The 115,343-nt window shown below is 32.3% G+C and carries 96 protein-coding genes and 1 pseudogene (2 of these 97 only partly in view); 60 read left to right on the top strand and 37 right to left on the bottom strand.

Features of this window, described 5'->3' with window-relative positions; all coding sequences use genetic code 11:
- Window positions 1–270 carry the start of a UDP-N-acetylmuramoyl-tripeptide--D-alanyl-D-alanine ligase gene (locus tag Q4Q47_RS04305; RefSeq protein WP_303305414.1) on the bottom strand. The gene continues 1,014 nt to the left of window position 1, outside the view, so 270 of the gene's 1,284 nt are visible here — the first part of the coding sequence; its start codon is at window positions 268–270; its stop codon lies beyond the left edge, outside the window.
- Between the two features lie 251 nt (window positions 271–521).
- Window positions 522–2,219 carry a gliding motility lipoprotein GldJ gene (gldJ, locus tag Q4Q47_RS04300; protein WP_303305413.1) on the bottom strand — a complete coding sequence of 566 codons (1,698 nt, stop codon included), beginning with the start codon at window positions 2,217–2,219 and terminating at the stop codon, window positions 522–524.
- Window positions 2,220–2,481: 262 nt separating this feature from the next.
- On the opposite strand from gldJ, the gene porU reads away from it, so the two are divergent.
- The 7 genes from porU (at window position 2,482) to Q4Q47_RS04265 (ending at window position 12,776) form a co-directional block, all read left to right on the top strand.
- Window positions 2,482–6,372, top strand: a complete 3,891-nt coding sequence (gene porU / locus Q4Q47_RS04295) for a type IX secretion system sortase PorU (protein WP_303305412.1) — start codon at window positions 2,482–2,484, stop codon at window positions 6,370–6,372.
- 79 nt (window positions 6,373–6,451) lie between these two features.
- Window positions 6,452–7,660 carry a type IX secretion system outer membrane channel protein PorV gene (gene porV, locus Q4Q47_RS04290; RefSeq protein ID WP_303305411.1) on the top strand — a complete coding sequence of 403 codons (1,209 nt, stop codon included), beginning with the start codon at window positions 6,452–6,454 and terminating at the stop codon, window positions 7,658–7,660.
- 96 nt (window positions 7,661–7,756) lie between these two features.
- Window positions 7,757–8,239, top strand: coding sequence for a cytidine deaminase (cdd, locus tag Q4Q47_RS04285; RefSeq protein ID WP_303305410.1), 483 nt, complete (start codon window positions 7,757–7,759; stop codon window positions 8,237–8,239).
- Between the two features lie 192 nt (window positions 8,240–8,431).
- Window positions 8,432–9,430, top strand: coding sequence for a pyruvate dehydrogenase (acetyl-transferring) E1 component subunit alpha (gene pdhA, locus Q4Q47_RS04280; protein ID WP_303305409.1), 999 nt, complete (start codon window positions 8,432–8,434; stop codon window positions 9,428–9,430).
- Window positions 9,431–9,433: 3 nt separating this feature from the next.
- Window positions 9,434–11,029, top strand: coding sequence for a pyruvate dehydrogenase complex dihydrolipoamide acetyltransferase (locus Q4Q47_RS04275; protein ID WP_303305408.1), 1,596 nt, complete (start codon window positions 9,434–9,436; stop codon window positions 11,027–11,029).
- A gap of 96 nt (window positions 11,030–11,125) precedes the next feature.
- Window positions 11,126–12,100, top strand: a complete 975-nt coding sequence (locus Q4Q47_RS04270) for a M28 family metallopeptidase (RefSeq protein WP_303305407.1) — start codon at window positions 11,126–11,128, stop codon at window positions 12,098–12,100.
- A complete protein-coding gene (locus Q4Q47_RS04265) occupies window positions 12,093–12,776 on the top strand; it encodes an SDR family NAD(P)-dependent oxidoreductase (RefSeq protein WP_303305406.1) in 684 nt (227 codons plus the stop codon). Before Q4Q47_RS04270 ends, Q4Q47_RS04265 begins: the two co-directional genes overlap by 8 nt.
- 108 nt (window positions 12,777–12,884) lie before the next feature.
- Here Q4Q47_RS04265 and Q4Q47_RS04260 read toward each other — a convergent pair whose 3' ends face one another.
- Window positions 12,885–13,475 carry an RNA polymerase sigma factor gene (locus tag Q4Q47_RS04260; protein ID WP_303305405.1) on the bottom strand — a complete coding sequence of 197 codons (591 nt, stop codon included), beginning with the start codon at window positions 13,473–13,475 and terminating at the stop codon, window positions 12,885–12,887.
- Between the two features lie 508 nt (window positions 13,476–13,983).
- On the opposite strand from Q4Q47_RS04260, the gene Q4Q47_RS04255 reads away from it, so the two are divergent.
- From Q4Q47_RS04255 to Q4Q47_RS04130, 26 genes are all read left to right on the top strand, one after another.
- Window positions 13,984–15,117 (top strand): FecR family protein, encoded by a 1,134-nt coding sequence (locus tag Q4Q47_RS04255; RefSeq protein WP_303305404.1) that lies wholly within the window; start codon window positions 13,984–13,986, stop codon window positions 15,115–15,117.
- A 211-nt stretch (window positions 15,118–15,328) separates the two neighbouring features.
- Window positions 15,329–18,760, top strand: coding sequence for a SusC/RagA family TonB-linked outer membrane protein (locus Q4Q47_RS04250; RefSeq protein WP_303305403.1), 3,432 nt, complete (start codon window positions 15,329–15,331; stop codon window positions 18,758–18,760).
- A gap of 18 nt (window positions 18,761–18,778) precedes the next feature.
- A complete protein-coding gene (locus tag Q4Q47_RS04245) occupies window positions 18,779–20,341 on the top strand; it encodes a SusD/RagB family nutrient-binding outer membrane lipoprotein (protein WP_303305402.1) in 1,563 nt (520 codons plus the stop codon).
- Window positions 20,342–20,747: 406 nt separating this feature from the next.
- A complete protein-coding gene (locus tag Q4Q47_RS04240; RefSeq protein ID WP_303305401.1) occupies window positions 20,748–22,778 on the top strand; it encodes a beta-N-acetylhexosaminidase in 2,031 nt (676 codons plus the stop codon).
- Window positions 22,779–22,854: 76 nt separating this feature from the next.
- Window positions 22,855–23,679 carry an SMP-30/gluconolactonase/LRE family protein gene (locus Q4Q47_RS04235; RefSeq protein WP_303305400.1) on the top strand — a complete coding sequence of 275 codons (825 nt, stop codon included), beginning with the start codon at window positions 22,855–22,857 and terminating at the stop codon, window positions 23,677–23,679.
- An 11-nt stretch (window positions 23,680–23,690) separates the two neighbouring features.
- Window positions 23,691–24,512 (top strand): carboxylesterase family protein, encoded by an 822-nt coding sequence (locus Q4Q47_RS04230; protein ID WP_303305399.1) that lies wholly within the window; start codon window positions 23,691–23,693, stop codon window positions 24,510–24,512.
- Window positions 24,513–24,665: 153 nt separating this feature from the next.
- Window positions 24,666–26,972 (top strand): family 20 glycosylhydrolase, encoded by a 2,307-nt coding sequence (locus Q4Q47_RS04225; RefSeq protein WP_303305398.1) that lies wholly within the window; start codon window positions 24,666–24,668, stop codon window positions 26,970–26,972.
- Between the two features lie 10 nt (window positions 26,973–26,982).
- Window positions 26,983–30,393: an FG-GAP-like repeat-containing protein gene (locus Q4Q47_RS04220; protein ID WP_303305397.1), complete on the top strand. Its 3,411-nt coding sequence runs from the start codon at window positions 26,983–26,985 to the stop codon at window positions 30,391–30,393.
- A 10-nt stretch (window positions 30,394–30,403) separates the two neighbouring features.
- Window positions 30,404–31,720, top strand: coding sequence for a gluconate:H+ symporter (locus Q4Q47_RS04215; RefSeq protein WP_303305396.1), 1,317 nt, complete (start codon window positions 30,404–30,406; stop codon window positions 31,718–31,720).
- Between the two features lie 3 nt (window positions 31,721–31,723).
- Window positions 31,724–32,188 carry a RidA family protein gene (locus Q4Q47_RS04210; RefSeq protein ID WP_303305395.1) on the top strand — a complete coding sequence of 155 codons (465 nt, stop codon included), beginning with the start codon at window positions 31,724–31,726 and terminating at the stop codon, window positions 32,186–32,188.
- A gap of 3 nt (window positions 32,189–32,191) precedes the next feature.
- Window positions 32,192–33,304 (top strand): D-TA family PLP-dependent enzyme, encoded by a 1,113-nt coding sequence (locus Q4Q47_RS04205; RefSeq protein ID WP_303305394.1) that lies wholly within the window; start codon window positions 32,192–32,194, stop codon window positions 33,302–33,304.
- A gap of 17 nt (window positions 33,305–33,321) precedes the next feature.
- The gene (locus tag Q4Q47_RS04200; protein WP_303305393.1) at window positions 33,322–33,768 is read left to right on the top strand and encodes a lipocalin family protein; all 447 of its coding nucleotides are present in this window, start codon (window positions 33,322–33,324) and stop codon (window positions 33,766–33,768) included.
- A 6-nt stretch (window positions 33,769–33,774) separates the two neighbouring features.
- On the top strand, window positions 33,775–34,842 hold the full coding sequence (locus Q4Q47_RS04195; protein ID WP_303305392.1) for a dipeptidase: 1,068 nt from the start codon (window positions 33,775–33,777) through the stop codon (window positions 34,840–34,842).
- Entirely contained in the window at window positions 34,833–34,988 is a 156-nt protein-coding gene (locus Q4Q47_RS04190) for a hypothetical protein (RefSeq protein ID WP_303305391.1), read from the top strand. The genes Q4Q47_RS04195 and Q4Q47_RS04190 overlap by 10 nt, the downstream gene beginning before the upstream one ends.
- 31 nt (window positions 34,989–35,019) lie before the next feature.
- Window positions 35,020–36,165, top strand: coding sequence for a glycoside hydrolase family 18 protein (locus Q4Q47_RS04185; RefSeq protein ID WP_303305390.1), 1,146 nt, complete (start codon window positions 35,020–35,022; stop codon window positions 36,163–36,165).
- A gap of 36 nt (window positions 36,166–36,201) precedes the next feature.
- Window positions 36,202–37,467: an erythromycin esterase family protein gene (locus tag Q4Q47_RS04180; protein ID WP_303305389.1), complete on the top strand. Its 1,266-nt coding sequence runs from the start codon at window positions 36,202–36,204 to the stop codon at window positions 37,465–37,467.
- Between the two features lie 19 nt (window positions 37,468–37,486).
- Window positions 37,487–38,458 carry an aldo/keto reductase gene (locus tag Q4Q47_RS04175; RefSeq protein ID WP_303305388.1) on the top strand — a complete coding sequence of 324 codons (972 nt, stop codon included), beginning with the start codon at window positions 37,487–37,489 and terminating at the stop codon, window positions 38,456–38,458.
- A 28-nt stretch (window positions 38,459–38,486) separates the two neighbouring features.
- Window positions 38,487–39,365 carry a sugar phosphate isomerase/epimerase family protein gene (locus tag Q4Q47_RS04170; RefSeq protein ID WP_303305387.1) on the top strand — a complete coding sequence of 293 codons (879 nt, stop codon included), beginning with the start codon at window positions 38,487–38,489 and terminating at the stop codon, window positions 39,363–39,365.
- Window positions 39,366–39,375: 10 nt separating this feature from the next.
- Entirely contained in the window at window positions 39,376–40,134 is a 759-nt protein-coding gene (locus tag Q4Q47_RS04165; RefSeq protein ID WP_303305386.1) for an SDR family NAD(P)-dependent oxidoreductase, read from the top strand.
- A gap of 7 nt (window positions 40,135–40,141) precedes the next feature.
- Window positions 40,142–41,341, top strand: coding sequence for a nucleoside permease (locus Q4Q47_RS04160; protein WP_303305385.1), 1,200 nt, complete (start codon window positions 40,142–40,144; stop codon window positions 41,339–41,341).
- A complete protein-coding gene (locus Q4Q47_RS04155) occupies window positions 41,334–42,395 on the top strand; it encodes a Gfo/Idh/MocA family oxidoreductase (RefSeq protein ID WP_303305384.1) in 1,062 nt (353 codons plus the stop codon). The genes Q4Q47_RS04160 and Q4Q47_RS04155 overlap by 8 nt, the downstream gene beginning before the upstream one ends.
- A 78-nt stretch (window positions 42,396–42,473) precedes the next feature.
- Entirely contained in the window at window positions 42,474–43,391 is a 918-nt protein-coding gene (locus Q4Q47_RS04150; protein WP_303305383.1) for a Gfo/Idh/MocA family protein, read from the top strand.
- Window positions 43,392–43,582: 191 nt separating this feature from the next.
- Entirely contained in the window at window positions 43,583–46,387 is a 2,805-nt protein-coding gene (locus tag Q4Q47_RS04145; protein WP_303305382.1) for a gliding motility-associated C-terminal domain-containing protein, read from the top strand.
- Between the two features lie 15 nt (window positions 46,388–46,402).
- A complete protein-coding gene (locus Q4Q47_RS04140) occupies window positions 46,403–47,314 on the top strand; it encodes a PorP/SprF family type IX secretion system membrane protein (protein ID WP_303305381.1) in 912 nt (303 codons plus the stop codon).
- Between the two features lie 2 nt (window positions 47,315–47,316).
- On the top strand, window positions 47,317–49,344 hold the full coding sequence (locus tag Q4Q47_RS04135) for an OmpA family protein (RefSeq protein WP_303305380.1): 2,028 nt from the start codon (window positions 47,317–47,319) through the stop codon (window positions 49,342–49,344).
- 11 nt (window positions 49,345–49,355) lie between these two features.
- Window positions 49,356–49,991, top strand: coding sequence for an HAD family hydrolase (locus Q4Q47_RS04130; RefSeq protein ID WP_303305379.1), 636 nt, complete (start codon window positions 49,356–49,358; stop codon window positions 49,989–49,991).
- Window positions 49,992–50,011: 20 nt separating this feature from the next.
- Here Q4Q47_RS04130 and Q4Q47_RS04125 read toward each other — a convergent pair whose 3' ends face one another.
- From Q4Q47_RS04125 to Q4Q47_RS04115, 3 genes are all read right to left on the bottom strand, one after another.
- Window positions 50,012–50,545: a hypothetical protein gene (locus Q4Q47_RS04125; RefSeq protein WP_303305378.1), complete on the bottom strand. Its 534-nt coding sequence runs from the start codon at window positions 50,543–50,545 to the stop codon at window positions 50,012–50,014.
- Window positions 50,546–50,696: 151 nt separating this feature from the next.
- The gene (locus Q4Q47_RS04120) at window positions 50,697–51,185 is read right to left on the bottom strand and encodes a hypothetical protein (protein ID WP_303305377.1); all 489 of its coding nucleotides are present in this window, start codon (window positions 51,183–51,185) and stop codon (window positions 50,697–50,699) included.
- Window positions 51,182–52,075, bottom strand: a complete 894-nt coding sequence (locus Q4Q47_RS04115; protein WP_303305376.1) for a hypothetical protein — start codon at window positions 52,073–52,075, stop codon at window positions 51,182–51,184. The genes Q4Q47_RS04120 and Q4Q47_RS04115 overlap by 4 nt, the downstream gene beginning before the upstream one ends.
- 134 nt (window positions 52,076–52,209) lie before the next feature.
- On the opposite strand from Q4Q47_RS04115, the gene Q4Q47_RS04110 reads away from it, so the two are divergent.
- From Q4Q47_RS04110 to Q4Q47_RS04090, 5 genes are all read left to right on the top strand, one after another.
- On the top strand, window positions 52,210–53,076 hold the full coding sequence (locus tag Q4Q47_RS04110; RefSeq protein WP_303305375.1) for a DUF4349 domain-containing protein: 867 nt from the start codon (window positions 52,210–52,212) through the stop codon (window positions 53,074–53,076).
- Window positions 53,077–53,259: 183 nt separating this feature from the next.
- Entirely contained in the window at window positions 53,260–53,859 is a 600-nt protein-coding gene (locus tag Q4Q47_RS04105) for a SprT-like domain-containing protein (protein WP_303308440.1), read from the top strand.
- A gap of 134 nt (window positions 53,860–53,993) precedes the next feature.
- Window positions 53,994–55,073 (top strand): mannose-1-phosphate guanylyltransferase, encoded by a 1,080-nt coding sequence (locus Q4Q47_RS04100; protein ID WP_303305374.1) that lies wholly within the window; start codon window positions 53,994–53,996, stop codon window positions 55,071–55,073.
- A gap of 9 nt (window positions 55,074–55,082) precedes the next feature.
- Window positions 55,083–56,558, top strand: coding sequence for a DUF389 domain-containing protein (locus Q4Q47_RS04095; RefSeq protein WP_303305373.1), 1,476 nt, complete (start codon window positions 55,083–55,085; stop codon window positions 56,556–56,558).
- A gap of 28 nt (window positions 56,559–56,586) precedes the next feature.
- The gene (locus tag Q4Q47_RS04090) at window positions 56,587–57,471 is read left to right on the top strand and encodes a hypothetical protein (protein ID WP_303305372.1); all 885 of its coding nucleotides are present in this window, start codon (window positions 56,587–56,589) and stop codon (window positions 57,469–57,471) included.
- A 39-nt stretch (window positions 57,472–57,510) separates the two neighbouring features.
- On the opposite strand, the gene Q4Q47_RS04085 is transcribed toward Q4Q47_RS04090, so the two are convergent.
- Window positions 57,511–58,278 carry an ABC transporter ATP-binding protein gene (locus tag Q4Q47_RS04085; protein WP_303305371.1) on the bottom strand — a complete coding sequence of 256 codons (768 nt, stop codon included), beginning with the start codon at window positions 58,276–58,278 and terminating at the stop codon, window positions 57,511–57,513.
- Window positions 58,275–59,015 carry an MlaE family ABC transporter permease gene (locus tag Q4Q47_RS04080; RefSeq protein WP_303305370.1) on the bottom strand — a complete coding sequence of 247 codons (741 nt, stop codon included), beginning with the start codon at window positions 59,013–59,015 and terminating at the stop codon, window positions 58,275–58,277. The genes Q4Q47_RS04085 and Q4Q47_RS04080 overlap by 4 nt, the downstream gene beginning before the upstream one ends.
- A gap of 108 nt (window positions 59,016–59,123) precedes the next feature.
- On the opposite strand from Q4Q47_RS04080, the gene pafA reads away from it, so the two are divergent.
- Together pafA and Q4Q47_RS04070 are read left to right on the top strand one after the other, a co-directional pair.
- Complete coding sequence (gene pafA / locus Q4Q47_RS04075) at window positions 59,124–60,785, top strand: alkaline phosphatase PafA (protein ID WP_303305369.1); 1,662 nt, start codon at window positions 59,124–59,126, stop codon at window positions 60,783–60,785.
- Window positions 60,786–60,788: 3 nt separating this feature from the next.
- The gene (locus tag Q4Q47_RS04070) at window positions 60,789–61,595 is read left to right on the top strand and encodes a DNA/RNA non-specific endonuclease (protein WP_303305368.1); all 807 of its coding nucleotides are present in this window, start codon (window positions 60,789–60,791) and stop codon (window positions 61,593–61,595) included.
- A 54-nt stretch (window positions 61,596–61,649) separates the two neighbouring features.
- Here the strand turns inward: Q4Q47_RS04070 and Q4Q47_RS04065 are convergent, their stop codons facing one another.
- Entirely contained in the window at window positions 61,650–62,498 is an 849-nt protein-coding gene (locus Q4Q47_RS04065; RefSeq protein ID WP_303305367.1) for a glycosyltransferase family 2 protein, read from the bottom strand.
- Between the two features lie 424 nt (window positions 62,499–62,922).
- On the opposite strand from Q4Q47_RS04065, the pseudogene Q4Q47_RS23785 reads away from it, so the two are divergent.
- The 4 genes and pseudogenes from Q4Q47_RS23785 to Q4Q47_RS04050 form a co-directional block, all read left to right on the top strand.
- Window positions 62,923–63,381 (top strand): annotated as a pseudogene (locus Q4Q47_RS23785) (polysaccharide deacetylase family protein); the annotation flags it as partial.
- A gap of 3 nt (window positions 63,382–63,384) precedes the next feature.
- On the top strand, window positions 63,385–64,017 hold the full coding sequence (locus Q4Q47_RS04060) for a polysaccharide deacetylase family protein (RefSeq protein ID WP_331497675.1): 633 nt from the start codon (window positions 63,385–63,387) through the stop codon (window positions 64,015–64,017).
- Between the two features lie 189 nt (window positions 64,018–64,206).
- Window positions 64,207–66,000 carry an HAD-IIIC family phosphatase gene (locus Q4Q47_RS04055; protein WP_303305366.1) on the top strand — a complete coding sequence of 598 codons (1,794 nt, stop codon included), beginning with the start codon at window positions 64,207–64,209 and terminating at the stop codon, window positions 65,998–66,000.
- Window positions 66,001–66,106: 106 nt separating this feature from the next.
- Window positions 66,107–66,706 (top strand): TylF/MycF/NovP-related O-methyltransferase, encoded by a 600-nt coding sequence (locus tag Q4Q47_RS04050; protein ID WP_303305365.1) that lies wholly within the window; start codon window positions 66,107–66,109, stop codon window positions 66,704–66,706.
- A gap of 247 nt (window positions 66,707–66,953) precedes the next feature.
- On the opposite strand, the gene Q4Q47_RS04045 is transcribed toward Q4Q47_RS04050, so the two are convergent.
- The 3 genes from Q4Q47_RS04045 to gcvP all read right to left on the bottom strand — a co-directional run bounded on the left by Q4Q47_RS04045 (window position 66,954) and on the right by gcvP (window position 71,493).
- Entirely contained in the window at window positions 66,954–67,475 is a 522-nt protein-coding gene (locus Q4Q47_RS04045; protein WP_303305364.1) for a class I SAM-dependent methyltransferase, read from the bottom strand.
- A gap of 1 nt (window position 67,476) precedes the next feature.
- Window positions 67,477–68,535, bottom strand: coding sequence for a 3-oxoacyl-ACP synthase III family protein (locus Q4Q47_RS04040; RefSeq protein WP_303305363.1), 1,059 nt, complete (start codon window positions 68,533–68,535; stop codon window positions 67,477–67,479).
- A 108-nt stretch (window positions 68,536–68,643) separates the two neighbouring features.
- Window positions 68,644–71,493: an aminomethyl-transferring glycine dehydrogenase gene (gene gcvP, locus Q4Q47_RS04035; protein ID WP_303305362.1), complete on the bottom strand. Its 2,850-nt coding sequence runs from the start codon at window positions 71,491–71,493 to the stop codon at window positions 68,644–68,646.
- Window positions 71,494–71,613: 120 nt separating this feature from the next.
- On the opposite strand from gcvP, the gene Q4Q47_RS04030 reads away from it, so the two are divergent.
- Entirely contained in the window at window positions 71,614–72,447 is an 834-nt protein-coding gene (locus tag Q4Q47_RS04030; protein ID WP_303305361.1) for a UbiA prenyltransferase family protein, read from the top strand.
- On the opposite strand, the gene Q4Q47_RS04025 is transcribed toward Q4Q47_RS04030, so the two are convergent.
- From Q4Q47_RS04025 to Q4Q47_RS03985, 9 genes are all read right to left on the bottom strand, one after another.
- Window positions 72,444–72,704 (bottom strand): hypothetical protein, encoded by a 261-nt coding sequence (locus Q4Q47_RS04025; protein WP_303305360.1) that lies wholly within the window; start codon window positions 72,702–72,704, stop codon window positions 72,444–72,446. The two genes, Q4Q47_RS04030 and Q4Q47_RS04025, sit on opposite strands and share 4 nt — an antisense overlap.
- A 2-nt stretch (window positions 72,705–72,706) precedes the next feature.
- Complete coding sequence (locus tag Q4Q47_RS04020; protein WP_303305359.1) at window positions 72,707–73,261, bottom strand: sigma-70 family RNA polymerase sigma factor; 555 nt, start codon at window positions 73,259–73,261, stop codon at window positions 72,707–72,709.
- Between the two features lie 108 nt (window positions 73,262–73,369).
- Complete coding sequence (locus tag Q4Q47_RS04015; RefSeq protein ID WP_303305358.1) at window positions 73,370–74,245, bottom strand: SAM-dependent methyltransferase; 876 nt, start codon at window positions 74,243–74,245, stop codon at window positions 73,370–73,372.
- Window positions 74,246–74,254: 9 nt separating this feature from the next.
- On the bottom strand, window positions 74,255–74,695 hold the full coding sequence (locus tag Q4Q47_RS04010; protein ID WP_303305357.1) for a hypothetical protein: 441 nt from the start codon (window positions 74,693–74,695) through the stop codon (window positions 74,255–74,257).
- A gap of 53 nt (window positions 74,696–74,748) precedes the next feature.
- Window positions 74,749–75,252 (bottom strand): GbsR/MarR family transcriptional regulator, encoded by a 504-nt coding sequence (locus Q4Q47_RS04005; protein WP_303280506.1) that lies wholly within the window; start codon window positions 75,250–75,252, stop codon window positions 74,749–74,751.
- 212 nt (window positions 75,253–75,464) lie between these two features.
- On the bottom strand, window positions 75,465–76,430 hold the full coding sequence (locus Q4Q47_RS04000; protein WP_303305356.1) for a matrixin family metalloprotease: 966 nt from the start codon (window positions 76,428–76,430) through the stop codon (window positions 75,465–75,467).
- On the bottom strand, window positions 76,382–76,564 hold the full coding sequence (locus Q4Q47_RS03995) for a hypothetical protein (RefSeq protein WP_303305355.1): 183 nt from the start codon (window positions 76,562–76,564) through the stop codon (window positions 76,382–76,384). The genes Q4Q47_RS04000 and Q4Q47_RS03995 overlap by 49 nt, the downstream gene beginning before the upstream one ends.
- A gap of 234 nt (window positions 76,565–76,798) precedes the next feature.
- Entirely contained in the window at window positions 76,799–77,581 is a 783-nt protein-coding gene (locus Q4Q47_RS03990; RefSeq protein ID WP_303305354.1) for a hypothetical protein, read from the bottom strand.
- Between the two features lie 47 nt (window positions 77,582–77,628).
- Window positions 77,629–78,624, bottom strand: coding sequence for a GlxA family transcriptional regulator (locus tag Q4Q47_RS03985; protein ID WP_303305353.1), 996 nt, complete (start codon window positions 78,622–78,624; stop codon window positions 77,629–77,631).
- A 438-nt stretch (window positions 78,625–79,062) separates the two neighbouring features.
- Here Q4Q47_RS03985 and Q4Q47_RS03980 point away from each other — a divergent pair, with 438 nt between their 5' ends.
- The 3 genes from Q4Q47_RS03980 to Q4Q47_RS03970 are packed head-to-tail and all read left to right on the top strand — an operon-like array spanning window position 79,063 to window position 80,456.
- On the top strand, window positions 79,063–79,383 hold the full coding sequence (locus tag Q4Q47_RS03980; RefSeq protein WP_303305352.1) for a hypothetical protein: 321 nt from the start codon (window positions 79,063–79,065) through the stop codon (window positions 79,381–79,383).
- Entirely contained in the window at window positions 79,380–80,036 is a 657-nt protein-coding gene (locus tag Q4Q47_RS03975; protein WP_303305351.1) for a DUF2461 domain-containing protein, read from the top strand. The genes Q4Q47_RS03980 and Q4Q47_RS03975 overlap by 4 nt, the downstream gene beginning before the upstream one ends.
- A 48-nt stretch (window positions 80,037–80,084) precedes the next feature.
- Window positions 80,085–80,456, top strand: coding sequence for a nuclear transport factor 2 family protein (locus tag Q4Q47_RS03970; protein WP_303305350.1), 372 nt, complete (start codon window positions 80,085–80,087; stop codon window positions 80,454–80,456).
- A 102-nt stretch (window positions 80,457–80,558) separates the two neighbouring features.
- On the opposite strand, the gene Q4Q47_RS03965 is transcribed toward Q4Q47_RS03970, so the two are convergent.
- The 3 genes from Q4Q47_RS03965 to Q4Q47_RS03955 form a co-directional block, all read right to left on the bottom strand.
- Window positions 80,559–82,598 (bottom strand): M3 family metallopeptidase, encoded by a 2,040-nt coding sequence (locus tag Q4Q47_RS03965; RefSeq protein ID WP_303305349.1) that lies wholly within the window; start codon window positions 82,596–82,598, stop codon window positions 80,559–80,561.
- A gap of 149 nt (window positions 82,599–82,747) precedes the next feature.
- The gene (gene purE / locus Q4Q47_RS03960; protein WP_303305348.1) at window positions 82,748–83,230 is read right to left on the bottom strand and encodes a 5-(carboxyamino)imidazole ribonucleotide mutase; all 483 of its coding nucleotides are present in this window, start codon (window positions 83,228–83,230) and stop codon (window positions 82,748–82,750) included.
- Window positions 83,231–83,481: 251 nt separating this feature from the next.
- The gene (locus tag Q4Q47_RS03955) at window positions 83,482–84,642 is read right to left on the bottom strand and encodes a 5-(carboxyamino)imidazole ribonucleotide synthase (protein WP_303305347.1); all 1,161 of its coding nucleotides are present in this window, start codon (window positions 84,640–84,642) and stop codon (window positions 83,482–83,484) included.
- 135 nt (window positions 84,643–84,777) lie between these two features.
- Here Q4Q47_RS03955 and Q4Q47_RS03950 point away from each other — a divergent pair, with 135 nt between their 5' ends.
- On the top strand, window positions 84,778–85,887 hold the full coding sequence (locus tag Q4Q47_RS03950; RefSeq protein ID WP_303305346.1) for an adenylate kinase: 1,110 nt from the start codon (window positions 84,778–84,780) through the stop codon (window positions 85,885–85,887).
- A 77-nt stretch (window positions 85,888–85,964) separates the two neighbouring features.
- Window positions 85,965–86,963, top strand: coding sequence for a GTPase ObgE (gene obgE / locus Q4Q47_RS03945; protein ID WP_303305345.1), 999 nt, complete (start codon window positions 85,965–85,967; stop codon window positions 86,961–86,963).
- Between the two features lie 24 nt (window positions 86,964–86,987).
- Here the strand turns inward: obgE and Q4Q47_RS03940 are convergent, their stop codons facing one another.
- Complete coding sequence (locus Q4Q47_RS03940; protein WP_303305344.1) at window positions 86,988–88,091, bottom strand: alpha/beta hydrolase family protein; 1,104 nt, start codon at window positions 88,089–88,091, stop codon at window positions 86,988–86,990.
- A gap of 117 nt (window positions 88,092–88,208) precedes the next feature.
- Here Q4Q47_RS03940 and Q4Q47_RS03935 point away from each other — a divergent pair, with 117 nt between their 5' ends.
- Window positions 88,209–88,730 carry a DUF4136 domain-containing protein gene (locus tag Q4Q47_RS03935; protein WP_303305343.1) on the top strand — a complete coding sequence of 174 codons (522 nt, stop codon included), beginning with the start codon at window positions 88,209–88,211 and terminating at the stop codon, window positions 88,728–88,730.
- A 1-nt stretch (window position 88,731) separates the two neighbouring features.
- On the opposite strand, the gene Q4Q47_RS03930 is transcribed toward Q4Q47_RS03935, so the two are convergent.
- The 4 genes from Q4Q47_RS03930 to Q4Q47_RS03915 all read right to left on the bottom strand — a co-directional run bounded on the left by Q4Q47_RS03930 (window position 88,732) and on the right by Q4Q47_RS03915 (window position 97,427).
- Entirely contained in the window at window positions 88,732–90,081 is a 1,350-nt protein-coding gene (locus Q4Q47_RS03930) for a T9SS type A sorting domain-containing protein (RefSeq protein WP_303305342.1), read from the bottom strand.
- A 71-nt stretch (window positions 90,082–90,152) separates the two neighbouring features.
- Window positions 90,153–90,659 carry a hypothetical protein gene (locus tag Q4Q47_RS03925; protein ID WP_303305341.1) on the bottom strand — a complete coding sequence of 169 codons (507 nt, stop codon included), beginning with the start codon at window positions 90,657–90,659 and terminating at the stop codon, window positions 90,153–90,155.
- A 183-nt stretch (window positions 90,660–90,842) separates the two neighbouring features.
- On the bottom strand, window positions 90,843–91,214 hold the full coding sequence (locus tag Q4Q47_RS03920) for a DoxX family membrane protein (RefSeq protein ID WP_303305340.1): 372 nt from the start codon (window positions 91,212–91,214) through the stop codon (window positions 90,843–90,845).
- A gap of 78 nt (window positions 91,215–91,292) precedes the next feature.
- Window positions 91,293–97,427 (bottom strand): alpha-2-macroglobulin family protein, encoded by a 6,135-nt coding sequence (locus tag Q4Q47_RS03915; RefSeq protein WP_303305339.1) that lies wholly within the window; start codon window positions 97,425–97,427, stop codon window positions 91,293–91,295.
- 142 nt (window positions 97,428–97,569) lie between these two features.
- Between Q4Q47_RS03915 and Q4Q47_RS03910 the strand changes: the two genes are divergently transcribed.
- Complete coding sequence (locus Q4Q47_RS03910) at window positions 97,570–98,523, top strand: tetratricopeptide repeat protein (RefSeq protein WP_303305338.1); 954 nt, start codon at window positions 97,570–97,572, stop codon at window positions 98,521–98,523.
- A gap of 124 nt (window positions 98,524–98,647) precedes the next feature.
- Complete coding sequence (locus Q4Q47_RS03905) at window positions 98,648–100,003, top strand: UDP-N-acetylmuramate--L-alanine ligase (RefSeq protein ID WP_303305337.1); 1,356 nt, start codon at window positions 98,648–98,650, stop codon at window positions 100,001–100,003.
- 211 nt (window positions 100,004–100,214) lie between these two features.
- Here Q4Q47_RS03905 and Q4Q47_RS03900 read toward each other — a convergent pair whose 3' ends face one another.
- The 4 genes from Q4Q47_RS03900 to Q4Q47_RS03885 all read right to left on the bottom strand — a co-directional run bounded on the left by Q4Q47_RS03900 (window position 100,215) and on the right by Q4Q47_RS03885 (window position 103,746).
- Entirely contained in the window at window positions 100,215–101,102 is an 888-nt protein-coding gene (locus Q4Q47_RS03900) for a M48 family metallopeptidase (protein ID WP_303305336.1), read from the bottom strand.
- Window positions 101,103–101,439: 337 nt separating this feature from the next.
- On the bottom strand, window positions 101,440–101,889 hold the full coding sequence (locus Q4Q47_RS03895; protein WP_303305335.1) for a hypothetical protein: 450 nt from the start codon (window positions 101,887–101,889) through the stop codon (window positions 101,440–101,442).
- A 39-nt stretch (window positions 101,890–101,928) separates the two neighbouring features.
- Entirely contained in the window at window positions 101,929–103,014 is a 1,086-nt protein-coding gene (locus tag Q4Q47_RS03890) for an N-acetylmuramoyl-L-alanine amidase family protein (protein WP_303305334.1), read from the bottom strand.
- A gap of 126 nt (window positions 103,015–103,140) precedes the next feature.
- A complete protein-coding gene (locus Q4Q47_RS03885; RefSeq protein ID WP_303305333.1) occupies window positions 103,141–103,746 on the bottom strand; it encodes an FMN-binding negative transcriptional regulator in 606 nt (201 codons plus the stop codon).
- Window positions 103,747–103,901: 155 nt separating this feature from the next.
- Between Q4Q47_RS03885 and radC the strand changes: the two genes are divergently transcribed.
- From radC to Q4Q47_RS03855, 6 genes are read left to right on the top strand one after another with little or no spacing between them, the layout of a single operon-like run.
- Window positions 103,902–104,600, top strand: a complete 699-nt coding sequence (gene radC, locus Q4Q47_RS03880; protein ID WP_303305332.1) for a RadC family protein — start codon at window positions 103,902–103,904, stop codon at window positions 104,598–104,600.
- Entirely contained in the window at window positions 104,600–105,901 is a 1,302-nt protein-coding gene (locus Q4Q47_RS03875; RefSeq protein WP_303305331.1) for a polysaccharide deacetylase family protein, read from the top strand. The genes radC and Q4Q47_RS03875 overlap by 1 nt, the downstream gene beginning before the upstream one ends.
- On the top strand, window positions 105,891–106,580 hold the full coding sequence (locus Q4Q47_RS03870; RefSeq protein WP_303305330.1) for a YjjG family noncanonical pyrimidine nucleotidase: 690 nt from the start codon (window positions 105,891–105,893) through the stop codon (window positions 106,578–106,580). Before Q4Q47_RS03875 ends, Q4Q47_RS03870 begins: the two co-directional genes overlap by 11 nt.
- Before the next feature lie 45 nt (window positions 106,581–106,625).
- Window positions 106,626–107,189 (top strand): hypothetical protein, encoded by a 564-nt coding sequence (locus Q4Q47_RS03865; RefSeq protein ID WP_303305329.1) that lies wholly within the window; start codon window positions 106,626–106,628, stop codon window positions 107,187–107,189.
- A complete protein-coding gene (locus Q4Q47_RS03860; protein WP_303305328.1) occupies window positions 107,186–108,601 on the top strand; it encodes a DUF5723 family protein in 1,416 nt (471 codons plus the stop codon). Before Q4Q47_RS03865 ends, Q4Q47_RS03860 begins: the two co-directional genes overlap by 4 nt.
- Window positions 108,591–109,469: a hypothetical protein gene (locus Q4Q47_RS03855; RefSeq protein WP_303305327.1), complete on the top strand. Its 879-nt coding sequence runs from the start codon at window positions 108,591–108,593 to the stop codon at window positions 109,467–109,469. Before Q4Q47_RS03860 ends, Q4Q47_RS03855 begins: the two co-directional genes overlap by 11 nt.
- Window positions 109,470–109,542: 73 nt before the next feature.
- On the opposite strand, the gene Q4Q47_RS03850 is transcribed toward Q4Q47_RS03855, so the two are convergent.
- Entirely contained in the window at window positions 109,543–110,820 is a 1,278-nt protein-coding gene (locus Q4Q47_RS03850) for a replication-associated recombination protein A (RefSeq protein WP_303305326.1), read from the bottom strand.
- A gap of 142 nt (window positions 110,821–110,962) precedes the next feature.
- Here Q4Q47_RS03850 and Q4Q47_RS03845 point away from each other — a divergent pair, with 142 nt between their 5' ends.
- Window positions 110,963–111,691, top strand: coding sequence for a rhomboid family intramembrane serine protease (locus Q4Q47_RS03845; RefSeq protein ID WP_303305325.1), 729 nt, complete (start codon window positions 110,963–110,965; stop codon window positions 111,689–111,691).
- A gap of 89 nt (window positions 111,692–111,780) precedes the next feature.
- Here the strand turns inward: Q4Q47_RS03845 and rlmB are convergent, their stop codons facing one another.
- The 3 genes from rlmB to Q4Q47_RS03830 all read right to left on the bottom strand — a co-directional run.
- Entirely contained in the window at window positions 111,781–112,521 is a 741-nt protein-coding gene (rlmB, locus tag Q4Q47_RS03840; protein ID WP_303305324.1) for a 23S rRNA (guanosine(2251)-2'-O)-methyltransferase RlmB, read from the bottom strand.
- 72 nt (window positions 112,522–112,593) lie between these two features.
- Window positions 112,594–114,081 (bottom strand): RagB/SusD family nutrient uptake outer membrane protein, encoded by a 1,488-nt coding sequence (locus Q4Q47_RS03835; protein WP_303305323.1) that lies wholly within the window; start codon window positions 114,079–114,081, stop codon window positions 112,594–112,596.
- Window positions 114,082–114,091: 10 nt separating this feature from the next.
- A protein-coding gene (locus tag Q4Q47_RS03830; RefSeq protein WP_303305322.1) for a SusC/RagA family TonB-linked outer membrane protein crosses the window boundary here: on the bottom strand, window positions 114,092–115,343 show its 3' portion. 2,045 nt of this gene lie beyond the right edge of the window; only the last 1,252 of its 3,297 coding nucleotides appear in the window; the start codon falls outside the window, past its right edge; it ends in the stop codon at window positions 114,092–114,094.

The following is a 115,343-nucleotide window of genomic DNA, read 5'->3' as shown; positions in this document are numbered from 1 at the left end:
AATGTTTAAATACGTTCTATGATGGGAAGCTAACTTTTGTAATGTTTCTAAAACATTTTTTACTAAAATAGTTTTATTAGATGTATTAAATAGTGCTTCATCAACAACGGCGTATTTAGCACCATTTTTTAAAGCCTGTTCCGCATATGTGTTTCCATTAAAATTTTCGCCTTTAAGAGCAAAAAAAAGGTCATTTTTTTTAATCTTTCTTGTATCGGTAGATACCGAATTACATTGTAAAAAAAGCTCGTGTAATTGTTCTATTTTCAACAGATAGAATTCTTTTTAAGTTTGTGAAATTATACCAGTTCTGTTATAAAATGTGATATAGATAATTTGGATTAGTTTTTTGCTAGTTCAAAGCATAAAAATTAATCATAGCCAAAACTACGATTTATTTTTATAATGCAGAAATAGTGAAAATAAACGAATTATATGCTGCGTTTTATGATAGAAATTAATTGTATAAAAAAAGTCCCAACAAACGTTAGGACTTTTAATAATTTTATAAGTAATAGGAATTAATTCTTTGTTTTGCTTTTGGATTTAGATTTTGAACCTACACGTGACATTGCACATCTAAATCCAATATAATCTGTTGCCATATCTTGTGGGAAGTAACGTCTTTGAGCTGGATCTAACCAATACTCTCTGTCTTTCCAAGATCCTCCTTTGTAAACTCTAACTTGATCATTAATTAAAGATGTTCTGTTATTACCCTTATCGTATTCTCTTATAATGTTTCCTAAAGAATCCCTAGAGATACTATGTTTAGGGGAATTATACATTTTTCTAGTATCAGAATCTTTCTTTTCAGCATCTTCACCTTCATAATCATTAAAACTTTCATAATAACGAGAAGAACGTTTGTCACCGTCTCTAAAGTTTATTTCATCACTTCTATCAAAGTTAGTACGTAAGTATGTCTCGTTTTCGTCAATAGGAACTTGTTGTATTTCACCAGGTAAATTTCTAGCAATTACTTTTCCATTTGGTAAAGTATCATATATAATGTCATCAGCTGTAACAACTTTGACAGTACCATCATCATTTAAAGCATTTTTGGTATAAACATTACCACGATAATAGTTAAAGTCATTAAAATCATCATCTATAATAGGTCTGTAAACATCAGCAACCCATTCGGCAACATTACCAGCCATGTCATATAATCCAAAATCGTTAGGGTCATAAGATTTAACAGCATTTGTAATATCTGCTCCATCATCGGACCAACCTGCAATACCACCATAATCACCTTTTCCTTGCTTAAAATTAGCCAATTGGTCACCACGAATTTTACGTTTGTCAGAACGTGTATATTGTCCATCCCAAGGGTATTTTTTACGCCCACGATATAGGTTGAAATCTCTAATTTCGCTTAATCCCAAAGCGGCATATTCCCACTCAGTTTCAGTAGGAAGTCTATATTTTGGTGAAATTATTCCAGTTTCACGAGTCGCATAAATATTAGATTCATTACCGTCTGCATCTACTCTAACATTTCTTTTATTACGACCTTCACCGTTAATAATTTCTTCATTACCACCATACGTTAAGGTAGGAGCATTAATATAAGTGTCTGTGCTAAATGTTGACTCTGCATTAACATCGGTAATCTTTGCATCACGTTTTAAGTAACCGGCTTTTTCCAAGTTGTACTCATTAACACGATCTGATCTCCAATTAGCAAATTCAACTGCTTGAATCCAGCTTACACCAACAACAGGATATTCTCCGTAACCTGGGTGACGTAAGTAGTTTTCTGTCATTACCTCGTTAAAACCTAAACGGTTTCTCCAAACTAATGTGTCAGGTAAAGCCCCATTGTAGATGGCTCTAAAATTTTCTTCAGATGGTGGGTAAACTCTTTTAATCCAATCTAAATACTCCATATACATGGCATTGGTAACCTCTGTTTCGTCCATATAAAAAGATTGTACATGTTGCTGAGTTGGGCTATTATTCCAATCGTGCATCACATCATCCTGAACACGTCCTTTAGTGAAAGTTCCCCCTTCAACAAATACGAGACCTGGAGATGTTTCCTGTTCTCTGAAATCTGTGTTGTACTGAAAACCACCTTCTCTGGAGTTAATCTGCCATCCTGTAGCTCTTGAACTATTCTTTGAACTCGAAGATTTTTTACAACCAGTTGAAGCTATAGTTAGTGCAAAAACTAATAAAACCTTGAATGCTACTACTTTTTTCATATCCATACTTTTAAGTAAGCTAAATAATTTTGGTGCTGCAATATAAGAATTAAACCTAATAACACAAGCTATTTTTTACATTTTAGCCAAAAAAAAGTGTATTTCACCCTATTTTTTTGACATTACAACGATGATTTTGTCGTTTTTCACCATTGTTTTGTGTTGTATTAACGCGTATTTTACTAATTTATTATTGTATTTTTGATGCAGTTTTTAAAATTGTTGATTTTTTTAATAATAACAAGACTTTAACTACGTTGTTTTAACGATGAAAAAGGAAATTTTATTTTTATTGTTCATTTCTTGTACAATAGCTGTGTCTGGTCAGCAAAAAAAGTATACTATTACTTGGGAAGATTCTAAAACAATTTCTGGAGGAAGTTATACCATTGAGATACCTTCTTTTAATACCGAAAATTTTAGTTATGGTTTTGAAGAAGGAATATTGTTTGTAGACCAGTGGGAGGTAAATCAATTAGTAAACGAATCTTCTGCAGTTATTAGTAATGTTGTTTATACCTCTATTTCTAAAGCCAATTTAAAAGATCTAGACCTAAATAAGATTCCGAATACATTAAAATTTAACTTAAAAAATTCCAAGTCAAGAGAAAAACAATATGCAGTTTTTGAACTTTCACCTATTGTTAAGGACTCGAGGGATGGCTATAAAAAGGTTATTTCATTTCAGCTAGATTATAAAAATGGCTTGACTACTAATAGAGTATCCTCATTAAGTAAAGGTTTTAAAACGTCTAAGGTTATTAGTAATTCGGTATTAAGCTCGGGAGAATGGTATCGCTTTTATGTGGATGCTACTGGGGCTTTTAAATTATCAAAAAGCTTTTTACAACGTTTAGGAGTAAATGTAAACAGTGTAGACCCCAGAAATATAAAGCTATACGGACATGGAGGACGTATGATCCCTTATTCTAATGCCCTAGCTTACCCTTTTGATATGCCGGAGAATGCTATAAGGTTTGTGGGAGAAGAAGATGGTGTTTTTGACAATGAAGATTATATCTTGTTTTATGCTCAAGGCCCAAAAGCGTTTAATGCAGAGAGTAATACGAATATAAATTGTTACACAGATAAAACATATTATTATATAAATGTAAGTGGAGGACTGGGTAAGCGTATTCAACAATTTATACAACCTGGTGGATCGGTAGATTTAGTTATTGATACGTTTGAAGATTATAAGTTTCATGAAATTGATGAACATAATATTGCGTTTTTAGGAAGGCGTTGGTTTGGCGATAAATTTGACGTAGATAATAATAAAGTTTTTGAATTTGATTTCCCAGGTTTAGTAACGTCAGAATTAATAAACCTAAGAGTGTTTACAGCAGCTGCGTCAACAACATCAAGTACCATAGAAGTTACTGTAAATGGAACGCCAATTTCAACATTAAATATGAGTGGGTCAACATCACCCAATTTAGCAAGTCAGGCTTCATTTAGTGGTAGCATTAGTGTGAATAGTTCGAAAGTAGAAGTAGGGCTTAATTTTAATAATCAAGGGAACCCGAGCACACAGGCTTATTTAGATTATATATCAATAGAAGCAACTCGTTCACTAAATTTTTCAGACGAGCAATTTCAATTTAAAAATAGTGCGGTTACTTCAGCATCAGGAATAGGACAATATAATATGACTAATACATCCCAAGTTTCAGAAATATGGGATGTAACCGATATATATAATGTTTCTAATTATTTAAATACAGATGGTGCTTCAAATATTAGTTTTACATCTAATTTAGGGAACTTAAAAACTTTTGTAGTGGTCACACCCTTGGATTATTTTGAACCAAAAATAGATTCAAAAACAACGATTAATAATCAAGATATAAAAGGAAGCATTTTTCAAAATGGTCAAGGTGGGTTTCAGGATGTAGATTACATTATAGTTGCTCCAAATAATATGATTAATGAAGCGGAACGTTTAGCGCAGATAAATAGAACGCAATACGATTTGAATGTTAAGGTGTTAGGTTTAGATGAAATTTACAATGAATTTAGTTCAGGTAACCAAGATATTGGAGCCATTAGAAACCTAGTTAAGTATGTTTATGATAATGCAAGCGCACCAGCAAACAGAATAAAGTATGTGTGTTTATTTGGAGATAGTTCTTTTGATTATAAAGATAGAATTCCTAATAATACTAATGTAGTACCTTCATGGCACTCCTATAACAGTTTTAATCTTACCAGTTCATTTATTTCTGATGATTTTTATGGCATGATGGATGCTAATGAGGGGACCATGTCAACAAATGACAGGTTAGATATTGCAGTGGGTAGAATTCTAGCAGATACACCACAAAGGGCCAAAGAAATGGTCGATAAAATAGAATCATATTACGTAAAGGAAGCGTTTGGTGCTTGGCGTAATAATTTTGTGGTTATTTCGGATGATGTTGACAAAGATTGGGAAGGGCTTTTACAGCAAACAACCGATAATGTAGGTAATTTAGTTTCTCAAGAAAAACCTTTTATGAATGTTGTAAAAATACATTCTGATGCATTTCAGCAAGAAACATCGGCAGGTGGAGACAGGTATCCCGAAGTAACAAACGAGATTGTAAATGCTGTTGATAATGGTGCTTTGGTTGTAAATTATTTTGGTCATGGAGGCGAGGACGGCTTGGCTCAAGAGCGTATTCTTTTAAAACCAGATGTTAACGGATTTCGTAATTTTTGTAAATTAAATTGTTTTGTAACCGTAACATGTGAATATACTAAGTTTGACAACCCATTTAGAGAAACAGCGGGCGAATTTACATATTGGAATAAGCAAGCAGGATCTATTGGTTTAATTACAACTACCAGGCAAGTATTTGTTAATTTCGGTATTACTTTTAATAATACTTTAGGACAATATCTATTCTCTTATAGTGATAATGATACTTATGAAGATTACGAATATCCTTCTATGGCTGAAGCTCTCAGGTTGGCAAAAAATGATCCTGTTATATCTGGGAATTCTCAAAGGCGTTTAGTGTTCTTTATCGGAGACCCAGCCATGAAATTGGCTTTCCCTAAGCCAAATATAAGATTAACAGAAATTAATGATGTACCTATTACTCAAGCAACAGATACATTAAAAGCATTAAGTTACGTGAAATTAGCAGGTCAAGTAGTTGATGTTTCTGGAAATTTAATCACTAATTATAACGGTACACTTTCAACAACTATTTATGATAAGTCGATAAATAGACAGACGCTTGCTAATGATGGTACACGACTAAATGGGGAAATAGTAAGGTTAGACTTTGAAACACTTGGAGAAATTATATTTAGAGGTCAGGCATCTGTAAAAGACGGTCAATTTGAGTTTGATTTTGTAGTACCAAAAGATATTGGTATTCCTGTTGGGTTTGGAAAAGTAAGTTTTTATTCAAAAAATGAAGCACTATCCCAAGATCAAGCTGGGGCGAGTATTAATACAGTTAGAATAGGAGGCGTGAACGAAAATGCAGCAGAAGATAATATAGGGCCTGTTATTACACTTTATATGAATGATGAGAATTTTGTCTCGGGAGGAATAACGAATGAGTCTCCTACATTATTGGCTAAAATGGAAGATGCGAATGGGATTAATACAGCAAGTGGTATTGGGCATGATATCGTTGCTATAATAGATGGAGATGAAACAAATCCGGTAGTTCTTAATGATTATTATCAAACAGAAGTAGACGATTATCAAAAAGGTGTAGTAAGTTTTCCGTTTAGAGATTTAGAGCCAGGGCTTCATACTTTAACCTTAAAAGCCTGGGATGTCTATAATAATTCTTCAACTTCTGAAATTCAGTTTGTTGTATTCGATAAAGATCAAGAATTGGTTATAAATAACGTGCTAAATTATCCAAACCCTTTTGTGAATTATACAGAATTTTGGTTTAATCACAATAGTTCGGAACCTTTAGACGTTTCTATACAGATATTCACTGTTTCCGGGAAACTGGTAAGAACGATTAATGGACAAACAACAGGAGGTATTAAAACGACTAGTTCACTATCTAGAGATATTGTTTGGGATGGGAGAGACGATTTTGGGGATAAAATAGGAAAGGGTGTCTATATTTATAAGCTTACAGTTCACTCAAATTTATTAAATAAAAAAGTAGAAAAAATAGAAAAACTCGTTATATTGTAATCAAGATTTGGAATAAGTAACAGATCAAAGATAGATGAGTTTTTAAAATAAAATTATATTTGTTAACTAAACTTAATACATGAATAATAGAATATTAATAGCATTAGCCTTTCTTTTTGTGTTAAAACTAAATGCTCAAGAAACAATTATTTTTCCAAACCAAGACAGGAGAACTATTACTACAGGAGTGCCGTTTTTACAAATTGCATCAGATGCCCGTGCAGCTGGTATGGCCGATATGGGTGTTGCAACCTCTGTTGACGCATTTTCACAGCAATGGAATTCATCTAAATATGTGTTTTCGGAAACTAAATCAGGTATTGGAGTAAGTTATACGCCTTACTTAAGTAAATTGGTAAATGATATTTTTTTAGGAAATGTTACGTATTTTAATCGTTTAGATGAACGTAGTGCATTTGCAGTAAGTTTAAGGTATTTTTCTTTAGGAGATATTGAGTTTGTAAATGGTCCAGATGATACACCTAGGGTGCAAAAACCTAATGAGTTGTCTCTTGATGCATCCTACGCTTTAAGGCTATCAGATCAATTTGCTATGTCTGTAGCAATGCGTTATTTACGTTCGGATTTACGTATACAAGGAGTAGGCGGAGATATCAAACCAGCAAGTACGTTTGGTGTGGATATTTCTGGTTTTTATCAAAGTGAAGAAGAAGCTTATGCCGATTTTAATGGACGATGGCGAGGTGGGTTTGCTATTCAGAATATAGGACCAAAGTTTAAATATGATGAAGGTGGTGAAGAGAATTTTCAACCTACAACCTTGCGTTTAGGAGGTGGATTCGACTTTATATTTGATGATTATAATAAAATTGCTGTAACTGCAGAAATAGGAAAACTATTGGTGCCAACACCACCTGTTTATGGGTATGTTGATGCAGACGGTAATGAGTCACAAGCAACAGATGGTAGTGAGCCAACAATCATCGTTGAAGGTAAAGATCCCGATGTTAGTTTTTTAACAGGAATGTTTCAGTCATTTGGTGATGCGCCAGACGGCTTTAGTGAGGAGTTAAAGGAGTTTACATGGTCATTAGGGGCAGAATACGTATATCAAGATTCTTTTGCTTTCAGAGCTGGTTACTTTAATGAAAGTGAAGATAAAGGTGCTAGAAAGTTTTTGGCATTAGGAGCTGGTTTTAAAGCTAATGTTGTAAATATTGATTTGTCATACTTGTTTTCAGCGTCTAAAGTGCAAAGTCCTTTAGAGAATACATTACGTTTCTCATTAACCTTTAATATTGGTGCAGATGCATATAATGAGTATTAATTAAAGCTATAATAAAAGGATATTAAAAACTATTGTTCATTGAGCAATAGTTTTTTTGTTTATAATATTTGTAAATTTATTTAATACATTTTGAATATGAAGGAAATAAAAATAGAGACAACACTATATATTTACCAAGGTTTAGACGAGCTTCCAAAGGAAATCATTTTGCTAATGCAAAAAGCTTTTGGAGCTCGTGAAAATGCTTACGCTCCCTATTCAAGCTTTAATGTGGGAGCGGCACTATTGTTGGATAATGGTGAAATAATTACTGGTAGTAATCAGGAAAATGCATCGTACCCATCAGGGCTATGCGCAGAACGCACTGCAATTTATTATGCAGGCTCACAATACCCAAAGGCAAAAATAATCCGCATGGCTATTTCGGCAGGATCAAAAAATAATCAAACGACTAAGCCTATCCCTCCTTGTGGTGCCTGTAGGCAAGCTATTGCCGAATATGAAGTGAAACAGGATACCCCTATAGAAATTTATTTTATGGGAGAAACGGGAAAAGTTGCTAAATCCAATTCTCTCGCAAACTTGTTGCCTCTAGTTTTTGATAAATCAGTGCTTTAACACTGAAGTGTTTTAAATTCATAATTTTTTTTAAATAATATAACATTCAATATAAAAAATTATTAAATAAGCAATCTTGCCTGTAAAGTGTTTTTTTTTTGATATTTTTTTTACTTTAATGAATTTACGTTTTTGCAATAACGAGCAATGTATTACTTTTGTATTTGCTTAATTAAAACCTAATATTAGTCGATGCAAAAAATCACTAAAGAGACATACCTAAAATGGTATGAGGATATGCTGTTTTGGAGAAAGTTTGAAGATAAACTGGCAGCTGTTTATATACAACAAAAAGTAAGAGGATTTCTTCATTTATATAATGGTCAAGAAGCAGTTTTAGCAGGTGCTTTACATGCTATGGATTTGACAAAAGATAAAATGATTACAGCTTATAGAAATCATGTACAGCCAATAGGTATGGGTGTCGATCCCAGACGTGTTATGGCAGAGTTATATGGTAAAGCTACAGGGACTTCACAAGGACTAGGAGGCTCCATGCACATATTTTCTAAAGAACATCGTTTTTATGGAGGTCATGGTATCGTAGGAGGACAAATTCCTTTAGGAGCAGGTATTGCTTTTGGTGATAAATATCATGGTAGCGATGCTGTAACGTTATGTTGTTTTGGAGATGGCGCAGCTAGACAAGGATCACTTCATGAGACTTTTAATTTAGCAATGCTTTGGAAACTTCCAGTAGTGTTTGTTTGCGAAAACAATGGTTATGCTATGGGAACGTCGGTAGAACGTACTGCAAATCATGGTGAAATATGGAAATTAGGTAAAGGTTATGAAATGCCATGTGGACCAGTTGATGGTATGAATCCTATAAAAGTAGCTGAAGCATTTGATGAAGCTATACAACGTGCACGACGTGGTGAAGGACCTACGTTTTTAGAGTTGAAAACATATCGATATAGAGGACACTCTATGAGTGATGCACAGCATTATAGAACTAAAGATGAAGTGGAAGAATACAAGAAAATTGATCCTATTACTCAAGTGAAAGACATTATTCTTGAAAAGAAATATGCTAGTGAAGATGCTATTAAAGTGATTGATAAGCGCGTAAAAGATTTGGTTTCTGAATGTGAGAAATTTGCTGAAGAATCACCATTTCCAGATAAGAATGTGATGTACGATGTCGTTTACGAACAAGAAGATTATCCATTTATACAACATAAATTATAAGCTATGGCTATAGTAATTAATATGCCGCGTTTAAGCGACACCATGGAAGAAGGAACGGTTGCAGCTTGGTTAAAGCAAGTAGGCGATAAAGTTGAAGAAGGTGATATTCTTGCAGAAATAGAAACGGATAAAGCAACTATGGAGTTTGAATCTTTTAACGAAGGTACTTTACTTCATATTGGTGTTCAAGAAGGAGAAACAACCAAAGTAGATGAGTTATTAGCTATCATTGGAGATGAAGGTGAAGATATAACAAGTTTATTAAGTGGAGGTAACACATCTACCGAAGTAAAAGAAGAAGCTGCTCCAGCTGAAACAAATGATGCGCCTGCAAAGGTTGAGTCATCTGCAAATGTTGCATTGCCAGAAGGCGTTATTGTTGTAACCATGCCACGTTTAAGCGATACTATGGAGGAAGGAACCGTTGCAACATGGCTTAAAAAAGTAGGTGATACTGTTGAAGAAGGTGATATACTAGCCGAAATTGAAACGGATAAAGCGACCATGGAGTTTGAATCGTTTCAAGCGGGAACATTACTTCATGTAGGATTGCAAGAAGGAGAATCGGCAAAAGTAGATGACCTATTAGCTATTATCGGTCCTGCTGGAACCGATGTTGCAAATGTTGCAAGCAACTTTAAAGTAGATTCAGGTTCAACAAAAACTGAAGAAGCTCCTAAAAAAGAGGCTCCTAAAGCAGAGGTTGTAAAACCAAGTGCACCAGTTGCTGTAACATCAACAAGTGGTGGCCGATTATTCGCGTCCCCATTAGCTAAAAAGATAGCAGAAGAAAAAGGTATTAATTTATCTCAAGTCCAGGGTTCTGGAGAAAATGGACGCATCATCAAGCAAGACGTTGAGAATTTTGTTCCAGCTTCTTCAGGAACATCCGTTGGTAAATTTGTCCCAACAGGGCAAGAAGATTTTGATGAGGTTACTAACTCACAGATGCGTAAAGCCATTGCTAAGGCATTAACGAATTCGAAATTTACTGCACCACATTATTATTTAAATGTAGAGTTTGATATGGAAAATGCGATAGCGTTCCGTAAACAATTTAACTCTATTCCAGATACAAAAATATCATACAATGATATCGTTGTTAAAGCTTGTGCATTAGCATTAAAACAGCACCCACAAGTAAATTCACAATGGTTCGCGGATAAAATGCGTTTAAATAACCATGTTCATGTTGGAGTAGCAGTTGCCGTTCCAGATGGACTTGTAGTTCCTGTGGTTAAGTTTGCTAACGAACAATCATTGCCACAAATAGGAGCGGCAGTTAAAGATCTTGCAGGAAAAGCCAGAAACAAAAAATTAACTCCAGCCGAAATGGAAGGTAGTACATTTACAGTTTCTAATTTAGGTATGTTTGGTATAGAAAGTTTTACGTCTATTATCAATCAACCAAATTCGGCCATTCTTTCTGTAGGAAATATTATTGAGAAACCAGTAGTTAAAGAAGGTAAAATAGTTGTTGGAAATACTATGAAATTGTCTTTAGCCTGTGACCATAGAACGGTTGATGGTGCTACGGGAGCACAATTTCTTCAAACATTAAAAGACTATATTGAAAACCCGGTAACTATGTTGGTATAATAAATTCCTGCGAAGGCAGGAATCTTTTCATAAAAAAAACCTGTTTTATTCGTTTGAAACAGGTTTTTTTTATCTTTAAACTCTAATAAATTTACGATGAAAAAACTATTGAGTATTATAATAACCATAACATTTTTAAGTTGTGGAGGGCAAAAAGAAATCTCGGGAGTAAAAAAAACGAGTGAAGAGAGTCATAATATACTAGCTTTAAAAGAAAATGTAAAGTCGAGTTTAGAGTATTTAGCTTCTGATGCTTTAGAAGGAAGAAATACAGGGACTGCAGGCATTGAAAAAGCAGCTGTTTTTATCGAAAACTTTTTTAAAGAAAATAAGGTTCAGCCGTATTATGAAACTTACAGAGATAGCTTTAATTTAGATAACATTGTAGGTTATAATATTGTGGGATATATTGAAGGGCATGATTCAGAACTGAAAAACGAATTTGTAATACTTGGGGCTCACTACGATCATATAGGTACAGCAGAATCTGTAAATGGGGATAGTATTGCCAATGGAGCCAATGACGATGCCTCTGGTACGGTGGCAGTTATGGAATGGGCTAAATACTTTTCTAAATCAAAAAGCAATAAACGGAGCATTTTATTTACATTATATGCGGCCGAGGAAATGGGGCTAAAAGGTTCTGGTCATTTGGCAAAACGATTGAAAGATGAAGCGCTTAATTTATATACCATGATTAATTTTGAAATGATAGGAGTTCCAAGAGCAGAAAATGAAACCATGGCTTATATTACAGGTTATAAAAAATCCAATATGGCAGAGAAACTAAATGATTATGCAAAAGGGGACATCGTTGGCTTTTTAGCACAAGCCAAAGCGTATAATCTGTTTATGCGCTCTGATAATTATCCTTTCTTTAACGCGTTTAAAATACCAGCTCAAGCGATATCTACTTTTGATTTTACAAACTTTGATTATTACCACCATGTAGACGATGAGACCGATAAAATGGATTTTGAACACATGACATCTTTTATAAATAAAATGATTCCAGCTTTAGAGGGTATGATTAATGCCGAAACAAAAGAAATTAAAATGAACAATGAATAAAAACATAATTATAACAGGAACAAGTAGAGGTATTGGTTTCGAGTTGGTTCAATTATTTGCTAAAGCTGGGCATAATATATTAGCATTATCTAGAAACAGTAAGCCCATAGAAAATCTTCAGTTAGAAAATGTGACGTCCTTTTCATTTGATTTAAGTAAAAATGATGATTATAAGAAAGTAGAAACCTTTATTAGTTCTCATTGGAACCAAGTAGATATTTTAATTAATAATGCAGGAGCTTTGCTTAATAAGCCTTTTTCTGAAACTTCAATGACCGATTTTGAAAAAGTATATAAGACCAATGTTTTTGGAGTATCAGAAATGACTCGAATTATATTACCATCTATGAAGCGTCATAGCCATGTTGTAACCATTAGTTCGATGGGTGGCGTTCAAGGAAGCATGAAATTCCCAGGATTAAGTGCTTATAGTTCTAGTAAAGCAGCTGTAATAACTCTAACAGAATTGTTAGCCGAAGAGTATAAAGAAACAGGACCAAGCTTTAATGTATTAGCTTTGGGAGCTGTGCAAACTGAAATGCTAGAAGAAGCTTTCCCAGGGTATGAAGCACCGACTACAGCATTAGAAATGGCACAATATATTTTTGATTTTTCGCTTAACGGAAATAAATATTATAACGGAAAACTACTTCAGGTTTCTAGTTCTACGCCTTAAACTAAGTTCTACTAATTTTAAAGTAGATTACAGTTGAACATGGCTACTAAAAAGATGGCTGTAATACCTATTGGGTTTCAAAATGAGACATATCATTCGTTTAGGTTGCTATCTTTTATTTTGGAATTTTTTTAAGAATTTACCCACATAAAAAGAAACGAAAAAATAACCTTCATTTTTATATCCATCTCTAATTTTTTGAAAAGCAATTCGGATTTGAGATTCTACGGTTTTTTGTGAGATATCTAATTTTTGAGCAATTTCTTTATATTTCAAACCATCTCTTTTGCTTAAAAGGAGGATTTCTTTACAGCGAGGAGGCAGGTCTTGTACAAGTTTTAATAGTTTTTTTAATCTCTTTTGCCCTTCTTTTTCATCATCATGAACCCTCGTTTTTAAAGCAGATGTTTTTAATTCATCTAGAACTTTATTTCTAAATTTATCTTTTCTATATTGATCTATATATAGCCTATATGCTAATGTGAAAAGATAGTTTTTTAATGATGAATTTTCTAATAAGTCTTTTCTTTTATTCCATAAAATAATAAAAGCTTCTTGAACAATATCTTTAGCTTTATCTTCATCGTAAGTAAATGTCTTGGTGTAAGTTAATAAAGGTTTATAGAATTTTTGAAAAATTAATTTAAATGCTATATCATCATTTTTCTTAATTTTTGAAATTAATTTTAATTCTGTCATGACAGTATAAAAGAAATGTTAAATTATTGAATATCTGTTTCTATTCATAACCTGTAATATTATCAATAATAAGTCTATTTTAAAGAGCAAATGTAACCTACGCGACTCTTTTATCAAAATTTGCTACGAAACTGAATGAATCCATTGCTGTAATTTTAACCAAAACTAAATTAATATTTTATATTATAATATTACGGATATTCAATTAAATTTTATATCGGAAAGTATTTTGAAATACAGCTTCTGCTAATATCATTGAATTTTTAAAAAATGAATGATAAGAAAGTTAAAGCAATAAAATGATTTTTAATATAAAAAATAAACTCTACTAACTTCAACATATTGTAGATAGTAACATGTTTTTGAATGACAGTTTTTGATGTAATATGAAAATAATTTTTTTTTTTTTAAGGGTATTTAATAAGCTATACGTTTAATAAATAAAGTCGTACGTTTAATCGTATATTTTTATTTAGAATTAATATGAATTTTATAAAAAACAAGCATCTTGGATAATATTATTAGAAAATATTTTCTTGACAGTATTAGCACATCAGAGTTGAATTTGCTATTAGAATGGTTGAAGAATGAGGAAAATGAAAAGGTGTTTAAAAGATATGCAAGAGAATGCTATGATTTAGACCTTGCCCTACAAGAAGTTGATGTTGATTATGAATATCAAATATTAATAAATAAAATAAGATATAAGAAAAGCTTTTATCAAAAATGGGGTAAATGGGCTGCTGTTTTTGTAGGAGTTATTGGGCTTAGCTGGTTCTTTATGCTAAATGATTCTACACCAAAGACTAGTATAGATAATAATGCAATTACTTTAAAATTAGATAATGGTGATATTAAAATTGTTACTGAAGATGGAAATGAGAAAATTTTAAATAAAAAAGGAGAAATTGTTAGTGTTAAAGAAGGTGATGAGCTTAATTATAATAAATTAAGTGACGAGCAAAATAGTGAGAAACTGGTCTTTAACGAATTAAATATTCCTTATGGGAAAAAAATGAAGATTGTTTTATCTGATGGAAGTTTAGTTCATTTAAATGCGGGTAGTACATTGAAGTATCCTGTTAAATTTTTGAACGGGATGGAACGAAAAGTTTTTTTAAGTGGCGAAGCGTATTTTGATATAGCTAAGGATAAACTGCACCCTTTTATTGTAAATACCCAAAATATAAATGTTCAAGCTTTAGGAACTAAATTTAATGTTAATTCTTATAAAGAAGATAATGAAATAAGCACTGCTTTGGTAGAAGGTTCTGTTGGTGTTTATAACGTAGACGAAAAGTTTGATGCGAAAGCTTCTACTGTATTAATGCCAGGTTATAAAGCTTCTTGGAATAAATCAGAAAATAGAATGAACATAAATGAAGTTGATATTGAAGAATATATAGCTTGGACTAAAGGTCAATTACTATTTAAATCAAAATCATTTTCTGATATTATTAAAGTTTTAGAAAGAACTTATGATGTAACCATAATAAACAATTACCAATTTTTAAATGAAGAGCGTTTCATTGCAAAGTTTGACACAGAAACCATAGAACAAATACTTATTTCATTTCAAAACAGCGAGAAATTTTCATATAAAATAAATGAAAATAAAATAACAATAGATAAACCTAACTAAAAAAAACGCCAATGATAAAAAACTAACAATTAGATAATTTAGAACAAGATCTTATTGTAAAAAAAAATCGAGAAGTATTGGAGTACTCCCCGATTAGACAATAAGATTTAATCAATGTGAAACAATTTATTAACTAAATCAATACAAAAGTATGGAAAAATCCTTTACTAAGAGGTTATATTTAAATATCCTCCCTAAATTGAGTTTAAAAATGAAATTAACAATATTATTAATATTCTTTTCTCTTTTTAAAATTCAAGCTGAGTCATATTCTCAAAATACTAAAATCACACTTAATTTACAATCGGTAAAGATTATTACAGTATTAGAGACTATAGAATCCTTATCAGAATTTAAGTTTTTAACAAATGAAAAATTAATTGATCAAACTCGTTTAGTTTCAATCAATGTTAAAAATAAACGGATTTATAAAATATTAGATGAGTTATTTGCAAATCAAGATATAACATATAATGTTGTTGATAGGCAAATTATTTTAGCAAAAAATGATTTAAAGAATCAGGCTGTTAAAAGGTTAATTCCTCAAAAGAATGAGCAGCAAAATCAAGAAAAAGAAATAAAAGGAACCGTTAAAGATGAGGGAGGAAACCCTTTGCCTGGTGTTACTGTTCTTATTTTAGGTACAACAAATGGCGTCGCAACAGATTTTAACGGAGAATATTCAATTAAGGTTTCGGTTGGTGAGGCTTTGCAGTTTTCCTTTTTAGGATTAAAAACTAAAATAGTTACTGTTGGAGAATCTGATACTATTGATGTGGTTTTAGAGGAAGATACAGATACATTAAATGAAATAGTTGTTACAGCATTAGGTATTAGAAAAGAAGCCAAAAAACTTGGATATTCGTTACAAACTGTAAAAGGAGAAGATCTTTCTAAAGTTAGAAGTGCTAATATTGCCAATACGCTTTCTGGTAGAGTTACTGGTGTACAAATTAATCAAAACGGTTCTGGTATTGGAGGTTCGGCTTCTGTAACCGTTAGAGGGATTACCTCATTAGTACCTGGTCAAAACTCTGCCTTAATTGTTGTAGATGGTGTTATTTTAGATGGTGGTGGCTTAGGTCAAGGTAGTTTTTCTGGAGGTTTGGATTATGGTAATGCTTTGTCTGACATTAACCCTGATGATGTACAGAGTGTTAATGTTTTAAAAGGTGGTAATGCTACAGCACTTTATGGTTATAGAGGAGCAGCGGGTGTTATTGTCATCACTACAAAAAAAGGTAAAGTTGGAAAAATGAAAGTGGATTTATCTTCTTCTGTAACATTTGATAATGTTCTAGTTTCCCCTAAGCTACAAAATAGTTATGGGCAAGGTCGTTTTGATGTGCCTTCTAGTCAATTGGTTTACGATATAACTCGACCAGGAAGCTGGGGACCAGCATTAGATGGTAGTTCACGTGAACGTTTTGACGGAGTAGGTACTGCACCATATAGTGCTAATCCAGGAGACTTTAAAGATTTCTATGGAACTGGCTCAACAATAATAAACTCAATAGCATTATCTGGAGGAGCAGATAATATAAATTATAGGCTATCTTATACCAATTTATTTAATCAACCTATTTTAAACGGAAGCGATTATAGACGTCATTCATTATCATTAAATACGACTGCCGATGTGACTGATAAATTAACAGTGCAAGCTAAAATAGCCTATGTGAAAAATAGTGCAGAAAACAGATCGGATATTACAGATGGTCAAGCAAATACAGTTAGGAGTTTAATATTGAAATCTAGAAATATTTCTAACGCAGATTTAGCTGCTAATTTTGTTAAAGATGATGGTACGCCAAATAATTTTGGTGGAGGAAGCTTTACAATGAACCCTTATTATGCTGTTAATAATAAATTAAATGAAGATACTAAAAACAGGTATACAGGTTTATTAAGTGCGACATATAAATTTACTAATGACTTATCTGGAACTGTAAGATATTCTCAAGATCAAAGTAATTATGAAGCATCCATTTTTAAAGGAATAGGGGTATTTGATAATGCACCTTCTGGAGAATTAGTAGAAATTACACAACAAACTACGACCTCAAATTATGATTTTTTACTATCGTATAATAAAGATATAACTAATAAAATATCATTAAATTCAACTTTTGGTTATAGTGGTTTTGAAAATAGATCAAAATCAACTAGAGTACAGGCTAATGATTTATTAGATCCTTCTCTATTCTCCGTTAATAATTTTGCAAATAAAGGAGTTAGTACGACGTTAAATCGTTTTAAATCTCAGTCTTTATTTGGTTCAGTACAGTTTGGTTTTAATAATTATGCTTTTATTGAAGTAACTGGTAGAAATGACTGGAGTTCAACATTACCTGTAGACAACAATTCGTTCTTTTATCCTTCTGTAGGGTCAAGTTTTTTATTACATGAAATTTTTAATTTTGAAAGTGATAACGTTAATTCTTTTAAACTAAGAGCTAGTTGGGCTAAAACTGGTAATGCAACTCAACCATATAGAACTAGGTCAGTATATAATGTTTCCTCTAACCCATATAATGGGCTTTCACTGTTCTTTTTAAGTAACCCAACTTTAGGAGCAGGTCCTGCAGAAGAAGGAGCAGGTCCAGGTGCTATAATTCCAAATGCGAATTTAGTTGCTGAATTATCATCAGAATATGAATTTGGTTTTGATGCAAAATTTTTCAATAATAGGTTAGGTTTAGATGTTACATATTATAATAAGGATACAAAAAACCAAATATTGTCAATTTCCCTACCACCAACTTCTGGTGCACAAGGTAAAATAGTAAATGCAGGTTTAGTAAATAATAGTGGTATCGAAATAGCTTTAACAGGAACACCTATAAAAACTGAAAACTTTGAATGGAATACAGCATTTAATTATAGCAAAAATGAAAATAAAATTGAAAGACTTGTAGAAGGCTTACCAACGGTTATTCTTGCAAGACAATTTAACGATAATGTACAGTTAGTTGCTACCGAAGGTAGTTTATATGGAGATTTAAGAGGTACAACATTCTCTCGTGATGACCAAGGCCGCGTTATGTATGATGATACTGGTTTGCCTATAATTGGTGAGCTTGGTGATATAGGTAATGTAACGCCAGATTTTTTACTTGGTATAAATAATACATTCACTTATAAAAATTTCCAATTAGGAGTTTTAGTTGATATTAAATCTGGAGGTGATATATATTCTTTTACAGATCTAGTAGCCAGTACAAATGGAAATGATATTAGAACCTTAGAAGGAAGAGATTTTTATACAGGCGGCACTGGTATATTAGTACCGGATGATGCAGTTGTTGTTGGTACATTAAGCCCAACTGTAGCAGCCAGAGGTGTAGGCTCTGCTAATTATTTTAATAGATTAGGTCAAATTTCAGAAAACTGGATTACGGACGGTAGTTTTGTTAAGTTAAGACAAGTATCATTAAGTTATAATATACCTTCTAGCTTACTTGATAAATTATCTATTGATAGTGCATCAATTAGCTATATAGGTAGAAACTTGGCAATCTTACATAAAAATACTCAAAATTATGATCCAGAGGTTGGTTTTAATACTGGTATTCAGGGGATAGAGATTTATGATTTCCCTTCTACTTCTAGTCATGGTATTAAGTTATCTGTATCGTTTTAATAAAAAAATTTAGATATTATGAAAAAAATAATTAAAATAAATTTTAAAAGCATCAAGGTGCCAACATTTAGTATTGTATTAGTGCTTGGACTTTTACTTTCTTCATGCACAGATGATTTTGAGCAAATTAACGTGAACCCAAATTTACCTGCTGAAGCCACTTCTGCATCATTATTGGGAGCTGTAGAATATTTTACATTTGCTGAACCTCGATTTGTTACTTGGAGAGGTAACTTATTAACGACGTCTCAATTTTCGCACCAGTTCTCAACGAAAGTTGCTGGAAGTTGGTGGTCAGGGTCAGATAATTATACTCCAGATCCAGCTTGGGGAAATGTAACGTTTGATAAATCATTTACAAGGAGTGGTTTAATTATGCGTAATTTATTAATTCAATATGGTAATGAAAATGACGCAAATGGTCAAGCAATGATGAAAATAATTATGTCCTTATTTCATCAAAGGGCGACTGATAATTTTGGAAGTATTCCTTATTCTGAAGTTATATTGCCTCAATTGGAAGTTGATCCTCCTAAATACGATACTCAAAAAGATATCTATAAGGCTATTCTTGAGGATTTGAAAAGTCAGATGGATGCTCTAGGCAGTTCTACTACAACTATAGGTGGTGCAGCAGGAGATTTTATTTATGAAGGAGATCCACAAAAATGGAAAGTTTTAGCTAATACATTACGTTTACGTATGGCATTAAGAAGTAGAGATGCTTTTAATGCAGATGGTGAAAGTGCATTTATTGATGGTGTTATAGCAGATTGTTTATCAAACACATTAATAGACGGAACAAATGAAGCAACATTGACACGTTCTGAAGGTGCTTTAACCAATGCTAATCTTGATGGTGGTTTTGAAGATGTGTTTTGGGGATTTGGAGCTGGAGCAGGCGGAACAGGTGTAACAGGATCTAAATGGATTCTGACGGAGAAATTAGTTGCTTTTATGAGAGATAATAATGATCCTAGATTAACACAAATAGCAACTGAGGCTGAGAATGGAGGCTACTCAGGAGGTTTTATTAATTCAAGAACAGCAGCAGTATGGGAAGATGTGTCTAAACCTTCGGAAAGAATAGTTGGAACTGCTTTTGACGAAATTTCAGGTATGGCACCTGTAATGGTTTTAACAGCAGCAGAATCTTACTTCTTGCAAGCCGAAGCTGCATTGTTAGGCTATGGTGGAGATGCTAATAGTTTGTATCAAAGTGGTATTTTAGCGAGTATATCCTTTTGGGGTGCAGATGCAGGTACTTTTATAGCAGATGAGGCTATAGCTACTTTGAGCGGTACAACCGAAGATCAATTAAACCAAGTTTGGAACCAAAGATGGTTAGCATCTTTAACAAATGGTTATGAAAGTTGGGCATTGGTAAGAAGAGCAGATCTAATTCCTCAAATAACAGATAATGTTAATTTTTGGGTAACAGAGCCGAACAATGGTAATGTCCCTAAAAGATTTCCATATTCTCCTACAGAGAAAACCTCTAACACTGTTAATGTGGACGCAGCAATAGCCGAACAAGGTCCAGATCTTATGACTACAGCACTTTGGTGGGATGTTAATTAATATTGAATTATTCTTAAAGCCTCATACATCTATCTTCATAAATGAGTATTTGAGTTAGTTTGGTTAGTAGTTAGTTGATTAGATAAGCGAGGGATGCAAATAATCCCTCGTTTATTTTACCTATAAACAATACCTATAAATATAAACCATATTGTTTTGGATATGAATAACATATCTCATATGATGGCAGGTACGTTTGAAGAAACACGTTTTTAAAAAATTCATAATGTGATTTTTGAAGGGTTAATGAAGGATCTATTGAAGATGCCATTTAATAAGAATAAAAGATAAATCTTGTGTTTTGGCTTGGCTAAGAACGCTTTGCTAATTATGCTTTTATTGAGACGTTTAGAAGATATTATTTTTAAAATTTTATGTCAAAAACTAATATCATAAAATTATCTATATGAAAATTATAAGAAGAAGTATAATCATTTATATTTTAATAATATCACATTTTTGTGTCAATGCGCAAACAAAGTTGTCAGAAAAATACAATTTAATGCCTTGGCCAGAAGAAGTTGTAGATAATGATCAAAAATTTAGTATTGACGAAAATTTTACCATCGCAGTAAATAAAGATAAGATTAATGATAGGTTATTTAATGCTACGACAAAATTTTTAAGGAGATTGTCTGGAAGAACAGGTGTTTTTATTGATAAAGGTTTTGCATTAACAGCTAATCAGATAAAAAAAGCATCATTACGAATAAATTATGAAAGAGAGGGGGAATTAGAATTACATGAAAACGAATCTTACCAGTTAACAGTACTAAGTAGTCAAATAATTTTAACAGCAAAAACCGATATCGGTATATTGAGGGGTTTAGAAACTTTACTACAACTTAGTGCTAATACTAAAACTGAATATTTTTTTCATGGAGTAACTATTAAAGACTCGCCAAGGTTCACTTGGCGAGGTTTAATGATAGATGTAGCAAGACATTATCAACCATTAAATGTATTGAAAAGAAACCTAGATGCTATGGCTGCTGTAAAAATGAATGTTTTTCATTGGCACTTATGTGACGATCAGGGTTTTAGAGTTGAGGTTAAAGCGTTGCCTAAGTTGCACCAACTAGGTTCAGATGGGCAATATTACACACACAATCAAATTAAAGAAATTGTAAATTATGCTTCAAATTTGGGTATTCGTGTTGTTCCAGAGTTTGATGTGCCTGGACATGCATCAGCTATTTTAACAGCTTACCCGGAGATAGGTAGTAAAGATATAACCTATAAAATAGAGCGTAGAGCTGGTGTTTTCGACCCTACATTAGACCCAACAAATGATAAAACATATCAAGTAATAGATGCACTTTTCTCTGAGATTTCTCAATTATTTCCTGATAAATACTTTCATATTGGTGGTGATGAAAATAAAGGAAAACATTGGGATGAAAATATTAAAATACAAAATTTTAAGAAAAAGAAGGGTTTTAAAACAAACCATGAGCTACAAACCTATTTTAATATAAAAATTCAAGATATTCTTAAAAAGAATAATAGAACTATGATGGGGTGGGACGAAATTTTTCAACCTAACCTACCAAAAGATGTTGTTATACATTCTTGGAGAGGAAATGAAGCTATGTTAAAATCAGCAAAACTTGGGTATAAAACAATATTATCTAAAGGTTATTATATAGATTTATTAGAATCAATAAAAACACACTATAGCACAGAGCCCATACCTAATAATCATGACTTGAGCGAGGATCAGGTAAAAAATATTTTAGGAGGAGAAGCCACCATGTGGGGAGAACTGGTAACACCTGTTTCTATAGATTCTAGGATTTGGCCAAGAACAGCTGCTATTGCAGAACGATTTTGGTCTGTAAAATCGGTTAATAATATCGATAATATGCTGAAAAGATTAGAGAGTGTTAGTTTTAAATTAGAAGAATTAGGTATTACCCATATAAGAAACAGAGATGTTATTTTGCGTAACATTAGCAATAATCAAGACATAACATCTTTAATTGTATTATCAAAAATATGCGAACCCTTAAAAGCATATGAAAGAAAAAAAGGAGGGACCATTTATAAGTCATTTTCACCTTTTACTCGTTTTATAAACGCTTGTACTCCTGATGCTTTAGATGCTATTTCTTTTAATAAAAAGGTCGATAGTTTTATTGTGAATTCTAATGATCAAAGCTATAAGGACGACTTAGTATACTTCTTTGATAAATGGGTGTCTAATAATGAGGCCTTTATAAAAATAAATAACAATCCTATGCTAAATCAATTAGCTCCTCTGTCAAAAAATTTAGCAGATCTCTCAATTTTATTAAAAAAAGGAATGTCACAAAAATTAAACAAAGAAGAGTTTAAGATTGTTTCTAAATACATGAATAATCTTAACAAACCATTTTCAGACACAGAATTGGCTATTATAGACGGATTAAATAAAATAATATCAACTTTAAAATAATAAAACATTGACAAATAATAGATTTTTTTTCTTACTGATTTTTACAAGTATTTTTTCTTCATGTGAAAAAAAAGAGTTGAGTAACTCTAGCTTTGATTTTACTAAAGAATCGCTTTTCACTGCTGGAATAGAAGGACCTGCAGTTGATAGTAAAGGCAATTTGTATGCAGTAAACTTTAAAGAAGAAGGTACCATAGGTATTGTAAATGAAAAAGGTGAAAGTTCTTTGTTTACTACTTTACCTAATGGAAGTATTGGTAACGGTATTCGGTTTGACAAAGATGACAATATGTATATAGCAGATTATGTTAAGCATAACATATTATTTGTAAAAAAGGGATCAACAGAGGCGGTAGTTTTTGCACATGATTCTATAATGAATCAACCCAATGATGTAGCTATTGCACCTAATGGCACATTATATGCCAGTGATCCAAACTGGAAAGATGGAACAGGAAACTTATGGATGATTTCTAACAAAAAATTTGTCCTTTTAGAAAAAGATATGGGTACTACTAATGGTGTTGAAGTGAGCCCTGATGGAAAAAAACTTTATGTAAATGAATCTGTACAGCGAAACATTTGGGTTTACGATATAACAAGTCAAGGAAAACCAATCAATAAAAAGTTATTTAAATCATTTAAAGATTTTGGTTTAGATGGTATGCGTTGTGATAGTATAGGTAATTTATATATATGTAGATATGATAAAGGTACTGTGTTAATAGTATCACCAAAAGGGGAGGTTTTAAGAGAAATAAGGTTAAAAGGTAAAAAACCTACTAACATTGCTTTTGGAGGTAACGATAAAAAGCAATGTTTTATAACAGTTGCTGACAGGGGATGTATTGAAACATTTTTTTCTGAATATTCTGGTAGAAGTTTTAATAATTTAAATTAGTTAAAAAACAAATGATTAAGCAATTATTGTATTTAGGATTTCTTTTTATTATTGGGTGTGGCTCAAATGATAATAGTATTCAAAATACAAATGACCTTGATTTAGGTACGATTAAATCAGGTATTCAACAAGCTTACCTAAAAGGAACAACAAATACTCAATACGGTTTTTATTTATATACGCCATCTCAATATGATGCGACAAATGAAGAAAAATTTCCTTTATTAATTTATCTACATGGTGCTGGATCAAGAGGAGATAGCTCTATTAATCCAAATGATTTGAGTGTTATTTTACTAGATGGGCCACCATCTTTGATTAATGAAATTCGCTGGAATCCAAAACATCCTATGATAGTTGCATCTCCACAATCCCCAACCGTATGGAACACAGAGCATTTGCATGATTTCATAAGCTCTTTAGTTGAAAGCTTAAAAGTAGATACACAACGAATTTATATGACAGGTTTTAGTATGGGAGGTAAAGGGTGTTTTGATTATGTTTCTAATAAAGGGGATGACTCTTATGTGGCAGCCTTAGTTCCAATTGCAGGTTTTGGAGATATTTCCAAAGGTAAACAATTTAAGAATATTCCTGTTTGGGCGTTTCATGGTGATGCAGATAACATAGTTCCTTATAGTTCATCAGTATCAATGATAAACGCAATTAATGCAGAAGATCCTGCCACAAGAGCGAAACTTACAATATACCCTGGCGTTAATCATAATTCATGGACAAGAACTTATGATAATACAGCAATAGGAGAAGGACATGTAGATTATGACCCTTTTGATATAACTATTTATGAATGGATGTATTTATATAAAAAATAACTGAAGATTAAATTGTAATATTTTGTAAATAAAGACTTATTAGCTTTCAAATAATAGAAAAAGTCAAGATGAGTTCATAATCTAATTAAACATATAAAAATAAAACTAGCTTTTTATAGCTAGTAGAATAAATTAAAAATAACGTAACTCAATATGAAAAAACGACATTGCTTTATATTATTAATGATTTTGATAATCACTTCGTGTAAAGATTATAAATCAGAACATTTAGCTAATAATATCAGTATAATACCTAAGCCTGTTTATTTAAAACAACTTGAAGGGGGATTTTTATTGAATGATAAAACTTTTTTTGTGTCATCAAATGAAGAAGAAGATAAAATAGCTTCATATTTTAATGAAAAAATAAAGAAATCAACAGGATTTAAATTAAATATAAATCGTAAAAAATCAGGTACCAATAATATTATATTTAAGATAGATAAAGACCTTGAATTGAATAAAGAAGGGTATATTCTAAATGTTTCATCTGATGAAATTGTGGTTAAATCGAAGCATTATCAAGGTCTTTTTTATGGTATGCAAACTATGATGCAGCTTTTACCTCCCGAAATTGAAAGTGATGTTATTGCTCCCAATGTAGAATGGGTGATTCCAAATGTTGAAATAAAAGACCAACCTGAATTTGGATGGAGAGGATTAAATTTAGATGTGAGTCGATACTTTTCTTCAGTAGATTTTATAAAAAAGCAGTTAGATATTCTATCACTATTTAAAATTAACAAATTCCATTGGCATTTAACAGACGACCAAGGATGGAGGGTAGAAGTAAAAAAATATCCTAAACTCACAACAATAAGCTCAAAAAGGAAAAATGATGATGGAAGTATTTATGGAGAATATTATACACAAGAAGATATTAAAGAAGTAGTTGCTTATGCTAAAGAACGCTTTATAGACGTTATGCCAGAAATAGATGTGCCTGGGCATGTCGTTGCGGTATTAGCTGCCTACCCGGAGTTGTCTTGTGCAGAAAAGCATTTAGAGACTAGAGTACTGTGGGGAATAGACTCGAATATTCTCTGCGCAGGCAAAGAAAATACTTTTAAATTTTTAGAAGATGTTTTTGAAGAAATTGTTCCATTATTCCCTTTTGATTATGTTCATATAGGTGGCGATGAAGTTCCAAAGAATGAATGGGAATCTTGCCAGCGTTGTCAAAAAAGAATACAGGACGAAGATCTTAAAGATGAAAGTCAATTACAAAGCTATTTCATGACTCGAGTAGAAAATATGCTAAAAAAACATAATAAGAAAATATTTGGATGGGACGAAATTTTAGAAGGCGGTATATCAGAAACAGCAAATATCATGTCTTGGACTGGCGAAGAAGGCGGTATTACTTCTGCAAATGCTGGACATGATGTCGTTATGAACCCATCTAAATATACATATATTAATTTTTATCAAGGAGACCACCATGTAGAACCCATGGCTTTTGGAGCATATATCTCGTTAAAAGATATTTACAATTATAACCCTATACCTTCTAAAATAGCCGAAGATAAACGAAAACATATTTTAGGATCTCAAGCTAGTGTATGGACAGAGTATGCGGCTACCGATTCCATCGTAGAGTACCAATTATACCCTCGTATACTTGCAATGGCAGAATTAACTTGGACTCCTACTAAAGATAAAAATTATGAAAATTTTCTAGAGCGTTTAAACAATCAATATAAAAGGTTGGATGAACTAGATTTGAATTATCATATTCCATTGCCAGAAGGCCCCTTGTCTAATCAAGTTGTTTTTATTGATAGTGTTTCTCTTTCGTTCAAGACAACACATCCAGTTAAAATGGTTTATACTTTAGATGGTAGCAACCCAACTAATAGTTCTAAAGAGTACCAGGAACCTATAAACTTTACAGAAAGTAAGGTGTTGAAAATTGCGTCGGTATTACCTCAGGGGAAAATGAGCTCTATAAGAAAAGTCAATATTGAAAAGAAAAAAAGTATTGAAGGGACTACGATTAATGATACAAAACCAGGTTTGTTAGTAAAAACGGTAAAAGGACATTTTAAAAATCTAAATGATGTAGATTTCACAACCAATTATACAGTGTCTAAAATTGATTCGATTCAACAGGCTAATAAGGCCTATGATTGGGGGCACTTTATAAAGGAAGACAATTTAAGAGCATTATCAATTGAAGGATATATAGATATTAAAGAAAGTGGAGTTTATTACTTTTCAAGCAATCAAGATCAAGTATGGATTGCAGGCCAGAAGGTTATTGATTACAAAGCCCCTATAAAAAAACATCCTAAAAAATCTTCGATCGCATTAGGTAAAGGAAAGCATAAATTAAAAATAATATATCTAAATAATATAGTTAAAGGCTGGGCTTCAGATTGGAATACTGTAGAGTTACGTTATAAAAAACCAAATGGCACTGAATTTTTATCTGTAGAAAGCAAAAACTTATCACATTAAAAATTTAATAGTGAAAAAAAATAAATTTCAAATACCATTTATAAATTCTGAGTTTCGATACAGTCAGTGGTACAAATGTGGTATAAAACCACTTGATTTTTATTTGTTTACTTTAATAATTACAGTCATGTTTTCTTGTGCAAAAAAGGAAGAGAAAATAGCTGTAAATACATTATTCGAAAAGATACCAAGTACATATTCAAAAATTGATTTTAGTAATAACATCTACGAAGATGAATATATGAATGCTTTTATTTATGAATATTTTTATAACGGAGCAGGTCTTGCAGTTGGTGATATTAACAATGATGGACTAGATGATATTTATTTCACATCTAATTTAGAAACCAATCGTTTATATCTAAATAAAGGTGAATTAAAATTTCAAGATATTACAGAATCTTCAAAAACAGAAGGAGGTGAAGGCTGGACCACAGGTACTAACATGGTTGATATAAATAATGACGGATTGTTAGATATTTATGTATGTAAATCAGGGCCTTTTCAAAAATCTGAAATTTTAGAAAATGAACTCTATATTAATAAAGGTTTAGATGAGAAAGGCATTCCTGTTTTTGAAGAAGAAGCCGCAAAATATGGATTGAACGATTTAAGTTATTCTATACAATCTGTGTTTTTTGACTTTGATAGAGATGGTGATTTAGATATGTATTTAATGAACCATAATCCACAAACTCTAAAAGAAGGTATTCTAGAAAACGAAGGGAGCTCAAAATTTTCTGAAATTGGAGATAAATTTTACATAAATGAAAATGGTAAATATTTAAATAAAACCCTTGAAGTTGGCATTTTTTCGAATCAAATATCTTATGGTTTAGGTGTTGGTGTTAGTGATTTAAATTTAGATGGATGGCCGGATCTTTATATTTCTAATGATTATGAAGAGCATGATTATATGTATATCAATCAAAAAAATGGCACTTTTAAAGAGGTTGTTAAGAGAGCGACAAAGCATATTTCAAATTTTTCAATGGGTAATGATATTGCTGATTTTGATAATGATGGCTATACAGATATTATGACTTTAGATATGGTTGCCGAAGATAATTACGGTATAAAAACAAGTATGGCAAGTATGAGTGTTGAAAAATTCCATGAAGGTGTAAAAGCGGGCAGGCATTTTCAATATATGTACAATACGCTTCAAAAACATACTTCCTATATAGATTCTACAAATACTCCTTTTTATTCAGAAATAGGCCAAATTGCAGGTATCTCAAATACCGATTGGAGCTGGGCGCCACTATTTGCCGATTTTGATAATGACGGTAATAAAGATATTTTTATTACAAACGGCATAAAAAGAGATTTTAGAAACAAAGATTTCTTTACCAATATGAAAGCATTTTCAAAAAAGAACAAAGATGCTTTTAACAATCCTGAGAAGCTAAATTTTTTAATTTCTAAAACACCTAACAGGCCATATAAAAACTATTTTTATCAGAATTCTGGAGACCTGAAATTTAAAAACACATCAGATATATGGTTAGAAAATAATACTAAAGGCTATTCAAATGGGGCTGCTTATGCCGATTTAGATAATGATGGTGATTTAGACTTAATCATTAATAACGTTGATGAGAAAGCTACAATTTTAAAAAACAATTCGAATCTATTAACAGATAATAGTTATTTAAAATTAGAATTTAAAGGGCTACAAAACAATACAAAAGGTATTGGAGCAAAAGCCATACTTTATACAAATAAAGGACAGCAAGTGTATGAAAATTATGTGGTAAGAGGCTATCTTTCATCTGTTTCTCCCAAAATAAATATTGGAATACCTAAAAATACACAAGTTGACTCATTAAAAATTATTTGGCCTACTGGAAAAGCACAAAATATTCAAATTAATGATCTCAATAAAACATATACCATTCATTATGATATAGCATCTTTAAACTTAACTGAGCCTTCCTATATAAAAAATAGAAAGACCTTATTTACTCTGGATAATATATCCACGGATTTAAAGCATATTGAAAACATATATGACGATTATAAACATCAGTTATTGCTACCTCATAAGCTATCACAATTTGGACCAGCAATAGCTATTGGAGATGTAAACGGTGATGGAACAGATGATATCTATTTGGGACAGAGTACAGGTGAAGCATCTCAGCTATTTATTCAAAATAAACAAGGTGAATTTATTAAACATCAAACCTTTACAAAAGATGCCATTTTTGAAGATGTTGATGCTAAATTTTTAGACCTAGATAAAGATGGTGATTTAGATTTATACGTTGCCAGTGGAGGTAATGAGTTTGAAGAGAACGCATCAAATTATACAGATAGGTTATATGAAAACAAGTCTGGAAAATTCATTAAAAGAGAAGATTTGCTTCCTGTTAATATTCACATTAGCAGCTCTAAAATAAGTGTCAACGATTTTAATAATGATGGATATCCAGATTTATTTGTTGGCGGAAGGCATACTCCCCATCAATACCCAAGTCCTACCAATAGTTATATTTTAATGAATAAAAAGGGAGTGTTAGTAGATGTTACAGAAAGCCATGCCCCCGAACTTAAACAAATTGGATTGGTAACTGATGCAGCTTGGACAGATTATGATAACGATAATGATAACGATTTACTTATAGTTGGAGAATGGATGGCTCCTACGCTATTCGAAAATAAAAATGGCACGTTTACAAAAATAGAATCCACTTTTTTAGATAGCCTTTCTGGTTGGTATAATAGTATAGAACCTGTTGATTTAGATAATGATGGAGATGATGATTATATTATAGGGAATTTAGGAGAAAATTATAAATACAAAGCGAATACCGAAGAACCTTTTGAGATGTATTATCATGATTTTGATGATAATGGAAGTAAAGACATTGTATTAGGCTATTATAATTTTGGAAAACTATACCCTGTAAGAGGAAAGGAATGTTCCTCACAACAAGTTCCAAAAATAAAAAAGATAAAACCTACATATCATGATTTTGGTAATTCAACAATAAAAGATATTTATGGAGATAATTACCTGAAATCGGCATTGCATCTATCAAGCTATAATTTTAAAAGTGGCATATTAAAGAATAACGGTAATGGTAACTTTGATTTTATACCCTTACCAGAAATAGCGCAAATTTCATCTATTAATGATATTTTAATAAAAGATATTAATAATGATGCAAAAAAAGATATCATAATAGCTGGCAATTTATTTGTGTCAGAAATAGAAACCCCTAGAAACGATGCAGGTTATGGAATCGTTCTTTTAAATAATGACAATTTTAATTTTTCATATATGAATGCTGATCAAAGTGGATTATTCATTCCGTTTGATTCAAAGAATATTAATTGGATACAAATTAGGAACGACATCTATTTAATGTCTGGTAACAATAATGATAATGTATCAACTTTTAAATTAAATTAAACAAGAAAATATGCCTTTACTTATTGTCATTATCGGAATATTGCTACTATTTCTTTTAATAGCAAAATTCAAACTCAATGCTTTTATTTCTTTTATCATCGTTTGCATTTTCGTTGGCGTATTTCAAAATATGGAATTAGAGGGCATTATAAAATCAATTCAAACAGGCATAGGGAGTACACTTGGTTTTTTAGTCATGATCTTGGGGCTTGGAGCCATGTTGGGTAAACTTGTTGCAGATAGTGGAGCAGCACAGCGAATTACTTCAAGGTTAGTGTCTAGTTTTGGTCTGAAATATATTCAATGGGCTGTTGTATTAGCAGGGTTCATTGTTGGTATCCCTATGTTTTATTCTGTAGGCTTTGTTATATTAATTCCTTTGGTTTTTACAGTAGCAGCTTCCACAGGTTTGCCTCTAATATATGTAGGTTTACCCATGTTAGCCTCTTTATCTGTAACACATGGTTTTTTGCCTCCTCACCCAGCGCCAACTGCTATTGCAAGTATGTTCAAGGCAGATATTGGAAAAACTTTATTATATGGAATTTTAATAGCTATTCCTGCAATAATAGTTGCAGGGCCTCTTTTTGCTCGAACCATTAAAAATGTAAAAGCAACTCCTCTAAAAGAATTTTACAATCCGATTGTTTTAGAGGATAACGAAATGCCTAGTATGAGTATTAGTGTATTTAGTGCGTTGTTACCAGTTATATTAATCATACTTTCAACATTAGTGACCAGTTTTTTTCCAAAAGATTTTATGTTCAAAGAAACCATCGTTTTTATGGGAAACCCTGTAGTTGCAATGCTAATTTCTGTTCTGGTGGCCATTTACACCTTGGGCCTTTCAAGAGGAAAAAAAATGACTGAATTAATGACTTCTGTCTCAAGTTCGGTAGCAAGTATAACCATGGTGTTGTTCATTATTGCTGGAGCAGGAGCCTTAAAACAAATTTTAATAGATAGCGGTGTTAGTAATTATATAGGAGATTTATTAAAAGACTCAAGCATGTCTCCGTTAATTTTAGCATGGTTAATAGCAACCATTATAAGGGTTTGCGTAGGATCTGCAACCGTAGCAGGTTTAACTGCAGCAGGAATTGCACTACCATTGGTTTCTAGTACAGGAGTAAGTGGGGAATTAATGGTATTAGCCATTGGTTCTGGTAGCTTAATGTTATCTCATGTTAATGATGGCGGTTTTTGGATGTTTAAGGAGTATTTCAATCTATCTGTTAAAGAGACTCTTTCCACCTGGACCGTTATGGAAACGACCGTTGGAGTTATGGGATTAATAGGCGTTTTAATATTAAATACATTTATATAGAGAATGAATAATTTACCATTAGAAAAAGTAAAAGAATTAGGATTAGAATTTCCACCAGCACCAAAACCAGCAGGTGTATACAGACCCGTATTAGTAGTCGACAATTTTTTATATGTTTCTGGGCAAGGACCAATGAAAAATGATGGTACATTGATGCAAGGGCGCTTAGGAGATAATTTAACCGTAGAAGAAGGTAAATTGGCAGCAAGGCAAGTAGGCTTAACAATGCTATCTTCTATACAAACACATTTTGGTAGTTTAGATAAAATAAAAAGAGTTGTAAAGGTACTAGGTATGGTAAATTGCACTCCAGATTTTATACAACAGCCTTTAGTTGTTAATGGGTTTAGCGAATTAATGGCAGATGTTTTTGGCAAAGAACACGGCATAGGTGTTCGAAGTGCTGTAGGGATGATGTTGCCCGATGGCATTCCTGTTGAGGTAGAAGCTATGTTTGAATTGTATTAAAGAATGGAACATCAAAAATGGTACGAGATAAATGATGCAGAGAATATGATGTCTCCTTCTCTTTTAGTATATCCAAATAGGATTGAAGAGAATATCAAGACAATGATTCAAATTGCAGGAAGAACAGATGCTTTAAGGCCTCATATAAAAACTCACAAAATTGCAGAAATAATTAATTTGCAATTAAAATATGGTATCACAAAGTTTAAATGTGCTACCATTGCTGAGGCTGAATTATTAGCCACATGTGGTGCTAAAGATATTCTTTTGGCGATGCAACCTGTAGGCATACAGATCAAGAGGTTTTTTGAATTGATATTGAAGTTTCCAAATTCCAAATTTTCAACCATTGTAGATTGCGAAAAAATTATCCAAGAAATTGCAAAAATTTCAGAAGCAAAAAACATACCAGCCCACCTTTGGTTAGATATTAATAATGGTATGAATAGAACAGGCGTACTCCCAAATAGTGAGGCTCTTGAATTGTACCAAAAAATAAATGACAATACAAATCTAATAGCAAAAGGGTTGCATGTATATGATGGACATATTCATGAATCTGATTATAATTTGAGGAAAGAAGTTTGTGATAAAGCTTTCTTCCCTGTTTTACAATTAAAGAATGAAATAGAAAATTCAGGAATAAAAATTAAAACAATTGTTGCAGGAGGCACACCTACATTTCCTATACACATTAAAAGAAAAAATGTTGAAGTGAGCCCTGGTACACCATTATTATGGGATCAGGGTTATGCAAGTAACTACAAAGATTTAAAGTTTCTTCCAGCTGCTGTTTTGTTGAGCAGCGTTGTAAGTAAACCTGATAAAAACCTGATTTGCTTGGATCTTGGACATAAATCAGTTGCAGCAGAAATGCCTTTTCCTAGAGTGAAAATTCTGAATTTTAAATACTCTCAAGAAGTCAGTCATAGTGAAGAGCATTTGGTAATGGGGTGCAATGAATCTGAAAAACATGAAATAGGTACTATCTGCTATGGTATACCAACACATATTTGCCCTACAGTTGCAAAATATAAAAATGTGTTAGTGGTTGTTGATGGAAAAGTCACAGGCTCTTGGGCAGTAGCTGCAAGAGATCAAATAATAACTATTTAATATCAAAACGAAAAAGAATGAAAGGGCTATACATTATAGTATTTCTTACCCTAATTGCTTGTAAAAAGGAAGAAAAAGTTACAGAAGTAGATAAGCATAAGACGAATGGAATTATAGGAACATGGAAAATGGTTTATTCAGAAATAAAAGAAGGCGATTCACTTCAAGTTAAAGACCTTTCAAAATCTGAATTTATAAAGATTATCAATAAAACTCATTTTGCTTATTTCAACCAAAATAAAGAGGCACCGAGAAATTTTTACGGTGCTGGAGGTACTTATACCTTAAAAAATAATAAATATATAGAGACTCTAACTTATGCAGCATGGGATGCCTATAGGGATAAAGATTTTCCATTCACTATAGAAATAAAAAAAGATACTCTGATTCAATATGGTGTAGAAGAAATAAAAGAAGCAAATATCAAAAAATATATTGTAGAGAAATACATTAAAATTAAGTAAAAAAACATGTTTATATTCGATGCACATCTTGACCTAGCTATGAATGCCTTGGAATGGAATAGAGATTTAACTTGGACGGTAGAAGATATCAGAACAAGTGAAATAGGAATGATAGATAAGCCAGATAGGGAAAAAAATACGGTTTCTCTAGATGCTATGCGAAAAGGGAATATAGGTCTTTGTGTGGCAACACAAATTGCTAGATATGTAAAAAAGGATAGTCATTTACCTGGCTGGAATTCGCCTCATCAAGCATGGGCACAAACACAAGGGCAACTGGCTTGGTACAAAGAAATGGAAGATCTCGGGGAGATGGTTCAAATTACCAATGGAGAACAATTAAATGCACACATAGCGCTATGGAAGAATGATACTGTTTCTAAAAAACCAATAGGGTATATCTTAAGTTTAGAAGGAGCCGATTCAATTGTTACAATTGATCACCTAGAAAGATCATATAAACAAGGGTTAAGAGCCATTGGACCTGCTCATTATGGGCCTGGGACGTATGCTCATGGTACAGATTCTATAGGAGGAATTGGTGTAAAAGGAAAAGAATTATTAAAAAAAATTGAGGGATTAAATTTAATTCTAGACGCCACTCATTTGTGCGATGTTAGCTTTTGGGAAACCATGAAGATCTATAACGGCCCTGTTTGGGCGAGTCATAATAACTGTAGAAAATTTGTGAACCACAATCGACAATATTCAGATGAACAAATTAACGAATTGATAAGTAGAGATGCGGTCATAGGAATTGCATTAGATGCTTGGATGATGGTGCCAAACTGGGTGAGGGGAGAATCTACTCCAGAAGGAATGGGAGTAACATTAGATCAAATGATTAATAATATAGATCATATCTGTCAATTATCAGGAAATTCACTTCATGTAGGGATAGGTACAGATTTAGATGGGGCATTTGGTAAAGAACAATCCCCAAGTGATTTAGAAACCATTGCAGATCTTCAAAAGATCCCATTGATGCTTTCTAAAAAAGGATATACAGAGATAGATATTGAAAATATTATGAATCAAAATTTCATACAATTTCTTCAAAGAACATGGAAATAAACAAAACCATTCTAATGTTTGGAGAGATTTTATTACGATTTTTTACTCCAAGTCATGAAAAGTTAACTCAAACCAAAACACTTGGTTTAAATATTGGAGGAGGAGCTAATGTGACTGTTCCTTTAGACTTACTTAATCATAAATAAAAATACTTATAATAACAAAAAACACTAACAGATGAAATACATATTATTATACACCTGCTCATTATTTATTTTTTTAAGTTGTACTTCTAAAAAAAATGAAAACTTAGAGCAAAACACAAACCTTACAAATAAAAAAGTTATCGCTTATGTAAATTCCTGGCAAGACAATTGGGGGGATAATTTTGAAAAGGCTAACCTGATAACCCATATAAATTATGCATTTGCCAACATAAAAGATGGAGAAGTCGTTGAAGGTAGACACACAGATTTTGAAATTATAAAAAAACTGATAAAACTAAAGGAAAAAAATAAAGATTTGAAAATATTAATTTCTGTAGGAGGGTGGTCATGGTCAAAAAACTTTTCTGATGCAGTTCTAACAGAAGCATCAAGAGAAAAGTTTGCCAATAGTGCTATTTCATTTATGAAGAGGCATAATATAGATGGTATTGATCTAGATTGGGAGTACCCAGGGCTTCCTGGAGCTGGAAATGTGCATAGACCAGAAGATAAAGAAAATTTTACCGCTATTTTAAAATTACTTAGAGAAAAGCTAGACGGAATAGCTACAAGTGAAAATCAATATTTATTAACGATAGCTTCTGGCGCTAGTCAAAATTATCTAGATCATACCAATATGAAAGAAGCACATAAATATCTCGATTTTATTAATATAATGACTTATGATTTTCATGGAGGAGGAGAGGCTAAGACTGGACATCATGCTAATCTTAATCCATCAAATTCAGACGATAATCCACTTGTAGTAAGTGTCGTTAAAGCAGTTCAAGAGCATGTAAATGCAGGTATTCCAATTGGTAAAATTGTTTTAGGAGTACCTTTTTATGGAAGATGGTGGAAAGGTGCAAACCCAATGAATAATGGGTTATATCAAAAAACAAAAGGTACTACAGGTAGTTATAATTATAATGCTATTATTGATAGTATAAATAGTAATAAAGGTTATACCGAATATTGGGATGAAGCAGCCAAAGCTCCTTATATATGGCGTCAAAAAGATTCTTTATTTATTACTTATGATAATGCTAAATCTTTAAAATATAAAGTGGATTTTGTAAATGACAAACAACTAGGTGGTATTATGTTTTGGCAATTTAATGGTGATAATGGGACTCTTTTAAATACAATTTATAATAATTTATATATAAAAGAGTAGGTATTATAACAAAAATTAGATTTTGAAAGTATATATATGGTTTTGATAAAAAAAATATGGTTATGCCTGTGCCTGTACATATTTCTTATTCAAACTAGTTATTCGCAAAAACCAGAATCATCTATTGTAAAATGGATTGGAAAACATGCTATTAAAGTAAAATCTATATCACCAAATACTATTGATTTTTCAGATTTAGAACCTTTAAAAAAAGTGTTAGCGAACACACAAATTGTATTGCTTGGTGAACAAAGTCATGGTGAAGCATCTGCTTATTCTGCAAAAGTGAGATTGGTGAAATTTTTACACCAAAAAATGGGGTTTGAAGTTCTGGCTCTTGAAAGTGGTATGTATGATTGTGTAAAAATTGCACAACAATTGGAACTAGGTGGTACCATGGTAAAAGAAAAAGAGGATAGTATATTTTATATGTATTCTAATAGTTTGGAGGTGAGGTGTTTATTTGATTATATAGACACTCATAAAAATACCAAAACGCCACTTTTATTTACTGGGATGGATAGTCAGCATACTGGTGAAAAATCACAAAGTTTTATGATTAATGATCTTGCAGCATTTTTAAGAAAGTATAATTCCGAAATCCCTAATACAAGAAATTGGAAATTATTCAGCAAAAAATCTGCAGATATTTTTAGGATGCAAAAAGAGGTTGCGCTGGGAGAAAAACTTGTTTTTTACGAGGTTTTAGAAAGTATAAAAAAGCGCCTGAAGGCCATAGCTTCAAAAGAGAGTAGTACTATTTTAGAAAATTCCAATTTCTGGCTTCAAATTCTTGCCAGTATAGAATCTCAAGCCAAGAGGTATTGGAGAGATATTGAAGATATGGATCGAGATCGTCAAATGGCAAAAAATATGAGTTGGTTAGTGAATAATCCTTTTAAAGGAAAGAAAATAATTATTTGGGCTCATAATTTTCATATTGCAAAAAATGTTGGAGATAAAAAACCAATGGGGCATTTTTTAAAAAATGAATTTCAAGAAAAAATGTACATCATGGGGTTTACGGGGTATAAAGGTTCATATATCGATTTTGTTTCAGGAAAAACTATTGAAATTAAGAAGCCTATAAAAGGAAGTTTTGAAGATGTTATCAATAATGTTGATATTAAAAATGGCATAATTGATTTTAAACAACTTACCGAAGAACAAAAATGGTTGAAGCAAATGCAAAAAGGGAGGCTAGAAAATTTTAATACTTTTATAAGTGTTTTACCCGATGTTTTTGATGGTGTTTTTTATATTAAAAAAACAACACCTACTAAACAAAAATCTATAAAATAAATAATAAACATATTAAGAAATGAAGTATAAAAAATTTGGAAAACTTGATTGGAATATTAGTCAGGTAGGTTATGGTATGTGGGGAATGGCTGGTTGGTCGGAATCTGATGATAAAATATCTAATAGATCACTCGATAGAGCCATAGAATTAGGATGTAACTTTTTTGATACTGCTTGGGGTTATGCAGAAGGAAGAAGTGAACAAATTTTAGCAGGATTATTAAAAAGACATTCTGAAAAACGATTGTATACGGCAACAAAGATTCCTCCAAAAATAGATGAGTGGCCACCAAGTAAATCATCTACTTTAAAAGATATCTATCCATCAGATCATATCTTGGAGTATACCGAAAAAAGTTTAACAAATTTAGGAGTAGAAACAATTGATCTTATGCAATTTCATGTGTGGGAAGATAGCTGGGCAGAGCGTGATGAATGGAAAGAAATGGTAACAAAACTAAAACAAGAAGGAAAAGTACAATCTTTTGGTATTAGTGTAAACAGGTGGGAGCCTACCAATTGCTTAAAAGCATTAGAGTCAGGGTTAATTGATTCTATTCAGGTTATTTACAATATTCTTGATCAATCTCCTGAAGATCTATTATTTCCTTATTGTGAAAAAAATGATATTGCTGTCATAGCACGTGTTCCGTTTGATGAAGGCTCACTTACGGGGAGACTCTCATTAGAATCTAAATGGGAAACAGGAGATTTTAGGAACGTTTATTTTGGCCCTGAAAATTTACCACCTACAATAGAACGCATTGAAAAATTAAAAGGATTGGTACAAAACGAAATGCCATTAGCCGAATTAGCTTTGCGATTTATAGCCTCTCAACCAGCCGTTACTACGATGATTCCTGGTATGCGCCAACTTCGAAATGTAGAAGCCAATATGGGAATTAGTGATGGAAAAGGACTTTCTCAAGAATGGATTAATAGATTAAGAGAGCATCGTTGGGATCGTGTACCAACAAATTGGTCTTGCTAATTATAATGATATGGATAGGAGGATTTTTATGAAAAACACTTCAAAAACAGCTTTAGGCTTAGGATTGACACTTTCCTTTCCGTCTTTTATAATGGCTGAGAAAGACTCATTGTTTTTTAAAATATCATTAGCACAATGGTCATTGCATAGGAGTTTGAGAAGTGGGAAACTTACCACATTTGATTTTCCTGCAAAAGCTAAAAATGATTTTGGTATTCACGCAGTAGAATATGTCAATCAGTTTTTTCTGGATAAAGCTAAAGATTTGACATTTTTAAAAGAACTGAAACAACGTACATCTGATCTAAATGTCAAAAATGTTTTGATTATGATTGATGCAGAAGGGGAACTAGGGGATCAAAATAAAAAAGCGAGATTTCAAGCTGTAGAAAATCATTATAAATGGGTAGAAGCTGCGCAATTTCTTGGCTGTAGTTCTATTCGTGTTAACATTAATGGTAAAGGAAGTAGCATAGATGTTGCAAAAGCAGGGGAGAACAGTTTAAGACAATTATCCAATTTTGCTAAAGATTACTCTATTAATATAATAGTCGAAAATCATCAAGGCTATTCTACACATGGAGATTGGTTGTCGGAAATCATGAAAAATGTCAATCTTAGTAATTGTGGTACTTTACCAGATTTTGGCAATTTTTATGAATACGACAGATATCAAGGTGTGAAGGACATGATGCCTTTTGCAAAAGGTGTCAGTGCTAAAACCAATAATTTTGATGCCCTAGGAAATGAAACGCAAATTGACTATGTTAAAATGCTCCAGATTGTAAAAGATATGGGATATACTGGTCATATAGGAATTGAATATGAAGGATCAGACGATGATGAAGGTAAAGGTATTCGATTAACAAAAGAGTTATTAATTAAAGCTGCAAGAGGAATCAAATAAAAGTGTGCAAATGAAACTATTAAATCAGGTATTTATCATTACAGGTGCCACAAGTGGTATGGGGAAAGCTATTGCTATTTTATACGCAAAAGAAGGAGCTAAATTAATACTGAGTGGAAGAAATATTGAAAGAGGGAATGCGCTTGTAAATGAATTGAAACCTGTAACTAATGATATCATTTTTCATGCTGGGGATGTGAGTAAGCCCGAAGTAAATCAGGAACTGGTTTCCAAAGCTATTACCACTTATGGAAAACTTACAGGTATTGTAACCAATGCAGGAGTATTAGGATTAGGAAATATAACCAACATAAGCATTGAAGATTGGCACACCACTTTAAATACAAATTTTAATTCGTTCTTTTATTTATGCAAATATGCTATTTCACATATTAAAAAAGAAAAAGGAATCATCATCGCCAATGCCTCGATAGCTGCATTTAAGTGTTTCCCAAATCATGCTATCTATTGTGCGTCAAAAGCTGCATTAGTCACTCTGGTAAAACAAATGGCTTTAGATTATGGTCCAGAAATACGAATCAATGCTATTTGCCCAGGACCTGTAGATACGCCACTTATTTGGGATTCAGCAAATGCGTTTGAAGACCCTAAAAAAGCAGTTGATGATGCAAGAAAAGCGACTTTATTAAAACGTTTGGGTACACCAGAAGATATTGCTAAAACGGCATTATTCTTAGCCTCAGATGATGCTTCATGGATTACGGGTACTGCATTGACCATAGATGGAGGCATTATGGCAACTAGTTAATTTAGGTATGAAAATAAAAATACAATTGGCAGTAATGATGCTGTTCCAATATACTATTTGGGGAGCATGGTATGTTACCCTAAGCTCTTATTTAGGAACAACATTACAATTTGAAGGAACACAAATAGGTTTGATATATGGTTCATTTGCATTGGCTGCTATTATTTCACCTGCTATTGTGGGAGTATTATCTGATAAATTGTTTTCAGCTCAAAAAGTTTTAGGTGTTTTACATGTTATAGGAGCTGTTTTATTGATAGCAATCAGTTACCAGCACACCTATCAATGGTTTTATATCTTTGTTTTTATTTACGCATTGTGTTATATGCCCACTATTGCATTGACCAATACTATTGCCATGAGACATTTGAAACGCCCTGATAAGGATTTTGCAAATATCAGAGTATTTGGTACCATTGGATGGATTGTTATGGGTTGGGTTGTTGCATACTATAAATTAGAGCTAAGTGCATCACCAATATTGATAGCCAGTTTATTATCATTTATTCTGGGTGCATTTGCATTTTTATTACCTAAAACATTACCAGAATCTATAAGAGGAACAAAAGGAATTAAACAATGGTTGGGATTAGATGCATTATCATTATTTAAAAATCGCTCGTTTATGGTTTTAATAATAGCTTCACTTCTTGTGTCGATACCACTATCGTTTTATTACAGTTTTACCAACTTGTTTTTAAATGATATAGGTGTAGAAAATGCTGCAGGAAAAATGACATTAGGGCAGTTGTCAGAAATTGGATTTATGCTCCTCTTACCTGTTTTTTTTAGGTACTTTGGAATTAAAAGAGTTATGATTATTGCTATGTTTGCATGGGGGATACGATATTTGTTTTTTGCCTATGGATCGATTGATTTTATGGCGCTTCTCTATTTAGGAATCATTATACATGGTATTTGTTACGATTTCTTTTTTGTGGCGGGTCAGGTGTATGTAGATCAAAACTCACCTAATGAATTAAAAAACTCTGCACAAGGGTTATTGACGCAGGCTACCTATGGGGTTGGTATGTTTCTGGGTACATGGTTATCTGGACGTGTAGTAGATTATTATACTATAAATGAGGTCTATAATTGGCAAAAAATATGGATTATACCTAGTTGCATTGCTTTTGGAGTGATGCTGTTATTTGCCTTAGTTTTTAAAAATAAAAAAGAAATTATTGAAAATGAAATCAATGAATAAATTAAAAGTACTTATTGCAGGTTGTGGTAATATGGGCACATCACATGCCAGAGCTTATCATCAATTAAATGAATTTGAAATAGTTGGTCTGGTAAGTCGTAGTTCAGGTAGTAGAGAACGGTTATCAAAAGAACTTGGAGGTCTGCCCATGTTTAGTGATTTTGACCATGCGTTAGCAGAAGTAAAACCTGATGTGGTTTCTATCAATACCTATCCAGATACGCATGCTGCTTATGTGAAAGCAAGTTTAAAAGCGGGAGCGCATGTATTTGTAGAAAAGCCACTTGCTACTACTGTAAAGGAAGCAGAAGAATTAGGAAAATTGGCTAAAGAGCAAAATAAAAAACTGGTGATAGGCTATATTTTACGTGTACACCCAGCTTGGACAAAATTTGTAGAAGTGGCTCAAACACTTGGTAAGCCTTTGGTAATGCGGATGAATTTGAACCAACAAAGCTCTGGTGACCAATGGTATACGCATAAGCAATTAATGAATTCGATGTCTCCAATAGTAGATTGTGGCGTTCATTATGTAGATATTATGTGTTTAATGACAGAATCAAAACCTATAAGTGTAAGTGCTATTGGAGCTCGGTTATCTGATGAGATTCCAACAAACATGTATAACTATGGTCAATTACAAGTGCGTTTTGAAGATGGTTCTGTAGGTTGGTACGAAGCAGGTTGGGGGCCTATGATGAGTGAAACCGCTTTTTTTGTAAAAGATGTAATAGGACCTAAGGGAGCTGTTTCTATTACAGATAATGTAAAAGAGGAATCGCAGGATATAGAAGGACATACCAAAACAAATAATCTAAAATTACACCATAGCTTGTTAGATGCTTCTGGTAACTTCTCTAAAAAAGACGAGTATTTAAGCACAAAAGATGAGCCAGATCACGATGGTCTTTGCTTGTTAGAACAAGAGTTTTTGTTAAAAGCCATTAAAGAAGATTTAGATCTTACCGCTCATGTAAATGATGCTATAAATAGCTTAAAAATTGTTTTGTCAGCAGATGAAGCATTTAAAACTGGTAAGACAATTAACCTTTAGAAATAATAAGGTATAATTTCAGAAAAACACGATATTATTTAACTAGTAACTCTATGTATTAATTACATAAATTGGATAATGGAAGAATCTCAAAAGATAAGAATTGCACTTATTGGTCTTGGAGACATTGCTCAAAAAGCTTATTTGCCAATAGCAGCAAATCATTCTAAAGTTGAACCTATTCTTTGTACAAGAAATAAAAAAGTATTAGAACAACTCGCTATAAAATATCATATAGATAGTGTTTTTACAGATATAGATGAGTTGATTAAAACGAGGCCTGATGCAGCGATGGTCCATAGTTCAACAGAAAGTCATTATTTGTATACTTCTAAATTATTAAATGCTGGAATTCCTATATTTGTAGATAAACCACTTTCTTATTCTTTACATGAGTCAGAGAAATTGTTAAACTTGGCAACACAGAAACAATTGTTGCTCTATCTTGGATTTAACCGTCGCTTTGCTCCTTTAATCCAGTCGTTAAAGCAAGAAGAAAGTCCAGTTCAAGTTTTTTGGCAAAAGAACAGGGTAAATTTACCTGGAGATCCAAGAGCATTTGTTTTTGACGATTTTATTCATGTTGTAGATAGCCTTCTTTTTTTAGCCAAAGGACCAATTGAGAATATTAATATTTTCTCGAAGCTTCAAAATAATAAATTAGAAAGCTTACAAGTTCAATGGCAGCAAAATGGCACATTGCTTAATGGCACTATGAACCGTATCAGTGGGGTGACAGAAGAACGGGTAGAATACTATTCCAATGGAAATAAATGGGAAATAAATGAATTGGTTTCTGGTTTTCATTATAAAAATAACATACAACATATAATCAAGTTCGATAATTGGAAAAGTACTTTATACAAAAGAGGTTTTATAGATTTGTTTGAAGATTGGTTACTGGCCTTAAGTAAAAATCAATTTGATGCAAATCGTATCCAAGACATTTGGAACACTCATAGTTTATGTGAATCAATAGTAGGTGAAATTTTATAAAATATGTTTGTTTGTTAAAAATTCAAGGTAATAGAATTTCTAATACATAGTTTGGGTTAAATCTAAAAGGAAATGGAACTGATTTACTTATAGATAGTAAGAAAATGTTAATAATCTATTTATTTATCTATCTACCTATAATTTAGTCTTTTGAAATAATTACCTTGCAGGAAATTTAAACTTACAAAATATTGAAAAGAATATTATTTTTTGTACTAATAACTTCTTCCCTAACAAAAATTCAAGCCCAGTGTAATCCCCCTCAAACCATTACTATTTGCGATATGACCATAATTGATGGTGATAGTAATGGAACCCCAGATGGTATTATTAATTTGTACGATGAGTACAACGCAGTATCAGGAGGTCCCCCTATTTCTCTGGCAATAACGGGTACTTGGTTTGATCCAAATTTTAGTTTTGCGCTTGATGAAACAACAGGAGATCTGTATTTATGGGATTTATCAAATGCTTCAAGAACGACCACCGATTATCAATTTATAATTAATAATGCCAGTTGTGGTAGTGGTCCCGCAGTAACTCTTAACTTGATTTTAGGACCATTTTCTGGTGATGCACTGCCAATAATTAATGCAGATGATGTAAATATAGAAATTTGTGATGCGGGCTCTACACCAATAAATGGATGTATTTTGATGCCAGACATAGATCTTTTTCAGGCTTTAGAGTCTGTTCCAAGTCCACACCTTAACGGTACGTGGGTATATAACGGGAGTAGCCCTAATTTTGTGAGCTTAGTGGGCTCTAACTTAACGGTGACTATTCCATACCAACAAGGGCCTCCTCTGGTGGATGAAGAAACGTTTGAGTTTACTTATACGGTAATAGGCATGCCGCCATGTAATATGCCTCTTGCACAGACAACTGTAAATGTTTCAATTGTCAGGCAAGTATTTTCTGGATTTGCTCAAAATAAACGTATTTGTGAAACGGACATATTAAACGGGAATTATGATGCGGATATTGATTTAACCGACGATCAATTCTTATTATTAGAAGATATTGAAGGTGTCTGGAGCACTGATCTATTTGGAGAAATAACTTCGCCGGTAGATTCAGAAATAAACATAAGAAACATTTATCAACAAATAGTAGCTGGTAATCCAAAGTTTGGATGTAGAGAAGTGGATTTTACTTATTCGGTAGACCAACGTTCCGGAGTTTGTGGAGATGCGTCTTCTACAATTAGCTTTAAAATATATGAATATATAAGGCCATTTAACCAACAAACCACTACACCGTTTGAGTTTTGTGAAGATGCTGTCTCCATGCCAGCTTCAGTAAATTTATATGATCAATTAGAGTTTACAACAGAGAATGGTGTTTTATTTGATTATAATAGGAGCTCTTGTACAGATTGGAATTTTATTTCAGGTCCGTCAGATTTAGGTTTAGTATCCAATACTTCCGGTGACCCTTGTACGCCTTCGCTAGGATATTCTTCATTAGGAACCGTTAATTTATTAAATGCAGATCCAGGGATTTATGTTTTTGAATATGTGGTTCATCCAGAATATAACTGCTATCCTGATTTATTTGAGGTATTAAATTATAATCCGAATATCTGTGCTCCCAGTATTGACCTAAGCGGATTTTGTAATGAAGAACGTGCTCAGGTAACCCTTACGATTCATCCTAAGAATTATGCAGGAGAAGATACTTCAGGGTTACAGTTTTGTGAAACTGATCCGACCATAGCCAACCCGTTGGATTTGTTTACTTTATTAACGACAAATGGTATTGATGACCCTATTTATCAAGGATCTTTTGGGACTTGGGTGGATCTTTCAACAGGAAGCATTGTTGCAAACCCGGTTACGTTACCAAATGTAAATGGTCAGCAAACATTTAATTACTTGTACAGTACAACCACTTTAAATAATTGTGTAGATAGAGCCAGTTTGTCTTTTACGGTGTACGAAGAATATCAGTCCGGTATTAGTAATACCATAGATGTTTGTAATACAAATGCCGCTTTTAATTTATTTGATAGACTAGGAGGAAGCCCAAATACAACTGGAACCTGGTCTGGGCCAAATGGATTTACGACAACAGATCATAATGCCATGTTCGATCCTATGTCGTCTGATGCTGGAGATTATACATATACGGTTCCAGATAATGTTGATGGTACAGGTGTTCTTATGTGTTCTGGTAATTCAGCAACCATGACAGTTGTACTCCATCAAAGCCCTAGTGCTGGAAGTGATGGCTTATATTCGGTATGTCGTTCAGATTCACAAATAGATTTAGTCAATTATTTAAGTGCTACGGCAGATTCGGGAGGTACATTCGTCGATCTGGACACTACAAATGCCCTTTCAGGAAGTTTGTTGGATGTTTCTCGATTAACAGCAGAGACGTACAGATTTCAGTATGAAATTCAAGGGCATGCGTCCTGTAGTTTGAGTACAGCCATCATTTCAATCATGGTCGTAGAGGTTGCTGTTCCTACAGCCATTAATCAAACGTTTTGTGCGAATCAAGGTGCTACAGTTTCAGATCTTCAGGCAAGTAATGGTATAGATTTTAATTGGTATGATACGGCAACTTCAACAAACCCACTTCCATTAGGAACTGTTTTAATAGATGGAGAAGATTATTATGTTTCTGCTTTAGATAGTGATAATTGTGAATCGGAACGCGTACAGATAACAGTTGCTATTTTACCATTAAACCACGCGGATTGTGAACCTTGTTTTAAAGATGGTATTTCTGTTAATGGAGATGGTGAAAATGATGACTTTGATTTATGTGGCTTACCTACCGTATTTCCAAATTTCGAATTAAACATTTACAATAGATTTGGATCTATTGTTTATAAAGGAAATAAGAATACACCACTTTTTAAGGGTATTTCTAATGTAGCATTAACCATTGGAGAAGAATTACCATCTGGAGTCTATTTTTATGTATTCGATCCCAAAGACGGAGTCACTGACCCTATGCAAGGAAATTTTTATTTAAGCAGATAATAAGTCATTTATAGAATGAAAATTAAAATATTTATAGTATTCATAATATGTGGGTTATCTGCATATGCCCAACAAGAACCCCAGTATACACAATACATGTATAATATGGGTCTGGTAAACCCTGGTTATATGATTAACGAGCCTAGTATTGTACAAGTAGGGAGTTTGTACCGTACACAATGGGTAGGTATAGAAGGTGCACCAAAAACGGCTAATGTATTTGCGAATATTCCTTTAAGCGAAAAAATAGAGTTAGGTGTAAACTATTTAAATGATAATATAGGAGGGAAGATAAACCTGAGCGAAAATGTATTTAATATTAACGCAGCCTATAAAATTAATATTAAGGATAATTTAAATCTGTCCTTTGGTATTAAAATGGGATTCGACCATTTAAATTTTAGCAGTTTGGGCAGTAATGTTAGTGGAGATCCGTTGTTTCAAAATTCAAATAAAACCGTAATAAATATTGGTGCCGGCGCCTTTTTATTTCACAATAATTATTATATAGGATTATCATCACCCAATCTTATTCCGAGCGATTTAAATATTAATAGTGGCGTATTGTACAAAGACAAACCACATGTGTTTTTAATTGGAGGCTATGTGTTTGATATTAATAGTGCATTTAAATTAAAACCGTCTACAGTGGTTAAGTATGTTACAGGAGCACCATTATCGTTTGATGTTTCTACAAATGTACTTTATCAGGATATGTTCGAATTAGGGGTGTCATACCGATATCAAGATGCCATTTCTGGATTAGCTGGTATTAATATTACTCCACATTTAAAAGTGGGGTATGCTTACGATTTTAATACCAGTCAATTAAAAACTTTTAACAATGGAAGTCATGAATTTATATTGCTCTATAGATTTGATGTGTTAGGTTTAAGTAAAAAATATTCATCTCCAAGATTTTATTAATTATGATAAAAAAAATAACTTTCATTGTTATAGCTTTATTGGTAGCACAGATGTCGTTTGCACAAAAAAAAACGATGGCGGATCGGTTTTTCCAAAAAGGAGATTATATAAAAGCGGCTGAATATTATGAGAAGGAACTTAAAAAAGAACGCCATAAAAAAGCTATAGAAAATATAGCTGTTTGCTATTATAATATATTTGAATATCGCTTGGCCTCAAGATACCTTAAGCAATTAATAAAAGGGAAATATGTTGAGAAAGATAAAACGTATAACAACGCGTATAATTTTAAATTATACCAAGTATTATCAGCTTTAGGAGATTATGAAACAGCTTTAGATTATTTTAAACGATATAAAGAAAATGAGTCGATTTCTTTAAATAAAGCAGAGTCTATTGACATTATAGAAGCATTTAAATTAAAAACTCCAGATTATAAGATTAAAAAGAGTCAATTTAACTCTGATGCATCCGATTTTGGAGCTGTAAAATTTAACGATAGTGTTTATTTTACTTCCGATAGGGATAATAAACAACTTTTAAGAAAAAAGTATAAATGGACGCATCAATCTTTTCTTGATATCTATGCCGTAAAAGTCAATGAGAATAATGATACCATAGGAGCCGTTAAATCACTTACAAAAACAATAAACTCTAAATTACATGAAGGTAATTTCTGTTTTACGAGTGATGGAAATACCCTTTATATTTCAAGAAGTAACTATACAGACGGAAAGAAAGAGTTTAATGAGCAATCTGCTAATAATATTCATTTATATAAAACGACTCGAACCCATGGTAAATGGAGTAAATTAGAAAAGTTAGCATTTAATAAAAACGGATTTTCTTATCAGCATCCAGCTTTGAGTCCAGATGGAAAGAAACTCTATTTTTCATCAGATATTGAAGGCGGCTATGGTAGTTTTGATTTGTATTATGTGACTATTGAAGTAGACGGAGCTTTTAGTGAACCAGTCAATTTAGGACAAACCATTAATACCGAAAATAGAGAACATTTTCCATTCATATCACAACAAGGACATTTGTTTTTTGCATCTAATGGGCATTTAGGCTTAGGGATGTTAGATAATTTTGTTTCAGAATATGTTAATGAGACCTTTACAAAACCTATTAATTTAGGAGCGCCTATTAATTCTCGATACGACGATTTTAATTTGAACTATCACGATGCTAAAGAAGGATTCTTTTCTACAAATAGAAATAAAAAGAACGATGAAATTTTCAAGTTTAAACAAACGGGAGAAATTTTTATAAGAGAATATATTAATAGGTTTGAAGTAAGGGATATTGACACTAAAGCATACATTCCAAATGCTGAGGTGGTATTAAAAGATAAAAAAGGAAGTGAAAAGTATACCAATACCCTAGATTCTTTAGCCTTTTTCAATATTAATTTACTAGCAGATAGCTATGAGTTTACAGCTAAAAATGAAGCGTATCTGCCCAATACATTAAGTGTAACGGTTATTGAAGAGCAAGATCAAAAACACGTGTTGTATTTAAAGAAAATCCCACCACCACCTCCAGTAGACCCTGTAGAAGTGATCATTGCAGAAAAGAAAATCGATAAAAAATTAAAAGAAGAAGACCCTAAACGGTTTGAATTGTTAACAGATGTTGAAGGGCCACCAGTCGTTGAAAAAAATGGCAAATTGTTTTTTCAGTTAGCTCCTATTTATTTCGATTTTGGCATGTGGAATATCAGAGCCGATTCTAAGAAAATATTAGATGAATTAGCAGCTAAATTAGAACGGTATCCAAATATTTATTTAAAAATAAGTTCACATACAGATAGTAGGGGAACGGTACGTTATAATCAGATTTTATCAGAAAGACGCGCAGAATCCACAAGAAATTATTTAGCATTGGAAGGGTTTATTAATGCACGTCGAATGAAATTTCAAGGCTTTGGAGAATTAGAACCCATAGTACCATGTCCTATGCTAAATTGCACCGATGAAGAGCATCAGTTAAACAGGCGTAGTGAATTTGAGATTGTTAAGTATTAGAAAATTTAATTATGAGTAAATACAAGTGCGTTATTTTTGATTGCGATGGTGTATTGATTGATAGTGAAATGATAGCCACTAAAACGATGGTAGATATGGCTAATGATTTGGGCGTAAGTATTGAAATAAAAGATGCTTTGAGTCAATTTAAAGGGAAGTCCTTTAGTACCTGTATGGAAATCGTTTCAACTTTATTGGGAAAACCATTGCCTGAAACATTTGAAGCAGATTATAGAGCGAAAAGCTTTGAGGCCTTTAAAGAAAATATTAAGCCTATTGCCGGTATTAAAACCGTATTACAACATTTAGAATTGCCTTTTTGCACAGCGTCCAGTGGTCCAGAAGATAAAATCCGACTTAATTTGGGACTCAGTGGTTTATTGCCATTTTTTGAAAATAATATTTTTAGCTGTTATACCATTAAAAAATGGAAGCCAGACCCCGCTATTTTTTTATGGGCAGCGGAAACTATGGGATTTAAACCTAGTGAATGTGTTGTGGTTGAAGATAGTTTAACTGGAGTAAGAGCTGCAAAAAGTGGTGGTTTTGATGTTTTTGGGTTTACTGCTCATGATTATGATAATGAGTTAGAGAAAGAGGCTACTAAGACGTTTGGTAGTATGTCGGAGTTTTTAGAGATGATATAACCTATCTTGATCTTAAAGCTTTACCAAGTATCATCTTCCGATATTTTATTAAAATCTGTTATTTTTTGCAAAGTAAAATCTAATATTTTTGAAGACTTCTTAAAAAAAAACCTTTTAAATGCTGTATTGTCTTTATTTAAGATCTCATCTTCAATGTCTACTACTTGTTTACCTAAACTATCACGACGTTTTTCAATTAACTTAATAGATTTTAGAGTGACCCTATATTGTTTTTCTTTAAATTCTATGACAGTGAATGCTTTTACATGATTTAGACTAACCATATCTGGTGCTGACAAGTATGATGACCCATAGGTTTTGTAATCTGGAGAAAGTTGATTGATTTTAGCTGTTAATTTTTTTTCATTTACTATGATGATATCCTCAAAATAACTAGAAGTTCTCATGACTTCTATTAGTTGTTTCTTTGTTAGGTCTGTATCATAAACTTTTTGCCAAATGACTTGTCCGTTTTTTATTTTAAAATGGTCAGATTTGGAGGTGGTAAATCCAAATATAAATGTTGAGCAAAGGAGGAGAAAAAGGGATTTCATATAAAGGGCTTATTAAAAGTTATTGTTTTCATTTTCAAAAACTATACCATGATTTAAACCAATATGATCTTCTTTAGTTTTTAATTATAATACTATAAGTAGTTAAATCAGCTATGGTGTTTTAAAACAGAAAACGCAGATTGAATATGATTTATTTGTTTATAAATGTGAGTTTTCGAGTTGTAATCGTTTCGTTATTTACCATAATCGTTTTTGTTTTTATAATAGCAGAAATGGTGTCAAAAGTATTGCCTCTGTCTGAGATAACTTCATAATGCAATCGAAGTTTAGATGTAGAATCCGTTATTTTTTGATAATCAATTTTGGTGACATTTTTAATGATAATTTCTCTCGTAGTATTAGGTAGAATTAGCAGTGTATCGGCAAGTTTATTAAGTTGAAGCTTAATATCGTTTTCAAATTCTGGATGATGCTTTTGTAATAAAGATAAATCATAATATTCTTGCAATTTTTGCTCTGCCAAAGTGGTTATACTAAAACCTGTGTTTTTAGTTTCATAACCAGACAAGTCATCACTTTCTTCAACCATCATAGGCGCAGCACTTTCTCGGTTCTCATCTTTATTATTCATACACGAGCCCAAAATCACAAAAATCAATAGATATCCTAGTTTTTTCATTCTATCATAAATTTAAGTTTTACAACTTTGCCATGACTATATTTTTTATCAAGAATTTTAATATGTTTTAAACTATTGGTTGGTATAGTAAGTGTTCTTATAAAATCGTCTTTAGAATATATTTCAATACCAATATTATTTGGGAACATCTGATAAATTTGAGCATGGTCAGCAATAAGTTGTTGTAATTGTTGTTTGCGTTTTTTCCAATCTTTAATATTACCATTGGTGTAATAATCCAGCATTAAGGCATAATCATCCGTAGTAAGTCTAACCGTTTGGTTTGAGTTTGCATCAATGTGTCTAACAATAGTATCCGTTTTATGGTAGGGCGATTGCACAACAAATGTAATTTTATCTGATTTTGTTGTATAGCTAAAACAACCCGTACTATCTGTCTTAAAAAACAAAGGAGACTGTTGGGCTTGCAATAATTTAATGTCTAGTGCTATATTGGTAATGGGTTCCCCTTTGTCCTCATCGACAAAACAAAAGTGAAATTCGTTTTTAGCTACTACTTTAAAAATAAATACTAAAAATAAAGCTGCCATTAGTAAACCTACAATTTTTATAAGGCTTCCTCTTTTAGATGGTGTTTTTGTGTTTGTATGAGTACTTTTAAATGCTTCCCAATTATAACAACCAACATATACACTTAAGAGATTTAAAATATCAATTCGAGGTAGTTTTTCAGGATCATTTTTAAAGTAGGTGTAAAACCATTTCTCACTCACCTTAGCCTTTACTTTGCTAAACAGGTCTTCCTGAAAGTCAGTTATAGTGTCGCCCTTCCAATCTTCTATAGCCTCAGGCGCACTATAATTTTTTAAAAAAGTAGCGGCAATGGCATGTTTAAGCGTTGAAAATAAATGTTTTTCCGAGCGATTCAATATAGGTGTATCTAATTGATATACAGTTTTAAACGAAATTGTAAATAGTTTACAAAGGTATTACAAGCGCTTTTCAAAGCCTCATAAATATTTGGCTATAGGTTTGCTCTAGTAATTCTTAAAAATATAAAATTATGAACGTAAAACAATTCAATTCAGTATTAAAAATAAGTGTATTCGCTTTATTATGTTTAAGTATAGGGGCTTGTAATCAAGCTATGGAAAATAAAGATTATGCTTTAAGTAAAGTAGATGTTACAGAAGAACATGCTGCATATGGGACGGAGACCAATGACGACGTTTCTTTGTCGCCTCAAGCAGAAATTAAAATGCCTAAAGAATTAAAAATTATTAAATCTGCTAAAGCGAGGTACAAAGTAGCCAATGTAAAAATGACAACACATAAAATAAGACAGCTTGCAGGGAAGTATGAAGCCTACATTTCTGATTTACGATTTGAAAATAACCTACATAGCATAGAAAATAGATTTACAATAAAAGTACCAAAACAGTATTTTGATGTGCTTATGGACTCAATTAAAAATATTGTAGAGTTTGTAGAGTATGAAAATGTTACGACTAAAGACGTAAGCGAGGAATATGTAGACTTAGAAACACGTTTAAAAACAAAGCTAGAAGTAAAACAACGCTACGAAACAATTTTACGTAAAAAAGCAAAAACAGTTGAAGATATTTTAGCAACTGAGGAAAAACTACGCATCATTCAGGAGGAAATAGAGTCTGCACAAGGGCGTTTAAAATTCTTAACCAATAAAGTAGCTTATAGTACGATACAAATAGATTTGTACGAAACTGTAGCCTATAAGGAAGCACCCGAAAGTTACTCCAAAACATTCCTGTCTAAGACAAAAGAAGGATTTAGTTTCGGGTGGAACATTATAAAGAGCATAGTGCTTGGCATCATTTACCTTTGGCCTATAGCCGTTTTAAGTATTTTTATTTTCTTTTTTGTCAGAAAACGTTTGAGAAAGAAAGTATAATACCAATTATGATTTAAAATGAGCTATAGAAAACGACATTGCTTTTTTGTTTTAGCCTGCTTCGAGTTATTTGCATAGCCTTAGCTATGGAAATGATGAGTAAAGTGATAAAACTAAATAATGAATGAGTTTGACTGGCTTATTTTAAATCATAATTGGTATAAAACCTTTATTTTTGTTTTAATGCAAAGAATGCTTCAAAATTATATTCCAGAAACCGCCATGCCTCAAGTATTAAAGCTTTTAGAGCACGATAACTTAGTGGTGAAAATTAAAAGTGAACGTAAAACCCGTCATGGTGATTATAAGGGATTACCAAATGGGAAACATCAAATAACCATTAATTCAAATTTAAATGCATATCGATTTTTAATCACGTTAATACATGAAATTGCCCATTTTGAAGCCTATAAAACCTATGGTAGATTTATAAAACCACATGGTATAGAATGGAAACGGAGCTTTCAGCATTTAATGCTACCCTTTTTAAATCCAAATATTTTTCCGGATCATTTGTTGCCGCTTTTAGCAAAACATTTTAGAAATCCGAAGGCGAGTAGTGATACCGATGTCCATTTAGCATTAGCATTAAAACAGTTTGATGAACCAAATAATAAAACCTATGTTTTTGAAGTTCCTTTAGGTAGTATCTTTAAGTTGTATAATGGTAAAGTGTTTAAAATGGGACGTAAACGCGTAAAACGTTTTGAGTGTATTGAAGTTAAAACAGGAAAGTTGTATCTTTTCAACCCTAATGCTGAAGTTGAAATCGTAATTCCCTAGTTTATGCTGAGCGTAGTCGAAGTATAGGCAGGAATCTCATGAAACGAGACTAAATATAAAAAAAGAGTTTGTAGGCTCTTATTTAAACGATAATTAAACAAATCCCTATTTTTAGTGGAAATAAAAATAAATAAATGAGTAAAAACTATTATGCCATTTTAATGGCAGGCGGTGTTGGTTCTAGGTTTTGGCCTGTAAGCACTCAAGATTTTCCTAAACAATTTCACGATATGTTAGGAACGGGTGACACGTTGATTCAGAAAACCTTCCATCGTTTAGCAAAATTAATACCTGAGGAAAATATTTTTATTTTAACCAATGAACGTTATAATGATTTAGTTTTAGAACAATTACCAAGTATTACAAAGCGGCAGGTAGTTTTAGAACCCGCTATGCGAAATACAGCGCCTTGCATATTGTATGCATCATTAAAAATTCAAAAAGAAAACCCAGAGGCTGTTATGATTGTGGCACCAAGTGATCATTGGATTGAAGATGAAAATGCCTTTTCAGATAATGTACAACAGGCTTTCGATTTTTGTTCTAAGAATGATGCATTAATGACACTAGGTATTCAGCCTACGTTTCCAAATACCGGATACGGATATATTGAGTTCGATAAGTCTTCAGAAGAAACAATAAAATCTGTTAATCAGTTTAAAGAAAAACCTGTTTACGAGGTGGCAAAACAATATATAGCACAAGGCAATTTTTTATGGAATGCCGGTATTTTTATGTGGAGTGTGACTTCTGTGATAAAAGCGTTTCTAAATAATCAACCAGAACTTTTTAAACTTTTTGAACAAGGAATTGATGTTTATAACACCGATTTAGAAGATGATTTTATCCGAGACAATTATGGTAAGGCAGAAAATATTTCGGTGGACTATGCCATTATGGAAAAATCCAGTAATGTATATGTGATTGCTGCGGAATTTGATTGGAATGATCTTGGTACTTGGGGAAGTTTATACGATAAGTTAGATAAGGATGAAACCAAAAATGCAGTAGTGAACGCCAGGACCTTAGCAGAGGACGCTTCTGGAAATATGATTCGTACTAAGGACGATAAAATAGTAGTCGTTGATGGTTTACAAGATTATATCATTGTAGATAAAGATGAGGTTTTGCTTATCTTTCCTAAGAAAAAAGAGCAGGATATTAAAAAAGTACTCCAAGGAGTGAAGGATAAGTTTGGAGAACATTATGGGTAATATATAATTATGAGTGAAGAAAGTAAATTCAATTTTTCGGAAGAGGAAACCAATCAGGACAAAGCCGTTGAGCAATCAAAAGAAGCTGTAAAAAAAGATGCTAAAGGCTTGTTTCAAAGCATTAAAACTTTTATGGTCGAATTACTTGATTTTCGCCATGATACAGATAGAGATGCAACTATAGATGCTATTAAAGGAGATATAGCTTTTAAAGGAGCGACGGCTTGGATTTTAATCTGCTCTATATTTGTAGCTTCGGTTGGTTTGAATGCAAACTCTACAGCTGTGGTTATTGGAGCCATGTTAATTTCTCCTTTAATGGGACCAATCCTAGGTATTGGAATGTCTATCGCAATTAATGATATAGATACGCTTAAGAAATCATTAATAAACTTGGCTACTATGATTGTGTTGAGTTTGCTAACGGCATTTTTATTTTTTTGGCTATTTCCACTAAGTGAAGAAACGTCCGAATTGCTTGGAAGAACAAAACCAGATATTCGTGATGTACTAATTGCTTTTTTTGGTGGCTTGGCATTAATTATTGCACGTACTAAAAAAGGAACCATTGCTTCGGTTATTTTTGGTGTTGCTATTGCCACAGCTTTAATGCCGCCATTGTGTACAGCTGGTTATGGATTAGCTGAAGGAAATTGGGCGTTTTTTAGAGGTGCGATGTACTTGTTCACAATTAATACGATGTTTATTGCTTTAGCAACATTCATAGTATTAAAACTTCTTCGCTTTCCAATGCTTAAATATGCGAATTCTAAAAAACGTAAACGGACAGCACAGTTAGCATCATTATTAGCAATAATAGTTATGATTCCAGCTGTTTTAACATTTTTAGATGTGTTGAAAGATAGTGGTTATCAGATAGATTATAATAATTTTGTTAAAGATGAAATAAAGTCTAATCATGAGCTTTGGTTTCAAAATGGAACACTAAACACTAGTGACGAAAAAATAACGCTCTATTTCAATGGAGAAATTACAAATGCTACAGAAGCTGATCTTAGAAATGAATTGAAACGTTATGATAAGATTAAAGAGTTTGATCTTGAAATAAATGGAAATAAAAATAGAAGTATTGATAAAATTTCTGATGCTTATGATAGGGCTATTAAAGAATTAGATCAAAAGGATAATATCATCTCCGGTTTGCAAAAACAAATCGTAGGCTTGCAAGTTGAAGTCACAGAACTAAATAAGAAAATAGAAAGTAATGTGTCTCAAAAGAATTCAGTTTCATTTACCAATTTATCGAGAGATGCTAAAGTAAGGTTTAGTGACCTGCAGTATTTTAGTTATGCTAAAATGCTTGAATCTAAAGATTTTATTAAGATTGATACCATTGCTGTCGCTCATATAAAATGGAGAAAATCCTTAAAGGATAGTTTGGTTTTAATAAAGCAAAAAGAGTTAAGTAAATGGTTGAAACAAAAACTGAAATTAGATACGTTGGTAGTTAAAAAGGTTGATTAACTTTTCAAGTTTAAAATAAAACAATACGATGAAAAATAATGTTTTAGGCATCATTTTAATGACTCTTTTGTTGATGTTTTCATGTAAAGAAAAACGAGAAACAAATCAGATTAAAGGTGCTTCAAAAAGCACACCAAGCCTAGATTTAGTTTGGCAAACGGATACGCTTCTAACTACTAGTGAGGCAGTTCTCTATAATAAAGTACTAGATATCATTTTTGTCTCTAACGTTAATAATTCTCCATGGGAAAAAGATCATAATGGTTTTTTATCAACTATAGATAATAAAGGAAATATTTTGGAGTTAAAATGGCTTGAAGGTTTAAGTGGCCCTAAAGGGATGGGAATTTTTAATGATAAATTATATGTAAACGATATTGATAGAATTGTAGAAGTAGATATAAAAACACAAAAGATAATTAACACCTATGCTGTTGATGGTGAACCTCATTTAAACGATATTACAGTAAGCCCTGAGGGCATTGTATATGCGTCTGGATCCAATACAAATTCGATTTATGTTTTAGAAAATGGAGTCGTTCGCATTCTTAAAATAGATACAGAGGGGCGATTGAATGGATTACTACATCAAAAAGGAAATGTATTCTTTGCGGATTCTGGAAAACAATGTTTTGGAAGCTATGATTTAAATTCAAATACTTTTAAAATACTTACAGAGACCATTGGTCACGGAGATGGTATTGTAAAGTTAGAAAACGGTGATTTTATCGTGTCTGATTGGAAGGGACAAATTTTTTATATTGATGCAACCAATTGGAAAAAAACACTACTGCTTGATACACGAGAGAAAGGTATTTACGCAGCGGATATTGATTATATTCCTGAAACACAGATGTTACTTGTGCCTACCTTTTTTCATAATAGTGTCATGTGCTACAAACTTAATTTGTAATAGTAGAAATGAGATAATATTACATAAAGAAGAAAACAATTATTTATTTTCCTCTAAGTACATTTTACGAACTTTCTTAAATAAATTTGAAGAATATACAAAGTCTGTAACCACTTCATTGTCAGTTTTAAAAATGGTTTGATTAGAGCCTTCCCAAGCTTTTAGTCCATTTTTTAAAAACACAATTTTCTCACCAATCTCCATAACGGAATTCATGTCATGTGAATTAATGACAGTTGTAATTTGGTATTCATCGGTAATCTCTTGGATAAGATTGTCTATAACGATGGCCGTTTTAGGATCAAGTCCCGAATTAGGTTCATCACAAAATAAGTATTTCGGATTATTTACTATGGCTCTGGCAATAGCAACACGTTTTTGCATCCCTCCAGAGGCTTCACTAGGCATTTTATTATGGGCATCGTCTAAATTCACACGCTTTAAAACAAAGTTGACACGGTCTTCCATTTCACTTTTATCTTGATTCGTGAACATTTGCAAAGGAAACATAACATTCTCTGCAATGGTCATAGAATCAAATAAAGCACTTCCTTGGAATACCATACCAATTTTAGCACGTAGATTCCGTTTTTCATCTTCTGTTAATTGTGAAAATATTTTTCCATCATACGAGATAGAACCTTCTTCATAATCAAACAACCCTAGCAAACATTTAAGGAAAACAGTTTTTCCAGAACCACTTTGCCCAATAATAAGATTCGTTTTTCCTTTGTCAAAGCTTGTGCTAATGCCCTTTAAAACTTCAACACCACTAAACGATTTATGTAAATCTTTTACTTCTATCATTGGCCTAGCATCATATCGGTTAATATATAATTTAACAGTATAATTACAACTGATGTCCAAACAAAAGCTGTTGTACTCGCCTTTCCAACCTCAAGAGCGCCGCCTTTCATATAATAACCATGAAAAGAAGGAATGGTGGCAAGAATAAAAGCAAAAACGAAAGTCTTTATAAAAGAATAAATTATATGAAAAGATTGAAAGTCGGTTTGAATTCCTAAAACATAATCTTCTAGCGATGTATAACCACCAAAAACACAAGCGGCCATACCTCCAAGAATCCCTAAAAACATTCCTATAGCAATAGCAAAAGGGTATAAGAGTAATGCAATTGTTTTAGGCAAAACCAAATAATTTAAAGAATTTATTCCCATGACTTCTAAAGCATCTATTTGCTCGGTAACACGCATGGTGCCTATACTGGATGTTATAAAAGAACCAACTTTCCCTGCCATTATTATGGAGGTAAAAGTTGGAGCGAACTCTAATACAATGGACTGTTTGGTAGCAAATCCAACTAAATATTTAGGAATAAGAGGATTGTTTATGTTTAAGGCGGTTTGAATCGTTATAACACCACCAACAAAAAATGATATAAATGCCACAATACCAAGTGAACCTATAACCAAATCGTCAATATCTTTAAATATTAATTTCTTCATCACAGACCATTTTGTAGGCTTGCGAAACATCTCAACGATCATTAAAAAATAAGCCCCAATGTTATGAAGATATGTCATATAAAAATTTGTTAGTGCTAAAGTAAAAAAAGTTAATGGTATTTAACCTTAATTTTTAATTTTGATGTTTTAAAATCTGTATTTTTGAATCTTTAAAATAAAATTGTTATGATAAGAAATATATTTTCACTCTTTTTGGTTTTCTTTTTTTGCTTGTCTTGTAAGGCACAAAATCAAGTTGTAGGTAAAGAAGTAACCAATGTTGTTGAATCTAATCCAAAGTTAGTAGTAGGCATTGTTGTAGACCAAATGCGATATGATTACTTAACCCGGTTTTATAATAGGTTTGGTGAAGGTGGTTTTAAACGTATGATGGATGAAGGTTTTAATTGCAAAAACAATCATTTTAATTATATACCAACCTATACAGGACCTGGTCACGCATCAGTTTATACAGGCACAACACCTAAGTATCATGGTATTATTTCGAACAACTGGTATGATAAAGAAATTAAAAAGATGGTGTATTGTGCAGAAGATGGTTCTGTTCAATCTGTTGGTACTAAAAGTGCTGCAGGGCAGATGTCTTCTCATAGAATGAAAACTTCAACATTTGCTGATGAAAATAGGTTATTTACTCAAATGAGAGGAAAGACTATTGGTATTTCGATTAAAGATAGAGGTGCTATTTTACCCGCTGGGCATACAGCGAATGCTGCCTATTGGTTTCATGGGAAGAATGAAGGCCATTGGATTTCCAGTTCGTTTTATTTGAAGGGTTTACCAAATTGGGTAAAGGATTTTAATGCTTCAAAAACAGCAGAATCTTATTTGAAAGTTTGGAATACATTGTATGATATCGATTCGTATATAGAGAGTGGAAGCGATTTAAATGAATTTGAAGGCGGGTTTAAGGGGAAAGAAACGGCAACTTTTCCTTATGATTTAAATGCTTTAAAAGAAAAAAATGGGGGCTTTGATATTTTAAAATCTACTGCCTATGGAAATAGTTTAACCGCAGACTTTGCTTTAGCAGCATTGGACGGAGAACAATTAGGAAAAGATGCGATTACAGATGTTTTAACGGTTAGTTTCTCTAGCACAGATTATATAGGGCATAATTTTGGAGTAAATTCAAAAGAAATTGAAGATACTTATCTACGTTTAGATAAGGATCTAGAAAGATTATTTAATACTCTTGATGCCAAAGTAGGAAAAGGAGCGTATACCGTCTTTTTAACTGCAGATCACGGAGCAATAGATGTGCCAGCATATTTACGTTCTGTTAAAATTCCTGCAGGATATTTAAAGAATTCTGAGCGTAAAGAAAAATTTCAAAAATTTCTAAAAGATAGTTTTGGAACAACAGATATTCTGGAAAATATTAGTAACAACCAGATTTTCTTAAATAGAGAAAAAATTAAAGCATTAGGGTTAGACTTAAATGATGTTCAGAATGCTATTGTAAATGAACAGATGACTTATAAGAACATTTCAAAAGCTTATACAGCAACGACGATGAGTTCTGTTGATTTTACTACTGGAATTGAAGCTTTATTGCAAAAAGGATTTAATCAAAAAAGATCCGGAGACGTATTATTGGTGGATGATCCTGCTTACATTTCTTATGGGAAAACCGGATCTACACATGGTAGTGGTTTAAATTATGATACCCATGTGCCTCTTTTATTTTTTGGAAAAGGTATAAAAAAGGGACAAACTGTTCAAAAAACAGTAATAACAGACATTGCTCCAACGATGTCCGCACTTTTAGGGATTAGCTTTCCAAATGGAGCCACTGGACTACCATTAGAGTTTGTTTTAGATTAGCGCATGAATAAAAAAACCATTTACTCCCTAATAGCAATTCTTATTGTTTTTGGAATTTATGGCTATGAGTTTTTTTTAAATCAAGAAGAAACGCTTGAAATTGTTGAAACAGGTAAAGAAGTAAAGAATAATACGAATGAATATTTCTTGCCTGTAAGTACAACAAATCAAATAATTCACCATGAAGGGTATTCACTATCTTATAGTGAACTGCATGAACAAGCCGAATGGGTTGCTTACGAATTAAAAAAAGAACATTTATCTAATAGCCATTTTGAACGTCCTTATTTTGAAATAGATAAAGCAGTAAAAACTGGAGCAGCACATTGGAGAAACTACAAAAATTCTGGATATGATCGAGGACATTTGTGTCCTGCAGGAGATAGGAGATACAGCCAAAAAGCTCATGATGAAACATTTTTAACAAGCAATATTAGCCCACAAGAACATCAATTTAATTCTGGTATTTGGAACAAACTTGAGCAGAAAGTGCGCTATTGGGCAAGTAAATATGATGGTGTTTTTGTCATTACAGGAGGTGTTTTAAAAGGCGATATGGAAACTATTGGGGATGATGAGGTATATGTGCCAAATCAATTTTATAAAGTGTTAATTGATAATAATTCGGGGAAAACAAAAATGATTGCATTTTTAATGCCACATAAAAAATCGGATGCACCATTATATGAATTCGTTGTTTCTGTAGATGCTATTGAAGCTTTAACAGGAATAGATTTTTTTCCTCAATTAGACGATGCTTTAGAAACTCAACTTGAAGCTTCTAGTAGTTATAAAGGATGGAGTTTTTAAATAGTTATGTTTTGTCATTCCCTCGAAGGAGGGAATCTTATATATTGAACTTCTTTATCTAAATTTACCAAGCATCCCTTTCCAGCGTAAATCACGAATAAATACGCCTTCTTGCTCAGATACTAAATATGCAATGTTGCTTTTTTTAGCTTTAAAATAGCCAGACATATAGTTTTTAAATAACGTAAAACTTCCTTTTTTGTAAGCTAATTTCATTGCAGAGATTAGGGTAATAATAAAGCCATAGCGCATTTTGTACATGGCTTCTCCCTGTAAATATTTTGAAGCTTTATTGTAACTCATACCTGTAGGTTTTAGATGCTTTACTTTTAAAGATTCATCAGTTAAAATATCCCAATCATAAAATTTGGCTAACAACTCATCAACAGTATCCCAACCCATAGATGGTTTGAGCTTTCCAATTTGAAGAAAACAGTCTTTTCTATATGTTTTTAATGCACCACGAATATGGTCTTTTCTTGTTAAGTTTTCTAATATCCAATCATTATTCTTTTCTATATAACAGAAGCCTGAAGCCATGCCTAGTCTTTTATTTGCCTTATAGTGATTAGATAACTGTTCTAAATAATTATTGGGAAAAATAAGATCGGCATCAAACTTACAAATCACATCGTAATTATCATCCAAAGTTTCATAACCTTTGTAAAAGGCATTGATGATTTTTGACCCTGGTAAATGTTCATTAGATGATTTAGAATTTATTAAAGAAACCCAAGAATATTTTTCAGTATAAACTTCAACAATATCCTGTGTTTTATCAGTAGAATTGTCATTAACAACTATAATACGTTTTGGTAATAGTGTTTGCTTGGTCAACGAATCTATAGTGAGCCCTATAGAACTTTGCTCATTGTGTGCTGGAATAATGATGTAGAAATTCAAAATTGAAGTTTATTGGTCCCAAATTTAGTTAAAACTATATATTTTAATGCATTTCGCTTTTCAGCTTCTAAAATTTTTTCTGCCACTAATTTTACAAATTGTCACAAATTCATTATCGTGAATTCTCAAATGATATTCCTCATTTCACGAAGCAGACTTTCAGTTTGCCAAACAAACTTATGGGCTTTTAGCCCATAGCGATTTAGTTATTCAAAGTTAAACTCTTTCTGCGTAAATAATATAATCTCTAAGAGAATTTTATGCTATCATGAAAAGCAAATGGAAAAGGTGTCGTTGTTAAAAAATAAGTCCATCTAAAATTATTAATCATTATTTTTGAAAAAACAAAAGAAGCTATCCGAAAAGCATTTAAATCTCACATCAAGTACAGCCGAGAACTTTTTAAGGTTCTAATTCATAAAACATTTCGGCTTTAGTTTATAGAGAGCGTAGCCGAAGTACTCAATGTGACACTTTAATTTTTAATAACTTTTCAAATAGCTTCTTTTTAAATTTAACTATTATCGGAATTGTAAAAGATATTTTATACAAAGTCTCTAGCAAAAGATTTTTACCAGTATTTAAAAATCAGAGTATATTTCCATATTATCATATAATAAGGGATAATCAAGTAGACCATATTGAACATTTATATGCATTTAAAAGTTGTTTTCAATTTTTAAACGATATTGATGTTTTAACTAATAATTATAAGCCTATAGCCCCAAAGGACTTATTAGAAAACAATTGTCATGATAACGGTTTTCTTCTTTCTTTTGATGATGGTTTACAAGAAGTATATACCGAGATCTATCCTATTTTAAAGAAAAAAAATATTAAGGCGATATTTTTTATAAATCCAAACTTTATAGGTAATAAAGAGGGTTTGTATAAGCATTATATCAGCATTATTATTGTGTATTTAAAAAAGAATAATTTTGAAAAAGAGCTTTTAGAAGCCATAGCTAAAATATTTTCTTTTACTTATAACGGTATTGAAGAATTTAAGCAAAAATTCACCAGTATTAAATTTGATGAAAGCGAGAAAGTTAATGAGGTTTTAAACCTTTTAAATATAAATATAGAAGATTATTTGGAAAAACATAAACCGTATATTACAAAAGAACAAATTCAGGAAATGATAAAAGACGGGTTTTATTTTGGGGGGCATACCATGACACACCCTCCTCTTATTCAATTATCGCATGAAGAACAAAAAGCAGAAATAATAGATTCTATAAATTGGTTAAAACATAATTTCGATATTAATTATTCGTTTTTTTCATTCCCTTTTTCAGACAGATCAATTTCAAAAAAAATATTAGAAGAGCTTTTAGAATATGATAGTAATATAAAGATCTTTGGTAATTCTGGTTTAAAGAAAGATATGGATGAGAGAATAATTCAACGATTTTCGCTTGAAAACCCAGCGAAGCGAATAGAAAAAAGGATTGTTGAAGAGAACTTGTATAAATATTTCAATAAAGTAATAGGGAAATATCATATTAAAAGAAAATGATATTTCTTTTAGTTTATTTATGAAGTTAGGGGCTAAGTTTCTTGCTTAGAACAATCACAAATGGTGATTAAAAATGTCATTAAAATATACATCAATAAAAAGACTTCGTTTATATTTACAATTATAAAAGGAGGTGTAAATCACCATTCTAAATAGATATTCTTTTTGTGTTAGAGGCTTAAAATAAACATGTACGAATCAGAAGTATATATTAAAACAGTTCAAGAAAATTTACCTCGGGAAGTTTGGGAGAAATTTTCAGATACTTATAGAAGTATAAAAAGTAGAAGTATGCTTCATTGGACTGAGCATTGCACAGAATGTGCTATGCCTTCATGTTTTAAAACTTGTGATTTATATGCTCCGAGGATTGATGGTAAGTGCCAACGATTTGTAGAAGGTATTGAAAGAGTCAAACAGCCTGATGAAGTAAACAATGCGGCTCAGATATTGAAAATACAGTTTAAAAAATGGGGCGTATTAGCGACTCAAGGAAATAATGAACTATACGACTGTAACGAGATTGAAAAGAAAGAGCGCAGAGAATTGAAACTATCAAGAGTTATACATCTTGTTCCTCCAAAATTTGTCAAAAAAAAATTAATTCAAAAAAGATATAGCCAGAAGAAGAAAAAAATAATAAGTGAGCAAAATAGCGGCACAAAAACTCCTGACGGTTTCTTACTGGAAATTTACAATCCTACGGAAGAGATGATACCTTTGGGATTGGTCATAAGAAATGACGATCCTAAATACAGTAAGATGCCTTTTCAATACCGAATAGAGCTGATACCGGGATATAATAAAGAAATTATTCCGTTTGATGAGATTACGAAAAGAGCTAAAATAGAGCTGCCTTATCGTATTGATCTCACTCCTGAAGCGATTAATAGTGAAACTCCTTTATATTTTGGAACATCCGAATTTGTACAATTAGAAGATTATAAACAGACTAATCAAGCAGCTAAAAAAATTAAATGTATTGTTTGGGATTTAGATAATACTATATGGAGTGGCACTCTGGTAGAAGATGGTATCGAAAGGCTTGAGTTAAAAGAAGGTGTCGAAGAGATTTTAAAAGAGATAGAGCAAAAGGGTATTGTAAATTCTATAGCAAGTAAAAATAATTATGATGCAGCAATGGCTGCATTAAAGCATTTTGGTATTGACGATTTTTTTCTTTACCCAAAGATTTCATGGCTTCCTAAAAGTAAAAGTCTAAAGGAAATAGCACTTGACCTTAATATTAATATTAACACTTTTTTATTTATTGATGATTCCGAATTCGAAAGGAAGGAAATAGAAATGACTTTACCTCAAGTTAGATTAATGGATGCTGTTCATTACCAAACGATATTAGGTTTAAAAGCCCTTCAAATTCCGATTACGAATGAAAGTAAGAAACGGAAAGCGTTTTATGCGAATGAGGCTAAAAGAAAAAGGGTTTCTGATGATTATGAAGGTGAATATTTGGATTTCCTTCATACCTGTAATATTGAATTAGAAATTGAGTCTCTGAAAAAAGAACATTTTGAAAGAGTTTACGAATTGACCCAAAGGACAAACCAAATGAATTTTTCGGGCAACCGATACACTAAGGATGATATATCTAACATCCATAATAATAACGATCTTTCCGCTTACATATTAAGATGTAGAGATCGCTTTGGTGAATATGGGATCATTGGGTTTGGTATTATTAAAAAATCTAAAAACCAGCTTATAGATCTTATGTTTAGCTGTCGTATCCAGAGTAAAAGGGTCGAACATGCTTTTTTGACACATATTTTAGAATGTTACCTTAAATTAGGTGATTTTTGGGTTACCTACAATCACACAGAAAAGAATAAATTCTCAGCACAGGTTTTTAACGATTTTGGATTTGAAATTATACAAAAAGAAGGTTCTTTTCGAGAACTTAAATTTGGCCAAGACAGAGACATACATAACGATAAAATAATAACGGTAATCGAAAGTAAATAATATGCCATTTCATCCTTTTTTATCAAAAACGAAGCTATATAAATTTTTAAGAAAGCTATGTAAGCCTTTTTATATAATTTTTAAATATATGGCCTTTGTTTCCTTTATGAGTGAAAATAGAAATAAAGGTAAAATCAACGATTATTATAATAAATCGGCAGCATATAAAAACAGATTTCAACTTCATGACAAGCTTTTGTTGGAGTTAAAAAATAAACCTGTTTTTTATTACGAGTTTGGTGTCGCTGGAGGTGATATGATTAAGAAATGGTCTTCAACAAACAAGATAAAGGAATCACGCTTTGTTGGCTTTGACTCCTTTGAAGGCCTGCCTGAAAGTTGGGAAGATAAAAATGAAGGACATTTTGATCAAAAAGGAAACTTTCCTGATATTAAAGATAGTAGAGTAAGATTCGTGAAAGGATGGTTTCAGGATTCGGTTTATGAAACATTAATGGATTGTGACTTTCATGAGCAATGTGTATACCATTTGGACGCTGATTTATTCTCATCCACACTTTATGTACTGTTTCAAATATTCCCTAAGCTTAAAACAAACGATATACTCATATTTGATGAATTTTCAAGTCATGAGCATGAGTTTGAAGCCTTTGAAATATTTAAAAGATGTACCAATAATAAATGGCAATTTGAGTTTATTGGAGCCGTTAATAATTATAGACAGGTTGCATTTATATTGAAATAAACCTAAAACCACCAATTGTTCTAATGTGATTTTGATATAAAAACGTTTGTTAATGATTTGTTTTTTAGTTAGTTGTCCTTCAGAGCGCAGCGAAGAATCTCATAACGTTAACATCGAATAAAAACTAAAGACGTACGCATATTATTACGCTTATGTGATAACAACCAAAGGAATAAAAAAACAAATTTAGATTCTTCAGTCGTTCCTCCTTCTGAATGACATACAGATTATTTAGTATCCTAGATAATCAAACTCTTTCAGCATAAATAATATAATATCTAGGTGTAAACCAACGTAGAATAGGTCGAATCCCTATTTTTTTTACAGGGTTTGTCCATTTTTTACTATCTATAATTTTCCAACCAGCCTTTTCTAACAACCAATCAAATTGCCAATCTTCGAACTCATGGTAATGCCTGTCTAACATATCAGTTTTACTTCTATACGCTGAAGAAAACCATAGTTTAAGAGGCACGCTCGCTACTAATTTATCCGCTTTTATAGATTGTAAAACAGTGAAAGGGGATAATAGATGTTCAAAAATCTCAAAAGCAGTTACAACATCTGAATTAGAGTTTTTAATTGTAGAAGTGTCTAAGTCGATATCTTCACCAAGCGTATTTTCAACAGAATAACCATTTTCTTGCATGATTTGCGTAAACGGGTTTACAACACCTAAATCCAAAATAGTTTCAGAAGTAGGAATGTGTTTTTTTAAAAATTGAATGGTCAGTTTAAAACGTTTGTTCGGATAGTTTTTCTCGTACATCTTAATGTTTATAAACAATGGCATTTATATTCATACCTGCTCCAACACTTGCAAAAATAACCACATCACCTTTGTTTATTTTTTGGTTTTGCATATCTCCTTTTAATATCATGTCATATAAAGTAGGTATAGTCGCAACGCTTGAGTTTCCTAATTTTCCTATGGTCATAGGCATAATGCCTTCTGGCACTTCTGAGTTATATAACTTATAAAAACGTTTTACGATAGCTTCATCCATTTTTTCATTAGCTTGATGGATGAGTATTTTCTTTACGTCTTTTATATCAATACCACTTTTTTGAAGACACGATTTCATAGCCAATGGAACATTATTTAATGCAAACTCATAAATCTTTCTGCCATACATTTTTATGTATCGACGCCTTTCATCTATATCCTGTTTGTTAGTTTCACCAAAATAAATAAAATGGGATTCATTTAAAGTGAAAGTTGCCGTCTCATGAGCAATAATACCACCAACTTCGTTAGTTTTTTCAATAACTACAGCCCCAGCACCATCGCTATAAATCATAGAGTCTCTATCGTGCTTATCTATAATACGCGATAGGGTTTCAGCTCCAATAACCAGACACTTTTTTGCAATTCCAGATTTTATAAAAGCATTTGCTTGAATAACAGCTTCTATCCATCCTGGGCAACCAAATAAAATATCATATCCAACACATTTTGAATTTTCAATTTTTAAAAGATGCTTTACTCTAGAGGCTATGCTTGGTACGGTATCACTTTGTTCAGTATTGTGTTTTACATCACCGTAATTATGAGCAACAATGATATAATCTAAATCTTCTTTGTTGATTTTTGCATTTTCTATAGCTTTTTCAGCAGCGAAGAAAGCAATATCAGATGTGTTTAAATTGGGTTTGGCATAACGCCTTTCATTAATGCCGGTTATAGCCTCAAATTTTCTAACAATAACTTCATTAGGAGAGTTAATTACAGAACCATCACTGTTTAAAAATTCATGCTCATAGAAAGCTTCATTTTTTTCAATGGTTTCTGGAATGTAGCTCCCTGTTCCCGTGATCTTAATATTCATATATAAAAATTTGCCTTTAATTGTTTGCGATTGCAATCAAACCAAGGTACTTGTTTTTAATTAAAGGCAGATTTGGTTTTATTTTAATTTACGATGTTCAAAAGCTATTTATGCTTCAGCATAAGCCTCGATAGGTATGCAGGAACATATTAAGTTTCTGTCTCCATAAGCATCATCAACACGTCTCACACTAGGCCAAAATTTATTATCTCTAACATATTCTAAAGGAAAGGCAGCGGTTTCACGAGAGTATGGGAAATACCATTCATCTGATGTTACCATATCCAACGTATGTGGTGCATTCTTTAAAACATTGTTGTTATCGTCTTTAGAAGCATTATCAATTTCCTTTCTAATAGAAATCATAGCATCACAGAACCTATCAATTTCTGCTTTGCTCTCACTTTCTGTAGGTTCAATCATTAAAGTACCAGCGACAGGAAAGGATACTGTTGGCGCATGAAAGCCATAATCCATCAAACGTTTTGCAATATCTGTTACTTCAATACCGTGAACTTTAAATGGTCTGCAATCTACAATCATTTCATGTGCAGCACGCCCTCGTTCACCAGAATATAAGGTGTCGAAACTACCTTCTAGACGATGCTTGATATAGTTGGCATTTAAAATGGCAATTTTAGTAGATTCTGTTAAGCCTACAGCACCTAACATTTTTATATAACCGTATGATATTAAGCATGCTAATGCAGATCCAAATGGTGCTGCCGAAATAGCCGTAATTGCCTTTTCTCCTCCGGTTTTAATAATGGGATTGCCAGGTAAAAATGGAACAAGTTGTTTTGCAACACAAATAGGGCCAACTCCTGGGCCTCCACCACCATGTGGAATAGCAAATGTTTTGTGTAAATTTAAATGGCATACATCTGCTCCAATATTACCAGGGTTTGTTAACCCCACTTGGGCATTCATATTGGCACCGTCCATATATACTTGTCCGCCATTATCATGAATGATCTGAGTAATCTCTTTAATAGCAGATTCATAAACACCATGCGTAGAAGGATATGTTACCATTAAAGCAGACAAATTATCTTTATGTAATTCTGCTTTTTCGCGTAAATCATCAACATCAATATTTCCTTCTGCTGTTGATTTTGTTACGATAACTTTCATGCCGGCCATTACTGCACTGGCAGGATTTGTACCATGAGCGGACGACGGAATTAAGCAGATATTTCTATGGTGATCACCACGAGATTCATGGTATGCTTTAATGACCATAAGTCCAGCAAATTCACCTTGTGCTCCTGAATTTGGTTGTAATGAGGTTGCGGCAAAACCTGTTATTTCTGTTAATTGATCTTCTAGTTCTTTTAAAATTGTTAAATAGCCTTTGGCTTGTTTTAAAGGTGCAAATGGGTGAATATTGCCCCATTTAAACCAGCTTAAAGGGAGCATTTCTGATGCAGCATTCAATTTCATGGTACAAGATCCTAAAGAAATCATAGAATGATTTAATGCTAAATCTTTACGTTCAAGACGTTTTATGTAACGCATTAATTCAGTTTCAGAATGGTAGGTGTTGAAAACATCTAATGTTAAGAAGTCAGACGCTCTCTGCATAGATTCCGAAATATTATTAGCTTTGGTAATAGCCGAAATAGTAATGGTTTCTTTTTTAGCAGCTTCAGCAAAAACAGAAATTAAATAATTAATATCTCTAATAGAAGTTGTTTCATTAATTGAAATAATGACCGTTTTTTTATCTGGATAATATAAATTTACTTTTTTCTCTTTGGCAATTGCCTTTATTTTTTTAGCATTTGTTTTTATTTGAAGCGTATCAAAGTAGGACGTATTGATTTGATCGTATCCTAATTTAGTTAAAGCATTTGCTAATTCAGAAGCTTTGTTATGAACTTTATCAGCAATAAATTGTAAGCCTTTAGGACCATGATATACAGCATACATACTTGCCATAACAGCTAATAAAACCTGAGCTGTACAGATATTAGAGGTTGCTTTATCTCTTTTTATATGTTGCTCACGTGTTTGTAAAGCCATACGTAAGGCTCTATGACCGTTTTTATCTTTAGTGACACCAATAATTCTACCAGGGATATCACGTTTATAAGCTTCTTTGGTCGCAAAGAATGCAGCATGAGGCCCTCCATATCCCATGGGGATACCAAAGCGTTGCGTCGTACCAACGACCACATCTGCTCCAAATTTTCCAGGAGCTTCCAGTTTTATTAAACTCAGAATATCGGCAGCAACTGCGACTTTAATTTGGGCGTCATTAGCTTTAGTTATAAAGGTTTTAATATCGGTTACCTGACCGTCTTTTCCTGGGTATTGTAATATAGCTCCGAAAAATTCTGATGAAAAATCAAAAGTTTCTTCATTGCCAACTACTAATTCAATACCAACTGGAGTCGCTCTCGTTTGCAATAACGACAGGGTTTGAGGTAATATGTTTTCAGAAACAAAAAATTTATTGACTCCAGCTTTTTTCTGCTGGCGCTCACGAACTGCAAATAGTAAGCTCATAGCCTCTGCAGCTGCAGTACTCTCATCAAGAAGTGATGCGTTTGCAATTTCCATCCCCGTTAAGTCTATAACCATGGTTTGAAAATTTAAAAGAGCTTCTAATCTCCCTTGAGCAATTTCAGCTTGATAGGGAGTATAGGCAGTATACCAACCTGGATTTTCAAGAATATTTCTTTGAATGACAGCAGGTAAAATGGTTGGGTGATACCCCAAGCCAATGTATGTTTTATAAGCTTTGTTTTTTTTAGATAACTCATGAATATAAAGCAGATATTCATGCTCAGTCATGGGAGCTTCTAAATTTAGTCCATTTTTTAAGCGAATATCATCCGGGATCGTTTCATGAATTAATTGATCTAAAGAATCAACACCAAGGGTTTTTAACATGAGATTTTGGTCGTCTTCTCTAGGACCAATATGACGCAATGCAAAAGCGTTTGTATTCATTAAAGTAGAATTAATTATATAATTCGCAAAAATACATAATATTTAATGTGTTTTATTGCATAAAACAGAAATTTTTTAACCATTTGAAAGTGTTATCAACACTTTGATTATTTTTACATTATGGGGTTTGTAAAACAACTTTTTAATTTCTATTTAAACAGTAGTGTTCATGTCGCTTTATCGGTGTTTTCGTTAACATGGATTACGCTTATGGAGTATGACATTCCGTATGATAAAAACATCCTTTATTTTGTGTTTTATGCTTCTATAACCGGGTATAATTTTGTTAAGTATTTTGGAATCGCAAAATTTCATCATAGAAGCTTGACAAATTGGTTAAAATGGATTCAAATATTCTCTTTCTTTTGTTTTCTTTTAATGTGTTATTATGTCTTTAAATTAAATGCAAAAACTTTAATTTGTGTCACTGGTTTTGCCACGATGACCTTTTTGTATGCGATTCCTTTTTTGCCAAAACGTTTTTTTTTGGATAAACAACATAATTTAAGAAGTATTGGAGGTCTAAAAATTTATTTAATAGCTTTAATTTGGGCTGGAGTTACTGTATTATTACCTTTAATAAATAATAATTATGGTATAAATACAGATGTCATATTAACAGCAGTTCAAAGGTATCTGTTCATCATCGTTTTAATGCTGCCTTTTGAAATTAGGGATCTAAGATATGATAGTTTAAAACTATCAACCATTCCTCAGAAAATAGGAGTAAGGCAAACAAAAATAATGGGAAGTATATTATTGGTGTTATGCTTCTTTTTAACTTTTTTTAAAAGCGAAAAGAATGGGATACAAATAATTATTTTAATGATAATTGCCTGTATAACACTATTGTTTCTTGTGTTTTCTAAAATAGAACAAGGAAAAAGCTATAGTGCGTTTTGGGTAGAAGGGATACCAATTGTATGGCTAATACTGTTACTTTTATTCTATTAATTAGAATGTTCTTTTAAAGCCTTTTCAAAATCTACTTTCATAGCTTCTTTACACTTTTTATCTAAACATTCTACTTCAGATTTTTTTATAGTCTTAGTAAGCTTTGTATTGTTTTTTGTATATTCCCTACAGGCTCTACAGTATATTAAATGTATGTTGAGTTTTATTTTCTCCCATAAAGTAGCTTCTTTGTATTGTGTTTTATCACATACATGATTTGCATCTTCACAGGGAATAAAAATCTTAATTTTACTCATAATTAAAACCAATTTTCTTTTAAGCAATCTGCCATAGCTGTACGTGCTCTGTGAATGATTACCCAAAGATTAGACGCAGTTATATTTAATTCATTACAAATTACTTCGGTCTCAAACCCTTGAATGGTTTTCATTTTAAAAACATCTGCTTGTTTTTCTGATAATTTCCCCAAGCAATTGTGAATGGCATCGCCTAATTCACTATTTTGCATAGTGTCTTCCGCAGTTTTATCAAACGGATCTGCAACACGTTCTTCCAGCCAATCGCCTTCTGTCTCAGCGTCACCATTATAGTTAATGCGTACTTCTGCTTTTCCTTTGTTTGAATTTATTTTACGGTAGTGGTCTATAATTTTTCGCTTTAAAATAGAGATAAGCCAAGTACGTTCACTAGCTTCTCCCTTAAAGTTTTTCATAGATTTTAAACCAGCCAAAAAAGTATCTTGTACTAAATCTTGTGCTATCTCTCTATCGCTAACACGTGTAATAGTATAGTTATAAAGGTAATCGGAATATAAATCGATCCACTGATTAGGATTAATTTGATGATTGGGCATTATCTATGCAATTATTTTGAATTCCAAAAATAAGATAAAAAAATGACTTTTTTAAAGGTTTAGTAAATCGTGTAAAGTTATTAATTGGTTAAATAGAAATCTAAAAGGTTATTTAGTACAGGTTATTAAATAATATCCAAAGCTTTTCATGTGTAATCCGGACAATAGTGCATAAAATGAACCTTTTAAATTGTGCAAGCTTTCGCGTTTCAAATTTTTTGAGCGAAATATTTTTTTTATAATAAAACCTATAATAGTAAAAGGAACGTGTAACACTGATGGTGCTACTCTAAATGAAACATCCTCGACTTTAACTTTTGAGAAGCCTTCTTTCTTTAGTTCTAGAATGACGTCATTTATATAGCCTAATCTTTCTAAACTCCAATGATTGCATAATTTATGGTATGCATAATGACCTCCTTTACAAAGGTCTTCCTCTTTCTTTTTAAGAAAAGCATCAGCAATTATAAGTTTACCATTGGGTTTTAATATTCTCAAAGCTTCCTTAAATGATTCTTTGCGGTGACCTGAATGACAAAAACTTTCAATAGCAAGAGCGCCATCAAAACTATTAGAGGAGAATGATGTCTTATTATAGTTTTCTTTTAAAATGGTGCCATTTAAATTTTGCAATAATTCATTACCTTTTTTAACTTGAAAATCTGATAATGTCACACCAAACGCAGAAAGACTTTTGTTCTTTTTTAAAGCAAACCGTATTGAACCACCCATACCACAGCCTAAATCTGCTAAAAGTGCTTTTCCTGAAGGAAACTTTAATCGTTTCAACACTTGGTTGTTCATTTCATTAAGCATGGTATCCCTTTTAAGAATATTTGTTTTAAATGGTATGAAGTATCCAAAATGCATGTTATAATCTTTACTCCAAAATTTGTAATCTTCTGTCGCTTCATTATAGAAATCAACCATTTCTATTTTGTTGCTTTTTACTTTTTCTTGATATGAAATTACTGTAGATGTCATCTGTTATATTTAAAAGTTAAAGTAAGTAGTAAAATTGATTATGAATAGCCATGCATAAACAACTGCAAAAAGAATAAATAGACTATTCATAAAATAGCTTCCAATTTTAAAAATTGCTTTTTGAGGAATTTGATACATGGGATAATAGGCAATTTGTGTTATGACCTTCCCAATCCAATAAGCGGCAATTAAACCTGTAAGAGCTAAAGCTAATCTAGTTCCATTTTGTAAATCGCCAGTTAATAGTATTGCAATGAATCCAAATGAAAAGTTTAAACCTTGAATATACCTGCCATAGGTTTTTGCAATTTCTTGATTTAAAGGTTTTAACTGTTTTACATCATTATACCAGTCAAAAACTTTATGTCTTATGTAGGGGTAAATTAAGGCTGTGAATATTTGACCACATCCTCCAAGAATGATAAGCCAATAAGGTATTTGTGTTTTCATTATTCAAATATTTTGAATTTTCAGAAATTATTGAAAATATATGTTAAATTTTTTTATTTAATAAGTTTAAGTAAAGATTTAGTTATCCAGTTTTGTTCTTGGTTAACAATTTTATTCATCATAGCATCTGCTGTTTCGGCTAAATCATGCAATGCTTTGGTTTGTTTAATAAGCTCTTTTGTTTTTTCTGTGCCATCATCTTTAATTGAACTAACATCCTTTAATATTTTTATGACAGGTTTAATTTCTCTTCTACTTCGCTCTTTAGCGATATGTCTTGCTAGTTCTTGTACATCTTTTTCAGTGGTAAAAAACTCTTTACGTTCGCCGGGGATAAGCTCTTTTGTAACAATGCCCCAATCCATAAGTTGACGTAAGTTCATGCTGGTATTACCACGAGAGATCTTTAGTTCTTCCATGATTTCTTCCATTGATAATGGTTTTGTAGAAATAAAAAGAAGTGATTGTATCTGAGCCATTGCTTTGTTTATGCCCCATAGTGTGCCTAAACTTCCCCAGGTACTTATGAATTTATCTTTTGCTTCTTGGTATTCCATAACACAAAGATATAAATAATTTCTAAACTTTCAATAATTATTGAAAGTTTGTGTGAAAAAATATAGTTATTATGAACAGTAACTTGTCAATTGCATTTTTTTGTCTACAGGTTGTTTAGATGTGTTTTTGTAACATTTAGGACCGTCGTTTTTTATTTAATAAAAAACGACGGTCCTAAATGTTATTCCCCATTATAAATTAGGAGCAAATTTTAATTACTATGGTATACTGTTGAGCTACTAATTATGCCACTAGTAGGATTACTTAGAGTTACATAAGATATTCCTCCATTGTAACCTGGGCTTCCTATGCTTGGCCCATAGGCTGAAAATGTAGTTGGAGCAGTTAAATTTAAAGTAGTTAGAAAGGAACCGCCTATACCATCATGCAAAAATATCCCTGCTCCTCCACTTAGAGTAACTGTTACGGGGCCAGTACCTGTAACTGTAAATAAACCTCCTGGTTGTTGTGTGTTTAATGTCATTGAAGAAGGAGTTAATACCGGAATTGGAATAGGAAATAAAAATTGTATAGCTCTTTCATCATTATTACTAAAGTCTGAAATTGTACAGGCTTGACCACCATTCATCAAAGACCCAGGATCTGTAGATGGTGTGTTTGGAATTAGAGGTTCTCCAATTGCATTAGTATGATGAAGTCCTAAATTATGTCCAAGTTCGTGTTGTACGTTAGCAATTCTATTATTTTGTGTTATAGCCTGACCACAAATTATTGGAAAACTAAAATCGGGATTTATCCAAGTTATAGTTCCTGGTAAACCATTTAATGTTGGGGGCAAAGCAGCACCGAAAACATTAGCAGCAAGTGCTTGGTTGGGGTCTTGTGTGTCGTACATTATTTGAATATGGGCTGAAGCTGCCGAAAACACTTCGGTTAAATTAAGATTAGAATTTACCGCATTCCAACGAGCTATGGCTGACCTCGAAGCATTAAGCCAATTGGTATTCATTCCAGGATTCAAAAAAATATTAATGTTATTAATTGTTACAGAAAATGCGGTCCTTCTTTGTTTTAAAATTGAAGCTTTAGAACTGACTCCTTTTGAAAGATTACTGTCTGTAGGTGAAGAATATTCCTTGTTTTTATCAAATACCATGTCACCTTGGACTAAATAGTAAGCTCCTTTGTCTTGAATATCATTTTTGTTAACCCCCATTCAGCTAAAACTTCAAGTAGTTTACTATTATCTTCAATAATACTCTCTGTATCGTTATTTGAGCAGTTTTGAAATAAAAACAAAGGAATTACAATTGCAAAAAATAATTTAGTAATATTTAATTTTTTTTTCATTTTAATTAAACTTTAAGGTTGTTTAGTAATAAACTTACATTAATATAGTTAAAATCCTACTTTAAAAATTGAAAAATTTGTGTAGTTAATCGAAAAACTAAAAATTCCATTGAGGAAAAACCGTAAAATAGTTTTTGAAGATAGAATTATTTAAGAGTTTTATCCTGAGATACTTAGGGGCTGTGTTATCTTTAATGAAAACAAAATATTAATAAAATAAAGTAAGGACTTAAATTATTTTATTTGCAAATGAATATGATCATCATGACGAACAGCTTGACAACCATGAAAGCGAATTTTAGTCTCATTATTTAATTTCAATGATTGCTTAAGATGAGGTTCTATAAAGATCTTTTGAGTTTTTGAATGGGATAATAATTCTTTAATTAATATGAATGTTCCATTTTTGTCAAGTTTTAAATTATTTAAAGTTCCAAAAGTTAAATACTTTGAAAAATCATATTGCCAATACCCTTTTTTTAAACATGACTCAGAAGTGTGATTTTTTTCTGGATTTGTATAAGTACCATATCCTGAAACAGATGGTTTTTTAGCAGTGGCTTTTCTGTTTTTATCTAGGTACATAAATGAAATGTCTATCTTTTTTCCATCGTTGTGGCTTAAATGTGGAAGCAATGGGAACTTATTAATAAAAGGGAAATTAGCATCTAAATATGTGATTTGGATATTATTTTGTTTTAGTTTTTTTGAAGAAATCTCTAATAATGATTTTAAATTGGGGGTTACATAATTTCTAAAGAACAATGGATAAATCCAATTTCTTGGTTTTAAATTTTTAGAAAATATTGGCAATCGTTCTCTACCAAATTGTTTAGCAATTGGTGGAATTATTAATAAGTTAAAGGTTAAATAGAGAATTGGAAAAATAAAACGTTTCTTCTTCTTATATTTAACTGAAATAAATAAGGCTAAAACCCAAACTAATCCACCAACTTGCGTTATAATTGTTAGGAAGAAGAAGGCAATTAGATGTCTAAGTAGTTTAAGAAACTTCATAAACAACTAAACGAATAAACAAATCAACTTATTTTCACTTCCGTAAGTTAAAAACGAACTAACTCCCGATTATATTTATTTTTATATGCTACAGGTGTTAAACCTGTAAACCTTTTAAACAAGGTTCTAAATGCTTTGGTATCTGAGTACCCCACAGAAAACATCACTTCATTTACTGTATTTTGAGTAGATTCCAAAGAGTTTTTAGCAGCTTCAACTTTTACACGTTGTATGTATTCTAAAGGTGTATTGGCAGTTGCTTTTTTAAATCGCCTTATAAAGTTGCGTTGGCTTACAGCTAGCATGTCCGATAGTTGTTCTACAGACACCTTTTCGGTAACATTATTTTCTATAAATAACTGTGCTTTTTGTATTAGAGTGTCGGTATGTTCTTTTTGTCCTCTAAAAATGGCAAATTGATTTTGGTTATCCCTGCTAATATCTATTTCGAAAAGCTTTGATACATAAACAGCAGCTTCTTGTCCACAATATTTATAAATTAAATGTAGAATGAGGTTTAGAAATGAATAAGCGCCACCACTCGAATAAATACCTTCTTGGTCTGTAACTATTTTTTCTGGTAGTACATCAATTTGAGGGTACATTTGTCGGAATAGATCCATCCCAGCCCAATGTGTTGTACATTGTTTATGATCTAACAATCCTGTTTCTGCTAATAGAAAAGCCCCAAGACATAAACTTGCCACTTCGGCATTATGTTGGTTGCGTTGCTGTTTAATCCATGGAATAAACTCATAATTGGTTTTAATGCCATCAGCAATCCATTCTGGTCTGACTGCCGAAATTATGATAAGATCCGTTTTGGAAATATCATTTATAGTAGCATCACAATGGATTGAGAATGCCCCATCGTATAGGACTGTATTTTTATCAATACCAACAAGGCTTATATCAAAGAATGGTTGTTGACTTTTTCCAGTTTGTAGAATGAAGTCATTCACACTTTTTAAAATTTTATAAGGTCCAACAACACTACTTAGGATGGTGTTCGATTTAGGAACCAATATGCTTACATGTTTCACACGTTTAAATTTTAGTAATTATTAGACATTAAATTAATTATAAAATTGAGAACGTGTGTAACCACTCCGTTCTCACATTAAAAATTTTAAACATTCCCTTTTGTGAAAAAATGCTTAAAATTTATTAATGTTCGTTTCATTGATTAATGTCTTAATGGTTATAATACCATTTACACCTTGAATTTACCCAATAGAATGCGCCTTTTTGTGCTATATTTCGTTATAAAAATAAACCAGAACTATAGCTATGCTTGATTTTCACGCCTCATCTATCACAAGAATTCATCATTTTATTTTTGGATAAATTCAAAGTATAACTGGTATAAATTTTAAAAGTAAGATTAAATTTTGTCATATTCAACACCCTAAAGTGTCGTATTTGACCTCTTAGAGGTGTGCATTCATTTTATAATTTTGAAAACACCATTAAATAGTCCAATGGAATCTAAACAATATTTTGAAATCATAAGGAGCCGATTTTGTTCTAATTACAAAGATGTAACAGTAGGTAAAATGATGAGTTCTGAGGCTATACATTATAAAGGAAAAGTGTTTGCATTTTTTTCTACTAGGCAGAAGATGGTGTTTAAATTAGGAAAACGTTTTAATGTTCAAGCGATTGATGTTCCTTTAGAAGCATTCAGCCCGTTCAAAAATAAAAAACCTATGTCTGGTTGGTATCAATTGGGAACTGAATATAAAGACTCTTGGGAATTTTTAACTAACATGGCGTTCGATATAATACATCAAGACAAATGATAACAAAAACATATACCGAATTTTTTAAAGAGCTGAATGAGAATAATAATAAAGAGTGGTTTCATGCCAACAAGAAACGTTATGAAAATGATGTTAAAGAACCCTTTTTAGAGTTGCTTTCAGAATTACTCCCTATACTTCATGAATGGGATAACCGAATTCTAACTGATGAAAAGAAAGCCTTGTTTAGAATAAATAGAGATGTCCGGTTTTCGAAAGACAAAACACCATATCATACCATCTTAAAAGCTGGATTTTCTCCTAATGGTAAAAAGTCTATGCTGCCAGGATATTATTTAGGTATTAGTCAGGATTCTGTTCATGTTGGGGGAGGACTTTTTAATGTTAAGCCACCCGAGTTGAAAGTAGTAAGGAATCATATTGCTAATAGTATTAATGATTTTTTAACTATAACAAAAGCAAAAGAATTTAGTGGTCGTGTGGGACGATTAAAGGGGGATGTTTCTAAACGTATTGATAAAGCTCATGAGGCAGTCGCAAATAAAACCCAATTGATATACAACAAACAATTTTATGCGATGTCTAATCTTTCTTTGGCAAATTATTATAATTCACCTAATCTAAAAGAAGATATTATAAAACATTTTAATGCTATAAGGCCTTTGAATGAATTTTTAAATGCTGCATTTTAAAATACTATTATAAAAATTAGAGTATTAACTATAAATTCAATCAAAATTATGACAACACAAGAAGTTGCAGGACAGTTAGTGAATTATTGCAGACAAGGAAAGTTTGCTGAGGCTATTCAAGATTTATATGGACAAAATATTGTAAGTGTGGAACCAGATGGTGCACCAGTTAAAGAAACCAAAGGATTAGAAGCTGTTATTGCCAAAGGACAGCAATTTAATGAGATGGTAGAGGAGATTCATGGTATGGAAATTTCCGATCCTATAGTAGCAGATAAATTCTTTTCATGTACTATGAAAATGGATGTAACGTTTAAAGGAGCCCCTCGAACTAATATGGATGAGGTTTGCGTCTATACTGTTGAAGATGGTAAAATAGTAAGAGAAGAGTTCTTTTTTACACCTATGCAACACGGGTGAAAATAAAAGTGTCATTCAGAGCAAAGCGAAGAATCTTACTATCCTTAGATTCTTCGGTCGTTTCTCCCTCTGAATGACACTTTTTAGACCTTTTAAAAGCTACTATTTCAACAACCCAGCCCGTCTTAATAATGCTTCAGGCTTAGGTTCCTGCCCCCTAAAACGTTTATAGAGTGTCATCGGGTTTTCAGTTCCACCTTGCGATAAGACATGGTTTTTAAATTTGTTAGCGATTTCTTTGTTAAAGATGCCTGCTTCTTTAAAATATTCGAAAGCATCTGCATCTAAAACTTCTGCCCACTTGTAACTGTAATAACCAGAGGAGTAGCCGCCTTGAAAGATGTGAGAAAAAGAGGTGCTCATACAATTTTCTAAAACATCAGGATAAAGCGTTGTGTTTTTAAAAGCTTTAGTTTCATGCTCTTTAACCGATTTTATGGTCTCTGGCGACTCGCTAGCATGCCAACTCATATCCAGTAATCCAAAGCTTATTTGTCTGAGCGTTTGCATGCCTTCATGAAACGTAGCAGATTCTTTTATTTTTTCAACTAAATCCATTGGGATAAGGTCGCCAGTTTCATAATGAGTGGCAAATAGTTCCAGAGCTTCTTTTTCGTAGCACCAATTTTCTAAAATCTGACTTGGTAATTCAACAAAATCCCAAAATACGCTGGTTCCGGATAAACTTGGATATGTCGTATTTGCTAACATACCATGTAGAGCGTGTCCAAATTCATGAAATAACGTTGTGACCTCGTTAAAAGTTAAAAGAGACGGTTTGCTTTTTGTTGGTTTTGTGAAGTTGCAAACAATAGATATATGAGGTCTGTCATTGATACCGTTTTTTATTGACTGTGGTTTGTATGAAGTCATCCAGGCACCATTTCGTTTTCCAGATCTTGGAAAAAAATCGGCATAAAAAATAGAAATTAAATCACCGTCATTATTAGTCACTTTATAGGTTAAAACATCCTTATGATAGGTATCTATGCTATCTATTTCTTCAAAGTTTAAATCGAATAATTTATTGGCAACAGTAAAAGCACCGTTAATCACATTTTCTAATTTGAAATATGGTTTTAACTTTTCATCATCAAGACTGAATAATTTTTGTTTTAATTTTTCAGAGTAATACGATGCATCCCATTTTTCAATTTGGTCAATATTATCTAATTCTTTAGCAAATTTCTCTAGGTTTTTAAACTCTCGTTCAGCAGCTGGTTTCGCTTTTTCAAGTAATTCATTTAAAAAACTTTCAACAGTTTCAGGTGTTTTAGACATACGCTCTTCTAAAACAAAATGAGCATGTGTTTTATAACCTAAAAGATTAGCACGTTGAAATCTTAGTTCAACTATTTGTAATATATTTTCTTGATTATCCAGAGCATCTCCCTTAAAGGCCTTTGCTCCAGCTGCAAGCGCCAATTTTTTTCTTAATTCACGATTATCGGCATACGTCATAAAAGGAATATAGCTAGGATAATCTAATGTAAACAACCAACCTTCTTTTTCTTTAGATTCAGCCAGCTGTTTAGCAGCTTCTTTAGCGCCTTCCGGCAAACCAGATAAATCACTTTCATTATTAATAAGTATTTCAAAAGCGTTGGTTTCTGCTAACACATTTTCTCCAAACTTTAGTGTTAACTTGCTTAATTGTTTGTCAATATCCCGAAGCTCTTGTTTTTTGTTTTCTGGTAAATTAGCACCATTTCTTGAAAAACTTTTATATTTTTTATCAAGCAGTGTTTGTTGCTCTACAGTTAAATCTAAAGAATCTTTAATGATATAAACTGCTTTTACGCGTTTAAATAAGTCTTCATTTAGCGTAATATCGTTACTGAATTCAGATAATAAAGGAGATACTTCTTGTGCTATTCTTTGAATGGTATCATTAGTTTCGGCAGAATTCAAATTAAAAAATATGCTAGAAATTCTACCTAATTGCTCACCCGAAAAGTCTAAAGCTTCAATGGTGTTTTTAAAAGTAGGAACTTCATCATTTTTAGCTATAGTATCAATTTCAGATTTAGCACTTGCAATAGCTTGTTTAAAGGCAGGTAGGAAATCATTATTATCGATTTTTGAAAAAGGAGCCGAATTATATGCAGTTTCAAAAGGTTTTACTAATATGTTTTTTGTCATTTTTAAGAAATATGTTAAAATATGAATTTGTTATGTATGCATAATAAATTTCTTTGTATTTTTGCAGTCAATGATATATAGAGTGACTAACTCATAAGAATTATACATTAATAGTTTAAAAGGCCTCAAATTAAATTTGAGGCCTTTTTCTATTTTAAATCTTTAGCAGATTCGTTTACTTTTTGTTTTAAGCCTTCTTTGTAAACTAAAACTTTATCTAAAACACAGTTGTCGCTAGTACCTATAATTTGTGCAGCTAGGATACCTGCATTTTTTGCACCATTAAGAGCAACTGTAGCAACAGGAACACCACCAGGCATTTGTAAAATAGATAAAACAGAATCCCAACCATCAATTGAGTTGCTACTTTTTACAGGTACACCTATAACCGGGAGCGGTGATAGTGACGCAATCATTCCGGGTAAATGTGCTGCACCACCTGCACCAGCAATGATAACTGCAAATCCTCGTGTATGAGCGTGTTTTCCATAATCAAATAATTTTTCCGGGGTTCTGTGGGCCGAAACGATATCTACTTCTACTTCAATATCAAAACCTTTTAAAATATCAATAGCGTCTTGCATGACTGGAAGATCACTCTTACTTCCCATGATTACTCCTACTTTTTTCATAAACTTTTATTTTATGCCAGGTCGAGCGCAGTCGAGACCTAAGTATCAAAACTTAAAATATTTAAAAGTCCCCTCGACTGCGCTCGGGGAGACATTATTCTCTGAAGTGGTTTAAACTTTTTATAATTGGCTACAAAATGTCCTTTTACTCCCACATTTTGTCTTTTTATTACTCCTTAGCGATGCTATGCAGTTCTAAAATGCCTTCATTTGGAAATAAAATTACTATTTTTCGCTTCAATCAAAAAAGTTTAAACCACTTCACTTATAACTTTAATTGACTTTTTAACGTCTTCGGCTATTTTTCGTGCCTCATTTAAATCTTCATTAACAATGGTAACATGCCCCATTTTTCTAAACGGACGTGTTTGTTTTTTACCATAAATGTGAGGTGTTACGCCATCCATTTTCATAATGGTTTCAATATTTTCATAAACAACATTACCTGTATAACCTTCAGCACCAACCAAATTTACCATAACACCACCAACTTTATTGTCGGTTCTTCCTAAAGGTAAATCTAAAATGGCTCTTAGATGTTGTTCAAACTGTGAAGTATAACTGGCTTCAATAGTTTGATGTCCAGAGTTATGTGGCCTTGGCGCCACTTCGTTTATTAAAATATCGTCGTTTTGGGTTTGGAACATTTCAACAGCTAACAATCCAACATGGTTAAAAGCTTTAGATGTTTTTAAAGCTATGTCTGTAGCTTTTTTTGCAACTTTGTCTGAAATTCTAGCAGGGCAAATAACATACTCTACTTGATTTGCTTCCGGGTGAAACTCCATTTCAACTACTGGAAAATTTTTTGTTTCTCCTGAAGCATTTCTAACCACAATAACTGCTAATTCATTTTTAAAAGGTACTAATGTTTCAGCAATACACTCTACGTTTGGTAAACTCTCTAAGTCTTGAAGTGTTTTTACAATTTTCACCCCAGTACCATCATATCCAAATTGCGCACATTTCCAAACAAAAGGTAATGCCAAACCACCATGATCTATAGCTTCTTTAATTTCAGAAGTATAAGCAAAACGTGAAAAAGGAGCTGTTGGTAAATTATTATCAACATAAAACAGTTTCTGAGTTGCTTTGTTTTGAATAGTTCGTAATGTTTTAGATGCAGGGTATACTTTGATACCTTCTTTTTCAAGCGCTTCTAAAGCATCGACATTTACATTTTCAATTTCAATAGTTAGTACATCAACTTGTTTTCCAAAATTATAAACGGTATCATAGTTCATTAAATCACCCAAATGAAACTCATTACTCGCAATTTTACAAGGAGCCTCATGACTAGCATCTAAAACACAAGTATAAACATCAAATTTCCTGGTATCGTTAAGCAGCATTTTGCCTAACTGACCACCTCCAAGAATACCAAGTTTAAAATTCGAAGAAAAGTAGTTCATTGATTTCTTTTTTACTAAAATTGAATAAGGATACGCAAAAATACACTTAAATATTAATTAGTGCCTAAATCATAAATCAAAAAATCGTTATTTGTAATCTAATGATTATCTTTGCTCCTTCAAAAATTGATAACCGTGATAAAGCTACACGACAAATATTTTAAACCATTTATTTCTGCTAAAAAAATTGATGATGTTCTACAACGTTTAGCGATAGAAATAGCAGAAGATGTAGGAGACGAAATCCCTGTATTTGTTGGTATTTTAAATGGATCGTTTATGGTTGTGAGTGATTTTGTAAAAAAGTACCCAAAACCATGCGAAGTCACTTTTATAAAATTAGCATCTTATGAAGGTGTTAAATCAACCGAGGATATTCAAAGACTTATTGGGTTAACTCAAGATTTAACAGGGCGTACTGTTATTATTTTGGAAGATATTATTGATACAGGAAACACCTTGACCGAAGTTCATAGGATTTTTAGAAATGAAAAAGTGAAATCGCTCAAAATAGCGACACTCTTTTACAAGCCAGAGGCCTATAAAAAAGATTTTAAACTACATTATGTTGGTATTGAGATTCCTAATAAATTTATAGTTGGCTTCGGCTTAGATTATAATGGATTAGGAAGAAATATACCAGAAATATATCAAATAAAAGAAACGCAACATATGACAAACTTAGTGCTATTTGGCCCTCCAGGTGCTGGAAAAGGAACACAAGCAGATTTTTTAAAAGAGAAGTATAATTTAGTACACATTTCTACGGGCGATGTTTTTAGATACAATATTAAAAACGAAACGGCTTTAGGTATGTTAGCTAAATCCTACATGGATAAAGGGGAGTTGGTTCCAGATCAAGTAACTATTGATATGTTAAATGCTGAGGTTGAGAAAAATGCAGCTGCTAATGGTTTTATTTTTGATGGCTTTCCGCGTACTAATGCACAAGCAGACGCTTTAGATAAGTTAATGGATAGCAAAGATTCTCAAATAAATGCTATGATTGCTTTAGAGGTTGATGACGAAATTTTGGTTGAGCGTTTACTGTCACGTGGTAAGACTAGTGGAAGGGCTGATGATGCTGATGAATCTATTATTAGAAATAGAATAACAGAGTATTATAATAAAACAGCTATTTTAAAGGATTTCTATTCGGCACAAGACAAATATTTTGGCGTTGATGGTGTTGGTAGTATTGAAGATATTACAGCAAGATTGAGCGGTGTTATAGATAACCTCTAAGTTGATGTGTTTATTCGTTTAGTTGTTTAAAAACAGGTCAACTAAACAACTTAACAAAGAACAAATAAACAGTAAGAATGACTGAAGGAAATTTTGTTGATTATGTAAAAATGTATGTCGCTTCTGGCAGCGGAGGTAAAGGTTCTGTGCATTTACATCGCGAGAAGTATATTACGAAAGGTGGACCAGATGGTGGTGATGGTGGTCGTGGCGGTCATGTGATTCTTCGAGGTAATTCTAATCTTTGGACACTTCTTCATTTAAAATTTAAAAAACACATTCGTGCTGGTCATGGTGGAAATGGTAGTAAAAGCAGGAGTTCTGGGGCTGATGGTGAAGATGTATATTTAGATGTTCCATTAGGAACGGTTGTTAGAGATACTGAAACTGATGACATTCTTTTAGAGATCACTGAAGAAGGTGAAGAAAGAATTATTGCAGAAGGCGGAAAAGGCGGACTAGGCAACTGGCATTTTAAGTCGTCGACCAATCAAACACCAAGATATGCACAGCCTGGACTTCCCTTGGAAGAGAAGTATGTTACGTTGGAATTAAAAGTACTTGCTGACGTTGGTTTGGTAGGATTCCCAAACGCGGGGAAATCTACGTTGTTATCAGTAGTCACTTCTGCCAAACCAAAAATTGCAGATTATGAGTTTACAACGTTGAAACCTAATTTAGGGATCGTAGAGTATCGCGATTTTCAAACCTTCGTAATGGCAGATATTCCTGGAATTATAGAAGGTGCTGCCGAAGGAAAAGGCCTAGGTCATTATTTTTTACGTCACATAGAACGTAATTCCATTTTGCTATTTTTAATTCCTGCAGATGCAGATGATATTAAAAAGCAATATGATGTCTTGTTAGATGAGCTTCGTCGTTACAATCCGGAAATGCTTGATAAAGAACGCCTCATAGCCATATCGAAATGTGATATGCTCGATACTGAATTGAAGGCAGAACTTAAAAAAGAATTGGACAACGAACTTCCTATTCCATACTTATTCATTTCATCAGTGGCACAGCAAGGTATTACCGAGTTAAAAGACATTTTGTGGAAAATGTTGAATGAGTAAATTCAATTAATAATTGGTATGAGATTACTTAAATCGTTCTAAAATCCAATCTTTTATAATTTTTAAGGCGGTTGGGGAAAAGGTTTCTTCAATTTCACTATATTCTTGCATACTTCCTGTTTCGGCAGTTTGAAACAAATGGTTTAATCCGTCTAATTCCTTTATAGTTATATCTTTATTTCCAGCAATTTCTAGCCCATTTTTAATGCCTTCTAAATTAATTTTTGGTAATACTTGAAAATCTTTACTTCCATTTAAAGCTAATACGGGGCATGTCGTTTTTTCTAAATAATCTTTTGGATCTATTCTAATAAAAGTGAGAAGCCATTTAGATTTTAAAATGTTGAATTGTTGTTTAATCAAAGCTGGAGTAATGGCTGGAGCAAGTATAGATGTAGGGTTTTTCATTTTAAAATCATTAAGTTCATTTGTGATTTTTGTTTTAATAATTTCTACATCAGAATGCGTTCTTAAAATAGCGTAAATAATCTTTGATAATTTTTCATTTTCATCCAGAACAGCACTATTAGCACCTGCTAATTCTGCGGCTCGTCTAGATTGGGTTTCTAAAACTTTTGCACCATTTACACCAGTGCCTGCAAGTAATACGGTAAAGGCAACATCTTTATTTCTTGAAGCTACCATAGGAGCAATAAGTCCACCCTCACTATGTCCAATCAAACCTATTTTTGAAGTATCAATATCATTCCTTGTTTTTAAATAAGCGATAGCAGCTTCAACATCGGTAGCAAAATCAAAAGTTGTGGCGTTTTTAAAATTTCCTTCAGATTCAGCAGTCCCTCTATCATCATACCGCAAAACAGCAACACCATGGTTTGTTAGGTAATCAGCTATCACTAAAAAAGGCTTATGATTTACTAGTTCTTCATTTCTGTCTTGTGGGCCAGATCCGCTTATTAAAATGGCAACTACTGGCTTTTTTATGTTTTTTGGTAAAGTGAGTGTACCTGCTAACTTTATACTGTCGGCTTTAAAATTGGTAAAATAAATAGCTTCCGAAGTATAGTCATAAGGGGCTTTCGGTTCTTGTGGACGATTACTTTGAGAAAAAAGATTGACACTAAAGAAAATACATATTAAAAAGATACTTTTAGAGCAGAATGTCATGATAAAAAATTTATACATCAAATGTCGGGATACTAAAATCAAGTTCAAAGCTTTTAACTTTAATTCATGGAATAATTTTTGATTAACTTTAACCTGAGTTTAATAAAAATTATGGCTATGAAATCTTTTAAAATTATTTTACTTGCTTTATTAATTACGGGATGTGTTTCTGTTCGTGTTAATTACGATTACGATAAGACAACTCAATTTGATAATTATAAAACCTACAATTATTATAGTGATATGAATACGGGGCTAAGTGAATTAGACACCAAACGTCTGTTAAATGCTATAGATATAAAAATGACAGCAAAAGGGTTTAGTTTATCTGACACTCCAGATTTTTTCATCGACATTAAAAGTAGTGAATATCGCGAAGCGCAACGCAGCTCAGTTGGTGTTGGTTTAGGTGGAGGAGGCCGCAATGTTGGAGGAGGCATTTCAATAGGTATACCAGTGGGCCAGTCTAATGTTAACCGTCAGATAATAATTGATTTTGTAGATGAAAATAAAAAGCAATTATTTTGGCAAGCAGTAAGCGAATCGAATTATAACCCTAACGCTATACCGGGAGAGCGAGAGGAACGCTTAAATGCTATAGTAGAAAAAGTGTTCTTGGAATACCCTCCTAAACAATAACTTATTGTTTTACTAATTTTTTACTGGCAACTAATATGTTATTTGCATAGAAATTAGCCATATAAATACCTTCACTTAAATTACTAATATCTACCTGTTGTGTTTCATGGTTAGACATAGGTACTGTTTTTACTTTTTTGCCGTCTAAGCTCATAATATCAACTTTTAAATTGGTACCTCTTTCACTTTCAATTTTAAAGTTTGCAATGGTATTCGCAGGATTTGGATACATAACGATACTTAAATTATTAATCTCACTTTCAATATCCTTAACTCCTAAGGAAGAATGATCTATAGTCCAGGTCACTGTATACACATGAAGGGTTTCATGATTATCGATCCTTAAAAGTGTTGTGTTATCCGTAATGACTGCTGTTAAATTATTTGAACCTACATTTAAATCGCTTTCAGAAATACTTACATCATCAACATTTGTGGCAAAATTATCATCAGCATTAAGTGACCACGAGCTTTCAAGTATTGTAGGGTCAGGTGCAGGTTTTATTAAGTTTAGATGAAAATCAAGAGGAAAGCTTGGGTTTGAGACCGTATTTGAAATGGGTGTATATGAATCAATTGGAGACACCAAACTGTGTATCTTTTCTATCATGCCTTCTTTACATACAGAGCAGAAAGGAACTCCCAGATATCTCATTTTACAGTTTTGATGAGGTCTGTTCCAAGTGGATGCTACACCAGAGGTACCATAGGGGTAAATCCCAATACCATTAAGTCCAATCCAATTTTTCCATTTTACCAATGTTGGATCAGTTTCTTGAGTCATATTTATGGCTTCGGCTGCTAATGCGTCTCCTGGATAATATTCATCTTTTAAATCGAACAAAGAATGTCCTAATTCATGTATGGCAATATCATTTGCTGAAGTTGAAGCCATTGGAAATTCACCACCCGAGCCTCCATATACATTAGTGTTAACTAAAATTAAAGCTTGATCGTATGTAGGGAAATTGTCAGATAAAACAGAATGTATTTTTGCCTCCGCAGTAGCAGCATCTGCATAATCAATTCCGTAATATAAGAGTCTGTGATAATTAAAGGCATCAAAAGTAGCATTGAAATAAGTATCTTTTGTGGTCATTGGAGTTGCAGGTTCTGTAACATCTGTAGCAGTTGCAGGGTGATCGGCTCCACTTTCATTTGATGGTACTTTTATAGCGTATACATTAAAGTAATCCGCATATTCTAAAAAAGGTGATTGACTAAACATGTCGTCCGAAAGACTAGTAACATCTGTAATAAATTGATCTAATTCACTGGTTTGATAGCCTTCACTTAAGATAACTAAATTTATTCTTTTGTCATTATCTCCAGAAGATTTAATTGTTTCCACATCAAAAATTTGAGCCGAGATAAAACAGGTACTAAAAAGAAATATTATGAAAATTAAAAAATACCTCATGGTTAGTTAAGTTTAGTTTTAATTAGAGGGATTGTTTTATTTTTAGAATTACTAATATTATGTATACTAATGTATTTTGTATTGGGCTTTAGTTGTAGCCTTAAAGAAAATCGTGAGCTATCCAAATCAATCTTTTTCATTTGAAACGATTTGGATTCATCTACGAACTCAAAAGTTTTAGTAAACGGATTTTTTATAATAGTGCTATGTAAGATATTTGACTTTTTATCAAGCTGATAACACATTAAATCACCAGTAACTGGTTCCTCTTTGGAGTTTTTAGTATGATTTTTAAGTTTTCCTTCGGTTACTTTTTTATTTATATAACGAATAGTCTTTTTCCCATCAGATGTTTTTTTAATAGTATAATTTAGAAAAATGATCTTAGGCGTTTTTTCAATTTTGTCTGTATTTGTAGATAGCCCCTGTTTAGAAGCACAGCCTAAAAGCATTATAAAAAATAAAAATGCTATGGTCGTTTTGGGGCTATTTAATTTTTGCTTTTCCAAAGGTTTAAACAAATCATAAAATTTGAGTAAAGTTAAGAAAATAAAGAGACTGTATTAAAAGTGTCATTCAGAATGCAAAGAAGAATCTCTTAAAAATATAATGTGGTGATTCACAAAAAATAAGATTCTTCGCTACGCTCTGAATGACAAAATAGATTACTTTTCAGTCTCATAAATATGTTATCAACTCAGTAAATCTTTATATTTGTCTTTATAGCCATAAAGCACAATAATATTTAAAACTAGTAAAATTAAAGCGCCCGCGATACTTCCTGGTTCTAACATAGCATGAAATAATACGGCATTGACTGATACACTCATTAAAATAAGAGCCAATAAAGCTCCAAATTTGTTAAAGATTAATGCTAATCCTGCAACAATTTCTACAATGGCTACTATTGTAATTAATTTAACAGAAGATAATGCTCCGAAATAGGCCCCAGCCTCAGCAGACATATCTCCCATATCCATAAAATGAAAGAACTTATTAAGTCCAAAAAACAAAACGAAAATCCCGAGAAGTGTTCTCACGACCATAAAAACTTTTGAATTCATAATAATGTGTTTATTAGTTATTAAACTGAAAGATAGCAAATTAAAAATTAATCTGCCATCCGCTTTGTCGAAACAGTTTTACTTAACTAACAAACGAGTGCCTTCACTATGACTACTAAATTCTGGTGCATACATGCTTTGTATCGTTGTAATACCATTACTCATATTACCTGCATTATTAACTCTTAAATCGTATTCAAAAACATAAACGCCTTTTGGTAAATAATCAAAAAAGAAATTAGTTGAGGCATCTTTTGTACTTTCGTAATATCCCAAACCATCTTGCCATTTGTATTGCGAGAATACATTAACAGGTTCTAACCCTGAAGCTCGCATATCTTTCATATGAATGAATTCCATGTTTCGATCACTTCGTAATTCAATACGAACTCTTACCAAATCTCCAACTTTTAAATGGGTGTCTTTTGTAATTTCAGAAATGGTTTCACCTGTATCTGTATTTTGTTTCAAAAACAATTTTTTCCTTAATTTTAGAGGTGTCTCTGCTGATGTAATCTTATCTAAATCTTCAAAATATTGCCAATATAAACTTCCCCAGGCAATACCTTTTCCTTTTTTAGTCAGTTTTACTTCTGCCATTTTGGGTTTTATTTCAGAAGCACTCCAAGACGTTTTATAATAACCTGTACCAGCTTCTACTTTTACGTTTTCTAATTTTGAAGGCGTTATTTTTTGCCCACCTAAAACAACATCAACCATTTCGGTGACCGATAACCAATCGCTTCCTTGAAGTAACAAGGCGTATACAGCATCAGTAGTTGCTTTGGTGGTTTTCCATCTATTAGTTTGTTTGTTTTTAAGTAACCAGATTTTTAAGTTATCGATGGTTTCAAGATGCTTCACTTCACTCTGAATAACATGACCAATCTCTGAGAAAGTTTCAATTAAAAGGGCTTGTGTTTCGATAGGTGCTTGATACCAATACCATGAGTTGGTATTTGCCTTCCAATACATACCTAACTCTTCCGAAGTGATACTCGTTTCTTTTAACGATTTTAGAATCTTTTTGGCTGTTTTAGAATCATTATTTCTGTGAGACACCAAAGCCATTAATCCTTTTGCATATAAAGGTCGACTTAACCAGTACTTTTGAATTTGCGTTTGGTAGTATTGTGTGATTTTATCAACTTCTTTAGATTTTTTTACGTCTGGATAGAAGCTTCTCATATATAAATAATGTAACTGTGTGTAGCTCAAATGATCTTTGTTTAAATCTACTTTAGCATTATATTTTCTAAGGTCCTTGTATTCTTTTACAAATTGCGCATCGAGATACTTGATGGCTTTTGAGATCATTTTATTATGAGACCCTTCGACTGCGCTCACGGTGACACCTAACTTATTTAAGTGACCAAAACCAGTAATAATGTGTTGTGTAATGTATTTGTTTTCACGTCCACCATCAAACCATGCCCAGGCACCGGAATTCATTTGATTATTTTCTAATTTTCTTATAGCCGATTGCAACTCATTATTCATTTTGTTTAGATCGAAAAGTAGCGCCATACGCTTTTTCTGTTCCGTTTCACTTTGTGCATCTCGTAGCCATGGTGTTTCTTGAATGAGAATAGATTTTAATGCTTCATTTTTTTCTAAGTTAGAAATAAGCGCATCTTGAGATTTCCATTGATTGAAAACGTCTTGAATTCGTGGATTAGAATTCGCAATATGACTCGCTAAAGCATTGGCATAATAACGACTAAAAGTTTGTTCGTTACATGCATACGGATACTCCATTAAATAGGGGAGTGCCTGCACCGCATACCATGCAGGGTTGGAAGTCATTTCCAAAGTCAACTTATGGTTTTTAAGTGTTGTTGAGGTATGACTCTTTAGTTTATCTAGCGTAAATGTTTTTGTTTGATTACTACGAATCCACATAGGAAGTGTTTCGGTAACTAACATTCTATTTGATAGCACAGGTAAGGCATTTTGTTCACCATCACTAAAGTCTTCCGATTTGGCGATAACTTTATATTGAACTGCTTGCACATCATCCGGAATCGATAAACTCCATGATACTTGTGTATTACCTTTGGGGTCGACAGTAAAAGAAGCCCCCTCTAGCTCCCCCGAAGGGTGAGAATTAGCTTGTTTACGAATAAGTTTATTGGAAACGTCTTCTCCGGAAATAGCGTCTGTTAATATTAATTTTGCTTGTCCTGATAATTGCTTTTCGGTAAGGTTTGCAATTTTGGTGCTAATCGTAATATGATCACCTTCTCTTAGGAAACGAGGCGCGTTAGGTATCACCATTAATTCTTTTTGAGTAACTGCTGTTAAAGTTGTTGTTGTACTTTCTAAGGTTTTTGTATGCGCTAATAATTGCAACTTCCATTGGGTTAAAGCTTCTGGAGTTGTGAAGTTGAAACTAACGTTACCTTCTGAATCTGTTTTCAGCTGCGGAAAGAAAAAGGCAGTTTCCTGAAGGTTTTTACGGATTTTGATGTTGTCGAAGTTTGGTTTTTCTGATTTTTTTTCGACAATCTCCTCCCTTAAATCAAGGTCGTCACCTGCATTTAGTTTGGTCTCTTTATCCATAACCACAACTTCATCCAGATTAGCGCTATCACTTTCCTCCATAAAAGCCACTGATTCTTCTACTTCCATTTCATCTGACATTATTGGAGCACCGGCTACACGACTACTAAGTGTGTTTACTCCTTTAAACCTTATTGAGTTATTATTCCCAAAATAAAACCCAAACCAATTCAATTGATCATAATATTGAGTTGAGTAATGTATTCTAGTATACTGTTTATTGTAAACTCTAAAATGACGTGTGCCAAAACTCTGATGAGCATTACTTTGATTATAAGAGTAATAAATAGGTCTATTAATAAGATTGGAACGCCATGTATGTGACTTAAATTGATCTAATGAAGCATCATACATGCTTGCCAATAGCTCTGCACTGACTTTATCACCTTGTGGCCCTTTAATCTTAAAACTCCAGGTTTCATCGGTTCCAGGTTGTAATTTATCTCTAAATGTTGTAGTTTCAATACTCAAATCCATTTTAGGATAGGGTACCGATATGCTTAAAGCACCCGATTGAAAATTATTATAAGCTGCAAAACTGTAATTAACTACAAAACCGCCAATGTCTTCATTATTCACAGGAACAGAAATGGTTTTTTTGTTATTATTAAGTTGAATGATATGTGTTTTTATAACCTTACGATCTTTTTCAATTTGAACCGTAACATTTAAATTTCTGGCAGCAGATCCTAATGTTATTAAGGCATTTTCACCTGTCTTATAACTTGATTTGTTTGTAGTAATGTGGAATAATTTTTTATCTGCTATGGTTTTATCTGCATGACTATATAAAGTCGTTTTAATTTCATCTTTAACCAATTGTCCAAATTTATCCTTACTTTCTAAAATGATAATATAGGCGCCAGATTCCCACTTTTTAATTTTACCAAGATTAAGATTTTTTGTGTTTTCTGTGTTAAAAGATGACATAAAAACAAGGTCTCCTTTTTTCCAATTGCTAGCCTGATGTTCATCATTATAAGCATCATGAGGAAACAATTTATTAAAGGCTTCTTGTGAAAACTCTTGATAATCTGGTGCGCTCCAAGGCCTTTGTCTTAAAACCTTTTTAGGCCCATTTAATTTATAAATTTTAACGGTTCCCTTAGCTGGTATAAATTCGCCATTTAAGTTTCTGGTATCTATTTCAAGAGCATTGTTTTTTTTGGCTTTATCTATAAAATTGGCAATATACATATTTGCTGTTAATGCATGATACCCAACATTAACTGTGGTCGTAGCACTTCTGGTTTCTCCATTTAAATCGGTAACATCAGCAGTGACTTCATATCTAAAAATTGGGAGATTTGTTTTGTCTACGCTTTGATCTGGAATGGCTTTAAAAGTAATTTCAAAGACGCCTTTGCCATTAGTCATACCCTCTCCATGAGTAATTTCTTGAGGTTCGCTATTAAACCATGGGTAATACCAATAACACCAACGCGGATATTCTACTTTTCTATGTACCCGATATACTACTTTAGCATTGGTAATATGACTTCCTGCATAAGCTAGGGCATGTCCTTTTATAGTGACAGAATCGTTAACCTTAAAGGTTTCTGTTACGGGGTTAAATGATGTTTCAAACTTTGGACGTTTGTATTCTTCAACAGAAAAGTAAGTAGTCCCACTCTTGTTATGACCTGACTCTGTACCAAATTCGATATAATATTGACCATTTAATCCATTGTTTGGTAAAATAAATTCACCGGAAACGGAACCGAATTCATTCGTTTTAAACTTTAATAGTTTTACTTCTTCACCATTTGCATTATATAAAATAGCATAAACTTTTTCACTTACTAGAACCTCTGGTTTACTTTCTTTTGTTTTAAAAGCTATCGCTTTGAAATATACTGTTTGCCCTGGTCTATATATACTTCTATCTGTGAATAGAAAAGCGTTGTATGTAACTTTTTTTTGTTGCTGTTTATAATATCTGCTTACATAGTAATCGCCAAAGTATGCTTTTTCACCATTATTAATAATTTCTATATTTAAATCGTTATAATTGACATCCAATTTTGGAAGTGAAATTTCACCAAATTGGTTTGAAGTTTTAGTTTCTGTTATTTCCTTATCCTTGTAGTTTTTACGATATGAGAATTTAACTGCTGCTTTTTCGATAGGTTTTCCATTATTTCTATTAATAATTTGAAAGGTTTTATCGTTTGTGCTTTCTGTTTCAATCAAAGCTAAATTAGTGACTTGTACGGTACTAAACGCAAAGGTTTCATCATCGTTTTTAGGGGAAGCAAAAATTAAATACGTACCATTATTTAGTTTAGGAACTAAAATTTCTGTTGTGTGGGTTTGGTAGTCACCTTCATTTTTTAAAGTATTATCCCAATTTTTATAAGGATTTAACTTTTTAATAAATGCTAATTGTTCCTCTTCTCTATATATTTTATTGAATTTACTTAACTGGTTTCTAGTGAGCTTAAATATTTTAAATTGAAGTTGATTTAAGTTTTTATAACGTATTAATAACCGTGCATTTTGTTGTATAGGAAGAAAGTTTTCTGCAGTGATTTGTAATGTCGGTTGTTCTATTAATTGTTTTAAAACAGTACATTTTTTAGCACCATTACTTTTTGGGAATTTTAAAATAGCCTTATTGCATATTTCAATAGCATCTTTAAGCTTCCAACGATTATCTTCATTGGTTTTAGGTTGGTAAGTAGCTCCTTGTTGATAGTAAATGGTGGCTATTTCATAATCGTATAAAGTGGAAACTTCATGAGTCTTTAAATGATCTCTTTCTGTTTTTAAAGCACTTAATATAATGGATTCTTTATCGCTAAATGTAGCGTGTTGATTCACAAATTTTAAACGCTGAATATTTACATCGGCTAAAGCAAAAGGTTTTTTGTCTTTTAAATGAAAACTAATCAAATCTTGATAAATCTTTAAAGCATTTAGTTGTAATGATGTTGTATCTTTCGATGCTATTTTTAATTTCGAAAAGCGTCCTGTATTACCCAAAAAATCAGGATGATCTATCTCAAATTTATAAGCGGGTTTCGTAATATGGGTTTCATCGGTTTTATAGAATTGTAACGCATTGTGACTTAAAATATCGAATAAAGTAGGTCTGTAAATTCTAGAGCCTTTTTGTAGATTTAAGATCTCGTCATAATGACTTAAAGGTTCTAATTGCAATAGCAATCCGTTTTGTAACGAATTCTGGTAATGCACGTGAATTTCATTAAATAGCGTTTGTAAATCCCATGTTCTAAAATCTTCGACATCTACTTTCTCAGCAGTTTTTGTTCTGTTATAGAGCTTCCATCTATTTTGATTAAAGTATTGCCAATACATATTTGCCAGGATACTTTCTAAAATATTTTTTGTTGGGAACGTGTTTTTTTCAATGCCATCTTTAAAATCCTTAATAATTTTGAGTTGCGCATCTTCCTCTAAAACTAAAGCGAATTTGCTCTTAAAAAGCATGCTTTTAATGAGTTGTGATGCATTGCTATCTTTTTCTGCAAGTTTATTAATGTTTTCTACAGCCTTTAAAGCTGATTGCACTAAGCCTTTAGCTTCAAATTGCTCGACTTCAGCCCATAACTCTTTATATTCATTGTCTTGGGCATTAGAAAATGTAGCGAATAGTATAATCATTAATAAGGATAAAGCGTTTTTCATTTTTTTTAAGTTTGTATCTAAAATACTTTCAAAAGCTATACCAAAAAATAAAGAATGAGTGAACAGACTCTTTGGTTGAGTGAAGTTAGTTTTTTATGAGTGAAATAGAAAGTTTATTTTTACGTTTTCGACTATAAACATTATGACGAAGTTTTTGCTCCCTTTCTTATTTTCTATCATGGCTTTTAGTCAATCAAATCTTGATGACATAGAAACGCTTTTTCAAAAAAAACAATTCAATAAAGCAGAACAATTAGTTAGTGATTATTTGAAAACACATCCAAATAACTTGCAAGCTATTGAATTATTAGGGGATGCCTATGGGCATCAAAAAAAATGGGATGGTGCTATTTTACAATACGAAAAGCTAGTAAATAATAAAGAGCACCATGCCAATTATCATTACAAATATGGTGGTGCATTGGGTATGAAAGCTTTGTCTGTTAGTAAATTAAAAGCTTTGGGTATTATAGGTGATGTAAAAGAAGCCTTTTTAAAGGCTGCCGAATTGGACAAAAACCATATTGGCACCCGTTGGGCATTAGTGGAGTTATATATGCAATTACCAGGGATTATAGGTGGTAGTAAGAGTAAATCATTGCGTTATGCAGAGGAGTTGGAAGTCCTTTCGAAAGTGGATGGTTATTTGGCAAAAGGCTATGTTTATGAGTATGATGACGAACCGGAGCTTGCTGAAAAATATTATAAGATGGCTATAAAAGAAGGTGGGTCTGTTACCTGTTTCAATAAATTAACCGTTTTATACGAAAACGAAAAAGAACCAGAAAAGGCTATCGAAAATATTGAAGCTGCCCATAAAAAACATCAACGGAATGCCATGCATTATCAAATCGGTAAGGTTGCGGCAGAGTACAATATTGAATTACAAAAAGGAGAGCGCTGTTTACAAACCTATTTGGAGAATCATTCAGCTGAGGATGGTGTTCCTAAAGCTTGGGCTCACTACCGTTTGGCACAAATTCATGTGCATAAACAAAATAAACAGGAAGCTCTAAAATATATTGAGTTAGCCATTGCTGAACTTCCTAAAATAAAGCCGTTTAAAGAGCAAAAGGAAAAGATACTTGGTTTGTAGCTTGTGTTTGTTGATAGTTGTTGGTTTTTTGTTGTTAGTTACTGGTATTTGGTTTTGACCACTGATTTTAGGAATTTGTTTCGTTTAATTTGGAATTTGAAATCTGGAGTTTGATATTTGCTCTATGAACGTACATTTTATAGCTATTGGTGGTGCTGCCATGCATAATTTAGCCTTAGCATTGCATAATAAAGGTTATCAAGTAACAGGAAGTGACGATACTATTTTCGAACCTTCAAAATCAAGATTAGACGCTAAAGGATTATTGCCTGAAGCTTTTGGGTGGTATCCAGAAAAAATCACTACAGACTTAGAAGCTGTTGTTTTGGGAATGCATGCTAAAGCGGATAACCCAGAATTAATGAAAGCTCAGGAACTGGGTTTGAAAATCTACAGCTATCCAGAATTTTTATACGAACAATCTAAATACAAAACGCGTGTGGTTATTGGTGGGAGTCATGGTAAAACAACCATAACTTCTATGATCTTACATGTTATGCATTATCATGATAGAGACGTCGATTATATGGTTGGTGCACAGTTAGAAGGTTTTGATGTGATGGTAAAGCTTACAGAAGAAAATGATTTTATCGTGTTAGAAGGCGATGAGTATTTGAGTTCGCCTATTGATAGACGTCCAAAATTTCATTTATACAAACCTAATATTGCTTTATTAAGTGGTATTGCCTGGGATCATATTAATGTGTTTCCAACTTATGATAATTATATAGAGCAGTTTAACATTTTTGTAGATTCTATTGTTAACGGTGGTAGTATTAGTTACAATGAAGAAGATCCTGAAGTAAAACGCGTTGTAGAGGCTTCAACAAATACCATTCGTAAATTGGCATACCAAACACCAGAATATACTGTAGAAAATGGACAAACCTTGCTAGAAACTACTGAAGGTCATTTACCAATAGAAGTCTTTGGAAAACATAATTTAAACAACTTGGCTGGTGCCAAATGGATTTGCCAGCACATGGGAATTGATGAAGACGACTTTTATGAAGCTATTTCTACTTTTAAAGGTGCCAGCAAACGCTTGGAAAAAATAGCTGAAAGTAAAAACAGTGTGGCCTATAAAGATTTTGCACATTCTCCTAGTAAAGTGGAAGCAACTACCCGTGCTGTTAAAGAGCAATATGAAAACAGAACGTTAGTGGCTTGCTTAGAATTGCATACGTATAGTAGTTTAAACGCTGAGTTTTTAAAAGAATACAAAGGTGCATTAAATGCCGCCGACGTAGCCGTGGTCTTTTATTCGCCGCATGCAGTTGAAATTAAAAAACTTGAAAAAGTAACGCACGAACAAATTGCGAATGCTTTTCAACGTGAGGATCTGATTATTTATACGAATCCAGACGATTTTAAAGACTTTTTATTCTCGCAGGATTTTGATAATAAAGCTTTGTTACTTATGAGTTCTGGTAATTATGGTGGTTTGGATTTTGATGCTGTTGAAGGGGTGATAAATTAGGTGTTATTCTTATGAAAGAAGGCTTTTGTTTACCTATATATACCATTAAGTGCTAATATGAATTGATAAGAATTAATTTAGCAAAAGCCTTTATCCTTTATAAATTCATGTAAAACTTTTCTCTTTTTTTGTTTCTTACTCTTATCCCCACTAGTTTTGGAAACTAACGGTCAATCAAATTAAGATGCAGTTAAGGAGGTAATCGTTATTTTTAGTAATAAGGTAACATTCTGAAAAGATTGTGCTTAGTTTCATTATCAAGATCACTTATATATTTGTCAAACTGTTCAGGAAACTCTTTGCTAGCATAAGCTAATAAATTTAAGTACCTATTTATCAAATGCGGATGAGAAGAAAAGGCTCTTGCTAAAAATGAAAAGAAGGAATCATTTCTTAACATTTTTCCTTGGTCTAAAATCCCTCGAAATTCTATTTTTAAAGATAAATCATTACCCACCATTAATTTATTGAATGCAACAATAGATTGTTCGACATTTTGAGTTACCATCATCCCTATATTATCACCTGTATATTGGGTAGCCCTTTCATAAGGCAAAAGAAAAAAGTTGAAAATTTTAATTCTTTCTAGGTTTTCAAAGATTAATTTCAAAATAGTAGTTTTAAAATGTTTAGCTTTTAATGCTCCAACAAATCGAGCAATAATCCATTTCATTTGAATCAATTTATCTTTATTGGATAACATATCTTTAACTAATTCAGAATTCAATACAATAAACTGTGTTTTAAAGAATTTAGCAAGAAATGCATTTACAGAACCGTCTTCAACGATATAAATTTGAACTTCCTTAGTGTAAGATAGCTCCTTTTTTACTTCTGTGTAAATATTGAATATCTCAGGGAAATTATGGCTAGAGACTTTTACGGAATTACCTACAAGATTCATTTTTGCTATGCTTAGAGAAAACCAAACAAAAAATACAATCACCCCAATGTATATAAGTATTAGTCCAAAAGAAGCAATGGTTAATATGAGACCTAATATGGCAATTGGTATTCCAGTTAGCATCGCTAAGTTAAAACGGTTGCTTTCATTAGGATAGGTTGCTTTTTCGAATTTTTCGGTAGTTATTATTTCCATATTTATTGTTTGTTTTAATGAATGCAAACGGGTTTATATACAGAATTTTTATCTTTTTATTCTGTCATTTTGGACAACTAAGCAGAAGTTTTGTTACTTTTTATACTTTTTAAGTTTTACAACGTTTTTCGTCATTAACTAATACAATTAAAAATATAAAGAGGACAGTATCAGTGTCTTATAAAGATGGGATCTAAATACAATTTAATCAGAGTTTTTTTATCAAACAACTTTTTTGTAAGATTTGTTGAATAATTTTCAGGAATAGTAAAATAAAAAGGAAAGTTTTATTTCAAATATATACGAGTTTTATTAGCATATAAAGGCGTCTCTATAACTATCTCCTTAAAAACTGCATAACCCCAGCATTTAATTGAAAATCTAAATCTGAAACAAAATAATCAATCTCATTATTTGAAAAACAACTATTGATGTCGTTAATAGTGTTGCAAATATCTTTATAGTAATCTAAAAGTTTATGGTTGTCAGGATTTAAACCTTCTTGTTTACACCATACTAAAAAATCTTCAGATTCATTAAGAGTTACTAAGGTTCTAAAAACAATAACGAAATTTAATACAGGGTTATAATAATTAAGATCCTCATACTCATCTAACACATGAATGGTATAAGTGTTATTATTTATTTTTAAGGTTACTGGAGTTAAATTTTTGTCAATAGAAACCCCTTTGCCTAACCAAATTATAATCCCTCTGGCAGCAATGAAATTTTGAATATCTATTATATCAGGGTGCATGAATTCTGAAATGTATAAATTAAAACACATTATTCAAAATTGCATAAACACTTTCTTGAAGAACCTGAATTAATGTAGGCTTTTGCTTTCGTTGTAGTCAGCCAAAACTCCATTAAAAACCCATTTTGCTAAAGCTTTTCTATTTTCATAATTAAGAATTCGTTTCTGGTCTTTTTTGTTTTTTATATTTCCTAATTCTATATACACCATAGCTGGTAGCGTGTTTTTTATTAGGTATAGCCCTCTGGATTTTACAGAGCCTGAGTATATTCTATTAGGTTGGTGTTTAGCATATTTTTCTTTGAACGATTTGTGAATGTTTTTGGCTAATTGTTTTCCACTTTTGCTGTTATGATGATGGTAAAAAAACACATCAATATTTTTACTTTTACTTCTGCTGTCAACATGAGTAACAATGAGCCTTTGGTAAGCACCTTTATGTTTTAAGTATAGATTATTCACAGTTTTTGTGCGTTGCCTCAATCGTAATTTTTGACTTTTTGAAATGGGTTTATCAGGATAATTAACTTCGTCGTAATCTACTTCAAGTATCTTTTTATCTCTAATCCCATCATTTTCATCTTTAATAATGATATAAACCTTTGCGCCATTAGAAATGAGCCTTCGTGCTAATCGTAAAGTAACATCATAAGCGTATTCATCCTCGGAAATTAGTTTACCGTTATAAGTTTCTATAGCGCCGGGATCGGGACCACCATGTCCAGAAATTAAATAATAGATAGCGCCGTTTAAATTACTGCTTTCTAAAGGAACAACATCATAGTCTTTACCAAAAAGCGGATCATTAATTTGCTTTTTTGGTAACAGATTATCGTTAGGTTTTTCAATAATTTTAGATTCAATTTTATCAGTTATAGATGGTGTTTCATTATTACCAATAGTGTCTTTTTCTATGGTTGGCAGTATATAAGTTCTACCTTTTAATACCCCGTTGTTTACTGTTAAATTTTCCTTATTCAGTTTAATAAATGCTCTGTAGTGTTTTGTTGGCTCAAGACCGTTTTTTCGAAGAATAGAATAAATACCATCACCACCAATAGCAATCACTTTTATTTGAGATGTTTGAGCAATAGCGAGATCAGAGATTGTTAAATAAAAAAAGAGTAATAATAGTTTTTTTAATATTGAACGCATCTTGATTTTTTTATGATTTGCTACAAAACCTTCAGATGAACTCTTGTTTAATTTTTGGATGACAACCCGAAGTCACTTAAAAAAGAACACACCGTTCCTTCAACAACGCTATTTCTTTATTTTTATTTATTGAATAGGCTTAAATATTTTTCCTAAAAATTGTTCAATACTTTCTTGATTTGCACGAATGAGTTCTGTTCTGGCGTTTTCAATATCTCGTGGTTTTTTATCTTGAGAGAGCTTAAATTTGCCTTCCCAATCCGTGATAGTGATTTCAAACATTTTAATAAAATCTAAATAACCTTTCATGCTACGGTTATCAGGTTCTAAAACATATTTATGTTCTGGTGCTTCCAAAAAAGTGGTCATATCAATTAATGATGCTTTTAAGGATTCCTTACTTTCAATCGCCTTAACGGTGGCTTTTAAATGAACCATGATATAATTCCAAGTTGGTAATTGTGTGGTCGTATAAATACTTGGTGAAATATAACATTGCGGACCAGAAAAGATAATAGTAACCTCATTATCATCTTTTAATAATTCTGCTTGCGGATTAAACTTATCAATATGCCCAATAAGCTTGCCTTTGTCATTATAAATTAAAGGCAAATGAGTAATTAAAGGCTGATTATCTTTTACAGAAATGACCGTTGCTAATGGGTAGGTTTTAATCACTTCAATCATGTGATTAATGTCATTATCTTGATGATATTTTGGAGGATATTTCAAATGGTATAAATTAAGAGTTATTAATTTATAAAATTACAATATTTATTTTTCCTTGATAACTTATTTTTTAAAATAAGACAGAAATAACTTACTTTGTAAATTATTGCTTTTCTTTATATAATTTTAAAAACTAAATAATTTAATACATTTAATCAATGCAAGAAAAACTAGCATCGTTTTCAATAAAAAATTGGTCGCAAGACGATCAACCTCGCGAAAAATTACAGCATAAAGGTAGAGAAATATTAAGCGATGCAGAATTGGTGGCTATATTAATAGGCTCTGGTAATAAAGATGAAAGTGCCGTCGCCTTATGTAAACGCATTTTAGCAAGTGTAGATAATAATTTAAGTGAATTGGGTAAATTATCCACTATACAGCTTATGGAATTTAAAGGAGTCGGAGAGGCTAAGGCTGTTACTATTGCAGCTGCTTTAGAGTTGGGAAGGCGGAGAAGAGGAGAGGAAGCCTTAGAAAAAAATAAAATAACATCCAGCAGATCGGCTTTTGAACTTATGCAGCCTAAAATTGGTGAGTTACAACATGAAGAATTTTGGATTATCTACTTAAATAACTCTAATAAAGTGATTCAAAAAAATCAATTAAGTAAAGGAGGGATTACAGGAACTTTGGTTGATGTGCGTTTGGTGCTAAAAAATGCTTTAGAAGTGGGGGCTACAGGGTTGATATTGGCTCATAATCATCCGTCGGGAGCTTTAAAGCCCAGTGAAGCCGATAGGCAAATTACCAATAAATTAAAAAAAGCAGCCCAAAGTTTAGATATAAAGGTACTAGATCACTTAATTATAACAGAAAAAGCATACTTTAGTTTCGCAGATGAAACGCTTTTATAATGCTTTTAGTTTATACTCATAAAATATCACCCCGATTAAAATATGTTTTCAAACACATTTGTATTAGAGTTCTTGGTGTTAAAGTAGAATTCACTACTAAAATAGAAGAATTTATTGCACACGATAGTCTAAAAATGTCTTACACAAAACAACAACTCGGGAATGAGTTTTTTGTTAAAAGTCATGATATATTATTTGAACAAGGGCTAAGTGATCTGGATATTAATATTCATGATTGGGATAATACAAAATGTTTCTTTTTTAACGGAGATAAGAGTGCTATCCCTTTCGATATTTTTGCAGCTTCTTTTTATTTATTATCCCGTTACGAAGAATACTTTCCGCATGTAAAAGATGAATTCGGTCGTTTTACTGCTGTAGAAAGTTTAGCTTATAAGCATGGTTTTTTACATCAACCTGTAGTTGATATTTGGGCATACAAATTTAAAGATGCTTTGCAAGCGCAATTTCCAGAATTTAAGTTTCCTGAAAAAAACTATACGATCAAACCGATCATTGATGTTCCTAGTGCCTATAATTTTAGATTAAAGGGTATTATGCGAACACTAGGAGGTTTGGTGAAAGATATATTTAGGTTTAGATTTAAGAGCTTGTATACTAGGTTTATGGTTATTCTTGGCTTTATACATGATCCGTTTGATACTTTTAAATACATAATAAATAGGCAAAAGTATACTAAGTTTAAGTTTTTATTCTTTTTCTTAATAGGCGATTATTCTACTTATGATAAAGGTATTAACCCCAATAAAAAAAAGTTTGTATCGCTTATAAAGCATGTTGCTGATTATTGTAGTGTGGGTCTGAAAACATCTTATTTTGCTACTGAAGATATGTCAATTTTAAAGAAAGAAAAATTACGGATGGAAGACATTTTAAATACCACATTAAAAGCTTCTAGACAATCTTTTTCGAGGCTTAATTTACCAGAATCATACAGAAACCTTATAGAGTTGGAAGTCCAGGAAGATTATACGATGGGTTATGTCAATTATATAGGTTTTAGAGCAGGGTCCTGTACCCCTTTTTTATTTTATGATTTAGATTATGAGGTACAAACTCCTTTAAAGATTTACTCATACCATCTTATGGATTATGCGCTATTGAAAACACATTCCTTGTTGGATAAAAAGAAAGTTTTAAACGAGATTATTCATGAAGTAAAGAAAGTCAATGGAACATTTATTCCAATATTTCATAATTATACTTTTAGTGCATTAAAGCAGTGGGATGGGTTTAAGGATTTATTTAATATTATTTTAGAATCTACAAATGAAAATTGAAGGTATTACAGATGTGTTTTTTGATTTAGATCATACCCTATGGGATTTTGATAAAAACTCTGCATTAGCATTTAATAAGATATTAGAATTAAACCATATTGATATTGATGTAAATGACTTTTTATATCATTATGTGCCTATAAACTTAAAATACTGGAAACTATATCGAGAAGAGAAAATAGAAAAGAAGGCTTTACGTTTTGGAAGATTAAATGATGCTTTTTCTGCAATTGGTTATCAGGTTGAAGAAGTGGTGATTAACAAATTATCGGATGATTACATCACTCATTTAACAAGGTTTAATTATTTGTTTGAAAATACTTTTGAAATTCTGGATTATTTAGATCTCAATTATAATTTGCACATCATTACTAATGGATTCGATGAAGTGCAACATAAAAAACTAGCCCAGTCTAACATTAATAAATACTTTAAGACAGTCACTAATTCTGAGATGGTCGGCGTTAAAAAACCAAACCCTAAAATTTTTAATTTTGCTTTGCAATCAGCTAATTCTGTTAATAGCCAGAGTGTTATGATTGGCGATAGTTATGAGGCCGATATAATTGGAGCAAAAAATATCGGCATGGAAGTCGTTTTTTTTGATATTCATAATACAGTTATTGATGACGATATTAAACGAATCGACAATTTAATTCAGTTGAAGAAATATTTATAATACACTAATTTTTTTAATTTAGCGTTTTGTCCCTATATCTAATTTATGCAGAAACAAATAATCAATTATTCGTTTTTAGTCATTACACTATATTTAAGTTTTTTTTCTTGTGCTAAGAAAATTGATTTTGAACAAGCTGATGATTTTGAAATCTCCCCCGTTATTGAGTCTAGTCTCATATTTTTTGATGAACCTGCCAGTAGCTTCTTATTCAATAGCACAGAAATAATTTCTATTAAGGACTCTATAGAAATAGATCTTTTTAATAATAAATTTATAGTAGATAACCTTATTAAGGCAGACTTTGTATTTGAAACTACAAATTCAATTAATAAAGCATTTCAAGTACAAGTAGATTTTATTAATGACGCTGGGCAACAATCGCATATGTTCATAATTCCGGCTTCACCATCAACAGATGGTAGTGATGTCTTATCAAATCATGTAGAAGAATTTGAAGGAGACACGCTAATAGCTTTAAAAAGTACTAAAAAATTAGTGTTTACTCTTAGTCTACTACCTGGAGGATCTATTAACCAAACAACGCCAGGTAGAATTAAATTAAAATCTAAGGCTATTTTTTATTTGAATATAGGTGATTCAATATGAGAAGAATAATTTTGTTTTTTATAGTCATTTCATGTAGTTTTTCCTTTTCACAAAACAAGCAATTACTTTACGGGTTTTCAGAAATACCACAATCTTTATTACTTAATCCAGGTGGGAAAATTAAAAATGATTGGTATTTTGGGATTCCATTATTATCACATATTCATGTTAATGTAGGGATAACAGGAAGTACTGTTTATGATATTTTTGCAGATGACGGTATCGATTTTAACACCAAGCTTCAAAATGCTGTTTATAGTATGAAGCCTAAGGATTTTTTTAGCGCAAATCAACAATTAGAAATTTTTTCAGGTGGATTTTCTTTTGGAAGCTCTTACGAAAAGAATGAATATCTAAGTTTTGGTTTATATCAAGAACTAGATTTTATAGCTTATTTTCCTAAAGATTTAGCAGTCTTGGCTTTAGAGGGCAATCAAAATAATATTAATAGACCATTTAAAGCTAATCATATGAGTGTTGCTGCTGAGGCTATTTCTGTGTTGCATCTTGGATATAATAAAAAGGTAAATGACCATTTTACTTTTGGGGTTAGAGGAAAAATATATTCGAGCATCGCAAACGTAAGATCTACGAAAAACCAAGGTCGTTTTACAACTGTACTTGGGCAAAACAATTTTTATGATCATATCTTTAATTTAGATTTAGAACTTAGAACTTCCGGATTGGCTAGTTTAAGTGATGATGAGTCTGATTCCGATTCTGTTGTTAAAGATTTAAAAAAGCGTATTTTGTTTGGTGGAAATCTGGGACTGGGGTTCGATGTTGGTTTTACACGTCAGTTAAATGAACAATGGAGCTGGGATGCTAGTCTATTGGATATAGGTTTTATTAGACATACAAAAGATATCGAAAATTACAAAATAGAAGGTGACTATGTGTTTGAAGGCGTAAACCCTATTTTTCCTGATACGGGAAATGGACAAACGGCTGAAGAGTATTGGAATGAAATTGAAGATAATTTTGAAGATATATTTAAACTAGATACTACAGCAGCTAAGTATACAACATGGCGGCCTATAAAGCTTAATACGTCATTAAATTACGCCTTTGGAAAGAAAAAACATGAAACATGTGATTGTGCAATAGAAGATGATAGTTATCAAAATAGTGCAGGTTTGCAATTATTTGCGATGAGTAGACCTAAGCAACCTCAATTGGCACTAACAGCGTATTATTACAGGCGTTTGTTTAATGGTTTACAGGTTAAAGCTACATATACTATAGACTCTTATTCTGCTAATAATATAGGTTTAGGAATGTCTGCTAATTTAGGAGGTCTAAATTTTTATATTATGGCAGACAATTTTTTAGAATTAAAAAATATATATAGTGCACAAAGTGTATCTTTACAATTAGGGTTTAACTATATATTTAATAAAAATGAAGACTAAATTTTTTTCGGCGATTATAGCCTGTTTTATTATCACTACTGTTTTTTCACAATCTAATTTAAACGATTATAAGTATGTGATTGTTCCTAATAAATTTGATTTTTTAAAGAAGAAAGACCAATATCAATTAAATTCATTAACGCAGTTTCTATTTAAGAAATGTGGATTTGTAGCCTTGATGGAAGGAGATGCTTATCCCGATGATTTAGCAAGAAATAGATGCTTAGCATTAAGGTCTGATGCCATTAAGGGGTCTGGGATGTTTAAAACTAAATTAACTGTAGAACTAAAAGATTGTAACGATCAATTAATTTATACCTCTAAGTTAGGAGAAAGTAGAGAAAAAGATTATGCTAAAGCTTATGCTGGAGCTCTAAGAAATGCTTTTAATTCTATTGAAGCTCTTAATTATAAATATGAACCTAACGAAAAGATAACAGCTTTACAAACTCAAAATACAGGAACAAAGAGTGAAGTAGCTCAAGAGATTCAGGAATTAAAGAAAGAGATTCAAAATCTTAAAAAGGAAAAAGAAGCAGAAAATGTAACCAATGTACCCAAGGTCATTGAAGTCCAACCAAAGGTAGAAACTGTAACATTAGTACCTGCAATTAAAGAAGAAGACACCATGGAAGCGGATATAAAGGAGGTGTTATCTAAGGTGCTATATGCTCAAGAAATTGAAAATGGGTTTCAGTTGGTTGATAGTTCTCCAAAAGTGGTATATAGAATCAAACAAACTAAACTAGATCATGTGTTTTTAGTTGAAAATAAAAGCGCCATTATATACAAAAAAGGAGATGATTGGATTTTAGAATATTACGCTAATGGTATTTTAAAACAAGATATATTAAATATTAAGTTCTAGTTTTAACAACAAACAACAAACAACAAACAACAAACAACAAACAACAAACAACAAACAACAAACAACAACAATACTAATACCCATATTTATCCTTCCAGCGCTGTTTTAAAAATTCTTTATGAGCATTTTCACGAGTATTGTTTCCTGGCTCGTAAAGTTTCGTGTTTTTAATTTCATCTGGTAAGAATTCTTGATTGGCAAAGTTGAGATCGTAATTATGTGCATATTTATAATTGTCACCATATCCCAATTCTTTCATTAATTTGGTTGGTGCATTTCTTATTTCTAAAGGCACCGACAAGTCGCCAGTCTCCTTAACCAATTGCTGTGCTTTATCAATAGCTTTATAGGCAGCATTGCTTTTAGGTGAGCATGCTAAATAAGTAGCGCACTGACTTAATATAATTCTAGATTCAGGATAGCCAATTGTAGAAACTGCCTGAAATGTATTGTTGGCTATTACTAAAGCCGTTGGGTTTGCATTACCAATATCCTCGCTAGCTAAAATGAGTAAGCGTCGTGCTATAAATTTAACATCTTCACCGCCTTCTACCATACGAGCTAACCAATATACAGCGGCATTTGGATCGCTACCTCGTATCGATTTTATAAAAGCTGAAATAATATCGTAATGCTGTTCTCCGGTTTTGTCATAATGAACGGTATTACTTTGAATTCTTTCCAAAACGGATTTGTCAGTAATAGTTATTTTATTAGATTCATAAGAATTTACAATAAGCTCAAAAATATTAAGTAGTTTTCTGGCATCACCGCCAGAAAGCCTTATGAGTGCAGTTGTTTCTTTTAGTTTAATCGTTTTTTTAGAAATATATTCATCCTTTTCAATGGCACGCTTTAAAAGCGTCTCTAAATCGTTTTTATTGAATGCATTTAAAATATAAATCTGACAACGAGATAGAAGTGCCGAAATAACTTCAAAACTAGGATTTTCAGTAGTTGCACCTATTAATGTAATCCAACCCTTTTCTACTGCTTGTAACAAAGAATCTTGCTGAGACTTACTAAACCTATGAATTTCGTCAATAAACAAAATAGGATTTTTTGTAGTAAATAATCCACCGCTTTGTTTTGCTTTATCAATAACATCTCGAATATCTTTAACGCCTGAATTTATAGCACTTAGTGTATAAAAAGGTCTACCGGATTCCGAGGCAATAATATTAGCAAGTGTTGTTTTTCCTGTACCTGGCGGACCCCAGAAAATCATTGAAGGGATTAAACCTTGCTTTATATGCTGTGTTAAGCTGCCCTGCTTACCAACCAAGTGATTCTGACTCACATAGTCATTCAGTGTTTTTGGTCTTAAACGTTCGGCTAAAGGTTCATTCATAATGTAAAATTAAAAGAATTCCTGCGAAGGCAGGAATCTTATTGCAGATATTTTAAATAATAATTTATAAATAAAAGGTGACAATCTAACATATACTCTCCTTTTGGTCAATTATTTGATATAGACTAGTTAAATTTATAGAATGATACAGCATGACCATTTTAAGTTCTCAACAGGCGTTATTATATACCCAGTTTTTTTTGTGCTAACCATTTGGTTGGTATTTTGGTTTGAAGTGCGTTTTGGTTTTAATTTTAGTAGATATGGTGTATATCCTCAAACTTTAAAAGGGTTAAGAGGGGTTGTTTTAAGTCCTTTTATTCATGGAGATATACAGCACATTTATCATAATACAATTCCATTATTTGTGCTTTCCATGGCTTTGTTTTATTTCTATAGACCGATAGCTTGGAAAGTTGTATTATTTGGAATTTTATTTTCAGGATTTTTTACTTGGTGTATTGGAAGGCCATCCTATCATATTGGAGCCAGTGGACTTATTTATGTTTTAGTGAGTTTTACCTTTTTTAAGGGGGTATTTGCAAAACATTATAGGCTTATAGCGTTGTCTCTTTTAGTTATTTTCCTTTATGGAAGTATGTTATGGTATGTAGCTCCTGTAAAAGAAGGAATATCGTGGGAAGGACATTTGTCTGGTTTAGTTACAGGGTTGTTATTTGCACTTTTTTTCAGAAGAGAAATTGCAAAACCAAAAAAGTATGTTTGGGAACAAGAAAATTATAATGAAGAGGATGACCCTTTTTTAAAACATTTTGATGAAGATGGAAATTTTATAGAGCATATTGAAACAGAAGAGGAGCAAACAGAAATCAATTATATTTATAAAGAAAAACCGAAAGACAGCAAATAATATATTGTCAATAAGTTCCAAGTTCCAAGTTCCAAGTTCCAAGTTCCAAGTTCCAAGTTCTAAATTCATCAATCATCAATCATCAATCATCAATCATCAATCCTCTGTCTCACTACTTCATATAAAAAAGCACCGCATGCAACAGAAACATTTAAAGATTCAATCTCTCCCAATATAGGTAATTTAGCTTTTGCATCAACAACTTTTAGAGTAGACGGGTTAATACCTCTACCTTCAGACCCCATAATAATAGCACAAGGTTCTTTAAAAGAAACATCATATAAGGTATTCTCTGTTTTCTCGGTAGCGGCAATAACATGGATGCCAGATGCCTGCATATAAAAAACAGCATCTTTAATATGGTCAACTTTGCAAATAGGTACTTTAAAAACAGCTCCGGCACTTGTTTTAATAGTGTCACCATTTACAGGTGCACCACCTTTTTTTTGAATAATAATACCATCAACACCAGTACACTCTGCGGTACGAATAATAGCTCCAAAATTACGAACATCGCTTAATTGATCTAACAGTAAAAATAAAGGCGTTTTACCAGATTCTAGAACATTTGAAACCAAAGTTTCTATCTCATGAAATTCAATTGGTGAAATTTGAGCAACGGCACCTTGGTGATTTTTTCTGGTGAGTCTGTTAAGTTTTTCAACAGGTACATAAGAAGAGTTGATAGAATTTTTTCTTAAAAGGGTTTCCAATTCGCTAAAAAGCTCTCCTTTTAAGCCTTTTTGAAGAAATACCTTGTCGATTGTTTCGCCTGCATTAATGGCTTCTATAATAGCTCTTATACCGAATATTTGTGTTTGGTTTTCCATTGGGGTAAAGGTATAAAAAAAGAGGCCATCTAAAATTTTAGATGGCCTCAAAAAATTGAATATTTTATCTATTTACTCATTTTGAGAGTCTATAAACGGATTATTTTGAATTTCTAATTCTGGAATTTCAAAAGTTAATCGCTCATCATCATGATCAATAGGAACACCTACATTTGATAAATGATTAGAACCTCTCGTTATAGTAGCCTCATTTCTTTTCATTGCTAAATAACTTTTACCTTCACCCCATAATTCAATACGAGTTTGTAGATAAATCTCGTCAATTAGTGCTTGACCACTTAAGCCATCCACATATGATGAATCTGGAATACGTAAATCTAACAATTGTTTTAAAGCAGTTCTAGCATCACCTTCAGCGCCGTTTCTTGCTGAAGCTTCAGCATGTAAAAGATACATTTCAGCTACACGCATATATATATAATCTGTTTCGATATTACGTTGCCCACCTATAACTCTACCTTCATGATAAAATTTGTTTAAAGGTAAAAGTGGTCTACCAGGATGAGCTGCATCCCTAAATTGTTCTTTTCTGGCATCATTTTCTGGTATCTGATCATATAAAGCTTGATCGATGGCCTTAAAATCACCAGCCCAAGCGTAACTAAATGAAAATGAATCCATTTGTCCCCACCAAGATACTAAGTCTAAACCAATTTCTAAAGTTAAATCGATTCCCCACATCCAACCAGGAGTAGCAACATCGTCAAAACCTCCAACTATTTCTGTAGCTGTCATTAAAGGAAAACCGCCATTATCGATAACATCTTTAGTTAATGTGGCAACTTCTGCCCAACTGTCTCTTCTAGAACCTAATACATAAGCTAAAAGCCCTTGAGCTACAGGTTTGTTAATTTCGTTTTTTGCAGAACGATTAAAACCGTCGAGTAATGTAATAGCAGATCTTAAATCACTTTCCATTAAAGCGTAAATTTCGCTAGTAGCTACTTTTGGCCCATTTAAATCATCAATGTCATCATAAAGTGGTAATATTTCAGCAGAAGGATTATAATTATTCGCAAAGTATTGAGTCAAATAAAAATAAGAGTGCGCTCTAATCGCTTTTGCTTGACCTAAAAGGTGTTTACCACTATCTGATTCCGGAACAGCGTCATTACCACCTAATGCCGCTATAGCTGCATTAGCAGACCGTACAACACGATAGTAATACCTCCATACTTGTCTGTTATCTCCAAAAGTAAAATCTTGTGTACCTTGGAATTCTGTAATACTAGCTCTGTACCAACCAAATGTACTTACAGATAAGGCCATATCACCGCAGAGCATATCACCAAAAATATCGTTACCCTTTTGACCAAAGTCATCATCACCAGTGGTTCCACCAGTCTCAATTTGTACCATTAGAGAATAGATACCACTCAGAGTTGAGGCAATTACGCCTGGATCGCTTTCTGCAGCTTCAGATATTTGAGCTTGAGTAAAAAACTCAGAGGGCGTTTTTTCTAAAAAGTCATCTTCGCAGCTGAATAATACAACTGTAAAAGCCGCGATTAACGTTGAAATTATAAATTTATTTTTCATTTTTTTTTTTTTAAAATTTAACACGTGCCCCAAAAGTTATTGTGCTTAAAGGAGCATACAAACGTCTTCCTGTGTTACCAGTTTCTGTGGTAGAAGGATTGAACCCATCTCTTTTTGTTAGTACAAATAAGTTATCTCCAGATACCGATAGGTGTACTTTATTTATTCCCGTATTATTAAGGAACTTAGAAGGTAAAGAATAACCTAATTGTACATTATTTAGAGCTAGATAATCAGATTTAATTAACCATCTTGTTGATGACGATCCTACATTAGCATCAAAGTTATCAGAAATACGAGGAACATCTGTAATATCACCAGGTTGTTGCCATCTTTGAGCGATATCTCTATGAAAGTTATTTGCTCCTGCTCCGAAACGATCATTCATTAACTCAGAGTATTGCACATCTAAAGCGTATCCACCTAGACTATACGTAAATTGAGTAGATAAATTAAAGTTTTTATATTGCCCAGCTAACCTAAATGCACCACGAAGTTTTGGAATACTTGATTTACCAACATATTTAAGCGTAGCAGCAGAGTATGATGTCGTTGTCTGGCTTTGAATATTTGCGCCAGGATTATCATTAAGATATTGCGTTAGATTAACACCTAGTTCTTCTCCTGTTTCTAATGTACCATTACTGTTTGCATCATCAAAATATTGGTTCCATTGGCCTACTCCTGTAGCAGGATCTACACCAGCCCATTCACGTAGGAAGAAATCAAATATGGAGCTCCCTTGAGAATAGCCATAGTAAAGTGCTGAAGTATCAATAATTCTCGGCAGACCTGTAGAAGGCTCAAGCGGCATTGTTGTAATTTCATTAGTTACACGCTCTCCGTTAAATGTAAAATCTAAAGAGGCGTCTTCAGTTTTTATAAGATGAGCGGTTAAACTAAATTCAAGACCACGGTTTTGTAAAACCCCATCATTAACCGTTACTGAAGAAATTCCCTGAGACGACCCAACTCTTCTATTAAAAAAGAGGTTTTCAGTATTCTTAATGTAGTAATCTACGTCAAGATCAATGAATTTACCAAAAGATATTTCTACACCAGTTTGAAACATTTTAGATGTTTCCCATGTTAAATCGGGATTTCCGTTTAATCTTTCAGATAATGAAACACCATCATTTAAATTATTAATATTGAATGTATCTGATGATTGGAAAAAATCGATACCTGCTTGGTCTCCAATGACACCGTAAGATGCTTTTACTTTTAAATATGATATGGCGTCGCTGTTAACTAAAAAATCT

The organism is Flavivirga spongiicola (assembly GCF_030540825.1).
Classification (GTDB): Bacteria; Bacteroidota; Bacteroidia; order Flavobacteriales; family Flavobacteriaceae; genus Flavivirga; species Flavivirga spongiicola.
The sequence above is the reverse complement of the archived record's forward strand: the minus strand, read 5'-3'. Positions and strand labels throughout refer to the sequence as shown.

Excerpts from the sequence above, each read along its gene's own strand:
- gldJ (WP_303305413.1), bottom strand. The coding sequence starts at position 2,219 with ATGGATATGAAAAAAGTAGTAGCATTCAAGGTTTTATTAGTTTTTGCA.
- porU (WP_303305412.1), top strand. The coding sequence starts at position 2,482 with ATGAAAAAGGAAATTTTATTTTTATTGTTCATTTCTTGTACAATAGCT.
- porV (WP_303305411.1), top strand. The coding sequence starts at position 6,452 with ATGAATAATAGAATATTAATAGCATTAGCCTTTCTTTTTGTGTTAAAA.
- cdd (WP_303305410.1), top strand. The coding sequence starts at position 7,757 with ATGAAGGAAATAAAAATAGAGACAACACTATATATTTACCAAGGTTTA.
- pdhA (WP_303305409.1), top strand. The coding sequence starts at position 8,432 with ATGCAAAAAATCACTAAAGAGACATACCTAAAATGGTATGAGGATATG.
- Q4Q47_RS04275 (WP_303305408.1), top strand. The coding sequence starts at position 9,434 with ATGGCTATAGTAATTAATATGCCGCGTTTAAGCGACACCATGGAAGAA.
- Q4Q47_RS04270 (WP_303305407.1), top strand. The coding sequence starts at position 11,126 with ATGAAAAAACTATTGAGTATTATAATAACCATAACATTTTTAAGTTGT.
- Q4Q47_RS04265 (WP_303305406.1), top strand. The coding sequence starts at position 12,093 with ATGAATAAAAACATAATTATAACAGGAACAAGTAGAGGTATTGGTTTC.
- Q4Q47_RS04260 (WP_303305405.1), bottom strand. The coding sequence starts at position 13,475 with ATGACAGAATTAAAATTAATTTCAAAAATTAAGAAAAATGATGATATA.
- Q4Q47_RS04250 (WP_303305403.1), top strand. The coding sequence starts at position 15,329 with ATGAAATTAACAATATTATTAATATTCTTTTCTCTTTTTAAAATTCAA.
- Q4Q47_RS04245 (WP_303305402.1), top strand. The coding sequence starts at position 18,779 with ATGAAAAAAATAATTAAAATAAATTTTAAAAGCATCAAGGTGCCAACA.
- Q4Q47_RS04240 (WP_303305401.1), top strand. The coding sequence starts at position 20,748 with ATGAAAATTATAAGAAGAAGTATAATCATTTATATTTTAATAATATCA.
- Q4Q47_RS04230 (WP_303305399.1), top strand. The coding sequence starts at position 23,691 with ATGATTAAGCAATTATTGTATTTAGGATTTCTTTTTATTATTGGGTGT.
- Q4Q47_RS04225 (WP_303305398.1), top strand. The coding sequence starts at position 24,666 with ATGAAAAAACGACATTGCTTTATATTATTAATGATTTTGATAATCACT.
- Q4Q47_RS04215 (WP_303305396.1), top strand. The coding sequence starts at position 30,404 with ATGCCTTTACTTATTGTCATTATCGGAATATTGCTACTATTTCTTTTA.
- Q4Q47_RS04210 (WP_303305395.1), top strand. The coding sequence starts at position 31,724 with ATGAATAATTTACCATTAGAAAAAGTAAAAGAATTAGGATTAGAATTT.
- Q4Q47_RS04205 (WP_303305394.1), top strand. The coding sequence starts at position 32,192 with ATGGAACATCAAAAATGGTACGAGATAAATGATGCAGAGAATATGATG.
- Q4Q47_RS04200 (WP_303305393.1), top strand. The coding sequence starts at position 33,322 with ATGAAAGGGCTATACATTATAGTATTTCTTACCCTAATTGCTTGTAAA.
- Q4Q47_RS04195 (WP_303305392.1), top strand. The coding sequence starts at position 33,775 with ATGTTTATATTCGATGCACATCTTGACCTAGCTATGAATGCCTTGGAA.
- Q4Q47_RS04190 (WP_303305391.1), top strand. The coding sequence starts at position 34,833 with ATGGAAATAAACAAAACCATTCTAATGTTTGGAGAGATTTTATTACGA.
- Q4Q47_RS04185 (WP_303305390.1), top strand. The coding sequence starts at position 35,020 with ATGAAATACATATTATTATACACCTGCTCATTATTTATTTTTTTAAGT.
- Q4Q47_RS04180 (WP_303305389.1), top strand. The coding sequence starts at position 36,202 with ATGGTTTTGATAAAAAAAATATGGTTATGCCTGTGCCTGTACATATTT.
- Q4Q47_RS04175 (WP_303305388.1), top strand. The coding sequence starts at position 37,487 with ATGAAGTATAAAAAATTTGGAAAACTTGATTGGAATATTAGTCAGGTA.
- Q4Q47_RS04170 (WP_303305387.1), top strand. The coding sequence starts at position 38,487 with ATGAAAAACACTTCAAAAACAGCTTTAGGCTTAGGATTGACACTTTCC.
- Q4Q47_RS04165 (WP_303305386.1), top strand. The coding sequence starts at position 39,376 with ATGAAACTATTAAATCAGGTATTTATCATTACAGGTGCCACAAGTGGT.
- Q4Q47_RS04160 (WP_303305385.1), top strand. The coding sequence starts at position 40,142 with ATGAAAATAAAAATACAATTGGCAGTAATGATGCTGTTCCAATATACT.
- Q4Q47_RS04155 (WP_303305384.1), top strand. The coding sequence starts at position 41,334 with ATGAATAAATTAAAAGTACTTATTGCAGGTTGTGGTAATATGGGCACA.
- Q4Q47_RS04150 (WP_303305383.1), top strand. The coding sequence starts at position 42,474 with ATGGAAGAATCTCAAAAGATAAGAATTGCACTTATTGGTCTTGGAGAC.
- Q4Q47_RS04140 (WP_303305381.1), top strand. The coding sequence starts at position 46,403 with ATGAAAATTAAAATATTTATAGTATTCATAATATGTGGGTTATCTGCA.
- Q4Q47_RS04135 (WP_303305380.1), top strand. The coding sequence starts at position 47,317 with ATGATAAAAAAAATAACTTTCATTGTTATAGCTTTATTGGTAGCACAG.
- Q4Q47_RS04130 (WP_303305379.1), top strand. The coding sequence starts at position 49,356 with ATGAGTAAATACAAGTGCGTTATTTTTGATTGCGATGGTGTATTGATT.
- Q4Q47_RS04125 (WP_303305378.1), bottom strand. The coding sequence starts at position 50,545 with ATGAAATCCCTTTTTCTCCTCCTTTGCTCAACATTTATATTTGGATTT.
- Q4Q47_RS04120 (WP_303305377.1), bottom strand. The coding sequence starts at position 51,185 with ATGAAAAAACTAGGATATCTATTGATTTTTGTGATTTTGGGCTCGTGT.
- Q4Q47_RS04110 (WP_303305375.1), top strand. The coding sequence starts at position 52,210 with ATGAACGTAAAACAATTCAATTCAGTATTAAAAATAAGTGTATTCGCT.
- Q4Q47_RS04105 (WP_303308440.1), top strand. The coding sequence starts at position 53,260 with ATGCAAAGAATGCTTCAAAATTATATTCCAGAAACCGCCATGCCTCAA.
- Q4Q47_RS04100 (WP_303305374.1), top strand. The coding sequence starts at position 53,994 with ATGAGTAAAAACTATTATGCCATTTTAATGGCAGGCGGTGTTGGTTCT.
- Q4Q47_RS04095 (WP_303305373.1), top strand. The coding sequence starts at position 55,083 with ATGAGTGAAGAAAGTAAATTCAATTTTTCGGAAGAGGAAACCAATCAG.
- Q4Q47_RS04090 (WP_303305372.1), top strand. The coding sequence starts at position 56,587 with ATGAAAAATAATGTTTTAGGCATCATTTTAATGACTCTTTTGTTGATG.
- Q4Q47_RS04085 (WP_303305371.1), bottom strand. The coding sequence starts at position 58,278 with ATGATAGAAGTAAAAGATTTACATAAATCGTTTAGTGGTGTTGAAGTT.
- Q4Q47_RS04080 (WP_303305370.1), bottom strand. The coding sequence starts at position 59,015 with ATGACATATCTTCATAACATTGGGGCTTATTTTTTAATGATCGTTGAG.
- pafA (WP_303305369.1), top strand. The coding sequence starts at position 59,124 with ATGATAAGAAATATATTTTCACTCTTTTTGGTTTTCTTTTTTTGCTTG.
- Q4Q47_RS04070 (WP_303305368.1), top strand. The coding sequence starts at position 60,789 with ATGAATAAAAAAACCATTTACTCCCTAATAGCAATTCTTATTGTTTTT.
- Q4Q47_RS04055 (WP_303305366.1), top strand. The coding sequence starts at position 64,207 with ATGTACGAATCAGAAGTATATATTAAAACAGTTCAAGAAAATTTACCT.
- Q4Q47_RS04050 (WP_303305365.1), top strand. The coding sequence starts at position 66,107 with ATGAGTGAAAATAGAAATAAAGGTAAAATCAACGATTATTATAATAAA.
- Q4Q47_RS04045 (WP_303305364.1), bottom strand. The coding sequence starts at position 67,475 with ATGTACGAGAAAAACTATCCGAACAAACGTTTTAAACTGACCATTCAA.
- Q4Q47_RS04040 (WP_303305363.1), bottom strand. The coding sequence starts at position 68,535 with ATGAATATTAAGATCACGGGAACAGGGAGCTACATTCCAGAAACCATT.
- gcvP (WP_303305362.1), bottom strand. The coding sequence starts at position 71,493 with ATGAATACAAACGCTTTTGCATTGCGTCATATTGGTCCTAGAGAAGAC.
- Q4Q47_RS04030 (WP_303305361.1), top strand. The coding sequence starts at position 71,614 with ATGGGGTTTGTAAAACAACTTTTTAATTTCTATTTAAACAGTAGTGTT.
- Q4Q47_RS04025 (WP_303305360.1), bottom strand. The coding sequence starts at position 72,704 with ATGAGTAAAATTAAGATTTTTATTCCCTGTGAAGATGCAAATCATGTA.
- Q4Q47_RS04020 (WP_303305359.1), bottom strand. The coding sequence starts at position 73,261 with ATGCCCAATCATCAAATTAATCCTAATCAGTGGATCGATTTATATTCC.
- Q4Q47_RS04015 (WP_303305358.1), bottom strand. The coding sequence starts at position 74,245 with ATGACATCTACAGTAATTTCATATCAAGAAAAAGTAAAAAGCAACAAA.
- Q4Q47_RS04010 (WP_303305357.1), bottom strand. The coding sequence starts at position 74,695 with ATGAAAACACAAATACCTTATTGGCTTATCATTCTTGGAGGATGTGGT.
- Q4Q47_RS04005 (WP_303280506.1), bottom strand. The coding sequence starts at position 75,252 with ATGGAATACCAAGAAGCAAAAGATAAATTCATAAGTACCTGGGGAAGT.
- Q4Q47_RS04000 (WP_303305356.1), bottom strand. The coding sequence starts at position 76,430 with ATGGGGGTTAACAAAAATGATATTCAAGACAAAGGAGCTTACTATTTA.
- Q4Q47_RS03995 (WP_303305355.1), bottom strand. The coding sequence starts at position 76,564 with ATGAAAAAAAAATTAAATATTACTAAATTATTTTTTGCAATTGTAATT.
- Q4Q47_RS03990 (WP_303305354.1), bottom strand. The coding sequence starts at position 77,581 with ATGAAGTTTCTTAAACTACTTAGACATCTAATTGCCTTCTTCTTCCTA.
- Q4Q47_RS03980 (WP_303305352.1), top strand. The coding sequence starts at position 79,063 with ATGGAATCTAAACAATATTTTGAAATCATAAGGAGCCGATTTTGTTCT.
- Q4Q47_RS03975 (WP_303305351.1), top strand. The coding sequence starts at position 79,380 with ATGATAACAAAAACATATACCGAATTTTTTAAAGAGCTGAATGAGAAT.
- Q4Q47_RS03970 (WP_303305350.1), top strand. The coding sequence starts at position 80,085 with ATGACAACACAAGAAGTTGCAGGACAGTTAGTGAATTATTGCAGACAA.
- Q4Q47_RS03965 (WP_303305349.1), bottom strand. The coding sequence starts at position 82,598 with ATGACAAAAAACATATTAGTAAAACCTTTTGAAACTGCATATAATTCG.
- purE (WP_303305348.1), bottom strand. The coding sequence starts at position 83,230 with ATGAAAAAAGTAGGAGTAATCATGGGAAGTAAGAGTGATCTTCCAGTC.
- Q4Q47_RS03955 (WP_303305347.1), bottom strand. The coding sequence starts at position 84,642 with ATGAACTACTTTTCTTCGAATTTTAAACTTGGTATTCTTGGAGGTGGT.
- obgE (WP_303305345.1), top strand. The coding sequence starts at position 85,965 with ATGACTGAAGGAAATTTTGTTGATTATGTAAAAATGTATGTCGCTTCT.
- Q4Q47_RS03940 (WP_303305344.1), bottom strand. The coding sequence starts at position 88,091 with ATGACATTCTGCTCTAAAAGTATCTTTTTAATATGTATTTTCTTTAGT.
- Q4Q47_RS03935 (WP_303305343.1), top strand. The coding sequence starts at position 88,209 with ATGAAATCTTTTAAAATTATTTTACTTGCTTTATTAATTACGGGATGT.
- Q4Q47_RS03920 (WP_303305340.1), bottom strand. The coding sequence starts at position 91,214 with ATGAATTCAAAAGTTTTTATGGTCGTGAGAACACTTCTCGGGATTTTC.
- Q4Q47_RS03915 (WP_303305339.1), bottom strand. The coding sequence starts at position 97,427 with ATGAAAAACGCTTTATCCTTATTAATGATTATACTATTCGCTACATTT.
- Q4Q47_RS03910 (WP_303305338.1), top strand. The coding sequence starts at position 97,570 with ATGACGAAGTTTTTGCTCCCTTTCTTATTTTCTATCATGGCTTTTAGT.
- Q4Q47_RS03905 (WP_303305337.1), top strand. The coding sequence starts at position 98,648 with ATGAACGTACATTTTATAGCTATTGGTGGTGCTGCCATGCATAATTTA.
- Q4Q47_RS03900 (WP_303305336.1), bottom strand. The coding sequence starts at position 101,102 with ATGGAAATAATAACTACCGAAAAATTCGAAAAAGCAACCTATCCTAAT.
- Q4Q47_RS03895 (WP_303305335.1), bottom strand. The coding sequence starts at position 101,889 with ATGTGTTTTAATTTATACATTTCAGAATTCATGCACCCTGATATAATA.
- Q4Q47_RS03890 (WP_303305334.1), bottom strand. The coding sequence starts at position 103,014 with ATGCGTTCAATATTAAAAAAACTATTATTACTCTTTTTTTATTTAACA.
- radC (WP_303305332.1), top strand. The coding sequence starts at position 103,902 with ATGCAAGAAAAACTAGCATCGTTTTCAATAAAAAATTGGTCGCAAGAC.
- Q4Q47_RS03875 (WP_303305331.1), top strand. The coding sequence starts at position 104,600 with ATGCTTTTAGTTTATACTCATAAAATATCACCCCGATTAAAATATGTT.
- Q4Q47_RS03870 (WP_303305330.1), top strand. The coding sequence starts at position 105,891 with ATGAAAATTGAAGGTATTACAGATGTGTTTTTTGATTTAGATCATACC.
- Q4Q47_RS03865 (WP_303305329.1), top strand. The coding sequence starts at position 106,626 with ATGCAGAAACAAATAATCAATTATTCGTTTTTAGTCATTACACTATAT.
- Q4Q47_RS03860 (WP_303305328.1), top strand. The coding sequence starts at position 107,186 with ATGAGAAGAATAATTTTGTTTTTTATAGTCATTTCATGTAGTTTTTCC.
- Q4Q47_RS03855 (WP_303305327.1), top strand. The coding sequence starts at position 108,591 with ATGAAGACTAAATTTTTTTCGGCGATTATAGCCTGTTTTATTATCACT.
- Q4Q47_RS03850 (WP_303305326.1), bottom strand. The coding sequence starts at position 110,820 with ATGAATGAACCTTTAGCCGAACGTTTAAGACCAAAAACACTGAATGAC.
- Q4Q47_RS03845 (WP_303305325.1), top strand. The coding sequence starts at position 110,963 with ATGATACAGCATGACCATTTTAAGTTCTCAACAGGCGTTATTATATAC.
- rlmB (WP_303305324.1), bottom strand. The coding sequence starts at position 112,521 with ATGGAAAACCAAACACAAATATTCGGTATAAGAGCTATTATAGAAGCC.
- Q4Q47_RS03835 (WP_303305323.1), bottom strand. The coding sequence starts at position 114,081 with ATGAAAAATAAATTTATAATTTCAACGTTAATCGCGGCTTTTACAGTT.